Origin of the sequence: uncultured Mediterranea sp., assembly GCF_902493215.1 — a bacterium.
Classification (GTDB): domain Bacteria; phylum Bacteroidota; class Bacteroidia; order Bacteroidales; family Bacteroidaceae; genus Bacteroides.
Genome location: NZ_CABUOL010000009.1, coordinates 1 through 115343, shown reverse-complemented (window position 1 = coordinate 115343; position 115343 = coordinate 1). Strand labels below are relative to the sequence as shown.

The following is a 115343-nucleotide window of genomic DNA, read 5'->3' as shown; positions in this document are numbered from 1 at the left end:
ATTCCCCATTAAAAGAAGTTCCCTGGGCCACAGACGCCTGTTACCTGGATCAGCGCCTGACGTTTACGTTTGACCCGCTGTTTCATGCCGGCTGTTACTACGTGCAGGAAGCGTCGTCCATGTTTGTCGAGCAGGCGGTGAAGCGCTATCTGCCGGATCGGGCGGTGGCGGTGCTCGACCTCTGTGCTGCGCCGGGCGGCAAGTCCACCCACTTGCGCAGCCTGTTGCCTGAGGGCAGTCTGCTGGTAGCCAATGAGGTGATGAGAAACCGGGTGCAGGTACTGGCGGAGAATCTGACGAAGTGGGGGTATCCCGACGTGGTGGTGACAAACAGCGATCCGTCGGAGTTCACTCCGCTGGAACACTTGTTTGACTGTATCCTGACCGATGTGCCCTGTTCAGGTGAAGGTATGTTCCGTAAGGACGAGACGGCCGTGAGCGAGTGGAGCCCGGAGAATGTGGAAATCTGCTGGCAGCGCCAGCGGCGCATCCTGGCGGATATCTGGCCTTGTCTGAAGCTAGGCGGACTGCTGGTGTACAGCACGTGTACCTATAACACGAAGGAGAACGAAGAGAATGTACGCTGGATTTGCGATGAACTGGGTGCGGAGGTGTTGCCGCTCGATGTACCTGCCGAATGGAACATTACGGGTAACCTGCTGGCTGGTGAAGATTTTCCTGTATACCGTTTTCTGCCGCACAAGACGCAGGGCGAAGGTTTCTTCCTGGCCGTGCTGCGCAAGGCGGGGGAAGAAGACGAGAATGATGGTGCGCGGATGACGCAGATGGGGCGGATGAATGCGGACAGATGGAAGGGGAAGAAAGGAAGTGGCGGCAAGGCCGCTTCTTCCTCGGCTTTCGGCAAGGAGCAGCTGGCAGTGATACAAGGCTGGCTGTGCGGGGCGGAAGGATATAGCCTGATGCCTGAGGGACAGACGCTGACTGCCTTCGCCACGTCGTGGCTCCCAGTGCTGTCGGCTTTGAAGCAGCATGTCCGTGTCCTGCAGGCCGGCGTGACGCTGGCCGAGGCAAAAGGGAAAGATTGTGCCCCTGCCCACGCATTGGCCATGAGCTGTCTGTTGGGACAGGAAGCTTTTGCTGGCGAAGAAGTGGACTATCCGACGGCCATTGCTTATTTGCGTAAAGAGGCCGTCACCCTTTCAGGCGCGGCCCCTCGCGGTTTTGTATTGCTTACTTATCGGGGTTTCCCTCTTGGCTTTGTGAAAAATGTGGGCAATCGTGCCAACAATCTCTATCCGCAGGAATGGCGCATCCGTAGCGGTTACTTGCCCGAGGAAATAAGAATTTTATAGCCGGCTCTTGTAGATACGTGCCATCACCTTCTGATACTGGTTCTCCAGCTGCAGCAGGTTGGCCTGGCTCTGGTAGATGACGGAGACTTCGACGAAGTACTCAATCATGCTGATCTGCCCGCCGTCCAGTGCCTGACGCAGCAGCTTCAGGTCCTGCTGGCGGCCGAAGGTCTCGGCATACTCCTGCATGGAGGCGTGGAGGTTGCAGGCCTCGTCGTAGAGCTGCCACAGGGCGGTGCTGGCGCTGAGGCGGGCGTTCTCTTCGCGGAAGTCGGCACTGAGGGCCTGCGAACGGGCGGCCTTCACCTTGCCGTGGTTCTGGAAGATGGGGAACGAGAAGCCCACTACCAGGCCGTTCAGCGGATGGCGGCTCTCGGTGTTGCGGCGGTAGCCCAGTTCCAAGCCGGGCAGCCAGCCCTGACGGCTGACGGACACTTGCTTCTGTGCCGCCTGGCTTTCCTGCTGGAGCGAGAGCAGGGCAGGGTCGGAGGCCAGCAGCTCTTCGCACAGCGGGCCGAAGTCGGCAGGCAGGGGAACGGAAGGATAGTCCGTCAGACCCAGGTTCTGCGCCGTGGCGGCGGCAGGTCCTTCGGGCATGGGGCGGCCGGGGACGAGCGACAGGTTACCGTTCAGGGCCGTGAGCTCTTTCAGCTTGCTGTCCAGTGCCGTACGGTTCATGCGGGCCTCGGTGCGCACGTTCAGCAGTTCGAGGTTGATTTTATTGGTCTCCAGCGTGCTGGCATCGCCCGTCTCCAGGCGGCGGCGGTAGTAGGCGGCCAGGTCCTCGGCATTCTTCAGACGCTCGTCCAGCAGCTGCTGCTGGCGGCTGAGGTGGATGATGTCGAGACAGGCTTCCTGTGCCTGGAGCAGGATGGCCTGCCGTTGGGCGTTGGCCTGCGCGTCCAGTGAGCTGGCCTTGAGGCGGTTCAGGCGGGCACGGCTGACGTAGAGCGAGGGGAAGTCGAAGCTCTGGGCAATGACCAGCTCGCCCACGGTGATGTTCTTGTCCTGCGAGTCCCACAGGTGGGCATACGACAGGGTGGGGTCGGCCAGGTTGTTCGAGGCACGGTTCTCCAGCTTCTGTGCCTCCGTGGTGCGGGCGTTGGCCTGCAGTTCCTTGTTGTTGGCCTCCACCTGCTGGAGGATGGCTTCGATGCCGCTTTGGGCGTGCACCCCTGCCGCCAGGGCAAGGCATGCACAGATGATTATTGTCTTCTTCATTTCTTCTTGGTGTGTATGAGCAGATAAACGATGGGGATGATGAACCCGTTGAGGAAGGTAGATGTCAGCAGACCGCCGAGGATGACCTTCGCCATGGGGCTCTGTATCTCGTTGCCGGGCAGGTCGCCGCCGAGGGCCAGCGGGATAAGGGCCAGTGCACTACTGAGGGCCGTCATCAGGATGGGGTTCAGTCGGTCGAGCGATCCGCGGATGATGCTGTCGTGCAGCGAGTAGCCTTCCACGCGCTGCAGGTGGTTGTAGTGGCTGATGAGCAGCATGCCGTTGCGCGTGGCGATGCCGAACAGCGAGATGAAGCCGATGATGGCCGGGATGCTCACCTCGCCGGTGGTCAGCAGCAGGGCGAAGACGCCTCCGATGAGGGCCAGCGGCAGGTTGATGAGGATGACGGCGCTCTCCCTGACGCTGCGGAACTCGTGGTAGAGCAGCAGGAAGATGACGACGATGGACATCAGCGACGTCAGCAGCAGCGTGCGGCTGGCCGCCTGCTCGCTCTCGAACTGGCCGCCGTATTCCACGTGGTAGCCTTCGGGCAGCTTGATGTCGGCGTCGATGCGGGCCTGGATGTCGGTCACCACGGAGCGCAGGTCGCGGTCGGCCACGTTGGCCGAGATGACTATCTTGCGCTTCACGTTCTCGCGGCTGATGCTGTTGGGGCCCATGGACGAGCGGATGTCGGCCACATAGCTGAGCGGCACCTGACGGCCGTCGCCCGTATCAATCATCAGGTCGCCTATCTTCGAGGCCTGATCGCGCAGGTCGTCGCGCAGGCGGACGGTGAGGTTGAACGATTTGCCCTGCTCGTAGACCTGCGACACGGCCTCGCCCGCCAGGCAGGCGTTGACGTACTCGGCAAACTGGGGCAGAGTGATGCCGTAGCGGGCCAGCATCTCGCGGCGGGGCGTCAGCGTCAGCTGCGGGCGCTCGATCTGCTGCTCCACGGTGAGGTCGGCCACGCCCTCGACGTCCTGTATCTTGTCCCTTATCTGGCTGGCGAGGCTGAACATGCGGTTCAGGTCGTCGCCGAAGAGCTTGATGGCGATGTTGGCCTTTGTGCCGCTGAGCATGGCGTCGATGCGGTGGCTGATGGGCTGACCTATCTCGACGTTGACGCCGGACAGGGTGGCGAGCTTCTCGCGCACCTCGGCCACCACCTCGCTGCGCGAACGGTCTGTCAGCTCGAAGGGCGCCTCGATTTCCGACCCGTTCACGCCGCGCGAATGTTCGTCCAGCTCGGCGCGGCCGGTCTTGCGGGCCACGGTCTGGATTTCGGGCACGGTGAGCAGCAGTTCCTCGGCCCGTCGGCCGATGGCGTCGCTCTCTTCGAGCGAGATGCCCGGCAGCGAGGAGAGGTTGATGGTGAACGACCCTTCGTTGAAGGGCGGCAGGAACGAGCGGCCCAGGGTGAAGAACAGGCCCAGGGCGACGGCGAAGAGCGCGACGGTGCAGCCCAGCACGGTACGCTTGTGTTGTAAAGCTTTTTCGAGCACGATGCCGTAGGCCTTCTTCAGCGTGCGGGCCACGGCGGAGTCGCCCGAACCGGCCTCACAGGTACTTCTGGAGGGGGTGTCAGGAGAGATACGTTTGTCTCCGGCAGAGACAAACGTTTGTCTTGCCTGGAGAGATACGTTTGTCTCCCCCCTAGACATACGTATGTCTCCGGGGGTGAGATACGTGTCTCTTTCCAAGTTTCTTTCTTGTATATCTTCTTTACTGCGCAGCAGGTACGAGCAGAGCACGGGCGTCAGTGTGAGCGCCACCACCGTAGAGGCAGCCAGGGCGGTGATGAAGGCGATGCCCAGCGGGACGAGCATGCGCCCCTCCATGCCGCTCAGGAAGAACAGGGGCACGAAGCTGACGACGATGATGAGCGTGGAGTTGAGGATGGGCATGCGCACCTCGCGCGAGGCGTTGAACACGACCTGCAGCACGGGCAGACGGCGCTCGGGCGGCAGGAGGCGGTTTTCGTGCAGGCGGCGCCAGACGTTCTCCACGTCGACGATGGCGTCATCGACCAGCGAACCGATGGCGATGGCCATACCGCCCAGACTCATGGTGTTGATGGTGAGCCCCATGTAGTGGAGCACCAGCACGGACACGACGAGCGACAGGGGCAGGGTGACGAGCGAGATGAGGGTCGTCCGCACGTTGGCCAGGAAGAGGAACAGCACGATGACCACGAAGATGCCGCCTTCGACGAGCGACTTGCGCACGTTGCCGATGGAGCTTTCGATGAAGCGGCTCTGGCGGAAGATGTCGGTCGATACCTTCACGTCGGGGGGCAGGTTCTTCTGCAGGTCCTGGAGGGCGGCTTCCAGCTTGCCGGTCAGCTCCAGCGTGCTGGTGGCAGGCTGCTTCGTCACGGTGAGCAGCACGGCGGGTTTGCCCCGTTCCGAGGCCAGTCCCAGTTTGGGTGTCTGCGCGCCGATGCGCACGTCGGCCACGTCTTCCAGCAGGACGGGGGCGGCGAGTGAGCCGTCACTGTTCGTAGCTGACTTCACCACGGTTTTGCCCAGCAGTTCGGTGTTGGTCGTAGCTGTCAGTCCGCGCACGATGTACTCGTTGCCGTATTCGTAGATGACGCCTCCGTTGGCGTTGAGGTTCATGCCGCGCGTGGCACTGAGCACCTGACCCAGTGTCACGCCGTAGTGGCGCATGCGCTCGGGGTCGAGCTGTATCTGGTATTCCTTGATGTCGCCTCCCAGCACGGCCACCTGCGCCACGCCTCCGGTGGAGAGCAGGCGCGGACGGATGGTCCAGTCGGCCAGCGTGCGCAGGTCGAGCATGGAGGTGGAGTCGGCCGTGAGGCCCACAATCATCATCTCGCCCAGGATGGACGACTGCGGTCCCAGCGTCGGCTTGCCCACGCTTTCAGGCAGTTCTTCGGCTACGAGCGAGAGCTTTTCGCTGACAATCTGTCGGGCCAGGTAGATGTCCGTGTCCCAGTCGAATTCCACCCAGACCACGGAGAAGCTGTGGGTGGACGAAGAGCGTACGCGGCGCACGTGTGTGGCGCCGTTGACGGCGGTTTCGATGGGGAAGGTGACGAGCTGTTCCACCTCCTCGGCTGCCATGCCGTTGGCTTCGGTCATGACGACCACGGTCGGCGCGGTGAGGTCGGGGAACACGTCCACTTCCGTGTGCATGGCGGTGTAGGTACCGCCCACGAGCAGCAGCACCGAGGCGACGAGCACCAGGATGCGGTTCTGTAGGGAGAAGTGTATGATTTTGTTGAGCATAACTTGTTTAATTGAGAATTGAGAATTGAAAATTGAGAATGGAATTATCTGTTGGGGCGAAGAGGCTTTCCTATTCGTCATTTTCCATTATCAATTTTCCATTTTCCATTGAATTAGTGTTCATGACTATGCGCCGGAAGTGCGTTCGCCGCTCCGGCCAGTTTCACCTGATAGGCACCGCGGGTCACGAGGCGGTCGCCGGCCTTCAGCCCGCTGAGCACCTGCACTCGCTGGCCGTTGTCGGCACCCAAGGTGACGAGCTGCTTGCGGTAGCACTCCTCGTCCAGCTGCAGGTAAACGTAGAAGCTGCCCTGTTCTTCGGTCAGGGCCGAGCGGGGCACGCTGATGACACCCTCCATCGGGCGGGCCAGCAGGTAAATCTCGACGAAGGAGCCGGGCACCACGTCGCCGCGGTTGTCGAACTCGAAGGTCACGGGGATGTAGTAGCTGCCTTCGCCCGAGGCCTTGCCGTAGGACAGCAGACGGCCGTTCAGGTCTTGCAGGGCATACACCTTATTATTATAGGGCGTGCAGAAGTTGGCCGAGGTGATGGCGGGCAGCGAGGCATAGTACTTCTCCGACACGTCGGCACGGAGGAAGAGGCGGCGGTTCTGTGTGATGCTCACCAGCGGCTGGCCTACGGTGACGTAGTCGCCTTCCTTCACCAGCAGGCTCTTCACGTAGCCGCCTATGGGGGCGGTGACGGCCTGCCCGCGGTCGGTGTGGTTCTTGGCCACGGCCTCGTAGCTGATGCGGGCGTTCTCGTACGCCTGCTTGGCCTGAGCGAAGTCCTTCTCCGAGACGATGCGGCTCTCCACGAGTGCCTGCATGCGTTCGTACTCCTTCTTCGACACCTCGTAGGCTACGCGGGCTTTCTGCACGGGGTCGCCCTCGGCGATGTTGCCCGACGAAAGCAGGACGAGCGGCATGCCTTCGCGTACGCTCATGCCTTCGGTTACCTTTCCCTTGAACGATACGACGCCTGCCACGGTGGCTACGGCTACCCGTTCGTCACCCTGCGCGGCCAGTACCTGCCCGCTGGTTTTGATGACCTGGGTGAAGCTGCCCGGCTCTACGGTACCTGTCTCTACGCCTGCGGCCTGTGCCTTGGCGGGCGGCATGACGATTTCGTCCGAGGCGGCTTCGGCGTGTCCCTCTTCTTCAGCTTGTACGTCTCCTTCGTGGTCGTGGCTGTGGCCTGCTTCCTCGTGGGCATGCTGTTCGTGGTCATGGTCCTGTTCGTGGTTGTGGGCTTCGGTGGCATGGTCGTGCCCTTCGTGTCCGTGGTCGGACTGGCTGTTGCAGGAGCCCAGCGACCATGCGACGAGGACTCCCAGAAATATCAGTTTCTTCATTGATAGATGTGGATTAAGTTCTTGCTATTAATAAATGTGGTTTCCGGCTGCAAAGGTACATGTACGGAGGTTGCAACCGGGTTGCAATGTGCGGGCGCACACAGCAACGCTTAGGCAAGAAGGCTGGGAGGAGCCCTTAATCCCGAGGCACGGGCGATGTAGACGCCGTGCAGCGATTCAATGTAAGGTGAGTATAAGGCGGTTGAATAAGAATCGGTGTAGGGGTACAGCAGACTGACGAGCAGGGCGAGGTCGGCCGGCAGCAGGACAGGACGCAGTTGCGGGGCCTGACGCTCCACCCGCGGCGTGCGCTGGACGAACTGGTGGGTGAGGCAGCCCTTGTCGTGGCAGCAGTTGGGGTGGCCGGCCGGATGGTGGTGATGGTTCGCTTCGCCGCAACCCGTATGCAGGTCGTTCTTCAGGCAGATGGCCTCGCTGCCATGATGATGATGGGGCACGACGGGCACCGCCAGCATCAGGATGCTGAGCAGGAGCAGCAGTGCGGTCATGTAGGGTTTCCGTATCATCATGGCGTTCAGTGTGTGGAGTTGCGCAAAGATAAGGATTATTTCTTTTCCAGCTCGCTGAGCGACTCCATTTTTTTCTTTTCCAGGAACTCGTAAACGCCACAAAGGTGTTCGCGGACGCGCTGGTGGCCGAACTCATAGACTTTGCTCACCAGGCCGTCGAGGAAGTCGCGGTCGTGGCTCACGACAATCAGGGTACCGTCGAAGTCCATCAGCGCCTGCTTCAGGATGTCTTTGGTCTTGAGGTCGAGGTGGTTGGTGGGCTCGTCCAGGATGAGCAGGTTCACCGGCTCGAGCAGCAGTCTGATCATGGCCAGACGGGTACGCTCGCCGCCGGAGAGCACCTTGACCTTCTTCATCGAGGCTTCGGGACTGCCGAACATGAAGGCGCCCAGCAGGTCGCGTATCTTGTTGCGTATCTCGCCCTTGGCCACGTCGTCGATGGTCTGGAAGACGGTCAGGTTCTCGTCGAGCAGGGAGGCTTGGTTCTGGGCGAAGTAACCTATCTGCACGTTGTGGCCCAGCGTCAGGGTACCTTCGTGCTCAATCTCGCCCATGATACATTTTACCAGTGTGGACTTTCCCTCGCCGTTGCGGCCCACGAAGGCCACCTTGTCGCCACGCTCGATGGTGAGCGTCGCGTTCTTGAATACCACGTGGTCACCGTACGTCTTGCCCACGCCGTCCATGATGACGGGGTAGTTGCCCGAGCGGGGCGACGGGGGGAACTTGAGGCGCAGGGCCGAGGTGTCTTCTTCGTCCACTTCGAGCAGTTCCAGCTTTTCCAGCATCTTCACGCGGCTCTGCACCTGCAGGGTCTTGGAGTAGGTACCCTTGAAGCGTTCGATGAACTCCTTCGTCTCGGCGATGAACTTCTGCTGCTCGTCGTAGGCCTTCTGCTGCTGTTCGCGGCGTTCCTTGCGCAGCTCGAGGTATTTGGAGTAGTTTACCTTGTAGTCGTAGATGCGGCCCATCGTGACCTCGATGGTGCGGGTGGTGATGTTGTCTACAAACTTGCGGTCGTGGCTGATGACTACCACCGCCTTACCGTTGCTGATGAGGAAGTCTTCGAGCCACTGGATGGACTCGATGTCGAGGTGGTTGGTGGGCTCGTCGAGGAGCAGCACGTCGGGCTTCTGCAAGAGCAGCTTGGCCAGCTCGATGCGCATGCGCCATCCGCCGCTGAAGTCGCTCGTGGGGCGGTTGAAGTCCGTCCGCTCGAAGCCGAGGCCCAGCAGGGTCTTCTCCACGTCTTCCTCGTAGTTGGTAGCGTCGATGGCATAGAACTTCTCGCTCAGGGCCGACACCTGTTCGATGAGTTCCATGTAGCTGTCGCTCTCGTAGTCGGTGCGCGTCTCCAGCTCCTTGTTCAGGCGGTCAATCTCGGCCTGCATCTGGTGCAGGTGGGCAAAGGCCTGTGCCGTTTCTTCGAACACGGTGCGTCCGTCTTCGGTCATCAGGTGCTGGGGCAGGTAGGCGATGACACAGTCTTTGGGTGCCGATACCTTTCCGCGGGTGGGCTGGCGTACGCCGGCCAGAATCTTTAGCAGGGTACTCTTTCCGGCTCCGTTCTTGCCCATGAGGGCGATACGGTCCTTCTCGTTGATTACGAAAGATATGTCACTGAACAGGGTGGTGCCGCCAAACTCTACGGCCAATCCATCGATGCTTATCATATATAATAATGTGTATAGGGTTTCGGGGGGACAAAGATAGTGCAAGCTGAGAGAAGTACAAAATGAAAACCCCGTTTTCATGTTTTGTATTTCCGAAGCGCAGCCTTTCTTATGGAAAGATAGTGCAAGCTGAGAGAAATACAAAATGAAAACCCCGTTTTCTTTGTAAAGATAAATCCCGCTTCATGCAGAGCCCGTTTTTTTCAGGTGCTTTCTGAAGAGTTTTCAGGTAGTACCTGAAAGGTTTTCAGGTTTAAACTGAAAGGTCTTCAGGCCCTACCTGAAAGGTCTTCAGGTGACGGCTGAATAAAACCTGAAAACTATTCAGGTAAATTGGAAATGCGACCTGAAAAAATGAATACTGATTATCAGTAAGATAGATGATTGCCTGTCTTTGGATACTTATGAGGAAGGAGAAAAAGCCATTCACCCGCCGCTTCCTGTATTTCGATGCATCCGCCTTCCCGATTGTCGGATGGTCTTGTTGAAAGATTTCAATCAGCGTGCCCTGGATAACTGCTCTCTCTTTTCGCTTCCTGCGACCTGTAGAATCAGAAACAGGATAGAGGAATTTGTTTTTTCTTAGTATTTCTTATTATATTTGCCAAAGTTAACAAGATTTGTATCGGACGAAACCATCACAAGTGTTATATGCTACAGAAGTATAAAGATGAAGATGAACTCTTGCAGGCTGTCAGGCAGGGCGATGATGGGGCTTTTGAATATCTGTTCAGGAGCTATTATCCCCGCTTGCGCGGCTATGCGCTCCGCTTTGTGGACGACGAGGAGACGGCGCGTGACATCTTGCAGGAAAGCTTCATGCACTTCTGGGAACGGAGGATGCAGATTGAATCGGTGTCTGTCACCTCGCTTCTGTTCGTCATCGTCCGCAATGCCTGTCTGAATTACCTCAAACATAAACAGCTGGTGGAGCAGCAGCCTTTGGATGAAGTTTCCCAGGCGGTGGGGCAGGAAGAACTGTATTGTTGGGACTTCGGGGTCGATCCCGAACAGAAACTGCTGTACGAAGAATTGCAGGGCCAGATTCGCCGTGTGCTTCGCCAGTTGCCCGACCGTTGCCGTGAAGTGTTCGTCATGAGCCGTTTCCGCCATTTGAAGAATCGGGAGATTGCCGAAAAGTTGCAAATATCGACCACTGCCGTGGAAAAACACATTTCGAAGGCCCTCAAAGTCTTTTCCAGCTATTTCAAGGAACACTATCCCCCCGATGTTTATCTGCTCATTCTGTTGTGGTTAGGGCTTTGATGTTAAATAATGTAAAAAGAGGTTGGGTAAAGGGACTTAAGATTGTTTTATCATAAAAAGAAGTAAAGATTGGATGGAGCAAACAGACTCTACATATTATTACCATTTGGCGGTTCGCTATTTTAGAGGCGAATTGGACTACGAGGGCGAGAAAGAACTGTTCCGCTTTGTCAGGATGTCATCGGAAAACGGGAAACTTTTCCGCCAGTGGGAGGAAGAATGGCTCTCTACCCCCCAGCTTTCGCCGATGGTCGACGAAGAATGGAAACGGATGAAGCTGCGTATGTCGTTGCGTCCTGCCAGGGGTAAGGGTGGAAAACGTCTTCTTCTGTGGGGACGGATGGCCGCTGCGGTAGTTGCAGGACTTATCTTCCTGATGGCTGGTTTTATGGGCGTTTACTATTATCAGGTACAGAAGTCGGCCGATAATCTTTTTACCCTGGAGATAGGCAGGGCCGAAAAGACCCGTTTGCTGCTGGCCGATGGTACGGTGGTATATCTGAATGCAGGTTCTACACTACGCTATGCGGGCGACTACAACAACGGTCGCCGTGAAGTCCGCCTGACGGGTGAAGCCTATTTTGAGGTTTCCAGACAGCAGGGCGATGTTCCTTTTGTGGTGAAGACCGATTTTTATGATGTGATGGTCAAAGGCACCAAATTCAACGTGTGTGCCTATCCCGAAGATACGAAAGTGTCGACAGCCCTGCTGAATGGTGCGGTTGACATTATATATAAGGAAAGGCATATCCCCGTCAGCCCGGGCGAACTGGTTTGTCTGGACAAGAACACGCTTCAGTTTTCAAGGGAACAAGTACAGGCCGAACAATATAAGTCGTGGACAGAGGGCCGCTTTGAATACGACAAGATATCACTGCAGGAACTGGTGGACCGCCTTTCCCGCCGATACGACGTAACCATTCGTTTGGATGAGGCCATACGGAAAGACATGGTTTTCCGCATCTCTCTCCGCAACGAGGAAACAATCGATGATATTTTGAACGCATTGTCCCAGATTACTTCCATCTGCTATGAGAAACAGGGGCGTTCGGTTTATATCAAGAAGAAATGAGGATGGCGACGGTTTTTAGGAAAAGATTAATTAGGGGTGATTATTAATCTGATTGTGAGATTGGGAGTTTCAACGTTTCAATAGAAACAACGGAATTTTTCAATCTCATTTTTTTATATTGTCAGAACCGATAAAAATCTTGTGAAAAAATAGAGAGTTGGAGGTTGGGTAAATCATCTGACAGTTGTTATATCCATTGAAAGATGAAAAACAAGAGCGCAATTGTTGATATTTTGTCTAACTTACTTTAATGAAAAACAAATCATTATGAACTACAAAAAACATTTCGGAAGATCTCTGATGGCCGCTATATTGCTGTCTGGAGCTCTGGCCATGAATGCACAAAGTGTGACGTATCAGTTTAAGAACGTACCTTTGAAAACCGTATTGAAGGAAGTGGAAAAACAGTCCAAGTTTTCCATTATGTACAAAAAGGATGTGGTCGATGAAAACCGCCTGGTAACAGCCGATTTTAAGAACACGTCGTTGGAGCAAGTGCTGTCTACCGTTTTGGGGGATGGAGTAACCTTTTCGATACAGGACAAGATGATAATCATTTCGAAGAAGGGTGCGAATACTTCCCAGCAAGGTAAGAAGCAGAAAATAACCGGTGTGATCACCGATTCGAACGGGGAACCGGTAATCGGCGCTAATGTTATGGTAAAAGGTACGGGAAACGGTACGATAACTGATGTAGACGGTAATTTCCATTTGGATGTGCAAAGCAATGATGTATTGGAAATCTCTTACATTGGTTATACGACACAGAGAATCACGGTAGGCGACCAGAAACATTTGCTGGTAAAACTGGTGGAAGATGCCGAAATGCTGGACGAAGTTGTAGTGGTAGGTTATGGTACAACAAACAAGCAAGCCATTACAGGTTCTGTCATTAAGGCTGATATTGATACATACCGTGATGTTCCGACCAACAATATTATGGAAACCTTGAAGGGTTCTGTTCCCGGATTGAATATTGGCGGTACAAATACGGCAGGTGCTGTGGCCGGGTTCAGTATACGTGGTCAAAATTCAACGGGTGGAAATGACCCTCTTATTGTGGTGGATGGAGCTATATTTGACGGATCATTGGCAGATTTGCCTTCGGAAGATATTGAGGACCTTACTGTTTTGAAAGATGCCAGTGCAGCCGCTGTATATGGTAGCCGTTCTGCCAATGGTGTCATTTTGATTACGACCAAACGAGGCAGAAGCGAAGGTGGTAAACCTCAATTTAATGTGAATCTTTCATACGGATACAGTCATGAGCTGAGACGTCAGGAGGTTTATGATGCTGAAGGATATATACAAAAACTTTTGGATTATCGTGTAGCCAATGGAATGGATGCCGATCCCGATAAGATAGCACTGTACCTTCAGCCAATAGAAGCTGACAATTATAATGCAACTCCAGATCACAGACCTACATTTACAGATCCATACGATTTATTCCGTCAAAGCGCCTATAATGTAAAGGCTAATGTCAGCATTTCAAACAGCTCGGAACTTGCTACATATTATATCTCCGCTTCTTTGACAGACCAGAAAGGTGTCGTACTTAACGACAGATACAAGAATTTCTCAGGACGTATTAACGTAGAAACCAATCTTACTGACTGGTTGAAAGTTGGAGTTAAGTCTAATTACAGTATTCGTGACTATTCGGGTAGTTCACCTGACTTAAATAAAGCTGCCCAATTCAGTCCTTATGCTTCATTATATGATGATTCCGGTAAGTATTTACAGTATCCTCAGACTACAACTTCTTTTGAAAGTCCGTTCTGGAGTATGAAAACGGATGATTTGGAGAAATATAATACACTTGGTGCCATTCTGAATGCAAAGATTACGGTTCCTTGGGTGAAAGGTCTGACGTACGAAATGGTATACTCCAACAATCTCCGTTGGTCGCAGAATAATTATTTCTATGATGAATATACAACAGCAGGCCAAGGAAAGAATGGTAAGGGAGAAAGAAGCAATAGCAACAACTATCACATGTTGCTGGATAACCTCATCAAGTATAATAATACATTCAACAATATACACAACATTGATGTCACCTTACTTTATTCCCGTGAACGGCGTACCTGGAATGACATGTCTGCTTATGCGGAAGATTTTGACAATACTATTTTAGGGGACAACAAGCTTGAAGATGGAAAGAAACAAACGGTAAGTACAGGTAGTGGCGAAAGTGGAGCTATTGGTATGATGGCACGTGCAACCTATACATTCGATAACCGATATTCTTTTACCGGTACAGTACGTCGTGACGGTTGTTCTGCATTCAGTAAAAACAGAAAATGGGCCACATTTGCTTCCGGAGGTTTTAATTGGAACATCTCTAACGAGAATTTTATGAAGGATGTTGAGCCGATTGACAACCTGGCCTTACGTTTATCCTATGGATCAAATGGTAATCAGTCAATTAGTCCGTACACTACTTTGGCTAAAGTAGGAACAGGGAAGTATATTTTTGCAGGAGATCCTTCCTATTCCATTACCCAAAGTATATCCTCGTTTGCTCTTGATAATCTTGGCTGGGAAACGACAACAGGTTTTAATGCTGGTATTGATTTCTCTTTGTTTGAAAATCGTTTGTCCGGTAGTATTGATACTTATTTTACCAATACAAAAGACCTGTTATTCAGTTTGGCTTTGCCTACTATTTCAGGAAAATCTTCCATAACATCCAATCTGGGAAAAATACAAAATAAAGGTGTTGAAATAAGCTTGCATTCGTTGAATATATCCAAGAAAGATTTTTCTTGGACGACAGATTTTGCTTTCTCATTGAATAGAAACAAAGTTGCATCCATTTATGGTGAAGATAATGACGGGGACGGCAAAGAAGATGATTTGATCAGTTCAGGATACTTTATTGGAAAATCGCTTGGTACAATATATGGTTATAAAATCACAGGAATGTGGCAACAGGAGGATGTTGATAATGGTACGATAATGGAAGGAATGCGTCCCGGTGATTACAAACTTGAAGATTTAAATGGCGATGGAAAGATTGATTCTGAAAACGATCGCCAGTTCTTGGGAACATCCAAAGAAAACTTCCGTTGGAGTATGACAAATACATTGACATACAAAGACTGGTCTTTGATGATTTATATTAATTCAATTTGGGGTGGAAACGGTTATTTCCAATCTGCTAATACTCCCTATTATGATGAGTATATAAATAGCGGTCAGCATAATCGAACCATATTGGATTATTGGACTCCTGAGAATACGGATGCAAAATTTCCCCGCTTGGATTATCAAAAAAATGCACGTTACAAAGGAACATTATATCAGGATAGAAGCTTTATAAAGCTACAGAAAGTGGCATTGACTTATAATCTGTCCAGATTTGTCAAGAGAATTGGTTTGAATAATATGAAACTGTCATTGAGTGCTGACAACTTGTTCGAATTTTCTCCGTATTGGGATGGACTCGATGCTGAGACGGGACAAGGATTGTCAATCAGTGCACGTCCCTCTATTCGTACTTATCAAATGAATCTTATTTTTAATTTCTAAAATTGAATACAATGAAACTAAGAAATATATGTCTTGCCCTTGCCCTTGTTGGGGGACTGACTTCATGTTATGATTTGCTGGAAGAGAAACCATTGGATTTCTTGACACCGGAAAATTCTTATACAAATAAAAAAGGTTTCGAGGCTGCTTTAGCTGGAATCTATTCCAATATCAGAACATATTTTTATGCGAATACTGATTCCTGGCAAAATTTCGATATGTTGGGGGTAGACATTGATTTATGTTCTCCAAGATCAGGCGAAAGCTCTTATCCGGAATATTTCTATTGGAATACATTAAATGCTGATAATAGTTTCAGCAAGAAATGGTGGTCAAGACTTTATTCCATGATTTATAGCTGTAACGTAATAATAGACCGTTCCGAAAGCGAATATGCAGAATGGGTATCCGATGAAGAAAAAAATGCTATAGTTGGAGAAGCTAAGTTTTTAAGAGCTTTTGCGTATAGATTCTTGGCCAATATGTGGGGAAATGCTCCCATTGTCCTGAAAGAAACCACGTCTCCACAGTTTAATTACAAAAGTGCGACTCAAGAAGAAATCTATAAACAATGCAAGGAAGACTTGGATTTTGCAATCAGATGGATGCCTGATATAGACGACCAAAAAGGAGGTAGAGCATCTAAAGTGGCCGCCCAACATTTGATGGCTGAAATTTTGATAGGACTTAAGGATTATGAGGGTGCTATCCAGGCGGCTTCCGATGTAATCAGTAATCCCGCCATGTCATTGATGAAAGAACGATTTGGAAAGCTGATTGATTTTGAGTTTGAAGGCTATGATTATCAAGGTGAAAAAGAGCCTTGGGGGGATGTTTACTGGGATTTGTTCCGCGAAGACAATTTTAATAGAATTGACGGAAACAAGGAATGTATATGGAATGTACAGTTTGACGTTGATCTTGTTGGTGGTGGTAATGAAGGTAACTCAGGTGGTTACTTCGGCCTTGAAAGGTGGATTGGTACCAACTGGTGGATGCTCAAGGATGTTGATGGTAAATCCAACTGGCTTAAGGATATTTTGAGCGGACGTCCTGTCGACCAAATCTCAATTACAGACTACGCAGGCAACCAAATATGGGAATATAAAGGAGACTGGGATCGTGATATCAGAAATTCCAAGTATAACATGAAACGAGAATATTACTGGACAAACCCGGAAAGTCGTTTCTATGGTCAGAAAATGACAGAAGAAAATCTTGGAAACAAGGAAGATTTGTTCCGTATTACCCAGCCTACTTATATGAAAGTAGTTACTGCCAAACATCATGGACAATTTACAGACGCTTTGAGTGGAGAAACACACGACAACGGACGTATATATAAAGATTGGTATATAATGCGTTTGGCCGAAACTTATCTGTTAAGAGCTGAGGCATATATGTTGGCTGGAAATCTGAAAGCTGCTACTAATGATATAAATGTTATTCGTAACCGAGCCCATGCTACACCTGTTTCCGAGTCTGATGTAAATATGGATTTGATATTGGACGAAAGAGCAAGAGAACTGTTTATGGAGGATTATCGAATTAATACATTAATGAGAACCAATAAACTATCAGAATACTTGATGAAATATAATCCGAAAGTTATTCAGGCAGGATATGTACTGGATGATCATCTTAACAAACTGCCTATTCCCAACTCTGAAATAGAGGCAAACAAGGAAGGTGGTCTGGTACAGAATCCGGGTTATTAAACTTTAAAACAAAGAGACTATAATCTGAGCTATATACAACCGTTTTTCGATTGTACGAGTGATTTCCCTCTGATAATCATTACCAAATAGCAAGATTATAGTCTCTTCGTTTTTCATGAAGGTACATGATTAAAACGATAAAGAGTTTTATCACCACGCAATTGGCTTCATAAAAATTCGCAAATAAATAATCGCAAATAAAATATGAGAAATAAGTTGTTTTTATTGTTGGCTTTGTCTCTGCCTTCATTTTCATGGGCACAGTCAGAACTTCCTTTGTTGAGTCCGTCGGAAAACCTCAAGGCCGAAATAAAAGTAGGTACTCAGAACGTATCGATATCACTTTATTCGGGGAATCAGAAACTGGTTGAAACTAAGACTATCCAGTTTGAATTGGATAAAAATGTCATCCAAGGAGGATGGAATCTGAAGAAATATACAACGGATGAAGTAAGAAGCAGCTGGCAACCGCTGTTTGGCGAAAACAAATATATCACCGATTGTTATAACAGCATGACGCTACAGCTGTCTTCTTCCGAAAACGACAAGGATATGACTGTAGACGTGCGGCTATATGACGAAGGATTGGCCTTTAGGTACAGTTTTGACGAACTTGATTTCTGGAACAGGACTCTTCTGAAAGAAAATACTGAATTCCTTTTTGATACAGATTGTACGACCTGGGCATCGGACCGTGCACAGTCGGCTTTCTATGAAACAAAACTCAGTCAACTTAAAGGAAGTCTTGACAGACCACAAGTCGTGAAGATATCCCCTAATAAATATGTAGCAGTGGGAGAGGCAGCATTGGTAGACTATTCCAGAATGAAACTGAAGAAAAGCGAAAACGGTATAGGCCTGCAATCCGATTTGTCTGGAAAAGTCGAATTGGATTTGGCTGACTATAAGTCGCCTTGGCGTTATGTAATGGTAGGAGGTAATCCTGGACAAATAGTACAAAACAATTATTTCGTGCTGAATTTGAATGAGCCCAATCAGATTGAACGTACAGATTGGATTAAGCCCGGAAATGTGATCCGAGAAGTTACACTGACTACTCAGGGTGGTATGGCCTGTGTAGATTTTGCTGTAGCCAATGGAATAGAGTATGTGGAATATGATGCCGGCTGGTATGGTCCAGAAAACGATCCCAAGTCGGATGCAACGACTGTAACTGTCGATCCGGCAAGATCGAAAGGCGAACTTGATTTACAGAAAGTAATAGATTATGCCAACGAAAAGGGTGTAGGTATCATTCTGTATGTGAACATGAAGGCATTGAAGAACCAGCTTGACGAGATTCTTCCTCTATACAAGAAATGGGGAGTAAAAGGTTTGAAATATGGTTTTGTCGATGTTGGAGACCAATATTCCACTTCATGGCTTCATCATGCCGTAAGAAAAGCTGCTAAATACGAACTTATGGTCGATATACATGACGAGTACCGCCCTACAGGATACTCCAGAACATATCCTAACCTCATAACTCAAGAAGGTATCCGTGGAGATGAAGAAAGCCCTTCACTCCAACAGACTGTATATACATTCTTCAGCCGTATGATATGCGGCGCAGGTGACTATACCAATTGTTATTTTGCTGAACGTGTTACGTCTGATAAAATGGGTGGACGCGCGGCTCAGCTGGCCAAGAAGGTTGCAATCTATAGCCCATGGCAGTTTATTTATTGGTATGACCGTCCCTATGGTTCTCCAGTGAAAGTCGGCGGGGCAGGCTCAGCCGAATCCATGGTGAAGATAGATGAAATAACTGATTTCTACTGTTCTATTCCGACAGTTTGGGACGAGACAAGATTTCTTGAGGGAGAGATGGGAGATTATGTTGTTGTGGCCCGTCGTTCAGGAACCAATTGGTATGTTTCAGTATTGAATGCCGGTAATGAAAAGAATATAGAAATTGATCTATCGACTTTAGTTGATGTTGAACGTTGTAAAGCGACACTTTATTATCAGCCATCAGAAAAATCGAAAGAAAAGATTGCTATAAAAAGATACAATAAACTTTCAGAGAATATCACGTTTAGTGTTTTGCAGAATTCCGGATGTGTATTACACATAAGTAGATAGGACAATGCTTAGGATTAGAATCATATAAATATGAGAACGGGCTCTTTATTTCTTCTATTTTACATTCTAACTATAAATTTATATTCTCAAAATCAACATGACGCAAATGACAGTCAGTTGAAAACCATGCTCCATCCTGACGGCTCAGGATGGGGCTTTTATGAGGATACTGCTTGTGTGAGCAAGAAAAAGAAAGTCTTGCTGATAGGTGATTCAATGTTGAGCGGATACGGTGACCTCGTAAAAGCGGGGCTAAAAGACAAAGCCGTGGTCGATTTTTGGAAAACCGGCTTACATGAAGCACATCCCGATCTTTTTCCTTTACTGGACAAGGCATCATCCCATAGAAAATATGACATAATCCATTTCAATATCGGGCTTCATGGTTGGCCCAAAGGAAGGGTTGATGAAGACAAGTATGTTAACTTGATGAATGAGTATGTTGATATTTTGAAGAAGAACAACCCGAATGCCATTCTTGTTTGGAGTATGACTACCCCCGTTTTATCAAAGAACAGTACGGAACTTGACCCTGAAATCAATCCGATAATTGTGAGGAGAAACAAGAAAGCCGATAGGGTTATGAAATCCCAAGGAGTTCATATCATTGATTTGTATTCAGTAATGATACCTCACCGTGAATATACCAGAGGTGATAGGTTCCACTGGAACAAGATGGGGCAACAAATTCAGGCAGACGCAATATTGTCAACCCTGAAAAGCCTGTTGTCATCGTCAGCACTGGATTGATTATCTGTTGAAGCATAATCCGAATGCAAAAATTATAATATTGTAAATTCCGAGCTGAAACCGGAAATTATAAAAAGTATGGCCTATATTTGCAATTATTATAATGTCAAGAATATCATGTTGTCTACCATAGACAAACCTTTTAATGGACATCCGAGCAAGAAGGATATGTCTAAGATTGCCGATGAGATAATACTAAGTTTGGATAAAAAGTAACGGATATATAGTTCCTTTGTGGTTTTAACACTAAGAAGGTTGGACTAAATTTTGAAAAATAATGAGAATGAAAAGAAAGTATTTATGGATTATCATGATGGCTCTGATGCCATTTACAGCATTTGCTGAAAAACGCATCTATTATGTGTCGACAAAAGGAAATGACAATGCATCAGGAACTTTGAACCGTCCATTCAGAACGGCACAAAAAGCATTGGCTGCAGCAGAAAAGCATCAAACGGATACAGTGGAGATTCTTTTCAGAGGCGGTACATACCAACTTTCTGAAAGCGTAAGAATAAAGGGTAAGAATATAATTCTCCGTCCTTATGATTCGGAAAAGGTTGCGTTTTCAGGTGGTATATCCATAGGTAGTAACAAGATAAAGGCTATAAAAGATGAAGCTGTCAAATCGCGTATTCAGGATGATGTAAAAGACAAGGTAAAGGAGATTGACGTCAAGTCGATGAATGTAGAACTTGCCGGAATATCTCCTAAAGGCTTTGGACGTGCTGCCCTGCCTTCTTGGAGCGAACTTTTCGTGAACGGCAAACCCCAACACTTGTCAAGATGGCCTAATGACAGTACCGTACTTATCGGTAAGATTCGTTGTACTGGGGATATTCCACGCGACAAGAAGTTTGGTATAGGTGACCCTGTATTCGAGTATCTGGAGGACCGCCCGTCATCGTGGAAGTCGGCAGAGGATATGTGGATTGCAGGTTATTTTGCTTATGGATATGCAGATGACATGATTCCTGTAAAGTCGATTGACCCTTCGGAGAAAACCATCACAGCTGCCATTCCTACCATGTACGGTTTCCTAACCGGAGCATCCTTCCGCCGCTGGTACGCATTGAATCTTATCGAAGAAATAGATGAGCCGGGCGAGTATGTTATTGACAAGAAACTGGGAAAAATTTATTTTCTCCCTGGAAATGAGCCTATGGAACATGTGAACATTTCGATTCTGGAGGAACCGATGTTTTATATCGAAGAATCTGAAAACATTCTGATACAGGGGTTCACTTTCGAGTATTCTCGTGGTATGGGAGTTTATATGGACACCTCGGACAATGTGAAGATTGACAGCTGTACTTTCAGGAACTTGGGTTATGTAGCAGTGTCCATCGGGCGTGGTGATTTGCCGGATGGTGACATTTACAAAGCGCAACATGAATCTGACCAGAAATATGAGGATGGTATTGGAGGCGTGATTGGTACATTGTCCAGCCGCTTGTATGATGACAGACTGTTCAACAGACATGCCGGAAAAAACAACGGCGTAACCAATTGTGTGATATATCAGGTAGGATCAGGTGGTATAAACCTGGGAGGAGGAGACCGCAAGACTCTGACACCTGCAAACAATTATGTGGAGAACTGCCAAATCCATGACTTCAACCGCATCGAAAAATCCTATCGCCCGGGGATCTCTATTGACGGAGTGGGGAATCGGGTGAAGAATTGCGAAATCTTCAATGCACCCAGCATGGCTGTCCTTATAAACGGAAACGACCATATCGTGGAGTATTGTGATATACATCATGTATGCCAGGAAGTGGATGACCAGGGGGCTCTATATTATGGGCGCGATCCCTCTGAGCGGGGATTAAAAGTGCGGTATTGCTATTTCCATCATTTGGATTCCAAGCATCGCGTTTCTGCCACATATCATGATGACGGCGCTTGTGGTATGGAGGTTTACGGTTGCATATATTATCGGGCAGGAACTATACCTGTCCTGATTGGTGGTGGGCATGACAATGTCTATAAAAACAATATTTTTGTTGATGTTCCTTTGGCCATCCACATTGACAACCGAATGCAGAATTGGTCTAAAAATTCGTTGGATAAAGATGGAATCTTTGACCAGCGTCTGCGCACCATAAAATATGACCAACCGCCTTATAGCAGTGCATACCCCTTATTGGCTGATTACTGGAAAGGAGATCCCAGCTTTCCTCGGAATAACCTGATAGCCGGCAATCTGTTTTATAAAGTTAGAAACTTGTTGTCGGGATCATTATCTTTTGCAAATTGGTATAACAACTATATGGCTCAGGAAAATCCAGGATTCATGAATGAAAAGAATATTCTTGAGGGATTCATTGAAAATGCACCGGTTTTTGACAGAATAGAACATTTTCAACCCATACCTTTTGACAAGATTGGTTTCAAGTTGAAATAAAATGTGTTTGGCGAATTCTTGCTCGTGTGATATTCTTAGGGATGTATTTTCTGGAAATCTTTCTTACCCAACTGTTATCCTTGTTGGTTACGATTGGTATGGAGCTATCAAAGAATTAGTAGCATTATAGTTGTTGGTATATTGAATATAAGAGTTGGAATTAGATTGAGGTGAATATCAGAAATGTATTTGATTTTCTTGATATTCACCTTTTGTTATTCTGTATTTGTGCTCGTGCACAATAGGCTTTTTTAATGCTTTTAAGTTAGGAGTTATTATCAATAAAATCTATCTTTGTGGCGAGTTAGGAGCTTATCTGAAAAAATAGAAGATATCATGAAACACTTTTCTTTATTGAATAGAATATTTCTGCTTGCTCTAGTATTGGGGCTGAGCCTTTATCCGTTTGGGCTGAACGCCCGCCAGCCTCATTGGACCTCACCCTATAACATTACCTGGTCCACCCCTTCGGCGAATGCTTCCCAGTCCATGCCGTTGGGGGGCGGCGATATCGGATGCAACGTCTGGGTGGAAAACGGCGATTTGCTGTTTTATATCCAACGCAGCGGATGCTTCAGCGAAAACGGGGAATACCTCAAGCTGGGACGCGTGCGTGTACGTTTGTCCCCCAATCCCTTTTCCGGATACAGCCGGTTTGAGCAGACTCTCAACCTGCACGACGGTGCAGTTACCGTTTCGGCCGACGCCCCTTCCGGGCTGGCTGTCAGCATAAGGATGTGGGTGGACCTATTTACCCATTCGGTTCATCTGGACCTTTCGTCCAACCGTTCCGTTGAGATGGAGGCATTTTACGAGAACTGGCGGACGGAAGACCGCGAACTGACGGACGACAACAGGGAACGTTTCGGCTGTTTCAGTCTGGAAGGATATCCGGGCAAGGTTGTCAAGCGGAAGGACCACGTCAGTTTCAAGGACGGTAGAATTCTGTTCTATCACCGCAATCCGGAAAGGACCCCTTCGCCCGATGTCATGGTGGAGCAGCAGGAAATGTCAGCATACAAGGACAGGATAACTAACGGAAACTGCTGGCGGACTTTCGGCGGGTATCTTTTCGGGAAGAATCTTGTGGAAGGCACTTGCGGAAAGGGAATATACGCCCGTACGCCTTATGATTTCTGGTCTTTGCGGAGCAGGAAGCCGGCCCGGAAATTCCACATGCAGGTCGTGACCCATGTCGGACAGGCACCTGTATGGGAGGAATGGATGTCGGAACTGGAAAGACAGGCCGGCCGTGCGGAAAGGGGAAAGGGCAGCGAAGCCCGGAATAGGCGCTGGTGGGCGGAATTCTGGAACCGGAGCTGGATTGTGACGGACCCCGGCCACAAGTCGGACGACGCCTTGTGGGAGATGGGACGCAACTATCAGCTGTTCCGTTACCAGTTGGGATGTAACCTGTACGGCGAATACCCCACGAAGTTCAACGGGGGCAATCTGACGTTCGATCCCGTTTTTGTCGATACCAGGAAAACGCACGATCCCGACTGGCGCCAGTGGGGAGGCGACGTCTTTACAGCCCAGAACCAGCGCCTGGTGTACTGGCCCATGCTGAAGAGCGGGGATACGGAAGGGATGCTTCCACAGTTTAACCTGTACAGGAAAGGACTCGAGGGGGCACGGCTGAAGGTGGCGCACTTCTTCGGACACAGGGGGGCGGCATTCTGTGAATACGCCAACGATGCCGGACTGGACTTCGGTGCCGGCTGGGGCTGGAAGGACGGGAAAATCCGCAAACGCGGTGAAGAACTGCCTTTCGGCTCGCCTGAAATCAATGCGACGACCAGCTATTTCCAACCGGTCGAGCGGGGTGTCATGGCCAACGGTTCCATATCCTACCACTGGGAGTCGCAGGTGGAGCACGCCTATATGATATTGGAGTACCACCGCTTTACCAGAAAGAACATTGACGGTTATATGCCCTTCATTAAGGATGCGCTGGTCTTCTTCGACGAACACTACCGGAAGAGGCAGATGATGAGAAGCGGAAAACCTTTGGACGAACGGGGGAAACTGGTGTTCTACCCCTCCACCTCCTGTGAATCCTATCGGGGGGCAAAGAATCCGGCGGACCTGATATCCGGCATACGCTCCTGTCTGGAAAGTCTGCTCGCATTGGAAAGCGACAGCCTGTCCGGAGCCGACAAACGCTATTTTGCGGAATATCTTGAACGCCTTCCTGAACTGTCTTTGGGTACGGTGGATGGCGACACCATTGTTCAGCCGGCCGAATCGTATGTCCGCTATCAGAATGTGGAGTGTCCCCAGTTCTACCCGCTGTTTCCGTTCAACCGTTATGACCTCAGCAGTCCCATGATTCCTCTGTTCAGGAACACCTGGAAGCATGGTACCTTCCCCAAGAACATGGTTATCAGCTGGCATCAGGACGGCATCTTCTATGCCCGTATGGGGATGGTGGATGAAGCTTACCGCTATAACATGAGGAAGCTGTCAAGCTCCTCCATGCGTTTTCCGACTTTCTGGGGGCCCGGCCATGACTGGACGCCTGACCATAACTGGGGCGGCTCGGGTATGATAGGTCTGCAGGAGATGCTTCTGCAGACGGTAGGCGACAAGATATACGTGCTTCCGTGCTGGCCGGAGGACAAAGATGTGCATTTCAAGCTGCATGCTCCCGGCAATACGGTGGTGGAAGTCGATTATCGGGACGGACGGATACAGAAGCTGGAAGTCTTTCCGAAGGCGAGGATGAAGGATGTGGTGAAGGTGTTGCAGTAGAAACTGACTGAATCTTAAATTATAATATTCATTTTAAAACTGTTTTTTAGTATGAGTAAAATTTCAATTGGAAATGCATGGGCATTGGCGGCTCTGTTGTTGGCATCGTGTGCCAGCCAACCGAAAGTGGAACCCATGGAAAGTGTGATTGCCCGAGGACTGGATGCGGCCACTGAACAGGCTGTCCTGATGGCGAAAGAGTTGGAAAACCAGGAAGGAAAGCTGCCCAAAAGTATCAAGGATGGTAAGCTGGAGACCAGCAACTGCTATTGGTGGTGCAGCGGTTTCTTCCCTGGCGAATTATGGTATCTGTATGAGTACAGCGAAAAGCCCGAACTGAAGAAGTATGCGGAGCTCTTTACCGATCGCCTGGAGAAAGTGCAGTATGTGACGAACAACCACGACGTGGGTTTCATGCTGTATTGCAGCTATGGCAACGGCTTGCGACTGACAGGCAATGAACATTACAAGGACGTGCTGGTGCAGGGCGCACGTTCGTTGAGTACCCGCTACAGACCTGCCGTACAGGCTATCCGTTCGTGGGATTTCGGCAAATGGCAGTATCCCGTTATTATCGACAACATGATGAATCTGGAGTTGCTCACCTGGGCAGGCAAGACTACGGGCGATACTCTCTTTACCCACATAGCCACGACGCATGCCAATACGACCATGAAGAACCATTTCCGTCCGGATTACAGTTCTTATCACGTTGTGTCTTATGATACGATTTCGGGCCAGCCTGAAAAGAAGCAGACCCATCAGGGATATGCAGATGAGTCGGCTTGGGCACGTGGTCAGGCCTGGGGGCTTTACGGCTATACAATGATGGCACGCGAAACGGGTGATGAGGCCTATCTGAATCAGGCCAAGCACATTGCCGCTTTCCTGATGAACCATCCCCGCATGCCGGAAGACAAGGTTCCTTATTGGGACTTCGATACGCCTGACATCCCCAACACGACCCGCGATGCTTCGGCTGCTGCTGTCATGGCTTCAGCTTTGATTGAGTTGAGCCAGCTGGACAAGTCGGCCGACGCACCCACTTACCTGGCTTATGCAGAAGACCAACTGCGCTCCCTCACTTCGCCCGAGTATCTGGCTGCCAAGGGAACCAATTGCAACTTTGCCCTGATGCACTCTACCGGCCACTTCAAGGCAAACAGCGAGGTGGATGTACCTCTGAGCTATGCTGATTATTATTATGTAGAGGCGTTGATGCGCTTGCGCAAGATTTATCAATCCAAATAAACAGAAAAACAAACATGAACTTGAAAAGACAAATGGCCGTGTGTGCGGCCTGGGCAATGGCGGCCGTTACGATGGTGGCCTGCGGAGAAAAACAAACGGTCAAGGAGCCGGATACAGGCGCTGAAGACCGACAGGTATGGGTGAATACGTTGGTAAAGATAGCCGACCCTGTGTTGAGCAATCTGGCGAACAATACATTGCGGGCCAACATGCCGCAGGAATCGCTGGACGAGAAACGTGTACAGAAATATTCCCACCTCGAAGCCGTGGGACGTACGGTGTGCGGCATCGCTCCCTGGCTTGAGCTGGGGGCAGACGATACGGAAGAAGGAAAACTTCGCGGCAAGTACATCCAGCTGACCTTGAAAGGATTGGCCAATGCGGTAGACCCTTCATCGCCCGATTACCTTGATTTTGGTACGCCTTCGCAACCTTTGGTCGATGCTGCTTTCTTGGCTCAGGGCTTGTTGCGTGCTCCCAAGCAGTTGTGGGGAGGTATGGACGAGACGACGCGCGAACGCATGATTACGGAGCTGAAGCGTTCGCGTGGCATCAAGGCCTTCAACAACAACTGGTTGCTGTTTGCTTCGATGGTCGAAGCCGCTCTGCTGGAGTTTACCGGCGAGTGTGACATGGAGCGCCTGACGTATGGCGTGGATACCTTCCGTGACAAGTGGTATGTGGGCGACGGTGTCTATGGCGACGGCCCCAAGTATCATGCCGACTACTACAACAGCTTCGTGATTCATCCGATGCTGACAGATGTGTTGCGCATCATGGCCAAGCACAAGATAGAGGGTGCGGAAGAGTTCCTGCCCGTGCAGATGAAGCGCTTCACGCGCTATGCCGAACAGCAGGAGCGTATGATTTCTCCTGAAGGAGCCTATCCGGTTGTGGGGCGTTCTATTGCTTATCGTGTGGGTGCCTTCCATGCGTTGGCTCATGCGTCGCTGATTCATGAATTGCCGAAGACGGTTACGCCTGCCCAGGTGCGTTGCGCGCTGACAGCTGTCATCGCCCGCCAGTTTGCTGCTCCCAAGACGTTCGACGAAAAGGGATGGTTGCGCATCGGCTTTGCAGGCAGCCAGATCAACATGTCCGAGACGTATATCAATACGGGCAGCACTTATCTGTGCACATCGGGCTTCCTCGCTTTGGGACTTCCTGCCAGCGATCCTTTCTGGAGTGAGCCTTTTGCCGCCTGGACGGGCCTGAAGGCTTGGAGCGGAGAGGATGTGAAGGCCGACCATGCCATCGGCAACTGATGACAATCCTTCCACGATAGGGAGATAAAAAAGAGAGGCTGTGTCAAGACAAACTTTCGCGAGTTCTTGACACAGCCTCTTGTCTTTTTTCTCTGCCTGTGCGAGGATACTACAAATCCTTCAACAACACCTCTTTGGCATTCCTGTAATATTCTTCGCGCGCCTTCAGCAGGGTTGTCCATTGTTCGCTATAGGCGTGCTCCCTGTCTATCTTGAAGTCTTCGGAGCCGTGCGAGTCGAGACGGTCGAGCAGGAGGGCCACATTCAGGCGGCTGATGTCGACCGAAGGCTGGTAGGAGAGCGATTCGCTCTTCTCGTCGGTGGCCACCTCGTGCACCAGCTTCACCTCCTGCAACTCTTCGAAGATGCGCCGCGTCAGGCGGATGGGTATCTGGCATTCTTCCGAGATTTCTTCGGCCGTGTAGGGCTGTTCGCCGCGGGCAAAGCGCTTGGCGATGAGCGACATCATCAGCACGGCCACGAAGTCGTGGTAGCGGCGGCTGATGTTGCGCGTATCCTTGTCGAAGCTGAAGTTGCTGATGTTCTGCCCCGCATAGGTGAGTTCGGCGCCGAAGAGGCAGATGGTCCATGATATCTGAAGCCAGAGGAGGAGCAGGGGGAGGGCGGCGAAGCTACCGTAGATGGCGTTGTAGCGCGACACCCACAACTGGCCGCTGATGTAGAGGAACTGGAAGGCCTGATAGGCTGTACCTGCCAGAATGCCCGATATGAGCGCATGCTTGAACTTCACCTTCGTGTTGGGCATGAAGATGTAGAGGCCTGTGAACATGAACCACGTCAGCACATAGGGGATGAGGCGCACCAGGAACTTGCCCAGAGGAGCCAGCAGGGTGAAGTCGTCCATGTTTTTCAGCATGGTGCTCATGAAGATGGACAGACCGCCCGAGAGCACCAGCAGGATGGGGATGAGGAGCAGCATGGAGAAGTAGTCGGTGATGCGGCGGTACACGCTCCGCGCTTTCTTCACCTGCCAGATGCGGTTGAAGGTCACCTCCATGTTGTTGATCAGGTTGAGCACCGACCAGAGCAACATGATGAGACCCACGCCGATGAAGATACCGTTCTTCGTCTGCGACAGATAGGTGTTGACAATGTTCAGGATGGCGCTGCTCGTCTCGTTCAGCCCGCCGAAGCCCGTCAGGATTTCATGCTCTATCACGTTGTCGAAGCCGAAGCCGCGCGCGATGGCAAAGACCACGGCCAAGATGGGGATGAGGGCAAACAACGTGCTGTAAGTCAGGGCGGCGGCCTTGTTGGCCAGGCGGTCTTTGGTGAAGCGGGTGATGCAGAGGTAGATGGTCTTGATGACGGTGTAGACGGAGAAGGTCGTTTTGTTCACCTCGTCTTCCGTGATGCGCCAGATGTCATCGGTGAGAAATTTCCAAAGTCTTGCGATTCGTTGGTTCATGGCAGCGTATACATATAAGTATAGAAAACAAAGAAAAAGCAGTTGGCCTGTAAGCCGGGTTCTGTGCCTCACCCCGAGGGGCAAGGTGTCTGTCATTTATCTGAGCCGCATGTCACCATACGAGCTTTAGCGGTCTACCCTCCGACATGGAACGAGCAGCTCTCCTGGCGTCGGTTTACATGACCTTACAACTCCCAAGACGCACAGCCCTTGTGTCGCCACAAGACTGGTGGGCTCTTACCCCGCCTTCTCACCCTTACCGTCCTCCCGAAGGAGGAAGGCGGTTGTTTTCTTCTGCGTTACTCTACCCTCGCGGACAGCTTTCTGTTAGGAAGTGGGATGCTCTGTGTTGCCCGGACTTTCCTCATGCACGCGGAGTGCAAGCGACAGACCGGCCAACTGCTTATGGGGGACAAAGGTACGATTTTCGTGGCAATAATGCAGGCTTTATGGAAATAATTCGTAGATTTGCTCATCAGATTGGACTTTTTAGAAACAAAAAACAAACGACGATATGGACAGACTACTGGCCCTTGCGGCATTCTTCGCACTATCTTTACTCCCCTGGTCGGCCTTGGCGGCGCAGGAAGAGGCCGTGCCCGACGAGGTGAAAGTCATCGGCCGCACCCTGAAGGCACGTTATGCGCCCGACAGGCGGGTGGCCCTCTTCGATGTGGATTATTCTCTGACGGGTGCGAAGAAGCTATTGTTGCGTGGCGTCACCACCTCGGCCGAAGCCAAGGCCGAACTGCTTTCTACCCTCGAGGCCCGCGGCTATGAGGCGGTGGACAGCCTCCGCCTGCTGCCCGACGAAAAGGGGCTGGAGGGAAAGACCTACGGCATCATCAACCTCTCTGTGGCCAGTTTGCGCGTGGAGCCCGACTATTCGTCGGAAATGACGACGCAAGCCCTGCTGGGTATGCCCGTGCGTGTGCTCGAGCGCAACGGATGGTATCGCATCCAGACGCCCGACGACTACATCGCGTGGGTGCATCGCGTCAGCGTCCTGCCCGTCACCCGCAAGGAACTCACGGCCTGGAATCGGGCGGAGAAGGTAGTCGTCACCTCGCACTACGCCTTCGTCTACTCCCAACCCGACCGACGCTCGCAGACGGTGTCCGACGTCGTGGCGGGCAACCGTCTGAAGCTGGAAGGCGCCGAGGGAGACTTCTACCGCGTGTCCTATCCCGACGGCCGCCGCGGCTATGTGGAGAAGTCCGTCGCCCTGCCCGAACGCGAGTGGCGCAAGAACCTGAAGCAGGATGCCGCCAGCATCATCCGCACGGCCCATACGCTGATGGGTGTGCCCTATCTCTGGGCGGGCACCTCGTCGAAAGGCATGGATTGTAGCGGCTTTGTGCGGACGGTGCTCTTCATGCACGACATCATCATCCCCCGCGACGCGTCCCAGCAGGCCTACGTGGGGCAGCACATCGACATCGCCCCCGACTTCTCCAACCTCCGGCCGGGCGACCTCGTGTTCTTCGGACGCAAGGCCACGGCCGAACGCAAGGAGCGGGTGGTGCATGTGGGCATCTACATCGGCGGACGGAGGTTCATCCACTCGCAGGGCGATGTGCGCATCAGCAGCTTCGATCCGCAGGACAAACGGTTCGATGCCTTCAACCTGGAGCGCCTGCTTTTCGCCACACGCGTGCTTCCATCTATTAATAAGGAAAAGGGGCTGAACACGACGGACAAGAACCCCTACTATCGGTGGTGAGCAGGAAAACACTGCTTTCGCCTCCGCAAAGCACCGTTTTCTCCTCCCGAAAGCATTGCTTTTCCGAGGAGGGTCGGGGTGGGGGCAGAAGCGATTCTGAAACTTAGATAAAAAGAAAGATACGATGCAAGACAGACGAACATTCCTGAAGACGGCGGCACTTGCCACGCTGGGTTCGGGCCTGATGATAAACGAAGCCTTGGGGGCCGGCAAGAAGCGCGGCACCTGGTTCAATGTGAACAGAAAGAGCGGGGTGCGGGCGCAGATGAAGTTGCGCTTCTTCGCCTACGAACTGAAGTTGCGCCATGTCTTTACCGTGGCCACCTACTCGCGCAGCACCACGCCCGACGTGCAGGTAGAGTTGGAGTACGACGGCGTCATCGGCTATGGTGAGGCCTCCATGCCTCCCTACCTCCAGAAGGAGCTGGGCACGATGGACAGCGTGATGGCTTTCCTGAAGAAGGTGCAGGACACCATCGGCCAGTTCTCCGACCCCTTCCAGTTGGAGGACATTCTGGCTTACGTCGACGGCCTGTCGGAGGGCGACGCGGCGGCCAAGGCGGCCGTAGACATCGCCCTGCACGACCTCGTGGGCAAACTCCTGCAGGCACCCTGGTACAAAATATGGGGGCTGGACAAGGAAAAGGCTCCGTCGACCACCTTCACCATCGGCATCGATACGCCCGAGGTGGTGCGCGAGAAGACAAAGGAATGTGCCGAGCGCTTCAACATCCTCAAGGTGAAGCTCGGAGGCAGCAACGACAAGGAGATGATCGAGACCATCCGTTCGGTCACGTCCCTGCCCATTGCCGTGGACGCCAATCAGGGGTGGACCGACCGCCAGCATGCCCTCGACATGATACACTGGCTCAAGGAGCAGGGCATCGTCATGGTGGAGCAACCCATGCCCAAGGAGCGGATAGACGACATCGCCTGGATTACCCAGCAGAGCCCTCTGCCTATCTTTGCCGACGAGGGCGTCCAGCGCCTGAAGGATGTACCTGCGCTGAAGGGCGCCTATACGGGCATCAACATCAAGCTGATGAAGTGTACAGGCATGCGTGAGGCGTGGAAGATGCTCAACCTGGCGCGCGCGCTCGACATGAAGGTGATGGTGGGTTGCATGACGGAGACTTCGTGCGCCTGTTCGGCGGCCGCCCAACTTTCGCCCGCGGTCGATTTTGCCGACCTCGATGGCAATCTGCTCATAGCCAACGACCGCTTCCGAGGCATGGAGGTGGTCAAGGGGAAGATTACCTTGCCCGACCTGCCAGGTATCGGGGTAGTGATTAATAATTGATAATTGAGAATTGAGAATTGAAAATGAAGAATAGCCGTGTGCGTGTGTTCATTTTCCATTTTCAATTCTCCATTTTCCATTAAATGTATGAAGAATCTGCTTTATCTTGTCCTGTTTCTGCTGGCCTTCTCGGCTTGCAACCGCAAGGCTTCCAGCGCTTCCTACTCATGGGAAGAAGACTTGCGCCATCGGCTGGCGATGGATTTCTGCCTGACCGAGGCCCAAGTGAAGGAATACATCCGCCGCTACCTGCCCGACGTGACCGACGAACAGATGCGCCAATGGGAGAAGACGGGCGCGCTGGAGTGCATGACAATCGACGGCGAGAAGCGCTACTTCCGCAACGCGGGCCCCAACCTCTTCCGCCTCGACTCCCTGTGCCGCGAGGCGAAGCTGGCCAAGGAAGGCGAGCAGGTGAGCACCAGCGACCGTGTGAATGCCGAGAACCTGCCTGAAATCTTGGCCGCTACCGACGGACGGGGCGACTCCTGCCTGGCGGCACCCAAGCGCATGCGTGTCACCTATCGGGTGACGGTCGACACCAATGCCGTGCCGGCGGGCGAGGTGGTGCGTTGCTGGTTGCCCTTCCCCCGCACGGACGTACCCCGCCAGCAGGACGTGAAGCTCATCTCGGCCAGCGAACCTTCGTACACGCTCACGACCGAAGGCACGGCCCATAGTACCCTCTACATGGAGAAGCGGGCGGTGAGCGGAGAGCCCACCGTCTTCTCGGAGACGTTCGAGTACACCTCTTATGGTGAGTGGCATGACATCCGTCCCTCCGACGTCCGCCCCTACGACACCACGACGGAGCTCTACCGACGCTACACGTCCGAGCGCGACCGCCACATCGTCTTCACGCCCCGCCTGCGCCAGCTGGCTGACAAATTGGCAGAAGGCGAAGACAATCCCTTCCTCAAGGCCCGCCGCATCTTCCAGTGGATAGATCATCACTTCCCCTGGGCCTCTGCGCGCGAGTACTCTACCATCGACAACATCCCCGAATATGTGCTCGACAACCGTCACGGCGATTGCGGACAGGTGACGCTGCTCTTCGTTACCCTCTGCCGCATTGCGGGCATCCCCGCCCGCTTTCAGAGCGGCTTCATGATGCAACCCCGCGCCTGGAACCTGCACGACTGGGCGGAAATCTACCTGGAGGGCATCGGTTGGGTGCCTGTCGACCAGTCGTTCGGCCTGGCTCCGTATGCGGAGAAGGCCGGTCAGCCCTATTTCTATCTGGGCGGCATCGACTCGTGGCGCATGGTGGTGAACCAGGATTATGGCATGCCGCTCGTGCCCGAAAAGAAGTATCCGCGGAGCGAGACGGTGGACTTCCAGCGCGGCGAAGTGGAGTGGGAGGGCGGTAACCTGTACTTCGACCGCTGGAGCTATCACATGGACATCGAGTATCTGAACTATTGAGCGGGCCTGTCCGTGTGCCTTGCCTGCGTTCAGGCTCCCTCTTGCGCCTTCCGTTCCTGCCGGCGAAGCATCTCTTTAGAGGGCGAAACATATTTTTACGCTCTAATGCTCAAAGTGTTAACGTGGCAGGAAACGTGCATAAATGCTAATTTGTCAGTCCTTGTCGTTAACCGCTGTTAAGCTCAAAAACGGCTCTGTTAAAAGAGAACAAAAAAGTATGACACGGAGAATAACAGAACGTTTTTTGTCGTTATTTTAACGTCGTAAAGTTAAAACGAACTCGAATATTAACACTTTAAAGAGATAAGAATTATGAAACGGACAGCAAAAATGGTAATGGGAGTCGCCGCCGGCGTACTTCTGAGTTCCGCGATAGGTGGTTTCACTGCCTATAAGTTGATGGCCAAGCAACAGATGGAAAACGCTACGTTCAACGAGCTTTTCCAGCAAAACCCCAATAATATAAGGTTGGCCGGCCTGAGTGCCGTCAATGCCCAACCGGTAGACCTGACCCAAGCCGCCGAAAGCTCGGTACACGCCGTGGTGCACATCCGCGCTACGGAGCTGAGCAAGACACGTACGGTGCAGATGCAGCCCGACATCTTCGACTTCTTCTTCGGCGACGGCCGCGGCCAGCAGCGTCAGATTCAGACGCAACCGCGTGTGGGCTTCGGTTCGGGTGTCATCATCTCGAAGGACGGATACATTGTGACGAACAACCACGTGGTCGAAGGTGCTGACGAAATCACCGTCAAACTCAACGACGAGCGCGAATTGAAGGGACGTGTCATCGGTACCGACCCCGACACCGACCTGGCTCTGCTGAAGATTGAAGGCGACGATTTCCCCACCATCCCTGTGGGCAACTCGGACAACCTGAAGGTGGGCGAGTGGGTATTGGCCGTAGGTAACCCCTTCAACCTGAACTCTACCGTTACGGCAGGTATCGTGAGTGCCAAGGCTCGTTCCATCGGTACTCCCTCGGCCGACGGACAGGCAGCCAGCATCCAGTCGTTCATCCAGACAGATGCCGCCATCAACCAGGGTAACAGTGGTGGTGCCTTGGTGAACGCCGCCGGCGAGCTGGTGGGCATCAACGCCATGCTTTATTCGCCTACGGGCGCCTATTCGGGCTATGGTTTCGCCATCCCTACCAATATGATGATGAAAGTCGTTTCTGACTTGAAGCAATACGGTGCCGTACAGCGTGCTCGTCTGGGCATCAGAGGCGGCGACTTTACAACCGACCTGCAGATGAGCGACGAGGTGGTAAAACAGATGGAGAAGCAGATGGAAGAGCTGGGTGTGAAAGAAGGTATCTTCGTGGCTAAGGTAGAAGATGGTGGTTCGGCCGCCGGCATCCTGCAGGAAAACGACGTCATCATCAAGATGGACGGCAAGAAGCTGCACAAGTTCTCCGACTTGCAGGAGGCTCTCTCCAAGTATCGTCCGGGCGACAAGGTGAAACTGACCATTGTCCGCGACAAGAAGGAAAAGGAAGTGACCATCACGCTGAAGAACGCCCAGGGCAACACGAAGGTTGTCAAGAGTGCCGGTATGGAAATCTTGGGTGCCGCCTTCAAGCCGATTGACACCGAACTGCGCCGCCAGCTCAACCTGGGATACGGCCTCGAAGTGACAGGAGTAAGCGACGGCAAGATGGCCGATGCAGGCATCCGCAAGGGCTTCATCATCCTGAAGGCCAACGGCGAGCCGATGAAGACCGTCGAAGATCTGGAGAGCGTGCTCAAGGCAGCTACTCAGACACCCGAACAGGTACTCTTCATCACCGGTATGTTCCCCTCGGGCAAGCGCGCCAGCTATGCGGTAGACTTGAGCCAGGAATAAGATGGAAGTATCAAGCATATAGGTATTAGATAAATAGTAGGTATTAGAATAGATATAAGATAGGTTAGACTCTTTTGATAAGGTAAGAAGGTTGAAGTTTGTTTAATTTATCTTGTAAAGGGTGCCGGCAAAAGAACTTGTCGGCACCTGTTTTTGTTTCTAATTTTATAAAAAGGGAAGCTTTGCAGGGGCTTCTCGAAGATTTTTGTAGAATCGGGGCAAAAAAGACGGCAAAAGATTGGTGCAGATCCGATATTTTGTTGTAACTTTGTCAACCCAATATGTGTATAGAAGAATGAGACAATTAAAAATTACCAAAAGTATCACTAACCGAGAGAGCGCTTCTCTGGACAAGTACTTGCAGGAAATCGGGCGTGAGGACCTCATTACCGTCGAAGAAGAAGTGGAGCTCGCTCAGCGCATCCGCAAGGGTGACCGTGTTGCACTGGAGAAACTGACACGTGCCAATCTGCGTTTCGTCGTATCTGTCGCAAAACAGTATCAGAACCAAGGCTTGAGTTTGCCCGACCTCATCAACGAAGGCAACCTGGGTCTGATCAAAGCAGCCGAAAAGTTCGATGAGACACGTGGTTTCAAGTTCATCAGCTACGCGGTGTGGTGGATACGCCAGTCCATTCTGCAAGCCCTGGCCGAACAGTCGCGTATCGTGCGTCTGCCGCTCAACCAGGTGGGCTCGCTGAACAAGATCAGCAAAGCCTTCTCCAAGTTCGAGCAGGAGAACGAACGCCGTCCGTCGCCCGAAGAGCTGGCCGATGAGCTGGAAATCCCTGTCGACAAAATCTCCGACACACTGAAGGTGTCCGGCCGCCACATATCGGTCGACGCGCCTTTCGTCGAAGGAGAAGACAACAGCCTGCTGGATGTTCTGGTGAACGACGATTCGCCTATGGCTGACCGCTCGTTGGTGAACGAGTCTCTTGCGAGGGAAATTGATAGAGCACTTTCTACGCTGACCGAGCGCGAAAAGGAAATCATACAGATGTTCTTTGGCATCGGACAACAGGAAATGACCCTGGAGGAAATCGGCGACAAATTCGGGCTGACCCGTGAGCGTGTGCGCCAGATCAAGGAAAAAGCTATCAGAAGATTAAGACAAAGTAATCGTAGCAAATTGCTCAAGTCCTACTTGGGATAAGTGGGAATATCGGTTTCCGACAAACAAAAAGAATTCAAAAAACGGTGGTGGCTTGCAGCCCTGCCGTTTTTTTTGTTACCTTTGTCCCCTATAAAAGTGATAAATAGGAATTTATTGACGTAAACAGAAAGAACTATGAAATACCTTCGTGTAGTTATGGCCCTGGCGGTGGCCTTCGTGCTTTGTTCCGCCTTTACGATGAAAAAAGACAAGGACAAGGAGAAACCCGTGTATGCCTTCGGTGTGGCGGCTTCGTTCAGCGACACCGTGGTCTATTATACCCCCGTCCAGCTGCTGGACAGCGTGGTGCTGGCCAAGAACGGCTTCCTGCCCCAGCGCGACCTGTATTCCTACCAGTTGAAGAACCACCTGGAGTATCAGATGAACAAGCCCAACTATACGTGCGTCATCTACTTCTCGGAAAACAAGGGCAAGCTCGAGAAGGAAGCTGCCAAGGTGAAGTCCGGCTATCAGAAAAGCAAGCAGACGCTTCAGGCTATCGAGCCCGACGAGTTCAAGTTCGAGAAACCGCAAGACTAAACCGGTGGCCCTATGTTCAGACGCAACGTTCTCGTGGTGATGCTGTTGTCGCTGCTGGCTTTGGCCTCGTGCGACAAGGAGGAGGCTCCCGAACCTTCGTCCTACAAGCGGACAGTGCTGGTCTATCTGGCGGCCGACAACAACCTCTCTTCCTTTGCCCTGCAAGACCTGGAGGAGATGAAGGAGGGCATGAAGCAGGTGGCCGACGGCACGCTTCATCTGCTTGTCTACATCGATACGGGCAGCTCGCCCCGCCTTGTGGAGCTGAAGAAGCAGGGCGGCAAGGTGGTGGAGGACGTGGTGCGCACGTACGACGACCGCAATTCGGTGGGCGTGGACGAAACGCGCGAGGTGTTTGCCGACGTCTTCGCCAACCCCGGCTTCCTGGCCGAGAGCTACGGCCTGATATACTGGTCGCACGCCGACGGATGGGTGCCCTACGGGCAGGCCTCGACCCGCTGGGTGGGGCAGGACAAGACGGACGGTGACCACCGCATGAACATCTCCGAGCTGGTTACCATCCTTCAGTCGGCACCCCATCTCGACTTCCTCATGTTCGACGCCTGCTTCATGTCGTCCGTCGAGGTGGCCTACGAGCTGCGCAGCTTTACCGACTACTACATCGGTTCGCCTACCGAGAACCCCGGCCCCGGCGCTCCCTACGAACGCCTGGTTCCCCTCATGGCCGCCGACCAGGCAGCGGTCGAGATGTCCAAGGTCTATTTTGCCGCCTACGAGGAAATCTATAACGGCGGTATCGGCATCAGCAACAACAACTGGACGGGCGGAACGTCCATCTGCGTGATGCGCACCGATGCCCTCGAACCGCTGGCTGCGCTCACCGCCCAGCTCCTGCCTGACGAGGTGGTGAATATTGCTGCGCTCAAAGCCGCTGTCTTCGACTACGACCACGACGGTTGGGGCCGCGACTACGTGGGCTACTTCGACCTGAAGCAACTCATGGAGCAGGTGCTCGACGATGCCTCGTATACCACGTGGACGCAGGCTTTCGACGCCGCCATTGCCTACTGGAGCACCACGCCCAAGAACTACTCCCAGTTTGTCGGCATGTTCTCCATGGAGGGTGCCAACGGCATCACCCACTACATCCCCGGCAGCAGCACCCAGCGCGATGCGGCCTACCGCTCCCTGAAGTGGTATCAGGATGCAGGGCTGGAGAAGCTGGGGTGGTAACGGATGTGTACTGTTCTTGTAATGATTTATGTGCAATGGCTGTTCTTTTGTGTAAAATTATTTCTATTTATTTTACTCTTTCCTTGCTTGATATTTGCAAACGCTTTTACATTCAACATTCAACAGTCAACAGTTCAACAGTAAGTAAAATCAGAAATCAGAAAACGTGCGACAAAAATTAATACTATATATAATATATATTATATATTATATATAGTATTAAAATATTTAACACTTTCTTCTTTTCAAGTCGAAGTTCATTTTGACTAACTGTTGAACTGTTGACTGTTGACTGTTGAATGTTAAAAACCTTATAACGCTTCGTGCTTTCTGAGTTTTTTGGGCAGAAAAAAGTTTGTTGGAACAGGGGAGGCGCTTCCTCCCCCGCAAAATGGTGTTTCTCTCCTCCGCAAAACGGTGCTTTCCTCCCCGCAAAACAATGCTTTCCAAAAGAAAATAATATCTTTTCTGATAAATTTTCCATTGGAAATTATGTTTTCTCGGAAATTATGCTTTTCTTTGCGGCGTGAAACCGAAAACAACAACGAAAACCCAACAACAAGAAACGTTATGAAATACCTGATTATTGGGGGCGTGGCAGGCGGAGCAACCGCCGCCGCCCGACTGAGAAGAGTGGACGAAGCGGCAGACATCATCCTGCTGGAGAAGGGAAAATACATCTCGTACGCCAACTGCGGCTTGCCGTACTACATCGGCGGCGTCATCGAAGACCGCGCCAAGCTGCTGGTGCAGACGCCCCAGTCGTTCGGGCAGCGCTTCCGCATCGACGTGCGTGTGGAGAACGAGGCCGTGGCCATCGACCCCGCCCGCAAGGCCGTGACCGTGCGCCGTGCCGACGGCACCACCTACGAGGAGACCTACGACAAGCTGCTCCTCTCGCCCGGCGCCACGCCCGTGCGTCCGCCCCTCGAAGGCATCGGCGAGGAGGGCATCTTCACCCTGCGCAATGTGGACGACACCGACCGCATCAAGGCCTATCTGGCGGAGAAGCGCGTGCGTCGTGCCGTGGTGGTGGGCGCGGGCTTCATCGGGCTGGAGATGGCCGAAAACCTGCACCACGCCGGCGTGGCCGTCTCGGTGGTCGAGATGGGCAATCAGGTGATGGCTCCCATCGACTACTCCATGGCCGCTCCCGTGCACCAGCACCTCGTGGAGAAGGGCGTGGGCCTCTACCTGGAGGAGGGCGTCACCAGCTTCCGCCGCACCGACGAGGGCCTCACCGTCTTCCTGAAGAGCGGACGGACCCTGCAGGCCGACCTTGTGCTGCTCTCCATCGGCGTGCGTCCCGCCACGGCCTTGGCCAAGGAAGCGGGCCTGAAGCTGGGCGAGACGGGCGGCATCTGGGTGGACGAGTACCTGCAGACCTCTGCCCCCGACGTCTATGCCGTGGGCGACGCCATCGAGTTCCCGCACCCGCTGACGGGCAAGCCCTGGCTGAACTACCTGGCCGGACCTGCCAACCGACAGGGACGCATCGTGGCCGACAACATGGCCCTGGGCAACGTCACCGCCTACGAGGGCGCCATCGGCACCTCCATTGCCAAGGTGTTCGACCTCACCGTGGCTTCCACCGGCCTGGCCGCCAAGCGCCTGAAGCAGCTGGGCATGGACTACCTGAGCTCCGTGACCCACTCCGGCTCGCACGCCGGCTACTATCCCGACGCCCTGCCCCTGACGCTGAAGCTGACCTTCGACCCCAAGACGGGCCGCCTCTACGGCGCCCAGTGCGTGGGTTACGAGGGCGTGGACAAGCGCATCGACCAGATAGCCCAGCTCATCAAGCACGGCGGAACGGTGTACGACCTCGTGGAAACCGAGCACGCCTATGCGCCGCCCTTCTCGTCGGCCAAGGACCCCATCGCCATCGCCGGCTATGTGGCCTCCAACCTGCTGAGCGGAGCCATGCCCGCCATCACCTGGCGCGAGCTGGCGGCGCAGAAAGACGGCCTCGTGCTCATCGACACCCGCACGCCCGAGGAATTTGCCTTCGGCACCATCCCTGGCGCCGTGAACATTCCCCTCGACAACCTGCGCCAGCGCCTGTCCGAAGTGCCGGCGGACCGTCCCGTCGTGGTGTTCTGCGCCGTGGGCCTGCGCGGCTATCTGGCGCAACGCATCCTGATGGGGCGCGGCTACACCAACGTGCGCAACCTGATTGGCGGCTACAAGACCTATTCCGCGGCCGTAGCGCCCGTTTTGCCTACCGAGGCATGTTCCTGTACCCGCGAGCCGTCCGCGTCGCACAGAGAGGCTGAAAATGCGTCGTGCGTGTGCGACCGCCCCGTGGTGCGCATCAACGCCTGCGGCCTGCAATGCCCCGGCCCCATCATGAAGGTCAAGGAGGCGATGGACGCCGCCGTGCCCGGCCAGCGCGTGGAAGTGGTGGCTACCGATGCCGGTTTTGCCCGTGACGCCTCTGCCTGGTGCCACACCACCGGCAACCGACTGATTGAAAAATCGGAGTCGAAAGGCCGCTATACCGTGCTTTTGGAGAAGGGAAATGGCGTTTGTGAGGCCGAAAACGGCGGAAATGGCGGTCGTGGAAAGACGCTGATCCTCTTCAGCGACGACCTGGACAAGGCGCTTGCGACTTTTGTTTTGGCCAACGGAGCGGCCGCCACGGGTCAGAAGGTGTCCATATTCTTTACCTTCTGGGGATTGAACGTGTTGAAAAAAGTGAAGAAGCCCGCCGTACAGAAAGACATCTTCGGCCGCATGTTCGGCTGGATGCTGCCCTCCAGTTCGCTGAAGCTGAAGCTCTCGCAGATGAACATGCTGGGCATGGGCAGCCGCATGATGCGCTACCTGATGAAGCGCAAGGGCGTGGATTCGCTGGAGAGCCTCCGTGCGCAGGCGCTGGCACAGGGCGTGGAGTTCATCGCCTGCCAGATGTCGATGGACATGATGGGCATCGCCCGCGAGGAGCTGCTGGACGAAGTGACCGTGGGCGGCGTGGCCACCTACATGGATCGTGCCGACCAGGCGAATGTGAACCTGTTTATTTAATGGATAATTGAAAATGGAGAATGGAAAATGGAAGAAACGGAAACGCCATTCTCCATTCTCAATTTTCAATTCTCAATTCTCAATTATGGAAGTTTTGTGTAAAATACGCGACATCTATCGGGCCATCGCCGAGTTCGAGGCCCAGTTTGAGCAGGCCTATGGCCTGTCGCTCAACGAAGGCATGCTGCTCTGTACGCTCCTGTCGCGGGGCAAGCTGAGCTCCAGCGAGGTGGCCGAGGCTCTGGGGCTTTCGGCCTCCAACGCGTCGAAAGTCATCCGCTCCGTCGAGGGCAAGGAACTGATTGTGCGCCAGGTGGGGCGCGAGGACAAGCGGCAGATGTACTTCGTGCCGACCCCTGCGGGCAAGGAGCTGATCGGGCGCATCAAGGCGGCCCATTTCGACCTGCCGCCCTTGCTGGCCGAGGCCGTGGGCCTGGGATGCTGAGTGGACGGTATCAAGATGAGACTTCGTTTTCTTTCAGGCGCAGCTTATGCGGATTTCACGGATTAATATTAATTTTCCGCGTTTTCCGCGTAATCCGTGCCTAAAGACAATAAATTTTCATCTTGATACGACAAAAAATCGTTATTTTTGTACCCAAAATTGAACATTACAAACAAAATAACGATATGCAGAAACTCTTGTCATTGCCTCCCAACCTGGTGGAGGCCTTTCCCGACCTTGCGCATGTGAACACAGATGAATGGTTTTGTACGTCCGACCCCGTTGGCATGAAGCTGGGTTCGGGTGGCGGCACCACCTGGCTCCTGCGCCAGTGGGAACAGAACCGCTCCGCCGAGGCCCGCGCCGAGAAGCGCATCCTCTTCCATGCCGGCGGCCAAAGCCGTCGCCTGCCCTCCTATGCCCCCTCGGGCAAGATTCTGACGCCTCTGCCCGTGTTCCGCTGGGAGCGTGGCCAGCAGCTGGGACAGAACCTGCTCTCTCTGCAACTCCCTCTTTATGAAAAGATTATGGAGCGTGCCCCCGAGTCGCTCCGCACCCTCATTGCCAGCGGCGACGTCTACATCCGCGCCGAGAAGCCCTTGCAGGACATCCCTGAGGCCGACGTCGTGTGCTACGGCTTGTGGGTGGACCCTGTGCTGGCCACCCATCACGGCGTGTTCGTGTCCAACCGCCAGACGCCCGAAGTGCTCGACTTCATGCTTCAGAAGCCCTCGCTGGCTCAGCTCGAAGACCTGTCGCAAACCCATCTCTTCCTGATGGACATCGGCATCTGGCTCTTGAGCGACCGTGCCGTCGAGCTGCTCAAGAAGCGCTCGCTCAAGGCCGAAGGGCCGGCCGACCCTGCCGTGCCCTGGTCCGACCTGCGCTACTACGACCTCTACTCCGACTTCGGCTTGGCTTTGGGTGCCAATCCCCGCATTGCCGACGACGAGCTGAACGCCCTGTCGGTAGCCATCCTGCCCCTGCCGGGCGGCGAGTTCTACCATTACGGCACCAGCCGCGAGCTGCTTTCGAGCACCGTCGCCCTGCAAGGCAAGGTGGCCGACCAGCGGCGCATCATGCACCGCAAGGTGAAGCCCAGCGCCTCCATCTTCACCCAGAACGCCGAGGTGGGCGTCAAGTTTATCGAGGGCAACAACGATGTGTGGATAGAAAACAGCTGCGTGCCCTCCACGTGGGTGCTGGGCGCCCGACAGATTATCACGGGTGTGCCCCACAACGACTGGACGCTGGCCCTGATGGACGGCACCTGCATCGACATCGTGCCCTTGCAGGGTGGGGGATGGGCCGTCCGCCCCTATGGTTTCGACGATGCCTTCAAGGGGGCATTGGACGCCATGGAGACCTACTATCTGAATACTCCCTTCTTCTGCTGGCTGAACGAGCGCGGTTTGACTTTGGACGACCTGTCCGGCCGTCACGACGACCTTCAGGCCGCTTCCATCTTCCCCGTGGTGCATGATGTGGAAACGATGGGGCGGATGGTGCGTTGGATGACCGAGGAACCCGACCTCGAAGGCATGCGCGAAGTGTGGCTCCAGGCCGAACGCCTCTCGGCTGACGAAATATCTGCCCGTGCCGACCTGCGCCGCCTCTGCGCCCAGCGCGAAGCCTTCGCCAGGAAGAATTGGGAATTACTTGCCACGAATTATGAGAAGAGCATCTTCTACCAGCTCGACCTGGCCGACGCCGCGCGCGAATACCATCGCCTCGACCTGCCCAAGCCCGCCCTGCTGCCCGACGATGCCCCGCTGATGCAGCGCATCCACAACAGCATGCTCCGTGCGCAGGTGGACAAGCTGGACGGCGCCGACTACAAGGCCGACGAACAGGCAGCCTTCGGCCTGCTCCGCGAAGGCCTGCTGGCCGACCTCTACGAACACAAGAGCCGCCCTGTGCTCAACGTCTATAGCGACCAGATTGTGTGGGGACGAAGCCCTGTACGCGTCGACATGGCGGGCGGATGGACCGACACGCCCCCCTATTCGCTCTTTGCGGGCGGGCATGTGGTGAACATTGCCGTCGAGCTCAACGGCCAGCCGCCCCTGCAGGTGTATGTCAAGCCCTGTCAGGAGTTCCACATCATCCTCCGCTCCATCGACATGGGTGCCATGGAGGTCATCCGCACGTACGAAGAACTGCACGACTATTGCAAGATAGGTTCGCCCTTCTCCATCCCCAAGGCGGCGCTGGTGCTGGCTGGTTTCTCGCCCAAGTTCTCCGAAGAGGGCTATGCCACACTGGCCGAACAGCTTCAGGCCTTTGGGACGGGCATTGAAATCACCCTGCTCTCGGCCATCCCTGCGGGGTCAGGCTTGGGCACCAGCTCCATCCTGGCGTCTACCGTGCTGGGTTCGCTGAGCGACTTCTGCGGCCTTTCGTGGGACAAGAACGAGGTATGCCGCCGCACCCTTGCCCTCGAGCAGCTGCTCACCACGGGCGGCGGCTGGCAAGACCAGTATGGAGGCGTACTCCAGGGCATCAAGCTCCTGCAGACGGAGCCGGGCTTCGTCCAGCAGCCCCTCGTGCGCTGGTTGCCCGACCACTTGTTTGTCCAGCCCGAATACCGCCCCTGCCACTTGCTCTACTACACGGGCATCACCCGTACGGCCAAAGGCATTCTGGCGGAAATCGTGCGCTCCATGTTCCTCAATTCGGGGCCGCACCTCTCCCTGCTGGGCGAGATGAAAGCCCATGCGCTCGACATGGCCGAAGCCATCCAGCGCAATGACTTCGAGGCCTTCGGCAAGCTGGTGGGCAAGACGTGGACGCAAAACAAGGCCCTGGACAGTGGTACCAATCCGCCGGCCGTAGAAGCCATCATCGACAAGATAAAGGATTACACGCTGGGCTACAAGTTGCCGGGCGCGGGTGGGGGAGGTTACCTCTACATGGTGGCCAAAGACCCGCAAGCCGCCTTGCGCATCCGCGAGACACTGACCCGCGAGACGCCCAATCCGCGCGCCCGCTTCGTCGAGATGTCTCTGTCGGACAAGGGGTTCCAGGTGTCGAGGTCGTAAATTAATGGAGAATTGAAAATTGAGAATGGAGAATTATTTCCCAATCGGGTCATTTTCAATTTTCCATTCTCCATTTTCAATTATTCATGATGGTAAGGGCTCCCGTTCAGGATGGACATGGCGCGATAGAGCTGCTCCACGAAGATGAGCCGCACCATCTGATGGGAAAAAGTCATGCGCGAGAGCGACATCTTCTCGTGAGCCGCGGCATAGACCTTCGGTGCGAAGCCATAAGGCCCTCCGATGATGAAGACCAGCCGCTTGTTCACCGTATTCATTTTGCGCTTCATGTAGTCGGCAAACTCCATGGAGCGCATTTCTTTTCCCCCTTCGTCGAGCAGCACCACGACGTCGCCCGGCTGGAGAGCTTTCAGGATCAGTTCGCCTTCCTTTTCCTTCTGCACCTCCTCGGAGAGGCTCTTGGTATTCTTCAGTTCGGGAATCACTTCCAGGTCGAACGACAGGTAGCGTTTCGTGCGTTGCACGTAGTCGCCGATGGCGGCAACAAAATGGGGCTCAACGGTTTTCCCTACGACAAGTAGAACTGTTTTCATGCTGTTTTTGATTGGATTAGCGAACAAAATTACAACATTTTTGTGGTATATTGCAATAAATCCGTATCTTTGCATAGGTAAATGCTTGTAATATGAAAAAACGGGTAATCTTTTTACTGCTCAGTTTGTGGGTGGGCCTTGCCTCCCTGCTGGCGCAGGATGTTCCTGTAGGCGTAGTGGTAGCCTTCAAGAAAGGCAGCTCGCAGGAACTGAACCGCTATCTGGGCGAGAAGGTGGACTTGGTCATCCTGAGCAAGCCTGCCCAGGTGGATAAGGTGGGCGCCGAAGGAGCTATTTCGGACTTCTTTACCAACAACAAGGTAAGCAGGTTCGACGTCAAGCATCAGGGCAAGCGCGATGAGTCGAGCTTCATCGTCGGTACCCTGCAGACGGCCAACGGAAACTTCCGCGTGAATTGTTTCTTCCGTAGAGAACATAACAGATATTTTATACATCAAATAAGGATTGACAAGACAAATGAATAAGGAACAAGAACTGATAGACAGGCTCATCGACCTGGCTTTTGCAGAAGATATAGGCGACGGCGACCATACCACCCTTTCGTGCATTCCCGAGACGGCGATGGGCAAGTCGAAGCTTTTGATAAAGGAAGCAGGCATCCTGGCCGGCATCGAGGTGGCCAAGGAAGTGTTCCGCCGCTTCGACCCCACGATGAAAGTGACAGTCTACATCAACGACGGCGCCGAAGTGAAGCCTGGCGACGTGGCCATGATTGTGGAAGGCAAGGTACAGTCGCTCCTCCAGACGGAACGCCTGATGCTGAACATCATGCAACGCATGAGCGGCATTGCCACCATGACCCACAAGTATCAGGAACGCCTCAAGGGTACGCACACCCGCGTGCTCGACACCCGCAAGACCACTCCCGGCATGCGCATCCTCGAGAAGATGGCCGTCAAGATAGGTGGAGGTGTGAACCACCGCATCGGCCTCTTCGACATGATTCTGCTCAAGGACAACCACGTGGACTTTGCAGGCGGCATCGACAAGGCCATCACGCGCGCCAAGGAGTATTGCAAGGCCAAGGGCAAGGACCTGAAGATAGAAATCGAAGTGCGCAACTTCGACGAACTCCAGCAGGTGCTCGACCTGGGTGGCGTGGACCGCATCATGTTCGACAACTTTACGCCCGAGATGACCCGCAAGGCCGTCGAGATGGTGGGCGGCCGCTATGAGACGGAATCGTCGGGCGGCATCACGTTCGACACCCTGCGCGACTATGCCGAGTGTGGCGTGGACTTCATCTCTGTAGGGGCTCTGACCCACTCCGTGAAGGGACTCGACATGAGCTTCAAGGCTTGTTGATGTTCCTGCAAGAGGAAACGAGATAACAGAATTTGCCTCTCATAGATTGTCTGGTAGCAGGCCAATTTATGGGAGGCCTTTTTATAGATTCATGCAAGGTATGTTTTTGCCTGTTTTTTAACTTCTTTTTAATATTTGGTTTGCAGCATTCCACCAAATGCTGCGTCTAACAGACAAACGACGCGATGAGGCGTCCGTACAAAGGTTTTGGTACAAGATTGTGAAATAGAGTTGGTTGAAGGATGTCGGGCAGGTGACAATGCTGCTCGGAAAGAGTTGTACACCCTTTATTCCCGCCAGATGCTGGCCGTGTGCTATCGCTATACGGGCGATATGGACGAAGCCCATGATGTGTTGCACGACGGTTTCATCAAAATCTTCTCCAACTTCAGCTTTCGGGGCGAATGCTCGCTGGCCACATGGATGACGCGCGTAATGATGACTCAGGCCATCGACTACCTGAGGCGGAAGCAACGCTTCACCCAGCTGGTGGTCAATGAAGAGCAGCTGCCCGACGTGATAGACGAGGCTTCTGTGGCCGAAAGCGGAAGTCACCTGTCCGAAGAAGTGCTGATGCAGTTTGTGGCCGAGTTGCCCGACGGCTGCCGGACGGTGTTCAACTTGTATGTCTTCGAAGAGAAGTCGCATAAGGAGATAGCCCGCCTGCTCCACATCAAGGAACACTCTTCCACTTCACAATTGTTCAGAGCTAAGAGTTTGTTGGCAAAAAGAATTAAAGAATATACTGACCATGAAAGGAAATGAAGAAATAGTCGGATTGTTCCGCCAGAAGCTGGACAAGGCAGAGTTGCCGGTGAATGATGGCTTTTGGGAGGCATTGCAGGGCGACTTGTCGTCGGCAGGCGTTCCCTCCGGCAGGCGTCGGATGCTTTCGCCGTCTTTCTATCGGGTGGCGGCCGCCGCGTCGGTAGTGTTTGTGCTGGGGATGGCTTCGGCCGCTTTCTGGTACTTCTCGCCGAAGGAGGAGATGGAGGAAGCCTTTACGCAGGTGGCGGCTCTGGTGCCGGGCGGAAGTCTGGACGGCGACCGTGTGGATGAGGCTTTCCCCAGTGTAAAGGAGGCGGCTCCCGTTACCCCTTCCGCAAGACCTGCCCAGCCGGTGCTGGCTAGCCGCGAAGAGAAGGCGGGCGACGGAGAGCAGACCATGTCGGTGCATGTCTCCATCCGCGTAACCCAGCAGGTTTATGGACAGGCGGGGCGTAATCAGTCGGGCAACTATCGGGCCGGTATGGGAAACAATGGCTGTCATGCCGCTTCGTCGGCCGAAAGGCAGGCGGCTGGAGATGTTGCTGCTTCTTCCCGTCCCGAAGAGAATATGACGGCCAAGTCGGCCCTGAAGACGCGTAACTGGGCCTTGAAGGCATACTTGGGCAGCGCTTTGCCCGATGGGGACTTCAAGATGCCTCTGACGGCGGGTGTCAGTGTGGAGCGCATGTTAGGCAAGCGGCTCTCGCTGGAGGCAGGCTTGCAATACAACCGCCTGCACGACGTGGCCTTGCCAGGTGGCGACCACACCTATCATACCTTGTCTTTGCCTGTGCGGATGAATGTGCAGCTGGCGGGCAACGACAAGGTCGACTTCTATGCCGTGGTGGGCGGAAGCGTGGAGAAATGTGTGGCTGGAGCCGCAGACAACAGCTTCAAGGCCGAACCCGTCCAGTTGGCGGTGGCGGCAGGTGTGGGTGTACGTTATAAGTTGAACGACCGTTTCGCTCTGTTTGCCGAACCCTTGGTATCCCATCACTTCGATACCGACTCGCCTTCGGCTTCCTTGCGGACGGAGCGGCCCACCAATCTGAATCTTCTGTGCGGTGTACGCATGAGTTATTAATGAAAAAAATGAATTGAATGAATATGACTGCCTTGAAATCTATCCTATACAGCCTTTGCGCAGGCATCTTGCTGATGTGCTCCCTGGCGTTTGTGTCGTGCCGTGGTGAGGCGTTCGATTGCAACGACCCCGATGTAGAGCTGTTCGTCAAGCAATTGCGTGCTGGAAAATATACCGCCCTCAACTCCGAAGGGTTGGGAATCGTCCCCAAGTTCAAGTTCGAGGACATCGGAGAGTTGTTGGAGTATGCCGACGACCTGACGCTTATACCTTCGTTCCCGCTGGCTACCGTTTCCTATTCGGCCGGCGGAAAGCTTCGTTTGGGCGAATGCATCCTTTGGACGGTGGAGACCATCCGCCTGGGACACAATGCTTCGATGGGGTGCAAGATGGTGCATACGGATGCCGACAACTACGAAGGCATCTACTTCCTGACCGACGAAGAGGTGCTGGATGCCGTGGCCCGATACCGCCATTGGTGGGAGAACCGCCAGTATCCGCGCACGGTGTGGACCATCGCCCCCTGCTTCGACGAACCCTTGTGTGGCAGCCGGTACATGTGGTGGTAGGCCGTCATTGTACCGTCTGGACCTGTTTCTGATTGTTTCATTCATTATCGGACTTCTGTTGTGAAACGATATGCATCCCTTTGCGGACTGCTTCTGTTATGGGCAGTCCTCCCTCTTTGCGCCCAAAACTGGACGAAAGCTGACTCCCTCCGCCTGCAACAATTGTTGCAGACCGAAGGCGAAATTCAGTTGAACCTCGACATTCTCCATGAGGCAGAGACGCCATGGGGCTCTCCCAAGGTGTTGGAGGCCAAACCATGGCTCGAGGTGGACGAAACATTGCCTGCCGTCCAAGGTATCCAGCCGCGCAAAGTCAAGATTACCCTTTTTCCTTATACTGCCAATACGCCTTACAATTGGGACCCTGTGCGCCAGCGCAAGATAAAAGTCGACAAGAACACGTGGCGCAACGACCCCTTCTACGAACTCAAGACGAGAACCATCTATTCCAATTGGGCCAAGTCGCCGCTCGACGCAGGTTTGCGCGAGTCGGTCGAGCAAATCGAAGCAACCGGCTTGCGCTATCGGGTGGGAGGTCGTGTGGCCAATCAGTCGGTCTTCGTCTGGGAGGCCGTAAGTCGTCCGTCGGGCTATAGCCTGATGCCCGACAAGGGGGCGCTGAAATTCAAGGCACGCAAGCGCCGTGCCCGTACGTTGGAGGTGCTTCGTACATACGCCGATTCGACTCGTATTGAACCGAAAGATTCCTTGGCCGCGCCTCGTGAGCCGTAGGTCGGTGCCTGTTTGCTTCGCTCGGAGCAGAATGTCAGTCTTTGGCTTGTAGGAGTGACAAAAGAGTGTGGTTCTTTGCTCTTTTGCTTTCATGTCTTTTTGGAGAAAATGTTCAATCAGGCGGATGAAAGCCGAAAATCGAGGCTTGTAACTTCTGAAAAGTGCATTTCCTGCGGGCAGATTGCCTGCGTTTTGTCATCAGATTGCTTGTTTCTTGTCTTCAGATAGTATGTTTTCTTCCTCAAAAAAGGATGAAATGCGTCGTAAAAAGCAATGTTTTACGATGGAAGTTCCTTTCTTGTGGTCGGATTTTCTCCTTTTTTACCTTTCTTTCTGCCTGTTTGGCTTCTTTTCTCACTCCCTCTGCCGCATTTTTCTGCTGGTTTGAATGTAAAGATTTCGCTATTCTTTTGTCTTTCAGCGGGAAAGATGTTTTCTCTTCCGTTCTTTTTGACCAACCTTTCCTTTGCTCCGAAATATGCGATTCTCAGGCGTTGGAAAAATCAAAATGTCATTTTGATAGCAAAGCATTCTTGTCACGGAAAATTAGGACACGTTGTGCTGAAAAATGAATATTGCAGATAAAAATAGATAACTCTTTGCTAGTGAACGGAAAAATGCCTATTTTTGCATCGACATTCGTAAATATATATACAAATTATAGATATGAGTACATTTAATTTTTGGAATTATCCGGTAAAAGGCGTGTCATTGCTTTTTGCTGGCATTTTTTTTTGTGGGCATCTGGAAGCCCAGGTAGAGCTGAAGAGGCAATTCCCTTCCAAGCAAACAATTGAAGCATTCGACAACACTACATTCTGTACAGCCTTCCTCTCGGACGGCCGTCTGTACACCTTGCGTGACATTCCTGTGGCCGAGCTGAGCAAAATCAAGAAAATCTCCTTCAACCCTACAGGCAGTTCCGTGGCCGTCCTGCGTGAGAACAAGCCCATACGCGTCTATTCTTTCCGCATCAAGAACAAGAAGCTGTTCGAGCTGAAGGAAGAACGCAAGTTCAAGGGCGTAAAGGAGAAGCCCATGCCTGTGGCCATGTGCTATGGTGCCGATGCGCGAAACTTCATCGTCTCCAATACCTTTGGCGAAATCGTTGTCTATGATACCCGCGAATATCTTCCCCAGGCCTACATTCAGGGAGAAGAGGTGGCCACCTGCCTGGCCATGAGCTCCAATAATTATTTTATTGCGGCCGCTACGGGCAAGAATATCGACATTTGGAATTTCCAGACAAAAAGAAAGCGCACAACAATTCCGATGCCTGCCGTGGTTAAGGAACTGACCTTCTCGGACGATGCGTCGCTGATGGCTGTTGTTTCGGACGACAATCGTCTGACAATAATTGATACCAAGACGTGGGATAAAAAATACATCTTCGACGACATGCGCGGTGTCCTTTCGTCGCCCTCTTTCCATCCCGAAGGAAAATATATCAGCGTCGTACGCGACAACAACGCCATTGTGGTGATGAACCTGAAGAACGGACATGTGGAGCAGACCATGACGGACAACACGGGCGTGGTGGGTACGCACTTCTTCATGAACAAGCAGACGAGCGATGTCTTCATGCTGAGCAACATGTCCAATGCACTCCTCTTCTGGGATGCCAACGGGTTGAACCCCTTCTTCGGCAAGTTGCTGAACCGCGAAGTGGACGCCAAGATGAACGAGTGGGTGAAGATGATGCAGGGCGAATCGATGGAAGACTATGCCATCCGCGTGAACGACGAAACCCGCAAGAAGCAGCAGGAGCTTTTCGCCCAGCAGATTGCTACGGAGCTGGCCGGCGACCGCATCGCCATTGAAAACCCCTTTGTAGGCGATTATGATGCTTCCAAGGGTATGTTGAACATCGGCTTCAACACCATGCCGGCCATTGCGCTCGAAGTGCCCGAAAATGAAGTGGGCGACTTCAAGGACAGCAAGAACCTGAAGTTCGACAACGCCGTCTACGTCCTCAACGACAAGGACGAGTTCGAGCTGGCTTATGTGGAAGTACGCAACGAGACGACCAACAAAGTCTATATCTACGACAACATCGGTCGTACGAAGCTCACTGCCATGGAGGTGGACGACAACTTTGTGCCGCTCGAAATCATGCAGCAGGCCAGCCGCGAAGAAGTGCAGTTGAAGGAAATCAAGGAAGCCGTTATCGAGGAGAAGAAGCAGGACAAGCTGATAACCGAGAATACGCAGATTGATGTCCGCACCGAAGTTGTGCCGGGTGTAGATGCCGACGGTAACAAGATTCTGAATTACAAGGTAGGCTATCAGTACGAAGTGGTGAACAAGGCCTTCTCTGCCAAGGAAGACTTCCCCTCGGGCGGTTATGACATCGAACGTTCGAATGCGGCCATGTCTCTGATGAAGATTATCAAGAGCGCCTTCGAAGGCGACTTCGCCAAATATCTGGCCGAAGGCAAGAAGGTGAAGATTGTGATTACCGGCTCGGCCGATGCAAGTCCCATCCGCGGCCGCATCGCATACGCCGGCCAGTATGGCGAATATACCGACGAACCCTATTACAAGGACGGAAACCTCGATAACATTACCGTGACCAAGGCTTCGGGCATCACAACCAACGAACAATTGGCCCTGTTGCGTGCCGCCGGTGTGAAGAACTACATTGACAAGAACGTGAATACCCTCCAGAATACGGACAACGAATACGAATATCATGTGGAAGTTGCCAAGGAACGTGGAGGTGAATTCCGCAAGATCAATGTTGAATTCCTGATTATGGATGCATTTCCTACCAAATAAAAATATATGAGAAAATATCTGGTATTATTATTGTTTGTCGTGCTGGGCGGTGTCTCTGGGCTTTATGCCCAGGACGCCGGGGCGGCTTTCAAGCGCGCCAACCAGCAGTATGTGCTTTTTGAAAGCGAACGTGACAAGGGCAGCAATCCCAACGCCATGTACAACTACCTGCTCGAAAGCTATCAGGCATTCAAGGAGGTGGTCGATGCGCAGGACAATGCCCAGTACCTGACTGGAGCCAAGAACCGTCTCCGCTCCATCTATCCCTATCTGGTCAATGCAGCCGTTTACTTCTCGGAGCAGAAGCAGCCTTCCAAAGCTTTGGATTTTGCAGGTCCGTATATCGACATGCCGCAGATGAAGATTTTCCGTAGCGAACTTCTCCAGCGCGACAGCCGTTATGCCTCCATCGTCTATTATGCCGCCGCGGCCGCCTTCCAGTTGGAGAAATATCCTCAGGCCATCCGCTATTTCCGCGAGTACCTGACGGTAACCAATGCCAATGTAGACGATCCGCTGGTCAAGGACTGCTATGTTTACATGAACATGGCCTTCCAGAAGCAGAAGAACTATGCCGAGCAGGAGAAGATTCTGGAGCAGGCCATAGCCAAGTATCCCGTGTCGCTCGATTTCCTCTACAATCTGGTGAATGTCCATATCGCAACGAACGAGATTCCGAAGCTGATGGCTACCATCGACCGTATTTTGGAAATTGACCCGAACAACAATCAGGTGCTGCCCATCAAGGCACGTATCTTGGAGCGTCAGGGCAAGAACAAGGAAGCCATCGATATCTACAAGCGTCTGTATGCCCTCCATCCGGACAGTTATGAGATTCAGACAGGGCTGGCGCGTGCCAACTTCAATGTGGCTACCGAGATTGTGAACAGCGGGCTGACGGTAACCAATGATGCCGAATATGCCTTGATTCGCCAGCGTGCCGCTACCTATCTGATGGATGCCAAAGATCTTTTCCTGAAGATTTTGGCCAAGGAGCCTACATCCAAGATGTACATGCAGGGATTGGCTGGAGTTTATCAGTACATGGACATGAAGGCCGAATACGAAGTGCTCTCCAAAATTATAGCGGAGGGCGATTCCTATACCTCCTTCCCCGCCAAGCTGACTGCCTACAATGAGGCCAACAAGCAGGCACAGGCCGCACAACCCGAGACGGCCGACGCTACTCCCGTACCGGTCGAGCCGGCTATGCTCGTCATTCGGGTGGACAGCTTTATTGATGCCAACAACAATAAGGTGATTGATGCAGGCGAAAGTTTTGCCGTACAGTTTGCGATAGAGAACAAAGGAAAGGGCGATGCCTATAACATCCGTCTCCGCCTCTCCGAGCAGCAAGGTTTCGACGAGTATTTCGACGGTCCCCGTGAATTGGGTGGCGGAAACATTCCTGCCGGAACCTCGAAAGACTATACTTTCCGCTACATTGCCAAAAAAGAATTGCCCACGACGCAGACCCGAATCAATATCTATGCTTTCGAAGCCAATGGATTCGATGCCGACCCGGCTGAGTTGGTAGTCAGTGCACAAGAGTATGCCATGCCTCGTCTGCGTGTGGCCGACCATCAGTTCTTCGCTACCAATGGTTCCTCCATTACATTGGGTAAGAACGGAAAATTGACTTTGGCACTTCAGAACTTTGGTGCCAAGACGGCTCGTAATGTGAAGCTGAACTTCTCCTTGCCCAAGAATGTGTTTACGACCGATACACCCGAAATGTTGATTGACAGTATCGCTCCCGGCGAAGTCAAGACTTTGGATTATGGCTTCCTCGTCAACAAGCGTTTCGAAGGCGACTCCATCGCTGTGATGGTCAACGTGAGCGAAGATTCTCATTCTTCCTATCTGGCCGAAGCCTATAAGGTGAAGGTGGGTGAATATCTGACGGCGGCTAGTACCATCCAGATCAAAGGCCTGGTGGCCACACGTGAAGCGAAAGCCAAAGATTATAGTCTGACGTACAAGAGCGAACTGATGGAAGACGTACCTGTCGGTGCAGTCAACCGTCATCGCTATGCTTTGATTATCGGTAACGAAGATTATAGCATGACAGGTGCCAATGCAGAAATCAACGTACCCTATGCAGTAAACGATGCCGTTGTATTCCGTGAGTATTGTGTGCGCACATTCGGTGTTCCCGACGGACAAATCAAGATGATTCCCAACGCTACGGCTGGTATGATGCACGAGCAGCTCGACTGGTTGGTCAATATGGCCAGCACCGACCCCGAGGCCGAACTGATATTCTATTACTCCGGTCATGGAAACAACGATGAGGCTACCAAGGAACCCTATCTGTTGCCGGTAGATATTACGGGTAAGAATATTCGTCTGGGTATTTCGTTGGCCGACTTGTACAAACGTCTGGCTACTTATCCCATCAAGGGTGCATACGTCTTTCTGGATGCCTGCTTCAGCGGTGGTTACAAGAGTGCTGCTCCGCTGATTGCACAGAAAGGTGTGCGCGTTGTGCCGAAGGTTGGTGTACCTCAGGGCCATACGATGAGCTTCTCTTCCAGCTCAGGTGACCAGACATCCAGTGTGTACCACGACAAGAAACAGGGTTATTATACCTATTTCCTCATCAAGGCAATCAAGGAAGCCGGTGGCGATTTGACCATGAAGCAGCTCTTCGAACGAACCAATGCTGAAGTGAAGAAGGCTACAGCTCTGATTGGTAAAATGCAGGAACCTCAATATATGGTATCTCCTACATGGACAGAGTGGGCAGATGTCAAGCTGAAGACACCGCAAGTTGAAACGGTTGCTCCAGCCGTTCCCCAGTAACTTGGACGTGATTTTGGGTATATAATGAGAAAGAGAGCGTATCTGATTCCGGATACGCTCTCTTTTCTTTTGGATATGGAATATTTGTTATTTGAATATCTGCTTCATGGGACGCCCTGTCCAAACCTGTGGTTGCTTCAGGCGGAAGATATAAGCAATGGTTGCGGCGACGTCATATTGTACCATGCTTTCCTGGAATTCTCCGCCTTGTTTGATATTCTTTCCAGCTATGATGAAGGGCGTTTCCATCTCCTGCATGGTTTTTCCTCCATGTCCTTTTTTGATGCCTCCGTGGTCTGAAGTAATGATGAAGATGCTATTGTCCATCATTCCGGCTTCTTCTACGGCTTTTACGATACGGCCGATGTAGCCGTCCAGTTCCTTCAGTTTGCTGTAGTATTCAGGCGTGTCGTGTCCTATCTGATGTCCCACGTGGTCCGGATTGTCGAAACAGATGGCAACCAGCGACGGTTTCTTCTCCTTGATGTATTTTTCAGACATTTCGCACAGAGCTTCCGGATACTTGTTGTAATCGGGGGCTACGGCGTGATAGTTGGTCGAGAGGGTGTCTACCAGATACTGGATACCTGCCCATTCGCTCAATACACCGATTTCAGCATCCGGATATGCGTCACGGTAGAGTTGGAAAATGGTGGGAAAGATGTTGTTCTTGACAATGACACGTGAAGGCAGTTCGGGAGTACGCGATCCCCACTCTGTATATCCGTGCAGTTCGGGGCCGGCTCCCATAAACATGGAAGCCCAGTTTACGGCACTCGATGATGGAAGTACGGTTCTTTTCTTCAGCGTATAGCATCCTTTTTCCATCAGAGAACGGATGGTGGGCATGTCGGCTTTGGCCATGCTGTAGGATCCCCATCCGTCCAGGCCAATGTATACGACGTGTTTTGCTTTGGGAGAAGCAGCTTGTGCTGCCCCGATGAACATGCAGCCTACTATCAGGCATAGATAAAATAGATTTTTTTTCATGATAAATTTGATTATAAACTCTTGATTGTAAATGAATAATTACCTTTTTTAGCCAATTGTTTTGCCTTGAATGACAGACGGTAGATTTGTTTGCCCCATACGTTGGACAGACGTCGGTCTGTCAGTTCGACGGTTTCTGTTTCCAGTTCAAACATTTGGGGATTATAGATCAGTTCGGCTTTCTTGTCTTTCACTTGCAGAATGATCTTGCCGGGTTTCACATCGTCAATGATTGCCCATGTCAGGAAGTTGATAATGTTGGGGGCTATGGCTTTCTCCAGTTCAAACGCGTCGTTTACCATTACCTGTTTTCCTTTTAACCGATAGGAACGAATCCATTTTTTGACTTGGGCTTCCTGAGGATAAGCTGTGGCAATATTCGCCTCGAAACGGTTGGGAGATGCTTTCACTTCGCTGGCCTTGTATTTTTTTCCGTTCTTTTGGGCTACTCCATTGATCATGGGAAGGTTGTGATAGTTGCTTTGCATGGTCCAGATGGAATAACGTTCATTGCTGAAGGTCTGGCGGGTATACGTGCCTACACCCGCGTCAATCAGCAGAGGGGTCTGGTCAATCCAAAGTGAGAAAGAACCTACGTCATTGTGGTTGTGGCTTTCGTCGTTATATCCTCCTTTGGTGGCGAGGAAGAGCCCTTTGTCGGTTGTCAGGTAGCAGAACTCGGTTTCGGGATACCAGGTGAATGGGAGAATTTCATGCTTGGGTTCTGTCTGTTGTAGTTCCTGGTCGATACTGATGGCCGTCAGCGTACGGAAGAGATCTCGTCCGTTGGAAGGAGCTTTGGCCGGTTTGCGCATCAGCGCAGCAAATCCTTTCAGTTCGTCGCTTCCTACTGCCTTTCCGAACCGATAGATGAGGGCGGCATCTCCTCCGCCTTTGGCTGAGGCATCGGCAAAGTTTACCACCCAACCGTTTCCGACGTATGAGCGTGAAATGTATTCCCCCATGTTTCGGATGATGGGCTGGTCGAAGATGTTGACTTTACCTCCAGTGGCGCAGGACAACAGTTCCAGATAGTCCAATGTTTTTCCGGCAGCGTGTCCCCAGTAAGAAGGACCTTCCTCACAAGCACCGTCAGCTTTGATATAATTGAGGTATTTGTCTACCGATTCCATGGTCAGAAAGACGCCTTGGGCCAGTCGGTCACGGTTGTTTTCCATCAGCAGGAAGCACATCAATACATTGCTGTTGCACCACGGGTTCCAATTGTTCAACATGCGTCCGTTATAGTTACGCCCCATCCACCAGAATGAATCATTGGTAAGGTAAGGAGTCAGGATACGGGTCTCTATTTCGTGGCGCAGCCGGCGGGAAATTTCCGGATTCACCTTGTCAAAGGTCTGGTGCATGAAATAGTAGGTCCAGGAGAGGACTCCGCCCAGGTCTCCCGAAACCAGGTCGATGACCGGATAGTCGTAGGATGGAAGTGAACGATGTGAAGGTTGTACAATGAGGTGTGCCGACAAGGCCCATGAAGTCATTTCGCAGGCGTGGAATACTCCGTTGATCAGTTGGTCAACAAAACGCCCTTTTCCTTCGGCCAGTTCAGCCAGTAGCAGTTCGGTAATGGCACGGTTGTTGGCATCGAACGGTGATTCCATGATGCTTCGGTTGCCACTCCGTTCAAATTCCAGATAGTCGGTGGCTTTGACCACTTTCCAAGAATAATCCAGCAGTTTTTCTCCCCGGCGGATGTATTCGTCTTTATAATTTCCCAGAAAGGCATCCCACCCCTGCCGGTCTTGATAAGCCGGATAGGGGACCCATCCCTGGTCAGGAATCAGCACTTCCTTCAGCTTGTCAATATCCGCTTGCTTTTGCAAAAAGTCTCTTTCCGTATAGCCGAACATGATATTCGTCCATAACAGCAGACAGAATAAAGTACATAATTTTTTCATGATACCAATTTATTTGTTTGTGAATATAAAGAATAATGCAAATATGCTGGATTTTTGTCAATTTGATGGTTAATATTGTCTTAAAATGGTACATTTATTATCCAAGATTCAGGTGGAGTATAGAAAAAGGGTCGTACCAAACTTAAGATAGAGTTTGATACGACCCTTTTATGTTTTAAATATCTATATCGATATTTTTAGTAAAGCCAACCCGGTGTCTTCTGTAAGTTCGGGTTCTTTTCTATTTCTGTGCTCGGCACAGGGAAAATGCTGTAGTCATTTGTCTTTGACCAGCTTGCTCCACCATTACCGCTACTTTGGAAGCCCGGGCAAGTCTTTGAACCGGCCTGATAGTTCATGAACGGTTCAAATTCAGTCTGGCGGAGTGTACCCCAACGGAATTCTTCGAAGAAGTTGACACCTTCCATACAAAGCTCGCGACGGGATTCGTTACGGATCTTGTTCAGGGCATCTTCCTTATCACTGAAGGTGTACGGCCACATCTCTACCGACGGACGCTGGCGAACTTGGTTCACCTTGTCGGCAGCACCATCCAAATCGTCCAGTTGGGCCAATGCTTCCGCCCACATCAGCAGTACGTAAGCATAGCGGTATATCGGTTCATCAATAGGGCTGTCTTGTGCATATTCACATTCGTAGCCTTCCATCACGAACTTACGATAACGGTAAGCGAATTCAGCTTCACTGTTACCATCTTGCATGAGGTCATACGGAGCACTTACTCCCCAACTGGGGTCTTCCTGCAAATCAACATAGTGGCGTGATTGTTTTACCGGCCAGCGGAACACATAGGGAATCGGATTAAGGTCACCTGCATTCAGGCGTTGAGAATCACCTCCATAGTAGGGTTCATCATAGGGAAGAATCACGTTGTAGCGCAGACGTGGGTCACGGTTTTCCCAAGCTTTCTTCAAACGGGCTTCGTTGCCGTCAGGCAGGTACAGGTTGCGGTTCTGTTCTGATACATAGTTTATCTTTTGTCGCAGTACTTTTCTCAATTCGGGACCACCCAGTATTGCTCCGTTATCCAAAGAATCGCGGAGGAAGTAAATCAAACGGTCGTTCGGAGAGAGGTCGAAGTAACCGGGGATGATGTCGTTCCAATCGAAATCTCTTTGCTCATTCTTATATTCATATAAGTCTACCAGAGCATTGGAGGGCGAGAAGTAGGACCAACCTTCCACTCCATCGCGTCCCACCATGGAACGAGTTCCGCAGTAACGTTGTGTAGAGTTGCCATATCCTTCCAGCTTATCCGTGTTGGATACGGCGAAAATCATTTCTTCGCATCCTTCATTCTCTTCCGTGAAGAGTTCCTTGTAACCACCTTGGAACAGACCGAAACCGCATTGTCCTACTTTCTCAAAATCAGCGATAGCCTTACGGAGCAGTTCTTCGTCGATCGTAGTGCTTGTTACAGTTCCTACTGCATTGTCATAATTATACTTGGCACCCAGCATCAGGTAAACACGTCCACGCAATGTGTAGGCAGCACCCTTACAGGCACGTCCTGTTTCAGCATAATGGTCGGGAAAATTGGGCTCATCGATACAATCCGTTAAATCCTGGATGACTTGAGCCCAAACTTCTGCTTCAGGAGACTGTCCTTTTGTACATTCGTCCACAGATTCCAGTGGCTTCAGGTAGAGAGGTACTCCCAAACCATAGCGGCCGAACAGTTCATTCAGTCTTGTATAGTAGAAAGCACGGAGAAATTTGCTTTCGCACAACAGACGCAAACGGGTTTCCTCATCTATACCACCGCCTCCCGGTTGAGACAGGGCCTCAATGGCGGAATTGGCACGATGAACACCTTCGTAGAAATTCTTCCATGCATGTGAGAAGAGTCCGTCGCTTGATCCTGCTGTACCTTTTGTATAAGGAGGGGTACGATAAGCGTCGGTGGTCATGCCCAATGCTTCGAAGGCAGGGGTTGCATTCGCATAATCTGTATTGTATACGCCCCAACCGCGCAATCCTTGGTAGATAGCAGCTACACCTGCGTTAGTCAATGCGGAATTGGTCCACATATTACCGGAAGCAATCTGGTTGTGGGGAGCCATATCCAGGTCAACACAACTTTGCAATCCGCAAAAAGTCAATCCTATAAGAGGTAGAATTATTTTTTTCATATTCGATGTTTCAGTTGTTTGTCAATAGATTTAGAAAGTGATGTTAATACCGCCGGAAATCATGCGAGGAATGGGGTAGGAAGTAAATCCTGAACCGCTCATTTCTGGGTCTACACCGGGGAACTTCGTGATGGTCAGCAAGTTCTCAAATGAAGCGAAGATACGCATCTTGTTGATATACGCTTTTTTCATCAATGATTGTGGCAATGTGTAACCAACCTGTAGTGTCTTCAGTTTGATGTATGAAGCATTGTACAGTTCGCTGGTATTTGCACGGTGCGCACTGTTGGTGTTACCAATACGCATGTAGGGTGCGTTGATGTTGGCGTTCGGATCGGTAGCCGGGTCATAGTTCGGATCGGTAGCAGAGAGGACAGGATCACAATAGTAGAAGATGTTACGTGCATCTCTTGCCACGATAGTACCTTCCTGCCAGCCGGCATCACTCATCTGGTTGAAACCACGTTCGTAGATGTAGCGGTACATACCGGCATTTCCAGCCCATGTCATGTTCAGATCGAAGCCTTTCCAGGCAGCTGAGATATTGATACCATAAGTGTATTTCGGTGTAGTGGATTTACCTGTGAATACACGGTCATTGTCGTTTGTACCATACATACCGTCACCGTTGACATCTGCGTAAATCATTTCACCGTACCACAAGCCTTTACCTTGTCCGATACTCTGGTTGTTGAAGTCATATACAGGGTTTCCGTTCGCATCGCGGTAATCCAGCATAGCACGTACCCAGTCAAGGTCTTGTTTCGTACGTATCATACCGTCACGCGGACCTCCGTTGGGGTCGGGAGTTACACCGTCGGCCAAATAAATGTTTCCATTACCTTGATGGCGTTCGAAAAGATAGTGTTCGTTGTACATGTGATCTTCTACTACGATCGTGTTTCCATAGTCGGCTACATCACCACGGTTTGTTACGTATACGCGGTCACCATTTTCATCCACAATCCATCCTTGTTCCAGTTTGCCTTTATACTTTGAAACAGTATTCTTGTTCCAGGCAAAATTAACGCCGATGCTGTATTCAAAGTCTTTGATATTGTCTGACCAACGCAGGTTCAGTTCGATACCACGGTTACGCATATTTGATGTATTGGTCACGGGAGCGCTGACACTACCCATGGTCATATAGATGGACGGTGTAGCCAGGATACCTTTTGTAGTACGTTGATACCAGTCAGCTTCCAGAGACAGGCGATTATTCAGGAATCCCATTTCCAGACCAATGTCAGTCGATTCACCGGCCTCCCAATGCAGATAGGGGTTGGCAATCTTACTCAGACGCAGGCCTTTGACCGTTTCACCACCAAAGGAGTAATTGATGGAACTGTAAGTAGCCTGCCAGTCATAATATCCGGAAGTGGTGTTACCCAGCTTTCCCCATGATGCGCGCAGTTTCAGATTAGAGAAAATGTCTTTGGCCGGCTCCATGAACGACTCTTCCAGAACGCGCCAGGCGGCAGATACAGAAGGGAAAGTTCCCCAACGGTGATCCGGTCCGAAACGTGAAGAACCGTCACGACGGAAATTGGCTTCCAACAAGTAGCGACCTTTATAAGAATAGTTCAAACGACCAAAATAGGAGACAACACCATATTCCTGCATGGCCGTACCTCCTACAGTCGGAATCATTTTGTCGGTAGCGGCAGTAAAGTCGGGCAATGACATGTCCAGCAGACCTGTACGGGTAGCACTAAAGCCTTTCACCATCCAATAGTATTGTTCTGTACCCAACATGATGCTGAAATCATGGTCACCAATCGTATTGGCATAGTTGATGGTACCTGCCTGTGTACGATTCTGGTAGCGGGTAGTTCCGCGTGAAGTGGTAGCTTGGTCACTGCTGGTACCAGGATAGAAATCACCTGTACGGAAGTTTTCCTTGTCAATGCACTTGCTGTAAGTCTCGGATTCACTGAACAGAGTCTGGTAGTTGAAACGGCCTTCGATTGTCAAACCTTTGAAAGGTTTCAGACGGGCATACCAAGTAGTGTTCAAGCGAGTGTCATTATAGGCTCCACCGGTACTTACTACGGTAGCCAACAAGTTATTGTTAGACGAACCGTCTACAGCTACACCATATCTTCCGTCGTACTCAGGTGTCATGGCCGGTGTATTCTGGAACATGTAGCTGAAGCTGGTATTACCCGGTTCGCTTTGTTCAAATGTAGCATACGTCTGTGTTCCGATAGATAAGAACTTACTGATTTCTGTTTCTACATTGATACGTCCTTCATATCTCTTCATACCGGTATTTTCCAGCATACCAGGATTGTCCATATAACCGAATGAAAGTAAATAGGTGGTTTTGTCACTACCGCCGGTGATGGATACATTGTGTTTGTGCATCGTGTAGGGGCGGAACAGTACGTCTACCCATTGTGTACTGGGATATGCCAGGAAGTTGGGTACACCATAAGGATTGTCAGTTCCATAAGGGTTGGAAGCGGCATTCTTCAGGCCTTCACGCCATTCGTCGATAGCGGCCTGTGTATATTTGGTACCAGCCTGATAGTCACGGTTAGTACTCCACCGGTTGGCCATTTCCATGTATTCAGCATAGTTGTCTTCGAAGCGGAAAGCTTTTCCGCTCATCTTCGAATTGGTGACGATACCGGTATAAGTTACTTTGGGAGCCTGACCTTTCTTTCCTTTTTTGGTAGTGATGAGAATTACGCCGTTGGCACCTCTTGAACCATAGATTGCGGCACTCGCTGCGTCTTTCAGGAAAGAGATAGATTCTACGTCATCACTATTGACAGAAGCGATACTTGCTTCCGAACCGTCAACAATTACCATAGGGGAAGTACTGTTGAAGCTACCTAGACCACGCATTTGAATGTTGGCACCATCACTGCCCGGCTTACCTGAACTCTGACTTACTTGTACACCGGCAGCCAGACCGGAAAGAGAACTGGAGAGGCTGGTTGTTGCACGGCTTTCCAGTTTTTCAGAAGATACTGTAGAGACCGAACCTGTCAGATTCATCTTCTTCTGGATACCATAACCCACGACAACAACTTCGTCCAGCATTTCGGTGTCTTCCTTCAGTGTAATCTTGAATTCCGTTTTGCCTTTGGTAGAGATTTCCTGGTCTGTATAACCGATGAAACTGACTACCAATATAGCATTGTCTTGTACGGTAAGGGTAAAATTACCGTCGATGTCGGTGATGCGTCCGTTTGTGGTTCCCTTTTCCAATACGTTTGCACCGATGACGGGTTGCCCTGTTTCATCAAATACTGTTCCTTTGACGGTTTTCTGTGCAAAGACCGTTGTGAAGGAACACAAGAACATGCATAGAAGCATTAAAAGTTTGGGTGAACTTACCCGAATTCTGTGTTTTTGTTCCATAAAAGATTTTTTAATAGATGAGTGAATAAATCCTTCTCTGTTTTTACTTTTTTATTAAAAACAAGGCAAAGTTATCAAACCAGTATTGGAATGGACTATGAAAATCGTCCGAATAAACCTATAAAATTGTCTATATACGTCTGGACAATACCTATATGTGGGGGGGAAATAATACTCTCGGGCACTTTGTAACAGAAATGTAAAAAGAAGGAAGAAAGCTTGCTTCAATTAGGATAATAACAGAATTATTGTTTTTTCTTCTGGTATTCCCTTGGTGTACATTCATACTGGTTTTTGAAACAGCGGCTGAAATAGACGGAAGTACTGAAACCACACCGGTCACTAATTTCTGAAATAGGCAGATCAGGATACTTTTGTAGCAGCATAGCGGCATGTTGCAGACGATAGTTCAAAATGAAGTTGTTCGGAGTCATTCCTGTTAATGCTTTAAACTTGGCATATAGCAGCGAGCGGCCCACACCTACTTCTTTACACAGTACGGGGATGTCAAAGTCTACATCATCAATGTGTTTTTCTATAATTTGTGTTGTACGCTTCAATAAGTCCTGGTCCAGCGGATTGATACTGCTCAAATCTATTTCAGATATAGGCTTTTTGTTGAATTGGTGTTGCACGAGCAGACGATTGCGGATAAGATTGTTGGCACGTGCCAATAACAGTTGGGCGTGGAAAGGTTTGGCTATATAGTCGTCTGCTCCTCTGTTCAGTCCTTCCAGGTTATGTTCCGGCGAATTGAGGGCGGTCAGTAGAATAATGGGAATATGACAAAGATCTATATTATTCTTGATTTGCAGGCACATTTCCGTACCCGTCATTTCCGGCATCATGATGTCGCTGATGACAAGATCAGGTTTTTGTTCATGAACCAAATTCAACCCTTCTTTACCATTCCGGGCACAAATAACATTATAGAACGGGGCAAACAGTTCTTTCAGAACTTGTAGCAGTTCTTCATTGTCCTCTACAAGCAACAGGTTATATGGAGAGTTGTCGTTATTCCTTGGGGCGATTTCTGAAAGTTTTTCTTCGTCTTTAGAAGAAGGTATCGAGTCAGAGATGATGGTGGGCTCTTCGCTCTCGGACACAAATTGTACATTGGTGTCTTGTTGAAATACGCTTTCCTGCAAAGGAAGCCTGACCGTGAAGGTACTTCCCTTTCCCAGAGTACTTTCTACGGTTATATTGCCATGATGCTTTTCAATGATGTTTTTGGTCAGTGTCAACCCTATTCCGGTTCCTTTGAATACATCTTTCTTGTCTTTCGGATTACCTCCTTGATAGAAACGGTTGAAAATCAGTCCGGTTTCCTGTTCAGATATTCCGATGCCGGTATCGGATATTTGGATGTATATTTCGTTGTCTGTTATGTCACCAGACAGGGTAATCTCTCCCTTGTCGGCCGTGTATTTGAAGGCGTTGGACAAAAGATTGAAAAAGACTTTTTCCATGAGGCGAGGATCAAACCAGCAAGGAATGGGCGTGTCGGGTAGACGGAATTGATAGATTATTTCCCGTTGTTTGGCATAATCTGCGAACGACAGATATATTTCTTTCAGAAAACTTCTGATATCCTGGTGTTTCAGGCAGATTGTCTCCCGATTCTGTTCAAGTTTCCTGAATTCAAGCAGTTCGGAAACCAGATTGTTCATATACTGTGCGTTCTTTCTTATCTTCAGGATGGAATTATAAAGGGTAGGGCTTAACGAATTTCTTAGCAACATGTCAATGTGGCTGATGATAAGGGTGAGTGGAGTACGGAATTCGTGGCTGACATTGGTAAAGAATTCCATCTTTTCTTTACCGAGCTGTTCGGCCTGCTGTTTCTCGAAACGTTCTTTTTCCAATGAGAGGGCCAATGTGCGCTGCCTTATACGGTTGGAAATGAAATAGGAAACACAACCTGCAAAACACAGGATGTAGGAGAGCCAGGCCCACCATGTGGCGTACCACGGAGTGGATATCAATATGGCCATTTGAAGCTCGTCAGAGATTCTTTGTCCATTGTATTCATTGATAGCTACAATGCGGAGGGTATACTTGCCCGGGTTAAGATTCGTATAGTTCAGTTCCGTCTGTTTACCTTGGATCCATTGCTTGTCGAATCCTTCCAATTTGTACATGAACCACTTTTCCGAAACCTGTTCCTTGTAGTCGGAGAAGGTGAAACGGATGGTAAAGTTGTTCTGGTGATGGTTCAAATGTAATTTCTGAGTATAAGGAAGGACTTCGGTCAGTACATGGGATTCGTCGTTAGGGCTGACAAGGCGGTTGTTGATCCACAATTCTGAAAAATAGAAATGCGTGTACAGTGTGTCCTTGGGGGATTGCAGGAATTCGTTTTCGTGGAATGAAGTTACTCCTTCCGTATCGCCCACATATATTTCGCCTGTTGCGGAAACATGTATACCGCATCCGTTAATGATGTGTGCGGAGGGAAATTGGTTCATGATGTCCAAAGTTGTAAACGACTGGGTATCCGGATTGAAACAGCTTACCCCTTTAGAGTGGGTTATCAGTATTTTACCGCTTGGCGTATAGCTGAGACTATAGCAGAAATCATTGGGCAACTGACTGTTACGGACGGTATATCTTGTCACTGATTGTTTTTGCTTGTCATAAAATAGCAACCCGCTTCCCAGTGTTGTGATATATGCACCTTGGGGAGTGGCCAATACCTTGTTGGCTGTTGTCTGGTGCCCTTTGACGGTCAGCGGAATGTAGTTGACAGAGTCGGTATGGCTTACATGTGACAGAACGAGCATATCCCAGGCCAGCAAATACATATTACCCTCATTGTCTATGTCGAAATGTTCGTAATAAGCGTTTCGGATAGGTAATTTGTGAATTTTCTGGGTTTGGATATCCAGTCGGAAAACACCGTTTCTGGCAGTGAGATAGAGCTGGTTCCCATACATTTTTACATGGTATACTACGTTGCTGGGGAGTTCATTGGAGGATGATTGAGGGTAGTTATGAAAACTTCCGGTATTCAGATTGTATTGTGACAATCCCCCCAGATAAGTACCTATATACAGGCAATTGCGTTCTTCATCGTAACAGATGCTCTTAATATTGTTATGAGGCAGCGCATTGCCTTTGCCGGCAGTAAATTGTTTCACGATGTTCCAATCCTTGTCTACACAACAGATTCCTCCTCCGTCGGTACCGAACCAAAGGTGGTGGTTCCGGTCGGAAATCAAATCGCCTATATATGAATAGCTTAAGTCTGTAAGAGCGTTTTCCTGATAGTTATAGTGGGTGAAGTCTGTTCGTTGCGGGCTGAAATAATTGACTCCACCAAAATAACTTCCGATCCAGATAGTTCCTTGTATGTCTTTGTATAGCGAGAATATGGACGGATGGGTAATTCCTCCCATATATTTGGGAATTTGTATAAGTTTATATTCTCCTGTTGAGGACGTGTATTTATGCAATCCATCAAATGTTCCGAACCAGATATTCCCTTCATTGTCTTCTACGAATTCACGTATTTGTTTGCTGCTGATGCCTTCTGTACTTTGTGGACGGTAGGGAACCATATAAATGGAGCCGTTCACTTCCTTTTTATAGAGTCCGTTCATGCGTGTACCTATCCAGATTTCGTTTCTGGAGCTGACAAATACGCTGTAGACGTCGATACCTTCCAGCAGATGCTGTTGTTGGTCTGTTTGCCTATTTATGACGAATACCCCATTTTTAGTGCTGACATAGGCATAATCTTTCTGGATGTTGAGATGATTGACGACCGAATTTTTCTGAAGTTTGCAAACGTAAACTGTCTTTTCTGTTCCATTCTTCAGGCAGAACAAGGAATCCTTCCTTGCATACCATATATCTCCTTCGAAGGAGGTAAGAGCCGAAACTTGTTTCCCTTCTGGGATATAATTGAAAGTTCCGTGCCGGATATCGTATTTGATTATCCTGTCATCGATGAGCATGTAGATGTCATCTTGTTTGTTGCTTACGATCGCAGCCACGTCGTTGCCCAGCCAGATGGAGGGAACAGTATCCTGTGCTGTCTGAAGCCATCCTTGATAGACGGTAATCCGATTGCCGTCGTATACATTGAGACCTTCTTTCGTTCCAAACCACATCCGGCCCAGGCAGTCTTGATAGATAGCCATAACCGAAGGACTGGAGAGCCCTTCGGACAACCCGATATGGTTGAAATACTCTGCGTGCGACAAGCGGATGTTGCCAAGTAACACAAAGAGAAACAAGAAGAATACCTGTTTGGACATTACGTACTGTTTTAGTCAACAGGGCAAATATACGAATTTTATGTTATTTAACAATGTGTTGCGGCTAAATATGCGGTCTTTCTTTCAAGAAACAGTTTGTAATGGGGGAGGAGTGTTACAAGGATTTGTCATATACGCTTCAGGGGAAGGGGCTGTTTGTATTTCCGCACGGCCGTTCGGGGAAGGTAATGACTACCTCGCGTGGCGTGGCGATGCCCACGAAGCCAATGCCGCCGCTGACGTTGCAGGGCAGGGAAACGGGTTCCATCAGAACGGTGTCGTAGTCGTCATCATCCAGACAGTTCAAGGCCTTCAGGTAACGGTAATAGTCGGCCGTCAAGTGGAGCAGGCGGATGTGGATGGAGTGGGTACAATATGTCTTGCCGTAGGTAATGCCGTGGAGAGTAGTGGCTGTAAAGTCATCGTAGAGGCGGGTGTATACCTTGAGCGTGGCCGAACTGTTGCAGAAACGGTTGTCGGTGAAGATGTTGTACTTGTTCTCGATGCGGGGAAACATCAGGTTGTCCTCATCTTCCTGTGAATGGCTCACGTTGCCGTCGGTCAGGATGACGTCTTCGCGGTTGACGAGGTCGCTGTACACTTGGGTGGCCAGGCTGTCGCGTTCGGTGTATATCAGGTTATGGTTTTCGTCTTCGATGAAGTTCCCTTGCTCGTCCCTGAGGTATTCGTAGATGTGGTAGCGCACCAGGAACTGGTTACGTATGTCCAGGCGGTAGTGGTTGTTTTCGTTGGCTATGTCATTCACCGTCACAAGGTAACGGCGGTGGGGAGTGACGATGCCGCTGCCCATATTGAGCGGGACGGTACAGGTATCCACACGGAAATCCTGGGGAGGCTGGGGAACCTGTACTTCTGCCGTAGCCCGAAGGGTACCTCCTTGGGCCGTCGCTTCCAGACGGACGAGGTCGCCCGGGCGGAGGGGAGTAGTGAAGTAATATTTCTTGTAGCTGAAGTTTTCTGCATACGAGCCGGAGGGAGGAACCAGTTTGCCCGGATCGGCTTCCTGGAGCGTTTCGGAAAGACGCCCGTTGATGAAGAGAGACAGGGTAGCGTCCTTGTTCAGTTTACCCAAGTTGTCTCCCGTACTCAGGTATAGGAATACTTCATTCGTCTTGTCGTCACCCGCTTCGAGTAAAGCGTTCATGACGAGGCAGGGTTGCTTCATTTCGGGGGTGTAGGGAATCTCGTTTTCGCACGACGGCAGCCCGAGTAGAATTGCTATATATATAATAAGGTGTAAATGGATATGTTTCATATTCGTTGCAGGATACAGAGTTCTTAGAATCGGTATGTATAGGTCACAGAGGGAATGCAGGGCAGGATGGTCATTTTCTTGATGACGGTCTTGGACGGTTCCCGGCTTATTTGGGTAATATGTCCGCTTTCGTCTACAGAGCTTTTCAATGGTCCGTCCACTCTCTTGGTGTATACCACATTGGGATTCATGGCGTTGTAAGCATTGTAGAGGCTGATGTTCCAGGTGCGCATGCCGTGCTTGGTCTTCTTGTTGAAGTTCACGCCGATGTTGAGACGGTGGGTGACGGGCAGACGGTAGTTGTTACGTCCCGATATATAGTCGGTCTCTTCGGTACTGCCGTCGGGCTTGACGATGACCGTCCGTCGTTCGGGAATGGTGAGGCAGCCTCCCGTGTAGAAGATCCACGAGGCGCCCACGTCGATACGGTCGCTGAAGCGATGGTTGACGCAGAGGTTGAGGCTGTGGCGCCGGTCGTATTTGTGGGGAAACCACCGGCCGTGGTTGATGCTGCCGTTCGGGAAGCGTCGTTCGCTCTTGGCCAGAGTATAGGCGAGCCAGCCCGTCGTGTTTCCTACGGTGCGCTGAACCATCAGTTCCAGACCATAGCTGCGCCCCTGACCCATCTCGACCTTCTCTTCCCAATGAGTGGAGGTACCGAAGAAGGAGACTCCGTCCTGATATTCCAGGATGTGCCGCATCTGTTTGTAATAACCTTCCAGTGAGAACTCCCAGCCGGGCAGGCCGGTGTAGTAGGTACCGACGGAGTATTGGTTGGCATACATGGGGCGTATGTTCCGGGTGATGGGTACCCACAGGTCGGTGGGCATGGAGAAGGGAGTGGCGGTGAGCAGATGGACGTACTGGGCCATGCACGAGTAGGAGGCCTTCGTTGCGATGCCCTTTCCCCAGTCGTAACGGGCGGAGATGCGGGGTTGTGCCGACAGATAGTTCTTGCCTTGTGTGTGGAACAACGAGGTTCGTACCCCGAGGTTCAGGCTGAGCCGGTCGGTAGCCTCCCAGCTGTCTTCGCCGTAGAGCGACAGTTCCATGCCCCGTTGCGGAAGGTTGCTATTGGCATAGGTCGTGTCCTGCCGGGTAGAGCCATCGTCTACGTTGCCGATGTGTGAGGTCGATACACCCGGCGTGAACAGGTGGTGGATGAACTCGCTGCCGAAGCGGATGTGGTGACAGGTGGAAGGGGTGAAGTCGAAGTCGGCACGCAGACTCCAGTCGCGGATACCCGAACGGAACTCCGAGCGGTATCGGTGGTAGTCATACAGCTTTTCTTGATAGTCGGTACGGTCTTCCGACGTTTCGTTCAGGCTCATGCGATATTGGTTGTACGAAGCAGTGAGGTTACCGAACAGGCGGCTGTTGAACACATGGTTCCAGCGGGCGTAGCCGATGAGGTTTCCCCAGTTCAGGCGGATCTGGCTGATGTCTTTCTGGTAAGTGATGTCGGATGTAGTGGGGATACTGTTGAATTCGTCGTCATGTCGGAAGTGGTCTTTGCCTCGGTAGAAGCCCAGGAACAGACGGTCGCGGTCGCCGAACTTGTGGTTCACTTTGGCATTGATGTCGTAGAAATAATAGTTGTATCGGTCGATGTCTTGACTGTTACCCCATTCGTCGGTGGTTTTGATACCTTTGGGCAACAGGATGCTGGGCGTGACGCGCATGCTGAGTGAGAACGACGTGCGTTCCCTCCGGATGGGGCCTTCGATGTGGAATTTGGTCGTGAGTACCCCGACGCTCAACGCGCCGTGATAACGGTTCATGTCGCCGTCGTTGGTGCGCACGTCGACTACAGACGACAGGCGGCCGCCGTAGCGGGCGGGAAAGCTGCTCTTGAAGAGGGTGACGTTCTTCACCGCTTCGGGTGTGAATACCGAGAAGATGCCCAGCAGGTGGTCGGCGTTGTAGACGGGGATGCCGTCCAGCATCACCAGGTTCTGGTCGGGCGTGCCGCCACGGACATACATGCCCGCAAAGCCCTCCATGCCTGCCTGTACGCCCGGCATCAGCTGGATGGTTTTCAGCACGTCGGCTTCACCGAGGATGGAGGGCGTGTGGCGTATCTGTGTCATGGGGATGTCGTGCGCACCCATGTGGGTGGCATTGATGCCCGCCTCCCGTTTCTCAGACGTGATGATTACTTCCTGCAACTCATTATGAGTATCGAGAGCAATGTTCAGTGTGGTGTCTGCCGTCAGGCGGAAGCGGTCGGTTCGTGTGGCGTAGCCCAGGTAGGATGATGAGAGGCTCACTTCACCTTCGGGCAAGGTCAGGGTATAGAAGCCGTAGGCATTCGAGGCCGTACCCACGGCATAGCGGCTGTCCAGGATGTTGGCCCCTATCAGTGTTTCGGCCGAGGCGGCGTCGGTGACGTAACCGCTCACGGTGAAGCGGCGGCGTTCGCGCTTGCGGGGCATCTCGCGCTTGCGCAGCACAATGTGCTTGCCCGAGATTTCGAACTCCACCGGCTGGTCACTGAAGGCTTGCTCCAGCACTTGGCCGATGGTGAGCTTCTGTACTTTCAGGTCGATGCGGCGGGTAAGTCTGACTTCGTCGCCATAGACGAAGGTATAGCCCGTGGCGTTCTCCAGCCTGGACACCAATGCGCGGAGGGTGGCGTTGCGGATGTCCATGGTGATGGGGGCCTGCGGGTTTTGGGCTTGGAGACAGACTCCAAGCAGCACCGCGCCCATCAGGAGCAGGAGCCTGAGGGGGCGGTGGGAACAGCTTGGTTCAGAACAGTTCATGGCTGGTTAAGTTTAGTTTGTAGAATAATGGTATGGTTGTTCGCTTTCTGGTAAGTAAATCCGGCCGCCGCCTGCAGCAGGTCGAGGATATGTGTCAGGCCCTCTCCGATGTCGAAGGTGGCCGTGAGGCGGTATTCGGCCAGCGCCGGGTCGGCGATGCGGATGTCCGTCTGATAGGTGTTGGCCAGCTGGCGGACGATTTCGCGCAGGGGTTGGCTCCGGAAGTTCAGTTGCCCGTGGCTCCAGCTGATGTCGTCGGCGGCATCGGGTAGGGATTCCTGCGTCAGGTTGCCGCTGGCCTTGTGGTAGACGGCCCGTTCGTTGGGAGCTAGTACCAGCCGTTGCGACCGGCCGGGGAGGCTGACGGCTACGGAACCTTCGAGCAGCGTGGTGCGTACCTCGCGGTCGCGCGGATAGGCTTCGACGTTGAAGTGCGTACCCAGTACCTCCACCTGTACCTCGCCCGTTTCTACCACGAACGGATGCGACGGGTCCTTGGCCACTTCGAAGTAGGCACCTCCCTGCAGGGAGACTTTGCGCCGCGCCTCCCGCCGGAAGTCTTTCGGATAGGTCAGCGTGGAGTAGCGGTTCAGGATGACTTCCGTGCGGTCGGGCAGGATGACGGTTCGCGTCTTCGCCTGTGCCGTCACCGTCGTCATCTCCACGGGGCGGAGCCATTCGTAGGCCTGCCATCCGGCTATGCAGAGCAGCACGACGGCCGCCGCTCCGGCCACCCGCATCCAGAGGGTGCGCCGCAGGGTGGTTCTTTTCAGCCGCGCCTGGAGCAGGGGCCAGGAACGGGCTGCACTGAACCGGCCGCGGGGCGAGCGTGTCGAGGCTACCAGGCGGTCGAGCAGGATTTCAAAAGGGTCTTTCTCTGTCATAAGCGTTTCCTTATTTTACCGCCAGCTTCAGCGTGATGGTGGTGGAATTCACTTCCTTGTCCTTGGGTGTGCAGGTCAGTTTGATTTCTTGCGGCTGGTCTATCTTGGCAGGATAGATGCGTACGCGCACGAGGGCCGACTTCTTCTTGGGGGCGATGGTCACCTCCTTGTCCAGCAAGGTATAGACGGGCGTCCGTCCCGGCTGGCTTCGGATGCTGATGCCCGCCTTGCGTTCGGTGTCGGCCTTGTCGGCGACAACTATTTTCAGGGCGATTTCCTGGCTGGTTTGCCGGCGGTCGAAGGTGAAACTTTCCTGGGTCTTTTCAAATCCCAGATACTCTTTGGGGTACTTGTCGTTGCGGCCGTCGCAGGCCGTCAGGCCTGTCAGGAGCAGCAGGGCCAGTACGAGGCCGGTGGTGATGAAGATAGCTTTTTTCATGTCAGTCCGTTGTTTTATGAAGTTCCTTTTACCATTAAGACAGCGGAAAGTGGAAAACTCCCTATGCGGAAAACGACTTTTTTTCTGCGGTCGGTGTTTTTTTCGTAAAGTTCCAATCGTTGTCGGGGCCATAAAAACGGACGATGTAGAACATGCCCTGGCAGCTGAGGTCCGTTCCCATTACAGGAAACGCCTGTTTCCAACGCTTGGAAACGGCTGTTCCCCGTGTAGGAAACGGGCGTTCCCAAGCGTTGGAAACAAGCGTTTCCTACAGCGGGAACGAGCGTTTCCCTGTAGGGAAACGGACTTCACGGACTATGATTGACTTCGGAAGACAGAATTTACTTCAGCATATCCCGCAGGCGGGACACGGCTTTCTGCAACTGGGCATCGACGGTCTTGACGCTGATGCCCAGTTCTTCGGCCACCTGGGCATAGCTCTGCTTCTCTTCGCGGACGCGGATGAAGACCTCGCGGCAACGTTCGGGCAGGCGGTCCAGTGCCTTGACGTAGCGGGCAAAGAGCTCTTCGCTGATGAGGCACTCCTCGGGCGAAGGGTCGGAAGCGTCGCTTTCGGTGAGTTCGGCGGAGAGGGAATCGCTTCGGCGCGCTTCCTTTTCCAGGTAGTTGAGCGAGGCGTTGCGGGTAAGGACGAAACAATAGTCCTCGATGTTCTGCACGGACGTCAGCGTGTCGCGCTGCTTCCACAGGGCGAGGAACACGTCGAGCACTACCTCCTGCGCCCACTCCTCGTGCTTCAGGTAATGGTAGGCAATGCGGAACAGGCGGTCGTAGGTCAGGTCATAGAAACCCTTGAAAGCCCTTTCAGAGCTTTCTTCCTTCATCTGTCGCAAGTATTTTCGGACTTCCTGTTCGGTCATGGATACACTTTTTTTTCATGTATATGCGGGCACAAAGATAGGCTTTGGGCGTGAAACGGACAATTTACTTCCACATTTAATACTTTTTTAAGACAATCGGATGTGCCATCCTGCCGGCAGGTTGCAAGGAGTGGAATATTTCCGTATTTTTGTCAGGCATTGTAATCGTTTATTGAAGAGAGTGATGAAAATCGTATCTTATCTTTTGATGGCTTTGACCTTTGTGCTTCCGACGGCTTGCGCAGATTCCCGGCAACAGGAATCATCAGGGACGCTGACGGTGCAGGGCACCCGCCTGGCAGACAACGCGGGGCGGACCGTGATATTGAATGGAATAAACCATGTCGTAAAAAGTCCCGAGCAGGGTTATGTTTACGAAGGCGACGAAGAACTCTTTGCCCGCTTCCGCGAGTGGGGCATCAATTGCGTGCGCTATGGCATCCATTGGGACGGACTGGAACCCGAGCCGGGACGCATCGACGAGAACTATCTGAAGGAATTGGACAAGCGGGTCTATTGGGCCAGACGGAACAACCTTATGCTGGTTCTGGACATGCATCAGGACCTGTACAGCCGGAAGTTTGGCAACGGAGCGCCGTTGTGGGCCACGCTCGACGATGGGGCGGAGCACGTTACGGGTACAGTCTGGAGTGATGCCTACCTGATGAGTCCGGCCGTCCAACGTTCTTTCGACAGCTTCTGGCAGAACCGGCCGGCTTCGGACGGAGTGGGCCTGCAGGACCACTATGCCAACGTCTGGAAAGTACTGGCCCGCCGTTATGCCGATTCGGTATCGGTCGTTGGCTTCGACGTCATGAACGAACCCTTTATCGGAAGCAGGGCACAGGCCGTGGTAGACCGGCTGGTGGCAGGGTGTGCCGAACATCTCCCCACAGGCATGGCCCAACCCGTGTCCGAGGCCGATTTCATGCGTCTTTGGCTGGACGAGGACCAGCGCAAAGGCCTCTTGAAACTGCTGGACGACCAGACTGTTTTCAGTTCAATCTTGGCCAAGGCCGAAGGGGAAGTACGTTCGTTCGAAGAAAACGAACTTTCGGATTTCTATCAGAAGGTGCGCGATGTCATCCGCAGCACTCCCAGCCGGCAGATACTTTTCCTGGAGCACAACTACTTCTGCAACATGGGTATGGAAAGCACCTTCCGCATCCCCCTGGCCGAGGACGGACGACCCGATTCCCTGTGTGCTTATGCTCCCCATGCCTACGACCTGGTAGTCGATACGCAGGCGGCTACGGAACCGGGTTATGAGCGGATTGACTACATTTTCGGGCGGATAGCAGCTTCAGCCGCCAGGCGTGGAATGCCTGTGCTGGTGGGCGAGTGGGGCGCTTTCTATAACGGAGGCCAGCACTATCGGAAGCCGGCCCTTCATCAGATGAAGCACATCGCCCGTCTGTTTTCGGGGCATACGTATTGGGCCTGGTGGCCGGGCATTGAGTCGCAGGATTATTTCAGTGTGGTGATCAGCAGGCCTTATCCCCAGTGTGTCAACGGAACGCTGATATCATATACCAGTCCTGCGGAAGGGGAACCTTTTGTTTGCCGCTGGAAGGAGGGAAAGTATTCGGCCTGCACACGTATCTATCTGCCTGATGTCACCCAGGTGGAGGGCAAAATCCGTCTGGAGCCGGAAACGGATTTTCGGGTGATACGCATTGCAGGAGATACCCGCGCCGGCTATCTGGAGGTGGAACCGTGCGGAGTGGAGAGGCGGCTTTATGTTGAGTGAATGTAGGTACGTTCCTTTTCTTTCACGCTGCTCTCCCTGATCTGTAGCGAGGCAGGCACCACGACCTGCCGCACCGTCTTGTCGCCTTTCAGACGGTCAATCAGCAGACGACAGGCGGCTGCTCCCATCTGGTAGGTCTGGTGACATACAGCCGAGAGTTTGGGTTCTACATAGTTGGCGTGCTGTTCGTCGGTATATCCGATGAGGGCCACGTCCTGGGGAATGCGCAGGCCGTGACTCTTGATGACCTCCATGGCGGCGAAGGCCAGGGTGTCGTTCATGGCCAGGATGGCGTCGGGTGGCTGGGGCAGGGCGAGGAGCGATTCGGTGGCAGCCTTACCCTCTTCATAGTCTATCTTGCGGCACACTACCAGTTCCTTTTCGATAGGAATACGGTTGTCGCGCAGGGCTTCCAGATAGCCGTGCTTGCGCCGTTTGACGATGTCCAGGTGGTTGGCTCCGCCGATGAAGGCCACGCGGCGGCTGCCTGTGTCCAGCAGATGCTGGGTTGCGGTGCGGGCCGACTGCTCGCCGTCGGCCACGACGGAAGAGAAACGTTCGGTCAGGCAGACACGGTCGAAGAGGATAAGGGGCATGTTGATCTCCGTCAGGGCGGCCCAGTGGCTGTAGTCCGTGGTTTCCTGCGAGAGGCAGGCGATGATGCCTTCCACACGCATGTTTACCAGATTCTCGATGTTGCGCTTTTCGTTCTCATAGGATTCGTGCGAGGTGGTGATGATGACGAAGTAACCGTTGGCCACGGCTGTATCCTCGATGCCGCTCAAAATGGAGGCGAAGAAGTGTGTCACAATGTCGGGCACGATGACGCCAATGATACGCGGTGTGTTTTTCCGCAGGCTCATGGCGAAAGGATTGGGACGGTAGTTCATCTCCTGAGCCAATCGTTTGGCCCGTTCGCACAGGTCACGGCTGATGTCGGGGCTGTCTTTCAGCGCCCTTGATACGGTAGGGATAGATACGCCCAGCACACGGGCCAGGTCTTTCAGTGAAGTATGTTTCGAGTGTTCCATGGTCTGCCTGCATCATGATTCTTCCGCAAAGAAAATACTTTTCGGGCAAATAAAGGAATCTGGTACGTAAAATTTGTTACGTAAACCTTTACGTGCTTTTTCCGGCTCACCCATAGACGGATTACCCGCCCTTTCTTTTACCTTTGCTATCGTAATGATTTTAAAACAGATTGATTATGCAATACCATGAGATAGGAAAGACGGGTATGAAGGTTTCTTCGCTCAGTTTTGGAGCTTCTTCGCTGGGAGGCGTCTTCCATGATATCAAGGAGAAAGAAGGCATCGAAGCCGTGTTTACCGCCATCGAACTGGGGATGAATTTTATCGACGTATCTCCTTACTACGGCCACTACAAGGCCGAAACCGTGTTGGGCAAGGCGCTGAAGGACATTCCGCGAGACAAGTATTACCTCTCCACCAAGGTGGGTCGTTACGGCAAGGACGGGGTCAACACGTGGGACTACTCCGGCAAGCGTGCCGTCGAAAGTGTCTACGAGAGTATGGAGCGGCTGAACATTGACTACATCGACCTCATCAATGTGCACGACATCGAGTTTGCCGACCTCCGTCAGATTGTCAACGAAACCTTGCCCGCTTTGGTTGAATTGCGCGAGAAAGGTGTGGTGGGCCACGTAGGCATCACCGACCTGCAACTGAAGAACTTGAAGTGGGTCATCGACCATTCGCCCGCCGGTACGGTGGAGTCTGTACTTAACTTTTGCCACTATTGCCTGTGTGACGACAAGCTGGCAGATTTCTTGGATTATTTTGAATCGAAAGGCATTGGGGTCATCAGTGCTTCCCCCTTGTCCATGGGATTACTGACCGAGCGTGGTGTTCCTGCCTGGCATCCGGCTCCCCGTCCGTTGGTGGAGGCTTGCCGTCGGGCCATGGAGCATTGCAAGGCGCGCAACTATCCCATCGAGAAACTGGCCATGCAGTATGCCGTGAGCAATCCGCGCATTGCCACCACCCTGTTCAGTACGGCCAATCCGCAGAACGTCCGCAAGAACGTGGCCTTTATTGAGGAACCGATGGACGAATCCTTGCTGCGTGAAGTCCGTGAGATTATCGGCGACCAGTTCCGCGTGAGCTGGGCCAATTCATAAGGAGAGGAGGAACACGTATGAACCATACCCTTATTGATGCCCATTCCCACCTGTGGCTGAAGCAGAACACGGTGGTCGACGGTCTGCCCATTCGTACGTTGGAAAACGGCCGTTCGCTCTTTATGGGCGAAATACGGCAGATGCTTCCGCCTTTTATGGTAGATGGTGTGAACAGTGCCGAAGTATTCTTGTCGAACATGGACTATGCACAAGTGGCAGCTGCTGTCGTCACGCAGGAGTTCATCGATGGTTTTCAGAACGATTATCTGGCCGATGTGGTTTCACGCTACCCCGACCGCTTCTTTGTCTGTGGCATGTGTGAGTTCCGCAAGCCCGGCTTTCTGGAGCAGGCCCGGCAGTTGGTGGCCCGCGGCTTCCGCGGTATCAAGATACCTGCCCAGCGCCTGTTGCTGAAGGAAGGACGTGTGATGCTGAACGGTGAAGAGATGATGCAGATGTTCAAGCTGATGGAGCAGGACGGGGTGTTGCTCTCCATCGACCTGGCCGACGGTGATACACAGGTGTCCGAGATGGAAGAAGTCATTCAGGAATGCCCGCAGCTGAAGGTGGCTGTCGGCCATTTCGGCATGGTGACTCGTCCCGGGTGGACCGAACAGGTAAAGCTGGCCCGTCATCCGAACGTACGCATCGAGTCGGGCGGCATCACGTGGCTTTTCAACGACGAGTTCTATCCGTTCCGCGGGGCGGTTCGTGCTATCCGTGAAGCGGCCGATCTGGTCGGGATGGACAAACTGATGTGGGGCTCGGACTATCCGCGTACCATTACGGCCATCACCTACCGCATGTCTTATGACTTTGTGCTCAAGTCGTCCGAGTTGACGGAAGAGGAAAAGGCTCTTTTCCTGGGTGAGAACGCCCGTCTCTTCTATGGCTTCGGTACGTTGCCCGAGTTACCCTATATTAAAAACATGTCAGAATAATAATAGAATGGAAAAAATGATGAAAGCAGTTCAGATAGCAGCCCCTTCGGACATGAAGGTGGTAGAGGTGGAACGGCCGGTGTTGCATGCCGGCGAAGTTCTGGTAAAGATTGAGTATGTAGGTTTCTGTGGCTCGGACCTGAATACCTGGCTCGGCCGGAATCCGATGGTGAAACTTCCTGTCATTCCCGGTCATGAAATTGGGGCGGTGATTGAGGAAATAGGTCCTGAAGTTCCCGAAGGGTTTGTTCGGGGGATGAATGTGACGCTGAATCCCTATACCAATTGTGGTAAATGTGCTTCCTGTCGCAACGGTCGTGTCAACGCCTGCGAGCACAACGAGACGTTGGGAGTTCAACGCAATGGTGTGATGTGTGAGTATGCCGTCTTGCCGTGGACCAAGATTATCCCGGCCGAGGGGCTTTCGTCGCGCAACTGTGCCCTGATAGAGCCGATGAGTGTTGGCTTTCATGCCGTGTCGAGAGCACAGGTGGTGGACAATGAATGGGTGGTTGTCATCGGTTGCGGCATGGTAGGCATGGGTGCTGTCATACGTGCGGCCTTGCGTGGGGCAACGGTTGTGGCTGTAGATCTGGATGATGAGAAGTTGGCTTTGGCCAAAGCTGTCGGTGCTTCTTATGGCATCAATTCGTGTACGGAGAATGTGGCCGAGCGTATCCGTCAGCTTACCGGCGGGTTGGGTGCTGATGTAGTGATTGAGGCTGTGGGCAGTCCCGCTACGTATGTTATGGCCGTGGATATTGTCGGTTTTACGGGTCGTGTGGTTTGCATCGGTTATGCCAAGAGTGAAGTAGCTTTCCAGACCAAGCTTTTTGTTCAGAAGGAGCTGGATATCCGTGGTTCGCGTAATGCCCTGCCTGCCGACTTCCGTGCTGTCATTCATTACATGAAAAGCAGCCAATGCCCGGTAGAGAAGTTCGTTTCCACCATTGTGCCTCCTGAAGGAGCACAACAGGCCATGGAACGTTGGGCTGCTGCTCCTGGAAAGGTGTTTCGCATTTTGGTGAAATTTTAAGGATGGAAATCAACAATTATTAATAATTTAAAGTGTAATAGTATGATTAAGAAGTTGTATGTATTGCTTTTGGCTTCGGCTGTATGTGCTTCGCTGGGAGCGCAGGTGACAGAGCGTACAAGGCCTGCCGAGTGGGAACAGCTGGTCCCCGGTGCCCGCTTTATGGACCGTTTCCTTCCGATGCCTGACGGCGTGAAAGGTACACATGTATGGGGAACAGACAGTGTGCAGAACCGTTATGTGGACAATGGAATTGAATGTTCCGATATGTCTTTTTGGGGAGGAAACATCTTGCAGACACCCGATGGCAAATATCATCTGTATGTTTGCGGCTGGCCAGAGCGTTCACCCAAAGGCCACATGTTCTGGCCCAAGTCGACGGTGTTTCATGCCGTGAGTGACTGTTTGTCGGGGCCATTCCGCATTCAGAACTCTATTGGCAAGGGGCATAATCCGGAGGCTTTTCGCCTGGCTGATGGCCGGGTGGTGGTCTATGTGATAGACGGCTATTACATTGCGGAGAACGAGAACAGCCCTGTTTGGTGTTATCAGCAGTTCAGCTTTGATCCTCGTGACCGCAAGATTATCGAGGGGCTGTCTAATCTGACTTTCGCCCGCCGTCCCGACGGTTCGTATCTGATGGTATGCCGGGGTGGGGGTGTATGGATCAGTCGTGACGGGCTTTCACCTTACCGGCAGCTTACCGACAAGCGGGTTTATCCGGCTGTAGAGGGAGAGTTCGAAGATCCTGTCGTGTGGCGAGACAATCTTCAGTATCATCTGATTGTGAACGACTGGTTGGGACGTATCGCCTTCTATCAGCGTTCCAAGGATGGTATCCATTGGGTGACGGAACAGGGCGAGGCCTATGTGCCGGGTATTTCTTTTCATCGGGATGGCGAGGTGGAGCATTGGTTCAAATATGAACGTCCCAAAGTCTTTCAGGATAGCTTGGGGCGGGCTATACAAATGAACTTTGCTGTAATCGACACCATTAAGTGGAACGACCTGCCGGGCGACCGCCATTCTTCGAAGAATATCTGCATCCCCTTGAATAAAGGATTGTTACTTTCCGTACTTAACGCTGAGCCCATAACTCCTTCTACCAAGCGGATAGAGGTAAGGATTAAGGCTGAGCCGGGTTTCAACCCTCAGACCGATGTCGATGTCAAGTCACTCCGTTTCGGCTCGTTTACTGAAGTGAACTTCGGGCGGGGGTGTAAAGCGTTGAAGACCCGTAACGAAAGAGACGACCTGATTGTTGTTTTCAATGGAAAAGGAAGTGGTATTACTGCTGACGAATTTGCTCCCAAACTGATAGGCCGTAGTACAAAGGGAGAGTTGCTGTACGGTTATGCCCGTCTGCCTTATGTGGATTATGCTCCGGCTTTGCTTTCGGCCCGTTGTCCTCAGTATGATAAGGAACGCGGTGTCCTGAAAGTGAGAGTGGGGAATTGGGGACTTTCTGCGTCGCAACAAGCTCAGGTAGAGGTGCTTTGTGATGGAAAGACGGTAGCCACGGGGCAGGTTCAGGCGCTCTCTCCCTATGAAGAAGTGGAGGCTGTCCTGAAACCTGCTATGGCATCTTTTGTTGAGGCTGCTCCTTATGAAGTGGTCCTCCGTTGCGGTGACAAAGAGGTGGAGCGGGTTACATTCAAGCAGTAACCTTACGTGTCAGCTTGGCATAGAAGATGAGCGCAACGGCCGAAATGGCTCCGATACCAGTGAACCAGTACCAGATATAGTGAGCGTTAGCCGAAGCGGCTTTCCATTCGGCTGTGCTGGTGAAAAGAGCAGGGTCGGGGCAATAGGCCGTGAGCAATATTCCCGACAGACCGAATCCCAGGATTGAAGCAAGGAAGGAATGCAGATGGCTGAAACCCAGATACAGTCCTTCCTCTCCTTTGGGCGCCTGCAGGGAGAAGAACTCCATGTAGCGCGGCGAAATGAAACATTCGGCCAAGGCCTGTACGGCAATACCGGCAATCATCATGACGGTGATGGGGTGCATGCCCAGAATGTCACCGCTGAACAGATTGCCTGCGGCCATAATCAGTGCTGAAAGCGGAATGAGGAACATGCCGACGGCCATGGAAGTCAATGCTTTTCGGCGGGCCATCAGACGGGTAACGAGGTTCACCAGCAGTACTACGACAAACGGATTGACGTTGGCAATCCAGCCCGGACGGGCTGTTTCGCCGGCCATGCGGATTACATATTTGGGCATCGTGGCATACATCTGATGCTGAATCATCCAGAAGCCGGTGACAATCAGAATCAGGAGCAGCAGGCGGCCGTTGGTAAATACCTTGCCCAAGCCTTTGAATACTTCGGCCATGCTTTTGCCTTGTCCGCTGGTGTTGGTCGAGTGGAAGAACAGGAAGATGGTAACAAGTGCCACCAAACACAGTGTGGCCGACAGGAAGTTGATATAAATATAGGCTTCATCGCCCACTACCGAGCGGAGCGGGTCTACGAAACATTTGCCTGTAAAGGCACCGATGTTGACCATCATGTAGAAAATGGAGTATCCGCGGGCTCTGGTTTCCGATGTCGTTTCACGGGCTACCGAGGCCGAAATGATGGACTTGATGAACGATCCGCCGATGACGAGGATTATCATGATAGGTACAATGAGCATACGCAGATTGCTGTGCTCGATGCCTGTGAATTGTGTCTTTTCGCCATATACAACCAGCCCCGACGATTCGAGCATCAGAGGGAGCATACCTAATCCCAGGTAGCCGATGGTCAGCAATGTGAAAGCTATCAGGATGGCTTTTCGATAACCTATCTTGTCGGCAAAGGCGCCGGTAAACATTGGCAGGAAGTAGAGCCCGCCTGAAAACAATCCCGATATCAGACTGGCTTCCAGGTCGTTGAATCCAAGTGTGTTCGACAGGTAGAGAGTAATCACGATAAAGATGGCATAATAGGCCATACGTTCAAACAGCTCGGAGGCGTTGGCTGTCCAGAACGCGCGAGAGAATTTTGTCATCAGCTTAAATTTGTTTATGGGTTTGTAATAATTGTTTCGTCGACAAAGATAAGGCAAACCGCATAATTTTCAAATAACGCAAATCTCGTTTCCTTGCTTTTTCCGTCAGAACATTATTCCTATTGTCATATGTTGCGTTAATAAAAATGAAATATCATGGCCTGATACGATAAATCTCATTGTGTATTCGTAGTTTTGCGAACAACAAATAACAAACGGAAAACGATGATCAAGAAATATTCGGAAGAACAGGAAAGGATGGCTCGCTTTGCCAAGGCCATGGGACATCCGGCCCGGATGGCTATATTGCAATTCCTGCTGGCACAGGAGTCCTGTTATTTTGGTGATATTCATGAAGAGTTGCCCATAGCCAAGGCTACAGTCTCCCAGCACTTGAAGGAACTGAAGGATGCCGGATTGATTCAGGGAGAAATAGAAGCGCCAAAGGTGAGGTACTGCATCAATAGGGAAAATTGGGAACTGGCTCGGAGAATGTTTGCCGACTTCTTCGGTCAGCTTGTTTGCAAAAAAGGGAGCTGCTGCGGGTAAGCTCTTTTTTTATCTTGGATGTTCGTAGTTTGACGAAATACTAATAACTGAAATAATGAAGATGAAAAAGATTTGTTTTTTGTGTTTGTGTTTGGGCTTGTTGCTGGCGGCTTGTGGAGGCAATACCCGGAAAAAGGGTTCTGTTGCTGATGCGCAGGAGGAAGTAGCAGTGAGCGACGGAGTGGAAGTGCTCTATTTTCACGGCAAGCAGCGTTGTGCTACCTGTATAGCCATCGAGAAAGGCACGCAGGAAGTGATGGAAAAAGATTTGGCCGATGCCGTCCGGAAAGGTGAAGTGAAGTTTCGCACGATAGACATCAGTCGTGAAGAGAACGAAGCCGTGGCCGAGAAATATGAAGTGACATGGTCGTCCCTGTTTGTAGTGAAACACAAAGGCGGGGTGGAGACCGTAGAGAACCTGACGGAATTTGCTTTCGGCAATGCCCGCAAGTCGCCGGAAGTGTTCAAGGCCGGAGTGGTGAAGACCGTTCGTGAAATGCTGGAATAAACAACGGTAGCTATGGATGGATTGCAGACATTACTGGACAACAGTTCCACACCCGTACTGACGGCTTTTCTCCTCGGATTGCTGACGGCTCTTTCGCCTTGTCCGCTGGCTACCAATATTGCAGCCATCGGGTTTATCGGGAAGGAGATGGAGGACAGAAAACGTGTTTTTCGAAACGGCCTGCTTTATACCTTGGGGCGTATTCTTGCCTATACCTTGCTCGGATTTGTATTGATTCTGATATTGAATGAAGGTTCGAGCATGTTCGGCATACAGAAAACTATCGGTACGTGGGGCGAACGGGTATTGGGGCCTGCTTTACTGGTCATCGGCCTCTTTATGCTTTTCGGTGACAGGATGAACCTTCCCAAATTCGGGTTCAAGGGAAACGCCGAGGGGCTTGCAAGGAAAGGAGGGTGGGGAGCTCTGCTGATAGGCATACTCTTTGCGTTGGCTTTCTGCCCCACGAGCGGTGTATTCTATTTCGGTATGCTGATACCCCTGTCGGCTACCACTACAGCCGGTTATCTGCTGCCTCCCGTGTTCGCCATAGCCACGGCCCTGCCGGTACTTGTAGTGGCTTGGATACTGGCATTCAGTGTGCAACAGATGGGCCGTTTCTATGGCAGGATGCGCACAGTACAGCGATGGATGAACCTGTTTGTCGGGGTGTTGTTCATCGGCATAGGCATTTATTATAGTTGGATGATGTATATGTAACACATTTAAAATATTACGGATATGGAAATTAAAGTATTGGGTCCGGGTTGTGCCAAATGTAAGACAACCTACAATGTTATTGAGAAAGTAATCAAGGAGAACAATCTGGATGTGAAGCTCACCAAGGTGGACGACATCATGGAAATGATGAACTATAACATCCTGACCACTCCTGCCGTAGTGGTGGACGAAGTGGTGAAAATGAAGGGGCAGGTTCCTACCGAAAGCGACGTAAAGAAACTTTTGGGTATCGGATAAACGAAGCGTGATGGATACAGGGGCGGCAGAAACAGCCGTTATGGCATCTGCCGCCTTCATAGTGGAAATAATGTTCGTATTTCAACGAATTAATTAAGAAAGAAACATGATACAAGATTTTGCAGACTGGCTTGTTTACGGACTGTTCGGCCTGAGTGCCGACACATCGTTGGGAGTGGCCGTAAACTTTTTCTTTTACGACACCATCAAGATTCTTATCCTATTGTTTTTCATTAGTGTACTGATGGGGATTGTCAATGCCTATTTCCCAATAGAGCGGTTACGCACCTATCTGGCTACCCATAAGATGTATGGCCTGCAGTACCTGTTGGCTTCTGTCTTCGGAGCCATTACTCCGTTCTGTTCGTGTTCTTCCATCCCGTTGTTCATCGGTTTTGTGAAGGGAGGCATTCCGTTGGGAGTGACCTTTGCTTTTCTGATTACGTCGCCGCTGGTCAACGAAGTGGCTGTTGCCATGTTCCTCGGTTCTTTCGAATTGAAAGTGACATTGGTTTATGTCGTCAGCGGCATCCTGTTGGGAGTGATTGGAGGCTTTGTGCTCGGACGGATGCGTCTTGCACCTTATCTCAGCGATTGGGTGAAACAGATTCAGGCCCAGTCGTCTGCCCAGACAGAAGCATGGGAGAAAGACCATATTCCTTTTGTCAAACGGCTTCCCGCCATCATCCGCGACGCCTGGCGGATAGTCAGCGGTGTGCTTGTCTATATCCTGATAGGTATCGGCATCGGTGCCTTTATGCACGGCTTTGTGCCCGAAGGATTCTTTGAACAGTACATGTCGAAAGACAACTGGTTTGCCGTACCTTTTTCAGTTCTTCTGGCCGTGCCTATGTATGCCAATGCGGCCGGTATCGTGCCCGTCATCGAGGTATTTGTGGCCAAAGGTATTCCTTTGGGTACCGCCATTGCTTTCATGATGGCCGTGGTGGGGTTGTCCTTGCCAGAGGCTACCCTGCTCAAGAAAGTGATGACCTGGCGGCTGATAGGTATCTTTTTCGGTACCGTGGCCTTTTTTATCATCTTGTCGGGCTATTTGTTCAACATCGTTTTATAAACCATTCAATTATAGTGAGAGATGAAGATCTTGATTCTTTGTACAGGAAACAGTTGCCGTAGCCAGATGGCCCACGGTTTCCTTCAGTCGTTCGATAAAGATATCGAGGTGTATTCGGGTGGGACGGAACCTGCGGTACAGGTGAATGCCAAGGTGGTGGAAGTGATGAGGGAAGTGGGGATTGACATCAGTTCGCATGTGCCTACGCATGTCAACACTTACCTCGACCAGGCTTGGGACTATGTGATTACCGTATGTGGCGGAGCCAATGAAAGCTGCCCTGCCTTCACGGGCAAGGTGGGCAAGCGTCTGCACATCGGTTTCGATGACCCGTCGCATGCGGTCGGTTCACAGGAGTTCATAGAAGCAGAGTTCTGTCGGGTACGCGACGAAATTCGGGAGGCCTTTGCCCGTTTCTATATTACGGAAATCCGTAAGCTGGGATTGCCACGATGTTCTTGTGGTAATTGCGGGTTGTAATTGTCAGGGTGGAAGGAAGGGAGGAATGGCCGAAGTTTACTTTTACAGGTCGATGAACAATGCTTGTCCTTCCTTTCATCCGTCCGGATGAATCTTTTTCCCAGCTTAATGTATTCGTTTAAGCTGGATAAAGCGATGATTTAAGCTGGGGAAAGCATTGGTTTATCCTGCTTAAAGCAATGCTTTCCCCAACTATGGACTTTGGCCCGCTAACTACCTACTTTGGCTTGCTAACTACCCACATGACGGTTGTCAAAGCCTACTCTTCTACAAACATCAGGTCACTGATAATGCCGTCGGATACAAAGATGCCTTTGCGGGTGAGCCGCAGGTGATTGTCTTGCTGTTCCAGCTTTCCATTCTTCAGATAGGGGACGGCCATGGAGGTACAATAGTCGGAAAGCGTCTGGCCGAAACGGGTTGTGAGTGTAGGCAGGTCGATGCCACGGCGGGTGCGCAGGGAGGTCATGATGTATTCGTTGTAGCAGGTTGTTAGGCTCAGTTCCTCCTTTTCATAGCTCCGTTTTTTTTCTCCAATTGCCGAAATATATTTCTCCAGTGAGGCAATGTTCCATTCCCTGCTGTGTCCGTCGAACGAGTGGGCCGAGGGACCACAACCCAGGTAGGGGATTCCTTGCCAGTAAGAAGTGTTATGTCGCGAATGAAGGCCGGGTTTGCAGAAGTTGGAAATCTCGTAGTGTTCATATCCCGCGGCGGAGAGGGTATCCATCAGCGTGGTAAAGAAACGTACACTGCTGTCCTCGTCCACTTCGTTCACCCGATGAGCTTGGAGCATCTGATGGAGTGGGGTACCTTCTTCGTATGTCAAATGGTAGGCCGAGATATGCTCTACGTCGAGGGCGATGGCTTGGCGGAGGTCATGTTCCCAACGCTCGTCCGTCTCGCCCGGCAGGCCGTAGATAAGGTCGATGCTGATGTTGCGGAAGCCATGCCGGCGGCAGCGGCCGACAGCCTCGATGGCTTGAAGTGCGTTGTGCCGTCGGTTTAGCAGACGGAGGGTGGAGTCGTCGAAGGTCTGGATACCCATGCTGATGCGGTTGAAAGGCAGGCGGCGAAGCATGGTCACGTAGTCTTCCGTCAAGTCGTCGGGATTGGCTTCGAGAGTAATCTCTTCACAGGCGTCGAGGCCATAGATGTCGGACAGGGTATCGAAAACCTGACGGAAATCTTCCTCCTCAAGTTGTGAGGGGGTTCCTCCGCCAAAATAGACGGTACGGACAGTTTCACCTTGCAGGTAGTCGCGGCGCATCGTGAGCTCTTTGCACACGGCGTCTATATATCGTGGTTTCAGGTCATTGCGCGTGGTAGAGTAAAAGTCGCAATACACGCATCGCGTCTTGCAGAAGGGTATATGGATGTAGATACCTGCCATGTAGGATGTTTTAAAATTAAAATCGATGTAAAAGTAAGCATTAGTTTGTTTTCATGATTCACATTTTCTAAAAAAATACAATCATGTGGACTTTTGTTTGGCTATTTGCCTCTATGTGTTGTTTATTGCTATATTTATCGTATTTTTGTAACCGCTTACATGGGCTTTCTGTTTGTGTGGCTTTGCGTGAAATCTTTTTTATTTAATTATTATATATCATGAGGAAACAACTTATTACAGGACTGTTTGCTGCTCTGGCGGTAAGTGCGGGTGCGCAGACTTTCAAGGAATGGCAGGATCCGGAAGTGAATGCCGTCAACCGTGCTCCGATGCACGCCAATTATTTTGCCTATGAATCGGAAGCCGCAGCTGCTGCGGGCGAGAAGGCTCAATCTGCCAACTACATGTCCATGAATGGCACATGGAAATTCTTTTGGGTGAAAGATGCTGATGCGCGTCCCACTGATTTTTGGAAAGTGGGATATAACGACCGCGGTTGGGATGATTTGCAGGTGCCGGCCGTTTGGGAATTGAACGGATATGGTGACCCTATCTATGTAAATGTGGGATATGCCTGGCGTAATCAGTTCAAGAACAATCCTCCCCAAGTACCGACAGTAAACAATCATGTAGGGTCGTATCGGCGTGAGTTTGTGGTTCCGGCTTCGTGGAAAGGCAAGGACATTATAGCACACTTTGGCTCAGTTACGTCAAATATGTACTTGTGGGTGAACGGCAAATATGTGGGTTATAGCGAAGACAGCAAGCTGGAAGCAGAGTTTGACCTGACATCTTATCTGAAGCCGGGGCAGAAAAATCTGATAGCTTTTCAGGTATTCCGTTGGTGTGATGGAACTTATCTGGAAGACCAGGATTTCTTCCGCTTCAGCGGGGTAGGCCGTGATTGCTATCTTTATGCACGTGACAAGAAACGTATTGAGGATATCCGTGTCACTCCCGATCTGGATGCAGAATACAAGAACGGCTCTTTGAATGTCGAAGTGACTTTGAAGGGGAGCGGTAACGTAAATCTGGAATTGCTGGATGCGGCAGGCAAGCAAGTTGCTTCTGCTACGGCCAAGGGAAGTGGTTCTGTGGTGATGAATGTGGAAAATCCGTCCAAATGGACTGCTGAAACCCCGTACTTATACACGCTGCGTGCCTCTTTGCAGGGTGGTAAGGAAGTGATTCCGGTAAAAGTAGGTTTCCGTAAGATTGAACAGAAGAACGGTCAGATCTTGGTAAACGGCCAGCCGGTTTTGTTCAAAGGTGCCAATCGTCACGAGCTGGATCCCGATGGAGGATATTATGTCTCGCCCGAACGCATGAAGCAGGATATTCAGATTATGAAGAAGTTTAATATCAATGCGGTTCGTACCTGTCACTATCCGGATGCCAATCTTTGGTATGATTTGTGTGATGAATATGGAATTTATGTCATAGCCGAAGCCAATGTGGAGTCCCACGGTATGGGTTATGGTGACGCAACACTGGCCAAACGTGCTGATTATAAGAAAGCGCACATGGAACGTAACCAGCGTAATGTACAGCGTGGTTTCAATCATCCGTGTATCATTTTCTGGTCATTGGGTAACGAAGCCGGCTTTGGTCCGAATTTTGAAGCTGCCTATACTTGGGTGAAAGCGGAAGATCCGAGCCGTCCTGTTCAGTATGAAAGAGCTGGAAATAATGACTTTACCGATGTGTACTGTCCGATGTATGCCGGTTATGGTTCTATGGAAAAATATGCTCAGCGTAAGGATATCAAGAAACCGTTGATTCAATGCGAGTATGCTCATGCTATGGGTAACTCTCAGGGAGGTTTCAAGGAATATTGGGACTTGATTCGTAAATATCCAGCTTTACAGGGGGGATTTATTTGGGATTTCGTGGATCAATCCGTTCGCTGGACAGGAAAAGACGGTGTCAGCATTTATGCGTATGGAGGCGATTTCAACCGTTTCGATGCGTCGGACAACAACTTCTGTGACAATGGCTTGGTCAGCCCGGACCGTAATCCCAATCCACACATGTATGAGGTAGGATATTTCTACCAGAACATTTGGACGACTCCGGCTGATTTGGCTAAAGGGGAGGTGAATGTTTATAACGAGAACTTCTTCCGTGACCTGTCAGCTTACTATATGGAATGGGAAGTGCTGGCCAATGGTAAGGCGGTACGTAGCGGTAGAGTTGACAACCTCAATATCGCTCCACAACAGAGTGCTAAGATTAAACTGGAGTTAGGTAAGGTTTGTGAATGCAAGGAATGGTTGCTCAACGTGACCTATCGTCTGAAGAATCGTGAAGGCTTGCTCCCTGCCGGTTTTGCCGTAGCCAAGGATCAGCTGGTTCTTAATCCTTATAAGGCTTCTGATATGGTGTTGAAGAATGTGAAGACTGTCAATGTGCCTGTAGTGATTCCGCAAGTACAGGAAAATGATTGGAACTATCTGATTGTAAATGGCGAGAACTTCTGTCTGGAATTCAACAAACATACAGGATATTTGACGCGTTATCAAGTAGGCGGTACCGAAATGCTGAATGAAGGTGCACAGCTGGCGCCTAACTTCTGGCGCGCTCCGACAGACAATGATATGGGAGCCGGAATCCAGCGCAAATTGGCAGTATGGAAGGAACCGGGACTGAAGCTCACTTCTTTGGAATGGAAGACTGTTGACGAACAAGTAGTTGTCAGTGCAAAATATGATATGGAGAAAGTATCTGCCAAGTTGGCATTGACTTATGTCATCAACAATAAGGGAGCTGTCAAGGTTACACAGCAAATGACGGCCGATGCTCAGGCTAAAGTAGCTCCGATGTTCCGTTTCGGTATGCAGGTACAGATGCCAAAGTCATTTGAAACCATTGAATACTACGGGCGTGGTCCGATTGAGAACTATGTAGACCGTAATCATTCAACTCGTTTGGGCCTTTATCGTCAAACCGTGGATGAACAGTTCTACTCTTATATCCGTCCTCAGGAGACCGGTACGAAAACCGATATCCGTTGGTGGAAGCAGTTGAATGCAGCTGGCTTTGGATTGCAGATTGTGGCAGATGCTCCTTTCTCGGCTTCAGCGTTGCATTATACTATAGAGTCATTGGATGAGGGCTGGGAAAAAGATCAGCGTCATTCTCCCGAAGTTGAAAAAGCTGACCTGACTAATTTGTGTATTGATAAAGTTCAGATGGGATTGGGCTGTGTGGACAGTTGGGGTTCATGGCCCTTGCCGCAATATCAGATTCCTTATGGCAATTATGAATTTTCTTTCATTATGACTCCTGTCTGGCACAGTGTATCAATGAAATGATAGACTGCTAAGTTGCAGAAAATAAACCTGAAAGGAGGATGGTCTGAATGGATTCATCCTCCTTTTTGTGTTATGTGTTAAACAACATAGTTTAGTAACATTCCTTGGTTCGTTGTTTATTTTACAATTAATTTCTAATTTGCGCCTCACAAAATTAAGGGTATGCGAAAGCATGCTGAGTATTCACATTAAATCTTATATATCATGAAAGTATATCAGACGAATGAAATTAAGAACATTGCTCTTCTTGGCAATGATGGCTCGGGTAAAACCACTCTCACAGAAGCGCTGCTCTATGAGAGTGGTATTATAAAACGTCGTGGCAGAATTACAGCCAAGAACACAGTCAGCGATTACTTTCCGGTGGAACAGGAGTATGGGTATTCTGTGTTTTCCACCGTTTTCCATGTGGAGTGGAATGGTAAAAAATTAAATATCATCGACTGTCCGGGTAGTGATGACTTTGTAGGTGCTGCTATGACAGCTCTGAATGTCACCGATACGGCAATTTTGTTGTTGAACGGACAATATGGTCCTGAGGTAGGTACACAAAACCATTTCCGCTATACTGAGAAATTAGGGAAACCCGTTATTTTCCTGGTTAACCAGCTCGATCATGAAAAATGTGATTACGACATGGTATTGGAACAGCTGAAATCCATATATGGTTCCAAAGTTGTTCCTGTACAGTATCCTTTGTCTACAGGACCGGGTTTCAATGCCTTGATTGATGTACTTCTGATGAAGAAATATTCTTGGGGGCCGGAAGGCGGCGCTCCTACAATCGAGGATGTTCCAGCCGAGGAGATGGAAAAGGCTACGGAATGGCATAAGGCATTGGTAGAGGCTGCTGCCGAACATGATGAAGGACTGATGGAGAAATTCTTTGAGCAGGAATCTCTTACTGAAGATGAAATGCGTGAAGGCATTCGTAAAGGCTTGGCATCGCGTGGCATGTTCCCTGTTTTCTGTGTATGTGCAGGCAAAGATATGGGTGTGCGTCGTTTGATGGAGTTCTTGGGAAATGTTGTGCCGTTTGTTGATGAAATGCCGCCTGTACACAATACTCGTGGTGAAGTTGTGAAGCCTGATTCAAACGGTCCTGCTTCTTTGTATTTCTTCAAGACTGCCGTTGAACCTCATATTGGTGATGTACAGTATTTCAAGGTGATGAGTGGTAAAGTGCATGAAGGTGACGACTTTGCAAATGCCGATCGCGGTTCGAAGGAACGTATTGCCCAAATTTACGCATGTGCAGGTGCCAATCGTATTAAGGTGGAAGAAATGGTAGCCGGTGATATCGGTTGTACGGTAAAATTGAAGGATGTGCATACTGGTAACACGTTGAACGGAAAAGGAGCTGAAAATCGTTTTAACTTTATCAAATATCCCAATTCAAAATATTCGCGTGCTATTAAACCGGTCAATGAAGCCGATACAGAAAAGATGATGGCTATATTGAACCGTATGCATGAAGAAGATCCTACATGGGTTATTGATCAGTCGAAGGAATTACGCCAGACTATTGTGCATGGTCAGGGGGAATTCCACTTGCGCACTTTGAAATGGCGTTTGGAGAACAATGAGAAACTCCAGGTTGTTTTCGAAGAACCTCGTATCCCTTATCGTGAAACAATTACAAAAGCTGCTCGTGCGGACTATCGGCATAAGAAACAGTCGGGTGGTGCAGGGCAGTTTGGTGAGGTGCACTTGATTGTTGAACCATATTACGAAGGTATGCCTGCTCCCGATACATATAAGTTCAACGGACAGGAGTTCAAGATGAATGTGAAAGGTACCGAAGAGATTGCTTTGGAATGGGGTGGTAAATTGGTGTTTGTTAACTGTGTGGTTGGTGGCGCTATTGATGCCCGTTTTATGCCTGCCATTTTGAAGGGAGTCATGTCGCGTATGGAACAAGGGCCGCTTACGGGTTCGTATGCTCGTGATGTCCGCGTCATTGTGTATGATGGTAAGATGCATCCGGTAGATTCTAATGAAATATCTTTCATGTTGGCTGGTCGTAATGCTTTCAGCGAAGCTTTCAAAAATGCAGGTCCGAAATTGCTGGAGCCGATTTATGATGTTGAAGTATTCGTTCCGTCTGACAAGATGGGTGATGTTATGAGCGATTTGCAGGGACGTCGTGCGATGATTATGGGTATGAGTAGCGAGGCTGGTTATGAGAAATTGGTTGCTAAAGTTCCGTTGAAAGAAATGTCTTCCTATTCGACTGCTCTTAGTTCTTTGACGGGTGGCCGTGCATCGTTTATTATGAAGTTTGCCAGCTATGAACTTGTTCCGGGCGATGTTCAGGATAAGCTGGTTAAGGAATTTGAATCGAAACAATCAGAAGAATAAGGACACTTCATTTCATCTGTTTTTTATAATTGTTAAAACCGCCAATTCCTTTTAACGGGAAAATGGCGGTTTTTTCATCTGTTTTGGCCGATAAGTTGGCTGTATGGTATCTGAATTATTAATTTTTTATTAATTTTGCAAACAACGAAACTGGTTGTTTTGTTATAGTGTTAAGAATAGTACCTAAGAAACCTCTTTCAGTTAATTAATTAACAACCTGCGGTTAAAACAGGTTAATGTGTTAGGAGTGTTAATTAGGAATTGTTAAATTTGCCGCTATGAAAAAGTCTACGATTTGGATATTAGGTATTGTAATGGGTCTTTCTTTCCTTAGTCTGCTTTATTTGCAGATAAGTTATATTGAGGAAATGGTAAAGATGCGCAATGAGCAGTTTGACGAATCTGTGAAACGTGCTCTGATGGCTGCTTCTAAGGATGTAGAGTCGGCAGAGGTGGCCCGTTGGTTGAGGGAAGATATTTCTGAAGCGGAGAAAAAGGCTTGGGAACAGGCGCAAAGTGCGAACAGTAATGGTATTATCAGCCAGCGGGTTATGATGACTTCTCCAGACGGGACAATTGAATCGTTTGAACTGAAAACCTTCACGAAGAAACCCTCGGAGCTTCCACGGGCGATGATTTCAGAAAAACATGGTGCGAAAACCATTCCTCAGACTTCTCGTTCCTTGGCTGATATGATAAAGAACCGTTATTTGTATCAGCGTGCGTTGGTTGATGATGTGGTTTTCAATATGCTTTATCATGCCAGTGATAAACCGATTGAGGAAAGAGTTAATTTCAAGAATCTCGATCAGTATATCAAGTCTGGCCTGATTGATAATGGAATCGGAGACTTTGATTATCATTTTAAGGTAATAGACCGTGATGGTCGTGAAGTATACCGTTGTTCGGACTATAGTGATGAAGGCAGTGAAAGTGCATACGCACAACCTTTGTTTCTGAATGATCCGCCTGCGCGCATGAGTGTTGTAAAAGTACATTTTCCAGGTAAGAAGGATTATATTTTTGACTCCGTCAGCTTTATGATACCTTCGGTGATATTTACGGTGGTGCTGCTGATAACGTTTGTCTTTACACTGTATATTGTCTTCCGCCAGAAAAAATTGACTGAAATGAAAAATGATTTCATCAACAATATGACGCATGAGTTCAAGACGCCGATATCAACGATTTCATTGGCTGCCCAGATGCTGAATGATCCGGCAGTAGGCAAGTCTCCTGCTATGTTCCAGCATATTTCGGGAGTTATCAATGATGAAACGAAGCGTTTGAGGTTTCAGGTGGAGAAAGTATTGCAGATGTCCATGTTTGATCGTCAGAAAGCTGCTCTTAAGCCCAAGGATGTCGATATAAATGAATTGATAAAAGGAGTTGTACATACATTCGCATTGAAGGTGGAACGTTATAATGGGAAAATTGATACCGAACTGGAAGCTTCCGATGCACATGTTTTTGCCGATGAAATGCATATTACTAATGTGATATTCAATTTGATGGATAATGCGGTAAAGTACAAGCGGCAGGACGTTGATCTTCATTTGCTGGTGAAAACATGGAATGAGTCGGGTAAACTGATGATTGCCGTGCAGGATAATGGATTGGGAATCAAGAAAGAGAATTTGAAAAAGATATTTGAAAAGTTCTATCGTGTGCATACAGGTAATCTGCACGACGTGAAAGGCTTCGGCTTGGGGTTGGCTTATGTGAAGAAAATTATTATTGATCACAAAGGAACCATTCGGGCTGAAAGCGAATTGAATGTGGGAACTAAATTTATAATAGCATTACCTTTAATTAAAAACTGATTGATATGGACGAAAAATTGAGAATCTTGTTGTGCGAGGATGATGAAAATCTGGGCATGTTGCTGCGGGAATACTTGCAGGCTAAAGGCTATGCCGCAGAATTGTATCCTGATGGAGAGGCTGGTTATAAGGCTTTCCTGAAAAATAAATATGACTTGTGCGTGTTTGATGTAATGATGCCGAAGAAGGATGGATTTACTTTGGCTCAGGAGGTTCGTGCGGCCAATGCCGAAATTCCTATCATTTTCCTTACGGCCAAGACGTTGAAGGATGATATATTGGAAGGTTTCAAAATTGGTGCTGACGATTATATCACCAAACCTTTCAGTATGGAAGAGTTGACTTTCCGTATTGAGGCTATCTTGCGTCGTGTTCGCGGAAAGAAGAATAAGGAAAGTAATATATATAAGATAGGTAAATTTACTTTCGATACACAGAAGCAGATTTTATCGACGGCAGAAAAGCAGACCAAGCTTACAACCAAGGAATCGGAATTGCTGGGACTGCTTTGTGCACATGCCAATGAAATTCTTCAGCGTGATTTTGCCTTGAAGACCATTTGGATTGATGACAACTATTTCAATGCCCGCAGTATGGATGTATACATCACTAAATTGCGCAAGCATTTGAAGGAAGACGATTCAATTGAGATTATCAATATTCATGGTAAGGGGTATAAGTTGATTACTCCGGAACCGGAAAATTGATGGAGTGGAGAAGGAAAGTGAAAACAAAAAAGGCGGCTATTTAAAAGCCGCCTTTTTTATTTCATCCGCATTCTTTAGTTTGGATATCAATCTGCAATTCGCTTGTTGATGGCGATATAGCTGATCAGGCCTACAACAATGATGGCTGCTGCACCACCCAGAATGCTGTTGTTGTTCACATTGCCTGTCATAGAGCATGCTACTAAAATGATTGCTCCTACCAAGATTAATATCAATCCCAAATTTTTCAATAAGCCTTTCATTTGTGTGTATTTTTAATAGTTTATTATATTCTACAGCAATTCTGACACAAAGAAAAGCATAATTCTTTAACAAGCGAAATTATTTATGCAAAAAAACTATTAAGAGGCAATTTTAGCTTGTTTTTATACCTTTCTGTGAGTCAAATTCCGTTCTTGCCAGGCTTTTTTCAGTCTTTGGTATTGAAGAATATCTTTTTTAGCAGTTCTTGTCCCACTGTAAGTTCTTCAATCTTTACTCCTCGTAAGGCTTCTTTCAAGGTCTGGTTGGCCACTACCCGGGCCCGTTCTTCCAATTCCCTTCCATCTTTAGTCAGGTGAATCAGGTTGGTACGCCGGTCTTTCTTGTCTGATATACGTACCACCAAATGCTGGCGCTCCATATTATCTATCAAGCGTGTCATACTGGGCTTGTCCTTGAAAGTAGCATTACAGAGTTCCTGCTGGGTTACTCCATCCTTTTCCCAAAGAAAAATTAGCACTGTCCACTGTTCCGGGGTGATTTCCATTCCGTTCTGTCGGAAATTGCGGGACAGCTTCCGGTTGATTGCAGCTGAAACCTTTCCATTCAAGATGGCAAATATCAGCCTCATATCGAAATTGAACTGTTCTATCATAAATCATTGTTTAAACAACCTTGCAAAGGTACTTCTCTTCTGTGATAATTCCTATGCCAGTAAATAAAAAAACATTAAATGTTTGTAGTTCAAAATAAAATGCCTACCTTTGCACCGCAATTTTTAAATCAAACAAATTTATTTAATTAAACGAGTATGAATCAATACGAAACCGTTTTCATTTTAACTCCCGTTTTGTCTGACGTTCAGATGAAGGAAGCGGTAGAGAAATTCAAAGGCATCCTTACTGCTGAAGGTGCTGAGATTGTAAATGAAGAAAACTGGGGACTGAAGAAGCTGGCATATCCTATCCAGAAGAAGTCAACCGGTTTCTATCAGCTGATTGAGTTCAATGCAGAACCTACTGTAATTGAGAAATTGGAATTAAACTTCCGTCGTGACGAGCGCGTTATCCGCTTCTTGACTTTCAAGCAAGACAAGTACGCTGCTGAATACGCTGCGAAGAGAAGAAGTGTTAAATCAACTAAAAAGGAGGATTAATCATGGCACAACAAGTTCAATCAGAAATCAGATATTTAACTCCGCCCTCAGTAGACGTTAAGAAAAAGAAATACTGCCGTTTCAAGAAGAGCGGTATCAAGTACATTGACTATAAGGATCCCGAGTTCCTGAAGAAATTCTTGAACGAGCAGGGTAAAATTCTTCCCCGTCGCATCACAGGTACTTCATTGAAGTATCAGCGTCGTGTGGCTCAGGCCGTTAAGAGAGCACGTCACTTGGCATTGCTGCCTTATGTAACTGACATGATGAAATAATAAGGAGGAGATAGTATGGAAATTATATTGAAAGAAGACGTAATTAACTTGGGTTATAAGAACGACATCGTGACTGTAAAGTCCGGTTATGGTCGTAACTACCTCATCCCTACCGGCAAGGCCGTTATTGCTTCACCTGCTGCCAAGAAGATGCTGGCTGAAGAGTTGAAACAGCGTGCTCACAAGCTGGAGAAAATCAAAAAGGATGCCGAAGAACTGGCTGCAAAATTGCAGGGCGTTTCTTTGACTATTGCAACTAAGGTTAGCTCAACCGGTACTATTTTTGGTTCTGTAGGCAGCATTCAGATTGCTGACGAGTTGGCTAAGTTGGGTCACAACATCGATCGTAAGATTATCGTTGTTAAAGATGCTGTAAAGGAAGTTGGTCACTACAAGGCAGTTGTTAAGCTGCACAAGGAAGTGTCTGTAGAGATTCCTTTCGAAGTTGTAGCTGAGGAAGCTTGATTTCGCATCGATAGATAAACTTCTAGTATCGGCATATACTTGAAAAAAGTATATGCCGATTTTATTTTAGTCTTCAAACATGCGGCTTCTGGCCAGCATACATGCGCCAATGATACCGGCTTTGTCCTTCAATTTGGATGTCATGATGACTGAGTCTTTGTTTACTAAGTTGAGCGAGTATTTTCGGACTGCTGTTTTGATGGGTTGTGTAATGTAGTCGCCTGTCAGCGATAAGGTACCTCCAATGATTACCAATTCTGGATTGAACAGATTTATTAGTCCGGCTATTTGTCTTCCGAGTTTTTGCCCTATTTCTTCTACAATTTCTATGCAGAGAGGATCTTCTTTGCATGCGGCGGCTATCAGTTCGTCCAATGTGAGTACCCAATCTTTTTGAGAAAGCTTTGCGGATAGAATGGAAGTCTCTCCTTTTTTGATTCTTTCCAGGAATATACGGTGAAAGGCACTGCCGGATGCTTCTGTTTCCAGACATCCTTTTTTCCCGCAATGGCAGATAATTTCATTGTCGAATGCGTTTAAGTGGCCGAACTCTCCCGAAAATCCCGATTTGCCTGTGTATATTTTCCCTTCAATAATAATACCGACTCCCAATCCCCAGCTGATGTTGACAAAAATGATGTCTTTTTCCCCTTTAACGCAACCTTTCATGTATTCTCCATATGTCATGGCACGTGTGTCGTTGTCAATACATACGGGAAATCCTATTTTTTCTGCGATTATTTCGGCTAGCGGGCGCTCAGAGAAATTAAACATACTGAAGCTATAGCCTGATTCTGGATTAACACGACCGGAAATGTTAATGCAGATGTTCATGATTTTAGCGGGAGGTATCTCGGTTTGGTTGATAAAATCTTTAATAAGCCTGCATAACTCTTCCAAGGCTTGCGGAATGTTTTCAAACCTGTAGGGAATGTTCATTTTCAGATCTAACATATCTCCTTTAAAGTTGATCATGGCAATATTGACAGCAAATTTCTTTATGTCTACGCCAATAAAGTAACCTGATTCGGGATTTAGCCCATATAAGCTAGGATGCCTTCCGCCACTTGTTTCCAATTTTCCATAATCATTGATGTATCCTTCTTCGTACATTTCAGATATAAACTTGGTTACAGTGGGAATGCTCAAGTCCAACTCTTTCGCCAGGTCTGTGATGGTGGAGCAACCATTATATATATAATGGGTAATGATCTTTTTTTTAGAAGAGCATTTTTGCTTCCTATTTCTATTTCTTTTAGCAATGCTTGTTTCATACAATTTTCGTAATATAATTCTTGGGTTACAAATATAGTGATTTCTTTATGATAATGTGAAGCTTCTTGTTGTCTGTATGTTGCCTTTTCTTATATGTTGTGCAACATGATTAATAAAATAATTTATTAAAATACGCCATTTTGATATATTGTTTTTATAAATTTGCCTATTGTGTTTTTCTGTGTTGCTTTGGTTGTTGACGATTTTATTGAATTCGTTAAAAATAGTCTGTGATATTTATAGTGATAGTTAAAATGTGATTTGTTTTATGGAAGGTAAAAAAGCATATCCTTGGATTGTTGTGGGGCTACTTTGGGTAGTGGCATTACTCAATTATATGGACCGACAGATGCTTTCCACTATGCAGGAAGCGATGAAGGTTGATATTGTAGAACTGAATAAGGCTGAAGCTTTTGGAGCGTTGATGGCTGTTTTTTTGTGGATATACGGCTTTATGAGTCCGATTGCTGGTATGATAGCCGATCGTTTCAGCCGTAAATGGTTGGTTGTGGGGAGTTTGTTTGTCTGGTCGGGGGTTACTTACTTGATGGGATATGCCGATACATTCCGTGAGTTGTATTGGCTTCGTGCCATTATGGGTGTTAGTGAGGCACTCTATATTCCGTCTGCATTGTCTTTGATAGCTGATTGGCATCAGGGTAAATCCCGCTCATTGGCTGTAGGTGTACATATGACCGGACTTTATATAGGACAAGCAGTTGGTGGGTTTGGTGCAACAGTTGCAGCGATGTTTTCCTGGCATTCGGCTTTCCATTGGTTTGGTATTATCGGCATAGCCTATTCTTTGGTTCTTATGTTGGCTTTACGTGAGAATCCTCAACGTGTTTCGGTAGAACATTCTTCGTCGGTGGGGATGGTAAAGAAAAAGCCGTCGTTGCTCAGTGGCTTGGGTATCTTGTTTTCGACTTGGGCTTTTTGGATTATACTTTTTTATTTTGCGGCGCCGAGTCTTCCCGGTTGGGCTACTAAAAACTGGTTGCCGACTCTGTTTGCCGAGAGCTTGGATATTCCGATGTCAGAAGCCGGTCCTCTCTCGACTATAACCATTGCTGTTTCATCTTTTGTCGGTGTGATTTTTGGTGGGCTACTTTCCGATCACTGGGTGCAGAAAAATGTCCGGGGGCGTGTTTATACGGGTGCTATAGGCTTGGGAATGACGATTCCAGCCTTATTATTGTTAGGATTTGGACACAGTCTGGTTGCTGTTGTCGGTGCCGGTTTGTTGTTCGGGGTTGGTTATGGTATTTTTGATGCTAATAATATGCCCATCCTCTGTCAGTTTGTTTCGTCCAAATATCGTGCTACGGCATATGGAATCATGAATATGACCGGTGTTTTTGCAGGAGCAGCCGTAACGGAGCTTCTGGGACGATGGACCGATGGCGGTAACTTGGGATTGGGATTTGCCATGTTGAGTGTTGTTGTATTGGTGGCATTAGGATTACAATTATATTTCCTTCGTCCTGCAACTGATAATGTAGAATGATTTATGACCTTTTATATATTTAAGTTATGGAGAAAATATTAGGATTGATTGATGCACCGTTTACTCCGTTCTATGAGAATGGTGAGGTGAATTATGAGCCGATAGAGGCTTATGCACAGATGTTACAGAAGAATGGCCTGAAGGGTGTCTTTATCAACGGTTCTTCGGGTGAGGGCTATATGCTGACGGAAGAAGAGCGCATGAAACTGGCTGAACGTTGGATAGAGGTAGCTCCCGAAGGTTTCAAGGTGATTGTTCATGTTGGAAGCTGTTGTGTCAAAGCGAGCAGAATGCTGGCTGAACATGCGCAGAAGATTGGAGCGTGGGGGATTGGAGCCATGGCACCTCCTTTTCCTAAGATTGGGCGCATTGAAGAACTGGTTAAGTATTGCGAAGAAATAGCAGCCGGAGCTCCCGGGCTTCCTTTCTATTATTATCATATTCCAGCTTTTAACGGAGCATTTTTGCCGATGACTGAACTGCTGAAAGCAGTAGATGGCCGTATTCCCAATTTTGCAGGAATCAAATATACGTACGAAAGTATCTATGAATACAATCAATGCCGGCTTTATAAAAATGGTAAGTATGACATGCTCCATGGACAGGATGAAACGATTCTTCCTTCCTTGGCAATGGGCGGAGCTCAGGGAGGTATTGGAGGTACTACCAACTACAACGGTGTTAATCTGGTGGGTATCATTGATGCTTGGAATAGCGGTGATATTGAGAAAGCCCGTGAGCTGCAAAACTTTTCGCAGGATGTCATCAATGTTATTTGTCATTATCGTGGCAATATTGTGGCGGGCAAACGTATTATGAAACTGATAGGTCTTGATTTGGGCAAGAATCGTACCCCGTTTCAGAATATGACCGATGAGGAAGAGTCTCGTATGAAAACCGAGTTGGAGGCTATTCATTTCTTTGAACGTTGCAACAAATTCTAATTATTATGGTAGCAAAAGATTATTTGAGTACGTGGGCATCTGCCTATAAACGTGAACTTCAGGATAACATCATGCCGTTTTGGCTGAAATTTGGGCTGGACCGTCTGCACGGTGGGGTATATACCTGTCTGGACAGGGAAGGCCGCCTGATGGATACGACCAAGTCTGTATGGTTTCAGGGACGTTTTGGTTTTGTCGCCGCTTATGCCTACAACCAAGTGGAGAAAAAGCCGGAATGGCTGGCAGCGTCAAAAAGTTGCATTGATTTTATAGAGCAGTATTGCATTGATACGGACGGACACATGTTTTTTGAGGTGACAGCCGATGGCAAGCCTCTACGCAAACGCCGTTATGTATTCTCGGAATGTTTTGCAGCCATTGCCATGTCGGAGTACTCCATCGCTTCGGGAGACATGTCCTATGCGGTAAAAGCCTTGAAGATGTTCGACCGTATCCAGTATTTTTTAGCCACTCCAGGCTTTCTGGAACCCAAATATTTACCATCTCTACAGTCACGTGGCCATTCCATAACAATGATTCTGATCAATACGGCGTCGCGGATAAGGGCTGCCATCGCCAGTCCTGTCCTTGATGAGCAGATAGACAGATCGTTGTCTGCCATTCGTCGCTATTTCATGCATCCGGAATTCAAGGCGTTGCTCGAGATGGTCGGTCCGGAGGGTGAGTTTATCGATACTTGTAACGGCCGTCTCATCAATCCCGGTCATTGCATCGAGACTTCCTGGTTCATTATGGAAGAAGCACGGCATCGTAACTGGGACAATGAATTGGTTCAGATGGCTCTCCAAATATTGGACTGGTCCTGGGAATGGGGTTGGGACAAGGAATATGGTGGCATTATCAATTTCCGCGATTGTCGTAACTTCCCTGTGCAGGACTATTCGCAGGATATGAAGTTCTGGTGGCCACAGACCGAAGCTATTATCGCTACTCTATATGCCTATCAGGCCACCAAGGACGAGAAATATCTTGAAATGCACAAGCTGGTCAGCGATTGGGCTTACGCTCATTTTCCGGATAAGGAGTTCGGCGAGTGGTATGGTTACCTCCATCGGGACGGTACGGTGGCACAGCCGGCCAAGGGGAATTTGTTCAAAGGTCCGTTTCACATTCCACGTATGTTGATTTGTGGATATCAGTTGTGTGAAGGAAACCTGTAAAAGTAGGGTATAATTTATTCAAGACATGTTATGAAAACAGGCCGTCTGTTGTTTTGGGGAGCCTTGTTCGGTATTGCCTGTTTAAGGGCAGGCGTTGTTGTGAGTATGGATACGGCTTTGGGAATACAGGGAACTATGCAGAAAGTCAGTGGGAAGGAGAAAGTCTGTTTAGAACAGGTTTCGGAAGGTATGGGAACCGACGAACGTTATTCTCAAGGGGTGTCTGCACTTTTTGCCGGTGTTTCAGGAAGTTGCCTCCTGATGGCCGGAGGAGCCAACTTTCCGGATATACCGGCGGCTCAGGGGGGATCGAAATGCTATTATCAGGAGATCTATGCGACTTCTTTGGAAGATACGGTGCTGTCATGGCACAAGGTCGGACAACTGCCGGTACCGGCGGCATACGGATTTTCCGTTTCTACTGATGACGGTATTGTCTGTGTGGGCGGTATGAATGCTCAGGGAGCTTTGTCGTCGGTGTTCCGTATATCGATGGAGAATGATGGCGGGGTGAAGATTGAACAGTTTCCTTCCCTGCCTTGTACGCTGGACAATATGTCCGGTTGTCTGGTGGGTCAGAAATTGTATGTGGTTGGCGGAAACAGGGACGGAAAGCCTTGCAATGCCTTCTATATGCTGGATTTGGAATGCCTTTCTGACGGATGGGTCGAATTGTCTTCCTTTCCCGGTAAACCGCGTATCCAGCCGGTTTGTGCGGCGCAGAAGGATACGAGGGGTGAATATACCATTTATTTGTGGGGTGGTTTTGCTCCGGCTGCAGCCGGTAAGGAGGCTTCTTTGTCAACAGACGGATATCGGTACTCCCTATCAAGCAAGGAATGGATTCCGCTTCCTGCTCCTGTGAATGCCTGCGGCGAAACAGTTTCATTGGGCGGTGGGGTAGCTGTTGCGATGGACGACAGTCTGATTGTTTGCATGGGTGGTGTACATAAGGATGTTTTTTTGCAAGCGCTTCGTAGCCCTGCTCCTGACTATTTGTCGCATCCGGCCGAATGGTACCGTTTCAATCGGGAATTGCTGGTTTATCATACAAGCTTGCAGGAGTGGCATAGCGTATACGATTCTTCTGTACTGGCCCGTGCCGGTGCGGTGGCTGTTCCATACAAACATATGATATTTTATATCAACGGAGAAATTAAACCGGGTGTCCGTACTCCGTCTATAGTTCGGATTGGTTCGATACCGGAGTTGTAATGATGGTTCCCATTGCCGGTGAAACGTTTTCCCATTGCCGGTGGAAGGCTTTCACATTGCAGGTGACAACCATTCTCCTTGAATGTGAAAGACCGGCAGCAGGAGGAATCGGGGTAATAAAAAACGTCCGGCCCATCTCTTTGCGGGGAGGTGGGCCGGAAGTTTTATAAGGATATCAATCGATTTATTCGAACAGACTCTTGAATTTCTTGAATATTTTTTCCTTGATGGAAGCGTTGGGCTTGAAGTTGTCGGAGTCTTCCATCTCTTCCAACGCCTTCTTTTCGTCCTTGCTCAGGGTTTCGGGAACATAGACGCTGACGTTGACCAGCAGGTCGCCTGTGCCATAGCCGTTGACGCTGGGCAGACCTTTGTTACGCAGGCGGAGAACCTTGCCCGGCTGGGTACCCGGCTCTATCTTTACTTTCACCTTGCCGTCGATGGTCGGAATCTCTACTGCGCCGCCCAGGGCTGCCGTGGGGAAGCTTAACAGGAGGTTGTAGATGAGGTCGTTCTCCTCGCGGATCAGTTCCTTGTCCGGCTCTTCTTCAATGAGGACCAGCAGGTCGCCCGGCACACCGTTGTGCTTGCCGGCATTACCTTTCCCGCTCATGGAAAGCTGCATGCCTTCGGCCACGCCGGCCGGTATCTTGACCGTTACCACTTCTTCGCCGTAAACGATGCCTTCGCCGGCACATTCCTTACACTTGTTCTTGATGACCTTGCCTTCACCGCCACAGGTAGGGCAGGTAGTACGCGTCTGCATAGTGCCCAGAATGGTCTGCTGGTTGCGGATAACGGTACCCGAACCCTTACAGGTGGGGCAGGTCTCGCTTCCTCCATTGCCTTCGGCACCAGTGCCGTGGCAGTGGGTACAGGTGACGTATTTCTTCAGCTTGAACTTCTTTTCTACGCCGGTAGATATCTCTTTCAGGTTGAGCTTCACCTTGACGCGCAGGTCCGAACCGCGGAAACGGCGCTGCTGGGCACCGCCACCTCCGCCAAAGCCTCCGAATCCGCCGAATCCACCTCCGTGGCCACCGAAGATGTCGCCGAACATGGAGAAGATGTCGTCCATAGACATGCCACCGCTGAATCCGCCGAAAGGACCTCCGTTGCCGGCTGCACCGCTCATGCCTGCAAAGCCGAACTGGTCATAGCGGGCACGTTTCTCGGGATTACTCAACACGTCGTAGGCTTCGGCTGCCTCCTTGAACTTTTCTTCCGCTTCCTTGTCGCCCGGGTTCTTGTCGGGGTGGTATTGGATGGCTTTCTTGCGGTATGCCTTCTTTATCTCGTCGGCCGATGCGTTCTTGTCGACCCCCAGTACCTCGTAGTAATCTCTTTTTTCCATATCCTGCTTGTTGTCTTTATTCTCCGACTACCACTTTGGCGTGACGGATTACTTTGTCGTTCAACGTATAACCGGTCTGTACGCAATCCAGAATCTTGCCTTTCAGTTCTTCCGCCGGTGCCGGAATGACGGCGATGGCTTCGTGGAAGTCAGTGTTGAGCGGCTGTTCCTTGGTTTCGATGACCTTTACGCCGTTTTGTCCGAGTACGGTCATGAACTTGTTGTAAATCAGTTCGACACCTTCTCTGACGGCGGCCACGTCTTCGGCCGTTTCCATGTTCTTCAGCGCGCGTTCGAAGTCGTCCACGATGGGCAGGATGCTGCTGATGCTTTTTTCGCCGCCGTTCAGGATGAGTTCGGCCTTTTCCTTCATCGTCCGTTTCCGGTAGTTGTCGAATTCGGCGGAAAGACGCAGGTACTTGTCTTTCATTTCGTCCACTTGGGCCTGAAGTTTCTCTACCTCATTGGGTTCGTTGTTTTCTTCGGCAGCCTGTCCGTTGGCGGCGTTTTCTTCTTCGCATTTGCCTTCCTGCTCCTCTTGAGCGCTGCGGGCTTTCAGCTCTTCTTCGTTCATGGTTTCTTTTTTCGGATCCATATCTTTATTTGTTTTATTGTTCTTGTGGATAAATGGCCCGTCGGGCCTTGGCACGTTTGTATCTATTATGCTAACAAAAACTTTGCCAAAATGTTTCTTTCCCTAAAAAACGCCGCAAAGTTACGATTTTTATGTCACATTGGCAGTGTAAAAAGCCATAATTAGGATGTGAACGTTCTCTTGTCGGCCTGTATACATCCTGCCGGTAGGATGTTTACAACGTATTTCCAAGATGTTTACGGGATGCAATGTCTGATATGTCATTATAAAGTCGTATCTTTGCATCTTGAATTTTAAGGTATTAGTATTTATAAAGAAAGAAGATAATTCATGATTACAGTTTCTAATGTATCGGTGCAGTTTGGTAAGCGGGTATTGTTCAACGACGTCAACCTGAAGTTTACCAGCGGTAATTGTTATGGTGTCATTGGTGCCAACGGTGCCGGCAAGTCCACTTTCTTGAAGACCATTTCGGGCGAGTTGGAGCCAACGACTGGAACAATCACGTTGGGGCCGGGCGAACGCTTGTCCGTGCTCAGTCAGGACCACTTCAAGTGGGATGCCTACACGGTGATGGACACGGTGATGATGGGCCACACGGTGTTGTGGGACATCATGAAGCAGCGTGAGGCTCTTTATGCCAAGGAAGACTTTACCGATGAAGACGGTCTGAAGGTGTCCGAACTGGAAGAAAAGTTTGCTGAGCTGGACGGATGGAATGCCGAGAGCGACGCAGCCTCCTTGCTGAGCGGTCTGGGTATCAAGGAAGACAAGCACTATGTGCTGATGAGCGAACTGAACAACAAGGAGAAGGTGCGCGTCATGCTGGCACAGGCTTTGTATGGCAATCCGGACAACCTGTTGCTGGACGAGCCTACCAACGACCTGGATATGGAGACGGTGACCTGGCTGGAAGAATACCTCTCGAACTTCGAACATACGGTGCTCGTTGTGAGCCACGACCGCCACTTCCTCGACTCGGTCTGCACGCACACCATCGATATCGACTACGGGAAAATCAACCTCTTTGCCGGTAACTATAGCTTCTGGTACGAGTCCAGCCAGCTGGCCCTGCGTCAGCAGCAGAACCAGAAGGCCAAGGCCGAGGAGAAGCGTAAGGAGCTGGAAGAGTTTATCCGCCGTTTCAGTGCCAACGTGGCCAAGAGCAAGCAGACGACGAGCCGTAAGAAGATGCTCGAGAAGCTGAATGTGGAGGAAATCAAGCCCTCGTCGCGCAAGTACCCGGGCATCATCTTTACGCCGGAACGCGAGCCGGGCAACCAGATACTGGAGGTGTCGGGACTGACCAAGTCGCTCGACGACGGTACGGTACTGTTCCGTGACGTAAACTTTAACGTGGAGAAGGGAGACAAAATCGTGTTCCTGTCGCACGACCCGCGTGCCATGACAGCCTTGTTCGAGATTATCAACGGCAACATGAAACCCGATGCCGGACACTATAACTGGGGGGTAACCATTACGACGGCCTACCTACCGCTGGACAACACGTCCTTCTTCAACACAGACCTGAACCTGGTGGACTGGCTCAGCCAGTTTGGCGAAGGCAATGAAGTCTATATGAAGAGCTTCCTGGGACGTATGCTCTTCTCGGGCGAAGAGGTGTTGAAGAAGGCCAGCGTATTGTCGGGAGGCGAGAAGATGCGTTGCATGATAGCCCGCATGCAGCTGCGCAATGCCAACTGCCTGATACTCGATACGCCTACCAACCACCTCGACCTGGAGTCCATCCAGGCCTTCAACAACAACCTGAAGATTTACAAGGGCAATGTCCTGTTTGCGTCGCACGACCATGAGTTCATCCAGACGGTGGCCAACCGTATCATCGAGCTTACACCGAACGGCATCATCGACAAGATGATGGAGTATGACGAATACATCACTTCCGATCACATCAAGGAATTGCGGGCCCGTATGTATCAATGAGCCTGAATAGAAACAAGAAGAGGGTGCAGCTCACTATGAACTGCACCCTCTTCTTGTTTACAGAATTTTGCTTTATTGGGCAGACTGATAGACAATCTTATTGGTGGTATTGCTCTCGCCGAACAGGTTCTCGCCCAGCGTTGTTATTTTAGATCCGGTGGCCAGCACCCGGCGCAGGTTGTCGCATCCGATAAAGGCTCCGTACTCGATGGCTGTTACCGATGCAGGCAGAACCAATGTTCCGGTAAGGCGGGTACAGCCGCTGAAGGCACGTTGCCCGATGGTGGTCAGACCTTTGGGCAGAGTGATGTTCAGCATGTATTTCTTTTGCGTGAATGTGTATTCAGGAATGACAGTCGCATTACACTTTTCCATGTTTACCGAAACCAGATTGGGCATGTAGTCACGGATAAGCTTGAAATCCGCTTCGTCCATCTTGCCTTCGATGGTCAGGAAGTTTACATCGCGTGGCTGTACGCCTGCATTCAGCAGCTCGCTGGCCAGGCTTCCCATTTTGGCTATCTGGACAGTGACGGCCGTCGGATTGCCTTCGACAAAAGAAAAGTTCTCCCATCTTTCCTTGTTGCGGTAGGAGTCACTGCTTCCCAGCGGTACAAAAATGGCTGTGATGCTGTCTGCCAGCGCACCCGGCAGCAGGTTGGGAGCTGTTTTCTTTCTGATTTGGCAAATCTTCAGGTTGGTACATCCCTTGAAAGCGGCATCCTCGATGTTCTTGGTCTTTTCAGACAAAATGACATGCTCCAGACTTGCTTTGCCCTGATAGGTCCCGTCAGCATTCTGCTTGCAGAAGGCGTATGCGGGAATGCAGTTTCCCGGGTAGATGTAGAACTTGTCGGGGAAGGTACCGTTTTTCCCCGTGTACATGCTGATGGTGGCATTCGAAATGTCCAGTACTTGCAGATTGGTAAATTCGTCCCGCAGATGACGGAAGTCAATGGCGTTGAGTTTGCCTTGCAAGGTAAGATGCGTGATTTGGTTGGCTTCTTCTTGCGTCATCAGTTCGACCAGCGTACCGGCCTTGGGTACGTAGAATGTTTTTTTCTTTTGGGCGTATGCCCCCAGCGTGATACAGAGGCTGGCTGCTACAAGCAGTATGTTTCTAACTTTCATAATCGCTATTTTTAGGTTCGCATACAAAGATAGATAAGATTTAGCCTATGGCATCTATCTGTTTTGTTAATTCTAAGAAAACTTATGTTAACGTGTTGTATGATGATGTGTAAATTCAATAGATGAACGTTTGTTTTCCATCCGATATAGTAAAGGGTAATTCTTCTGTTCCTCTTGTCATGTTACTAAGCCAATATAATTTTCCTTTCGGAACATCTTTAAATTCCACATATTCATAACGAGCATGTTGGCATCCAAATCGCTTCCAACCTTCATCTGTCCAATAATATAAAGTATACAAATCCCCTGCATGTATTCCGTTATCTGCATTCAAGGGAGCAAAACGAACTAGGGTTGCCTTTTGTCTATTTTTCAAGCGTAAAGTAATAGTTTCACAAGAATATGGGGCTGTTTGCATATTTCCATCGTATTCGGTTTTATGTTTCATTTTCTCCCAACCGATTTCCTCCAGAAGTTTGACGTAACAGGAGTCTTTAAGGGACAATATACTATCATTAGGTGAAAGAATGTGTATACGATTGGGCGGAAATACGTTTTTGTATCCGTACGATTTATCAGTAATCCATTCTAACATGGAAATGTTAGCATGGGGATAAGAAACGGGAGCCTTAAAACGATAGTACCGATAATTCCCAATATTAGTTAAGGTCTTTTCCTGAAAGAGAGGGGCGGGTATTTCTTCAATTTCTCCTTGTATTACTGCATCACTGAAATCCTCTCGGTTGGCAGCCTGAAATTGACCGCCTACCAGTTGTCTGGCTATTTCGTTCATTTGAGGTTTGTAAGTGCATTTGCGAGTTAGGACCAGATTACTCCATTGCCCACTAGAGTCATTTATTTCAGCTAAGTAATGAGGAACTCCAATTCCGTTTATTTCTTCTACACAAAAAGGTCTTCCAAAAGCCTTCATGTGATTATTTTCATAGTAAATTGGAAAGTAAAACATGCCTGGAATAGCATATTCAAAAAGTACAGTTCTCGATTTTACATTTATTTTTCCCCATGTTACAGCTAATAGTCCGTTTGGCCCTTTGTGAAACACAGCTAGATATGCCAGTCTATTTGGAATCATTTCATGGAAAGGAAGTGATAATGTAACTGTTTTCCGATAATGAGAGGTCACATCAATAATACAGGGGTCGGCAAGTTCTTGCGGAATATACTCATTTTTTGATTTTAAAAAATAAGGAGAATTTTTTTGTGCGGCATACGTCATTCGATAGATATTATAGACTTCTTCAGCATTATAAGAATCTTTATAGGGCACATCATTTTCTGGGTTGAAAGCATATCCTGTATCTTTCGGACTTTTGTAAAGAGAGCAATGGTAATGCCGTCCTCCAAAGTAACGGTAGCACATATTATATTCTACTGAAAGGGGTAAGCCACACGATCTTAGAATATTGCATGCATAGTTTGCAATATCCACACAGTCGTGAAGACCGCGTGAATATAAACCGTATATGCCATAATCTTGCCTGTATTCTTGTTTCCCGTTCAACTCTCTGAGTGTATTGATGGCTTGGTTATAATGATGAATCATTTTCTGCGGAGTATCGCAAGAATCCACATTCAGGAATTTGCCAAACAGTGAATTTAATTCTTTTCCATTGTTTAGAAATCCATATCCGCCTACCGATCGATAGGGTAGGATATATTCCTTAAATTCATTAAAACTAAGCTGTTTGGCAAATTTAGAATGATGCCAAACTTCAAAAGCATGATCAATGTGTGCAATCAGAAATTTGCTATCCAATTCCTGTATGTCAGGAAAACTATCGACGCATATTTCTATTTTAGGAAGTATTTGGCTCTTCTGATTTTCTCTATATGTTCTGATTTGAGAAAGTCTTTTTTCGTTTGAGGATTCATTCACTAAAATGGATTGACAGATGCTATCTGTCTTCTGTCGCCACACTTCGACTTCTGTAGGTACATGTTTTAATTTACCGTACGAATAATGATAATGCATGTTGTCAATAAGAAAACGTGCCGCCTCGTACTTTTGCCGATTGGGATCGCCCCATCGGTAATGTAATAATACCAACCAAAGCTGGATGCGATTTCCAGCGGCATCTGGAGGAAGAGAGGGTAGACTAATGTAAACTACTCCAAACGAAATCAACATCCAGAAGGTGAGCAAGGCGACTCGTTTTCTCATAATTTCTATTCTTTATCTCTACTTGGTTTGTTTTTCGGCATCATACTCTTCTTTTGTCAGATTTCGGACTGTTGACTCTACTTTCGGCTCCTTTTTTGAGCCAGGCATGATAGCTGCACTGCCAATATGATCGAAAAGGATAGTGTTATTCTGTGGTGAAATAACTGCTACGGAATGCACAGAGCGTCCGTGAAATGACCATTCCACATTCACAAGTTCTAAGTTTTCATTTTCGCTTGCACGCTTTAGCCATTCTTTTATTTTTTCAAAAGGTTCCTCTGTTCCCGAAAGAGATAATTTTTCACGCATTACTTTCAAAGGTACGATATCATACGATCCTTTGCTGTCGTTCAAGTGATATACTACATCTGTATCATCTGCAAATAAAAGTTTTAGGAATTCTTCTCGCTGTTCTTGAGTCTTCACTTTTCCACGATAATTATACCCCACCAATTTTAATCCATCAATCCCGTTTCGAGTCATTAAATCACTTTGTTGCTTGGCATAATCTAATTGTTCTTGCCAAGTAGTTGGTCCTTTTTTGACTTCGGTTACGTCAGACTTGCCCGGATTGTCCTCTTTGACATTGTTGTTACATCCTTCAAAGAGGAAACTTACTGAAAAAATGAAATAAATAATTGACTTTTTCATAAAATTCTAGTTGTAATTATACGTAAAAATAATTCCAGCTTTATTTTCGATGTGTTAAAACGCCTGATCCGCCATTTTCACTAGGTGAATAATGTACATCAACACCAGCAATACTTACAGATGCGGAAAACAAATATGCATGAGCATGTCCCCAAGCAAATTGATGAAATTTTGTTTCCCCAATTTTTCCGTCTACAGTTTGAATCTTTGCATCACAAGACCAGCCGAAATTTGCATAATGTTTTGCATACATAGCGCAGTCATGAAAAACCCCATTCCAATCAAATATAGAACTACAATAAATATTATAGCTCCAAACTTCTCCTCCAAAAATATTTGTTCCTCCATCATTTGAAATTGAAAAGTACCTTTCTGTTAATGCGGCTTCTTCCGACCTTGTTTTTATTTTAGGAGGAATAGAGATTATTTGGGGAGCCTGAGGTCTCGTTTCAGGAATTATTATCATACTTCCTATATGGTCATAAATTATTTTGTCGTTATGAATAATTCCAATTGAGAATATCTGTTTCCCTTTATAGTTCCATTCAAACTCAATTAATTTAGTCCCAACTTTCACAATCGTGTCCAATTGTGATTTAAGATGTTTTTTAATGTTTTGAATATACGATTCGGATTTGTTAAGTTTCAATCTACTTATGGGAAGAATTTCAAATTTATTCATATATTCATCTACATAAGTAACGACATTGGTGTCGTCTGCAAATAGTTTATTCCAAAAAGCGGAAATTTGTTCTTCTGTTTTAATTTCACCCAAACTGCGATATCCAATAAAACTTAAATCATTCATATTTGATTTGGTTTTTGTTTTGTATTGTTGGGCAAATTCTATCTGTTCCTGCCATGTCGTTGGTGATGTTAAAATCTCTTTTTTAACAGGCAGTACTTCTTCTGGTTCGATTATGCTTGATTGACAAGCTGTAAGGAAGAATACGATAACTAATGTGTATAAAGTTATTGTTTTCATATTATGTTTTAATTTAAAAGTAGCTTATTCAAGTTTCACTAAATATTTTATTCTCCCTCTGTAGCGATTAAAGAAAATCTTGACTATTGTTGGATTAAGTCAGGGTTAATGAAACTACAGAATTTCTATCTGGACAGAATCCGTTGTTGGTGGTTCCATGGTATATATTATCAAAGTTCTACAATCGGGTTAATTATCACTTTTATTCACATATTCTTTCATCGTTTTCTTTATCCATTCCACTTGAAAAGAAGGTATTTTCACCGGCTTGTCTACAATTTGTCGGGCCAAGGAAATTGCTTCATTCTGCTGTTTGTTTCGATTTAGTATTTGTACCAAACAATACAATGGGATAAATCGGTTGGGGCACATCAGGGAAGCTTGACGATAATGTAGCTCGGCTTGCATGTCTGCGCCTCTTCGCTCATTCATTTTGGCCAGCAAAAGTTCCAGATCATAATCTGCCCATAGTTCTCTGCATTGTTTAGCAATTTTGGTTCCAGAGTCATATAGACCAATTTGATTTAACTCAAACGCATAGTTGTAAAGAAAATATCGGTCATGCTTCAGTCCAATATATGCATGTTGATAATGTTCAAGTGCGCGATCTACTTGTTGGGCTGCGGAGGCTGTCACTGCTTCAGTCCAAGCTAATTCGGATTTCACACGCCGTATTATCAGGTTCCCAATCCAAAAGTTTAGAGGTAATAGGCATACCACACCCACATTGCGTAAAGTTGATGGTAACTTTATAGTATCTTTTAGTAATAAATAAGTTGCATACAACAGTACTGTCCAAACAAACGGATACATTAATGGATAGGAAAAGAAACCTAATACGCAAACGGATATCCAAACAAGCATGCCGCATTCTTTTTCAGAAGAATAGTTCTTTTTAGCTACACGAAACAAACGTATCAGCCATGCTATGACAATAAGTAGTCCCACTATACCGAAAGAAATGCCTATCTGTAGGTATTCATTATAAGGATATTGCACGGTATCAGCCAATTGAACATAACTACTATCCGGATGGCGTTTAAAATAAGCGGCCTGATAATCCATATAATGTGCTTCAAATCCATTTATGCCCCAGCCGAACAAGGGCTTGTCAAGCATCATTTCCAAAGAGCAATGCCAGATAAGCATACGTCCGTCTGCTGAATCTTTTTTGATGAGATAAAGAGCTGTAACTATACAGAGAAAAATGCTAATAAGTCCTATTCGCTGAATGGCTCGTGTGGAGCGAAGAAGATTTCTACGTTTCCAAATGGCATAGACAAACAACAAACTTAGTATACCCGCACGCGAAGCCGATAGTAGTACACTTGCAATAACAGCCCATGCGACTACTTGTCCAATTACGTGTCTATCTCTCCCTTTATTCAACATCCATAGAATGAACGGAAAGCCCACGCAAAGACTGGCGGAAAAGCCAGCCGGATTGTCTAAAGAGCCTTTTAGCGGAATGCCATGTTGAATTAGAACAGGTAATTGGCAAATGCCCCAGCAAATTTCTATTATAGTTAAACCAACAATCGCGTAATGTATACATTTGTGAGGAAGAAGAGCGCATCGATCAAATGGAACCAGATGATGAGCACAGGAAACTACCGACCATATCATTCCACCCACTGCAAACACTATCCATTTGGGGAGTACTTGTGTGTCTACGAAGTGTACTGAACTAAAGAATAAAGTTCCGCCCATCGTAATAATTATGATTAGTCTGCGTATCATAAAAATGTATACATATTCGTTGATTGAATGAAATGAGTAATCTTATATAAAGACGAACTGAAAAGAAAAACCTAATTCTGTTTTTGCTTTTTTTTTGAAGTGTATCGCAAAATACTGAAAAACTGTGCTTGAGAGGTTACTTAATTTATGTTTTTATTAGTTTTATATAATCTTTAATTTTATGGCTTTAATCTTGATCTTTGTATTTACAATACTTCGGTAAATTTTTACCGAAAGATTAAAAGTTAAACAATAGAACCGGCAAAAGCTGGTTCGGAAACACTAAAGAGGTCATTGAAATGTTGTCAAAAACGAATGGTTAAGCATGAAGA

General features: G+C 49.8%; 83 protein-coding genes, 1 other RNA gene and 1 pseudogene (1 of these 85 running past the window's edge). 53 read left to right on the top strand and 32 right to left on the bottom strand.

What is annotated here, in order from left to right:
* Nucleotides 1-1313, top strand: partial view of an rRNA cytosine-C5-methyltransferase gene (locus RDO88_RS07615; protein ID WP_307758804.1) — the 3' portion only. It extends 154 nt beyond the left edge of the window; only the last 1313 of its 1467 coding nucleotides appear in the window; its start codon lies beyond the left edge, outside the window; it ends in the stop codon at nucleotides 1311-1313.
* Here the strand turns inward: RDO88_RS07615 and RDO88_RS07610 are convergent.
* The 5 genes from RDO88_RS07610 to RDO88_RS07585 form a co-directional block, all read right to left on the bottom strand.
* Nucleotides 1308-2534 (bottom strand): TolC family protein, encoded by a 1227-nt coding sequence (locus RDO88_RS07610; protein ID WP_307758803.1) that lies wholly within the window; start codon nucleotides 2532-2534, stop codon nucleotides 1308-1310. The two genes, RDO88_RS07615 and RDO88_RS07610, sit on opposite strands and share 6 nt — an antisense overlap.
* On the bottom strand, nucleotides 2531-5791 hold the full coding sequence (locus tag RDO88_RS13545) for an efflux RND transporter permease subunit (RefSeq protein ID WP_374043921.1): 3261 nt from the start codon (nucleotides 5789-5791) through the stop codon (nucleotides 2531-2533). Before RDO88_RS13545 ends, RDO88_RS07610 begins: the two co-directional genes overlap by 4 nt.
* A gap of 113 nt (nucleotides 5792-5904) precedes the next feature.
* Nucleotides 5905-7146 carry an efflux RND transporter periplasmic adaptor subunit gene (locus RDO88_RS07595; protein WP_307758802.1) on the bottom strand — a complete coding sequence of 414 codons (1242 nt, stop codon included), beginning with the start codon at nucleotides 7144-7146 and terminating at the stop codon, nucleotides 5905-5907.
* 110 nt (nucleotides 7147-7256) lie between these two features.
* Complete coding sequence (locus RDO88_RS07590) at nucleotides 7257-7676, bottom strand: DUF6769 family protein (RefSeq protein WP_307758801.1); 420 nt, start codon at nucleotides 7674-7676, stop codon at nucleotides 7257-7259.
* A 35-nt stretch (nucleotides 7677-7711) separates the two neighbouring features.
* Nucleotides 7712-9349: an ATP-binding cassette domain-containing protein gene (locus tag RDO88_RS07585; RefSeq protein ID WP_307758800.1), complete on the bottom strand. Its 1638-nt coding sequence runs from the start codon at nucleotides 9347-9349 to the stop codon at nucleotides 7712-7714.
* 651 nt (nucleotides 9350-10000) lie between these two features.
* Between RDO88_RS07585 and RDO88_RS07580 the strand changes: the two genes are divergently transcribed.
* The 10 genes from RDO88_RS07580 to RDO88_RS07535 all read left to right on the top strand — a co-directional run bounded on the left by RDO88_RS07580 (nucleotide 10001) and on the right by RDO88_RS07535 (nucleotide 27454).
* Nucleotides 10001-10615 (top strand): RNA polymerase sigma-70 factor, encoded by a 615-nt coding sequence (locus RDO88_RS07580; RefSeq protein WP_307758799.1) that lies wholly within the window; start codon nucleotides 10001-10003, stop codon nucleotides 10613-10615.
* A 73-nt stretch (nucleotides 10616-10688) separates the two neighbouring features.
* Nucleotides 10689-11687: a FecR domain-containing protein gene (locus RDO88_RS07575; RefSeq protein ID WP_307758798.1), complete on the top strand. Its 999-nt coding sequence runs from the start codon at nucleotides 10689-10691 to the stop codon at nucleotides 11685-11687.
* A gap of 267 nt (nucleotides 11688-11954) precedes the next feature.
* Nucleotides 11955-15224, top strand: a complete 3270-nt coding sequence (locus RDO88_RS07570) for a SusC/RagA family TonB-linked outer membrane protein (protein WP_307758797.1) — start codon at nucleotides 11955-11957, stop codon at nucleotides 15222-15224.
* Between the two features lie 11 nt (nucleotides 15225-15235).
* Nucleotides 15236-16942 (top strand): RagB/SusD family nutrient uptake outer membrane protein, encoded by a 1707-nt coding sequence (locus tag RDO88_RS07565; protein WP_307758796.1) that lies wholly within the window; start codon nucleotides 15236-15238, stop codon nucleotides 16940-16942.
* Nucleotides 16943-17146: 204 nt separating this feature from the next.
* Nucleotides 17147-19027 carry a glycoside hydrolase family 97 catalytic domain-containing protein gene (locus tag RDO88_RS07560; RefSeq protein WP_307758795.1) on the top strand — a complete coding sequence of 627 codons (1881 nt, stop codon included), beginning with the start codon at nucleotides 17147-17149 and terminating at the stop codon, nucleotides 19025-19027.
* 117 nt (nucleotides 19028-19144) lie between these two features.
* A complete protein-coding gene (locus tag RDO88_RS07555) occupies nucleotides 19145-19777 on the top strand; it encodes an SGNH/GDSL hydrolase family protein (RefSeq protein WP_307758794.1) in 633 nt (210 codons plus the stop codon).
* Between the two features lie 283 nt (nucleotides 19778-20060).
* Nucleotides 20061-22184 (top strand): right-handed parallel beta-helix repeat-containing protein, encoded by a 2124-nt coding sequence (locus tag RDO88_RS07550; protein WP_307758793.1) that lies wholly within the window; start codon nucleotides 20061-20063, stop codon nucleotides 22182-22184.
* Between the two features lie 354 nt (nucleotides 22185-22538).
* On the top strand, nucleotides 22539-24938 hold the full coding sequence (locus RDO88_RS07545) for a DUF5703 domain-containing protein (RefSeq protein WP_307758792.1): 2400 nt from the start codon (nucleotides 22539-22541) through the stop codon (nucleotides 24936-24938).
* Nucleotides 24939-24989: 51 nt separating this feature from the next.
* The gene (locus RDO88_RS07540; RefSeq protein WP_307758791.1) at nucleotides 24990-26189 is read left to right on the top strand and encodes a glycoside hydrolase family 88 protein; all 1200 of its coding nucleotides are present in this window, start codon (nucleotides 24990-24992) and stop codon (nucleotides 26187-26189) included.
* A gap of 56 nt (nucleotides 26190-26245) precedes the next feature.
* Nucleotides 26246-27454, top strand: coding sequence for a DUF2264 domain-containing protein (locus RDO88_RS07535; RefSeq protein WP_374043922.1), 1209 nt, complete (start codon nucleotides 26246-26248; stop codon nucleotides 27452-27454).
* A 109-nt stretch (nucleotides 27455-27563) separates the two neighbouring features.
* Here RDO88_RS07535 and RDO88_RS07530 read toward each other — a convergent pair whose 3' ends face one another.
* A complete protein-coding gene (locus RDO88_RS07530) occupies nucleotides 27564-28883 on the bottom strand; it encodes a YhjD/YihY/BrkB family envelope integrity protein (protein ID WP_307758790.1) in 1320 nt (439 codons plus the stop codon).
* Between the two features lie 34 nt (nucleotides 28884-28917).
* Nucleotides 28918-29286: RNase P RNA component class A (rnpB, locus tag RDO88_RS07525), an RNA gene on the bottom strand.
* A gap of 111 nt (nucleotides 29287-29397) precedes the next feature.
* Here rnpB and RDO88_RS07520 point away from each other — a divergent pair.
* The 7 genes from RDO88_RS07520 (at nucleotide 29398) to RDO88_RS07490 (ending at nucleotide 38069) form a co-directional block, all read left to right on the top strand.
* On the top strand, nucleotides 29398-30606 hold the full coding sequence (locus RDO88_RS07520; protein WP_307758789.1) for an NlpC/P60 family protein: 1209 nt from the start codon (nucleotides 29398-29400) through the stop codon (nucleotides 30604-30606).
* Between the two features lie 124 nt (nucleotides 30607-30730).
* Nucleotides 30731-31906, top strand: coding sequence for an enolase C-terminal domain-like protein (locus RDO88_RS07515; RefSeq protein WP_307758788.1), 1176 nt, complete (start codon nucleotides 30731-30733; stop codon nucleotides 31904-31906).
* An 87-nt stretch (nucleotides 31907-31993) separates the two neighbouring features.
* A complete protein-coding gene (locus RDO88_RS07510) occupies nucleotides 31994-33331 on the top strand; it encodes a transglutaminase domain-containing protein (protein WP_307758787.1) in 1338 nt (445 codons plus the stop codon).
* 312 nt (nucleotides 33332-33643) lie between these two features.
* On the top strand, nucleotides 33644-35179 hold the full coding sequence (locus RDO88_RS07505; RefSeq protein WP_374043920.1) for a Do family serine endopeptidase: 1536 nt from the start codon (nucleotides 33644-33646) through the stop codon (nucleotides 35177-35179).
* A gap of 295 nt (nucleotides 35180-35474) precedes the next feature.
* Nucleotides 35475-36335 (top strand): RNA polymerase sigma factor RpoD/SigA, encoded by an 861-nt coding sequence (locus tag RDO88_RS07500; RefSeq protein WP_008766632.1) that lies wholly within the window; start codon nucleotides 35475-35477, stop codon nucleotides 36333-36335.
* A 135-nt stretch (nucleotides 36336-36470) separates the two neighbouring features.
* A complete protein-coding gene (locus tag RDO88_RS07495; protein ID WP_307758786.1) occupies nucleotides 36471-36875 on the top strand; it encodes a hypothetical protein in 405 nt (134 codons plus the stop codon).
* A gap of 12 nt (nucleotides 36876-36887) precedes the next feature.
* The gene (locus RDO88_RS07490; protein WP_307758785.1) at nucleotides 36888-38069 is read left to right on the top strand and encodes a clostripain-related cysteine peptidase; all 1182 of its coding nucleotides are present in this window, start codon (nucleotides 36888-36890) and stop codon (nucleotides 38067-38069) included.
* 184 nt (nucleotides 38070-38253) lie between these two features.
* Here RDO88_RS07490 and RDO88_RS07485 read toward each other — a convergent pair whose 3' ends face one another.
* Nucleotides 38254-38553 carry a hypothetical protein gene (locus tag RDO88_RS07485; RefSeq protein ID WP_307758784.1) on the bottom strand — a complete coding sequence of 100 codons (300 nt, stop codon included), beginning with the start codon at nucleotides 38551-38553 and terminating at the stop codon, nucleotides 38254-38256.
* Between the two features lie 86 nt (nucleotides 38554-38639).
* Between RDO88_RS07485 and RDO88_RS07480 the strand changes: the two genes are divergently transcribed.
* The 3 genes from RDO88_RS07480 to RDO88_RS07470 all read left to right on the top strand — a co-directional run bounded on the left by RDO88_RS07480 (nucleotide 38640) and on the right by RDO88_RS07470 (nucleotide 44582).
* Entirely contained in the window at nucleotides 38640-41096 is a 2457-nt protein-coding gene (locus tag RDO88_RS07480; RefSeq protein ID WP_307758783.1) for an FAD-dependent oxidoreductase, read from the top strand.
* 85 nt (nucleotides 41097-41181) lie between these two features.
* Nucleotides 41182-41541, top strand: a complete 360-nt coding sequence (locus tag RDO88_RS07475) for a winged helix DNA-binding protein (protein WP_307758782.1) — start codon at nucleotides 41182-41184, stop codon at nucleotides 41539-41541.
* A 158-nt stretch (nucleotides 41542-41699) separates the two neighbouring features.
* The gene (locus RDO88_RS07470) at nucleotides 41700-44582 is read left to right on the top strand and encodes a bifunctional fucokinase/fucose-1-phosphate guanylyltransferase (protein WP_307758809.1); all 2883 of its coding nucleotides are present in this window, start codon (nucleotides 41700-41702) and stop codon (nucleotides 44580-44582) included.
* A gap of 80 nt (nucleotides 44583-44662) precedes the next feature.
* Here the strand turns inward: RDO88_RS07470 and rlmH are convergent, their stop codons facing one another.
* Complete coding sequence (gene rlmH, locus RDO88_RS07465; protein WP_205094579.1) at nucleotides 44663-45136, bottom strand: 23S rRNA (pseudouridine(1915)-N(3))-methyltransferase RlmH; 474 nt, start codon at nucleotides 45134-45136, stop codon at nucleotides 44663-44665.
* Between the two features lie 92 nt (nucleotides 45137-45228).
* Here rlmH and RDO88_RS07460 point away from each other — a divergent pair, with 92 nt between their 5' ends.
* The 9 genes from RDO88_RS07460 to RDO88_RS07420 all read left to right on the top strand — a co-directional run bounded on the left by RDO88_RS07460 (nucleotide 45229) and on the right by RDO88_RS07420 (nucleotide 55198).
* Nucleotides 45229-45621, top strand: coding sequence for a DUF4783 domain-containing protein (locus tag RDO88_RS07460; RefSeq protein ID WP_205094581.1), 393 nt, complete (start codon nucleotides 45229-45231; stop codon nucleotides 45619-45621).
* On the top strand, nucleotides 45614-46462 hold the full coding sequence (gene nadC / locus RDO88_RS07455) for a carboxylating nicotinate-nucleotide diphosphorylase (protein WP_021847917.1): 849 nt from the start codon (nucleotides 45614-45616) through the stop codon (nucleotides 46460-46462). Before RDO88_RS07460 ends, nadC begins: the two co-directional genes overlap by 8 nt.
* Nucleotides 46463-46669: 207 nt before the next feature.
* Nucleotides 46670-47227 carry a sigma-70 family RNA polymerase sigma factor gene (locus tag RDO88_RS07450; protein WP_307758781.1) on the top strand — a complete coding sequence of 186 codons (558 nt, stop codon included), beginning with the start codon at nucleotides 46670-46672 and terminating at the stop codon, nucleotides 47225-47227.
* Nucleotides 47214-48314: an outer membrane beta-barrel protein gene (locus tag RDO88_RS07445; RefSeq protein WP_307758780.1), complete on the top strand. Its 1101-nt coding sequence runs from the start codon at nucleotides 47214-47216 to the stop codon at nucleotides 48312-48314. Before RDO88_RS07450 ends, RDO88_RS07445 begins: the two co-directional genes overlap by 14 nt.
* Nucleotides 48315-48388: 74 nt before the next feature.
* Nucleotides 48389-48883: a DUF4943 family protein gene (locus RDO88_RS07440; RefSeq protein ID WP_307758808.1), complete on the top strand. Its 495-nt coding sequence runs from the start codon at nucleotides 48389-48391 to the stop codon at nucleotides 48881-48883.
* Nucleotides 48884-48943: 60 nt separating this feature from the next.
* Nucleotides 48944-49615 (top strand): DUF4858 domain-containing protein, encoded by a 672-nt coding sequence (locus RDO88_RS07435; protein ID WP_307758779.1) that lies wholly within the window; start codon nucleotides 48944-48946, stop codon nucleotides 49613-49615.
* Nucleotides 49616-49888: 273 nt separating this feature from the next.
* Nucleotides 49889-50200, top strand: coding sequence for a hypothetical protein (locus RDO88_RS07430; RefSeq protein ID WP_307758778.1), 312 nt, complete (start codon nucleotides 49889-49891; stop codon nucleotides 50198-50200).
* A gap of 81 nt (nucleotides 50201-50281) precedes the next feature.
* A complete protein-coding gene (locus RDO88_RS07425) occupies nucleotides 50282-52393 on the top strand; it encodes a WD40 repeat domain-containing protein (protein WP_307758777.1) in 2112 nt (703 codons plus the stop codon).
* Between the two features lie 6 nt (nucleotides 52394-52399).
* On the top strand, nucleotides 52400-55198 hold the full coding sequence (locus RDO88_RS07420; protein WP_307758776.1) for a caspase family protein: 2799 nt from the start codon (nucleotides 52400-52402) through the stop codon (nucleotides 55196-55198).
* Between the two features lie 87 nt (nucleotides 55199-55285).
* Here the strand turns inward: RDO88_RS07420 and RDO88_RS07415 are convergent, their stop codons facing one another.
* The 10 genes from RDO88_RS07415 to RDO88_RS07370 all read right to left on the bottom strand — a co-directional run bounded on the left by RDO88_RS07415 (nucleotide 55286) and on the right by RDO88_RS07370 (nucleotide 74136).
* Entirely contained in the window at nucleotides 55286-56188 is a 903-nt protein-coding gene (locus RDO88_RS07415; RefSeq protein ID WP_374043919.1) for an alkaline phosphatase, read from the bottom strand.
* Nucleotides 56189-56199: 11 nt separating this feature from the next.
* Nucleotides 56200-58104 (bottom strand): heparinase II/III family protein, encoded by a 1905-nt coding sequence (locus RDO88_RS07410; protein ID WP_307758775.1) that lies wholly within the window; start codon nucleotides 58102-58104, stop codon nucleotides 56200-56202.
* A gap of 197 nt (nucleotides 58105-58301) precedes the next feature.
* Nucleotides 58302-60257, bottom strand: a complete 1956-nt coding sequence (locus tag RDO88_RS07405) for a RagB/SusD family nutrient uptake outer membrane protein (protein ID WP_307758774.1) — start codon at nucleotides 60255-60257, stop codon at nucleotides 58302-58304.
* 30 nt (nucleotides 60258-60287) lie between these two features.
* Complete coding sequence (locus RDO88_RS07400; RefSeq protein WP_307758773.1) at nucleotides 60288-63572, bottom strand: SusC/RagA family TonB-linked outer membrane protein; 3285 nt, start codon at nucleotides 63570-63572, stop codon at nucleotides 60288-60290.
* A 302-nt stretch (nucleotides 63573-63874) separates the two neighbouring features.
* Complete coding sequence (locus tag RDO88_RS07395; RefSeq protein WP_307758772.1) at nucleotides 63875-67891, bottom strand: ATP-binding protein; 4017 nt, start codon at nucleotides 67889-67891, stop codon at nucleotides 63875-63877.
* A gap of 139 nt (nucleotides 67892-68030) precedes the next feature.
* On the bottom strand, nucleotides 68031-69167 hold the full coding sequence (locus RDO88_RS07390) for a DUF4249 family protein (RefSeq protein ID WP_307758771.1): 1137 nt from the start codon (nucleotides 69165-69167) through the stop codon (nucleotides 68031-68033).
* A 23-nt stretch (nucleotides 69168-69190) separates the two neighbouring features.
* Nucleotides 69191-71932, bottom strand: a complete 2742-nt coding sequence (locus RDO88_RS07385; RefSeq protein ID WP_307758770.1) for a TonB-dependent receptor domain-containing protein — start codon at nucleotides 71930-71932, stop codon at nucleotides 69191-69193.
* On the bottom strand, nucleotides 71929-72816 hold the full coding sequence (locus RDO88_RS07380) for a FecR domain-containing protein (protein ID WP_307758769.1): 888 nt from the start codon (nucleotides 72814-72816) through the stop codon (nucleotides 71929-71931). The genes RDO88_RS07385 and RDO88_RS07380 overlap by 4 nt, the downstream gene beginning before the upstream one ends.
* Nucleotides 72817-72826: 10 nt before the next feature.
* Nucleotides 72827-73255, bottom strand: coding sequence for a hypothetical protein (locus tag RDO88_RS07375; RefSeq protein ID WP_307758768.1), 429 nt, complete (start codon nucleotides 73253-73255; stop codon nucleotides 72827-72829).
* Between the two features lie 341 nt (nucleotides 73256-73596).
* Nucleotides 73597-74136, bottom strand: coding sequence for an RNA polymerase sigma-70 factor (locus RDO88_RS07370; protein ID WP_307758767.1), 540 nt, complete (start codon nucleotides 74134-74136; stop codon nucleotides 73597-73599).
* Nucleotides 74137-74320: 184 nt separating this feature from the next.
* Between RDO88_RS07370 and RDO88_RS07365 the strand changes: the two genes are divergently transcribed.
* Complete coding sequence (locus RDO88_RS07365; RefSeq protein WP_307758766.1) at nucleotides 74321-75886, top strand: cellulase family glycosylhydrolase; 1566 nt, start codon at nucleotides 74321-74323, stop codon at nucleotides 75884-75886.
* On the opposite strand, the gene RDO88_RS07360 is transcribed toward RDO88_RS07365, so the two are convergent.
* On the bottom strand, nucleotides 75874-76917 hold the full coding sequence (locus RDO88_RS07360) for a substrate-binding domain-containing protein (RefSeq protein ID WP_307758765.1): 1044 nt from the start codon (nucleotides 76915-76917) through the stop codon (nucleotides 75874-75876). The two genes, RDO88_RS07365 and RDO88_RS07360, sit on opposite strands and share 13 nt — an antisense overlap.
* Nucleotides 76918-77093: 176 nt before the next feature.
* Between RDO88_RS07360 and RDO88_RS07355 the strand changes: the two genes are divergently transcribed.
* Genes RDO88_RS07355 through RDO88_RS07340 form a run of 4 tightly spaced genes read left to right on the top strand, consistent with a single transcriptional unit; the run spans nucleotide 77094 to nucleotide 81668 of the window.
* A complete protein-coding gene (locus RDO88_RS07355) occupies nucleotides 77094-78026 on the top strand; it encodes an aldo/keto reductase (RefSeq protein ID WP_307758764.1) in 933 nt (310 codons plus the stop codon).
* Between the two features lie 17 nt (nucleotides 78027-78043).
* Nucleotides 78044-78967, top strand: coding sequence for an amidohydrolase family protein (locus RDO88_RS07350; RefSeq protein ID WP_307758763.1), 924 nt, complete (start codon nucleotides 78044-78046; stop codon nucleotides 78965-78967).
* Between the two features lie 19 nt (nucleotides 78968-78986).
* Nucleotides 78987-80003 (top strand): zinc-binding dehydrogenase, encoded by a 1017-nt coding sequence (locus tag RDO88_RS07345; RefSeq protein ID WP_307758806.1) that lies wholly within the window; start codon nucleotides 78987-78989, stop codon nucleotides 80001-80003.
* 42 nt (nucleotides 80004-80045) lie between these two features.
* Nucleotides 80046-81668 carry a glycoside hydrolase family protein gene (locus RDO88_RS07340; RefSeq protein WP_374043918.1) on the top strand — a complete coding sequence of 541 codons (1623 nt, stop codon included), beginning with the start codon at nucleotides 80046-80048 and terminating at the stop codon, nucleotides 81666-81668.
* Here the strand turns inward: RDO88_RS07340 and RDO88_RS07335 are convergent.
* Entirely contained in the window at nucleotides 81658-83001 is a 1344-nt protein-coding gene (locus tag RDO88_RS07335; protein ID WP_307758762.1) for an MFS transporter, read from the bottom strand. The two genes, RDO88_RS07340 and RDO88_RS07335, sit on opposite strands and share 11 nt — an antisense overlap.
* Before the next feature lie 225 nt (nucleotides 83002-83226).
* Here RDO88_RS07335 and RDO88_RS07330 point away from each other — a divergent pair, with 225 nt between their 5' ends.
* From RDO88_RS07330 to RDO88_RS07305, 6 genes are all read left to right on the top strand, one after another.
* Nucleotides 83227-83550, top strand: a complete 324-nt coding sequence (locus RDO88_RS07330; protein ID WP_307758761.1) for a metalloregulator ArsR/SmtB family transcription factor — start codon at nucleotides 83227-83229, stop codon at nucleotides 83548-83550.
* 61 nt (nucleotides 83551-83611) lie between these two features.
* Complete coding sequence (locus tag RDO88_RS07325) at nucleotides 83612-84058, top strand: nitrophenyl compound nitroreductase subunit ArsF family protein (protein WP_307758760.1); 447 nt, start codon at nucleotides 83612-83614, stop codon at nucleotides 84056-84058.
* A 12-nt stretch (nucleotides 84059-84070) separates the two neighbouring features.
* The gene (locus tag RDO88_RS07320) at nucleotides 84071-84778 is read left to right on the top strand and encodes an aromatic aminobenezylarsenical efflux permease ArsG family transporter (protein WP_307758759.1); all 708 of its coding nucleotides are present in this window, start codon (nucleotides 84071-84073) and stop codon (nucleotides 84776-84778) included.
* A gap of 21 nt (nucleotides 84779-84799) precedes the next feature.
* Nucleotides 84800-85036, top strand: coding sequence for an MTH895/ArsE family thioredoxin-like protein (locus tag RDO88_RS07315; RefSeq protein ID WP_307758758.1), 237 nt, complete (start codon nucleotides 84800-84802; stop codon nucleotides 85034-85036).
* Between the two features lie 106 nt (nucleotides 85037-85142).
* Nucleotides 85143-86111 (top strand): permease, encoded by a 969-nt coding sequence (locus tag RDO88_RS07310; RefSeq protein ID WP_307758757.1) that lies wholly within the window; start codon nucleotides 85143-85145, stop codon nucleotides 86109-86111.
* A 21-nt stretch (nucleotides 86112-86132) separates the two neighbouring features.
* Entirely contained in the window at nucleotides 86133-86591 is a 459-nt protein-coding gene (locus tag RDO88_RS07305) for an arsenate reductase ArsC (protein WP_307758756.1), read from the top strand.
* Nucleotides 86592-86850: 259 nt separating this feature from the next.
* Here RDO88_RS07305 and hemW read toward each other — a convergent pair whose 3' ends face one another.
* Entirely contained in the window at nucleotides 86851-87984 is a 1134-nt protein-coding gene (gene hemW, locus RDO88_RS07300) for a radical SAM family heme chaperone HemW (protein WP_307758755.1), read from the bottom strand.
* 218 nt (nucleotides 87985-88202) lie between these two features.
* Here hemW and RDO88_RS07295 point away from each other — a divergent pair, with 218 nt between their 5' ends.
* The 4 genes from RDO88_RS07295 to RDO88_RS07280 all read left to right on the top strand — a co-directional run bounded on the left by RDO88_RS07295 (nucleotide 88203) and on the right by RDO88_RS07280 (nucleotide 96189).
* A complete protein-coding gene (locus RDO88_RS07295) occupies nucleotides 88203-91298 on the top strand; it encodes a glycoside hydrolase family 2 TIM barrel-domain containing protein (RefSeq protein ID WP_307758754.1) in 3096 nt (1031 codons plus the stop codon).
* Between the two features lie 204 nt (nucleotides 91299-91502).
* Nucleotides 91503-93659 carry an elongation factor G gene (locus RDO88_RS07290; RefSeq protein ID WP_307758753.1) on the top strand — a complete coding sequence of 719 codons (2157 nt, stop codon included), beginning with the start codon at nucleotides 91503-91505 and terminating at the stop codon, nucleotides 93657-93659.
* A 278-nt stretch (nucleotides 93660-93937) separates the two neighbouring features.
* The gene (locus tag RDO88_RS07285; protein WP_307758752.1) at nucleotides 93938-95482 is read left to right on the top strand and encodes an ATP-binding protein; all 1545 of its coding nucleotides are present in this window, start codon (nucleotides 93938-93940) and stop codon (nucleotides 95480-95482) included.
* A gap of 5 nt (nucleotides 95483-95487) precedes the next feature.
* Nucleotides 95488-96189 (top strand): response regulator, encoded by a 702-nt coding sequence (locus tag RDO88_RS07280; RefSeq protein ID WP_307758751.1) that lies wholly within the window; start codon nucleotides 95488-95490, stop codon nucleotides 96187-96189.
* An 86-nt stretch (nucleotides 96190-96275) separates the two neighbouring features.
* Here the strand turns inward: RDO88_RS07280 and RDO88_RS07275 are convergent, their stop codons facing one another.
* Nucleotides 96276-96452, bottom strand: a complete 177-nt coding sequence (locus RDO88_RS07275) for a hypothetical protein (RefSeq protein ID WP_307758750.1) — start codon at nucleotides 96450-96452, stop codon at nucleotides 96276-96278.
* Nucleotides 96453-96619: 167 nt separating this feature from the next.
* The gene (locus RDO88_RS07270; protein WP_307758749.1) at nucleotides 96620-97066 is read right to left on the bottom strand and encodes a MarR family transcriptional regulator; all 447 of its coding nucleotides are present in this window, start codon (nucleotides 97064-97066) and stop codon (nucleotides 96620-96622) included.
* A 156-nt stretch (nucleotides 97067-97222) separates the two neighbouring features.
* Between RDO88_RS07270 and rpsF the strand changes: the two genes are divergently transcribed.
* Genes rpsF through rplI form a run of 3 tightly spaced genes read left to right on the top strand, consistent with a single transcriptional unit; the run spans nucleotide 97223 to nucleotide 98307 of the window.
* A complete protein-coding gene (gene rpsF / locus RDO88_RS07265) occupies nucleotides 97223-97567 on the top strand; it encodes a 30S ribosomal protein S6 (RefSeq protein WP_004288441.1) in 345 nt (114 codons plus the stop codon).
* 2 nt (nucleotides 97568-97569) lie between these two features.
* Entirely contained in the window at nucleotides 97570-97842 is a 273-nt protein-coding gene (rpsR, locus tag RDO88_RS07260) for a 30S ribosomal protein S18 (RefSeq protein ID WP_022020414.1), read from the top strand.
* Nucleotides 97843-97857: 15 nt separating this feature from the next.
* Nucleotides 97858-98307, top strand: coding sequence for a 50S ribosomal protein L9 (rplI, locus tag RDO88_RS07255; RefSeq protein ID WP_307758748.1), 450 nt, complete (start codon nucleotides 97858-97860; stop codon nucleotides 98305-98307).
* 66 nt (nucleotides 98308-98373) lie between these two features.
* On the opposite strand, the pseudogene RDO88_RS07250 reads toward rplI, so the two are convergent.
* Nucleotides 98374-99581: pseudogene (locus RDO88_RS07250) on the bottom strand (ROK family transcriptional regulator).
* Between the two features lie 269 nt (nucleotides 99582-99850).
* Between RDO88_RS07250 and RDO88_RS07245 the strand changes: the two are divergent.
* From RDO88_RS07245 to RDO88_RS07230, 4 genes are read left to right on the top strand one after another with little or no spacing between them, the layout of a single operon-like run.
* Nucleotides 99851-101089, top strand: coding sequence for an MFS transporter (locus RDO88_RS07245; RefSeq protein ID WP_307758747.1), 1239 nt, complete (start codon nucleotides 99851-99853; stop codon nucleotides 101087-101089).
* 26 nt (nucleotides 101090-101115) lie between these two features.
* Nucleotides 101116-102033 (top strand): dihydrodipicolinate synthase family protein, encoded by a 918-nt coding sequence (locus tag RDO88_RS07240; protein ID WP_307758746.1) that lies wholly within the window; start codon nucleotides 101116-101118, stop codon nucleotides 102031-102033.
* A gap of 5 nt (nucleotides 102034-102038) precedes the next feature.
* A complete protein-coding gene (locus tag RDO88_RS07235; RefSeq protein ID WP_307758745.1) occupies nucleotides 102039-103214 on the top strand; it encodes an AGE family epimerase/isomerase in 1176 nt (391 codons plus the stop codon).
* Nucleotides 103215-103244: 30 nt separating this feature from the next.
* On the top strand, nucleotides 103245-104429 hold the full coding sequence (locus RDO88_RS07230) for a cyclically-permuted mutarotase family protein (protein WP_307758744.1): 1185 nt from the start codon (nucleotides 103245-103247) through the stop codon (nucleotides 104427-104429).
* A gap of 184 nt (nucleotides 104430-104613) precedes the next feature.
* On the opposite strand, the gene dnaJ is transcribed toward RDO88_RS07230, so the two are convergent.
* Nucleotides 104614-105783 carry a molecular chaperone DnaJ gene (gene dnaJ, locus RDO88_RS07225; RefSeq protein ID WP_307758743.1) on the bottom strand — a complete coding sequence of 390 codons (1170 nt, stop codon included), beginning with the start codon at nucleotides 105781-105783 and terminating at the stop codon, nucleotides 104614-104616.
* A gap of 16 nt (nucleotides 105784-105799) precedes the next feature.
* Nucleotides 105800-106378 (bottom strand): nucleotide exchange factor GrpE, encoded by a 579-nt coding sequence (locus RDO88_RS07220; RefSeq protein WP_307758742.1) that lies wholly within the window; start codon nucleotides 106376-106378, stop codon nucleotides 105800-105802.
* Nucleotides 106379-106708: 330 nt separating this feature from the next.
* Between RDO88_RS07220 and RDO88_RS07215 the strand changes: the two genes are divergently transcribed.
* Complete coding sequence (locus tag RDO88_RS07215; protein WP_307758741.1) at nucleotides 106709-108322, top strand: ATP-binding cassette domain-containing protein; 1614 nt, start codon at nucleotides 106709-106711, stop codon at nucleotides 108320-108322.
* Nucleotides 108323-108394: 72 nt separating this feature from the next.
* Here the strand turns inward: RDO88_RS07215 and RDO88_RS07210 are convergent, their stop codons facing one another.
* From RDO88_RS07210 to RDO88_RS07190, 5 genes are all read right to left on the bottom strand, one after another.
* Nucleotides 108395-109453, bottom strand: coding sequence for a leucine-rich repeat protein (locus tag RDO88_RS07210; protein WP_307758740.1), 1059 nt, complete (start codon nucleotides 109451-109453; stop codon nucleotides 108395-108397).
* A gap of 115 nt (nucleotides 109454-109568) precedes the next feature.
* Nucleotides 109569-111635, bottom strand: a complete 2067-nt coding sequence (locus tag RDO88_RS07205) for a hypothetical protein (RefSeq protein WP_307758739.1) — start codon at nucleotides 111633-111635, stop codon at nucleotides 109569-109571.
* A gap of 18 nt (nucleotides 111636-111653) precedes the next feature.
* Nucleotides 111654-112286, bottom strand: a complete 633-nt coding sequence (locus RDO88_RS07200) for a hypothetical protein (protein WP_307758738.1) — start codon at nucleotides 112284-112286, stop codon at nucleotides 111654-111656.
* 40 nt (nucleotides 112287-112326) lie between these two features.
* Complete coding sequence (locus tag RDO88_RS07195) at nucleotides 112327-113271, bottom strand: hypothetical protein (RefSeq protein ID WP_307758737.1); 945 nt, start codon at nucleotides 113269-113271, stop codon at nucleotides 112327-112329.
* A 189-nt stretch (nucleotides 113272-113460) separates the two neighbouring features.
* Nucleotides 113461-114981, bottom strand: a complete 1521-nt coding sequence (locus RDO88_RS07190) for an O-antigen ligase family protein (RefSeq protein WP_307758736.1) — start codon at nucleotides 114979-114981, stop codon at nucleotides 113461-113463.
* Nucleotides 114982-115343: the final 362 nt, after the last annotated feature.

What these genes read in the sequence shown, in the direction of transcription:
- RDO88_RS07230 (WP_307758744.1), top strand. Translation starts at nt 103,245, where the DNA reads ATGAAAACAGGCCGTCTGTTGTTTTGGGGAGCCTTGTTCGGTATTGCC.
- RDO88_RS07325 (WP_307758760.1), top strand. Translation starts at nt 83,612, where the DNA reads ATGAAAAAGATTTGTTTTTTGTGTTTGTGTTTGGGCTTGTTGCTGGCG.
- RDO88_RS07285 (WP_307758752.1), top strand. Translation starts at nt 93,938, where the DNA reads ATGAAAAAGTCTACGATTTGGATATTAGGTATTGTAATGGGTCTTTCT.
- RDO88_RS07370 (WP_307758767.1), bottom strand. Translation starts at nt 74,136, where the DNA reads ATGACCGAACAGGAAGTCCGAAAATACTTGCGACAGATGAAGGAAGAA.
- RDO88_RS07500 (WP_008766632.1), top strand. Translation starts at nt 35,475, where the DNA reads ATGAGACAATTAAAAATTACCAAAAGTATCACTAACCGAGAGAGCGCT.
- RDO88_RS07365 (WP_307758766.1), top strand. Translation starts at nt 74,321, where the DNA reads ATGAAAATCGTATCTTATCTTTTGATGGCTTTGACCTTTGTGCTTCCG.
- RDO88_RS07330 (WP_307758761.1), top strand. Translation starts at nt 83,227, where the DNA reads ATGATCAAGAAATATTCGGAAGAACAGGAAAGGATGGCTCGCTTTGCC.
- RDO88_RS07575 (WP_307758798.1), top strand. Translation starts at nt 10,689, where the DNA reads ATGGAGCAAACAGACTCTACATATTATTACCATTTGGCGGTTCGCTAT.
- RDO88_RS07375 (WP_307758768.1), bottom strand. Translation starts at nt 73,255, where the DNA reads ATGAAAAAAGCTATCTTCATCACCACCGGCCTCGTACTGGCCCTGCTG.
- RDO88_RS07530 (WP_307758790.1), bottom strand. Translation starts at nt 28,883, where the DNA reads ATGAACCAACGAATCGCAAGACTTTGGAAATTTCTCACCGATGACATC.
- RDO88_RS07445 (WP_307758780.1), top strand. Translation starts at nt 47,214, where the DNA reads ATGAAAGGAAATGAAGAAATAGTCGGATTGTTCCGCCAGAAGCTGGAC.
- RDO88_RS07560 (WP_307758795.1), top strand. Translation starts at nt 17,147, where the DNA reads ATGAGAAATAAGTTGTTTTTATTGTTGGCTTTGTCTCTGCCTTCATTT.
- RDO88_RS07395 (WP_307758772.1), bottom strand. Translation starts at nt 67,891, where the DNA reads ATGTCCAAACAGGTATTCTTCTTGTTTCTCTTTGTGTTACTTGGCAAC.
- RDO88_RS07460 (WP_205094581.1), top strand. Translation starts at nt 45,229, where the DNA reads ATGAAAAAACGGGTAATCTTTTTACTGCTCAGTTTGTGGGTGGGCCTT.
- RDO88_RS07210 (WP_307758740.1), bottom strand. Translation starts at nt 109,453, where the DNA reads ATGAAAGTTAGAAACATACTGCTTGTAGCAGCCAGCCTCTGTATCACG.
- RDO88_RS07235 (WP_307758745.1), top strand. Translation starts at nt 102,039, where the DNA reads ATGGTAGCAAAAGATTATTTGAGTACGTGGGCATCTGCCTATAAACGT.
- RDO88_RS07345 (WP_307758806.1), top strand. Translation starts at nt 78,987, where the DNA reads ATGAAAGCAGTTCAGATAGCAGCCCCTTCGGACATGAAGGTGGTAGAG.
- RDO88_RS07610 (WP_307758803.1), bottom strand. Translation starts at nt 2,534, where the DNA reads ATGAAGAAGACAATAATCATCTGTGCATGCCTTGCCCTGGCGGCAGGG.
- rpsF (WP_004288441.1), top strand. Translation starts at nt 97,223, where the DNA reads ATGAATCAATACGAAACCGTTTTCATTTTAACTCCCGTTTTGTCTGAC.
- RDO88_RS07315 (WP_307758758.1), top strand. Translation starts at nt 84,800, where the DNA reads ATGGAAATTAAAGTATTGGGTCCGGGTTGTGCCAAATGTAAGACAACC.
- RDO88_RS07590 (WP_307758801.1), bottom strand. Translation starts at nt 7,676, where the DNA reads ATGATGATACGGAAACCCTACATGACCGCACTGCTGCTCCTGCTCAGC.
- RDO88_RS07520 (WP_307758789.1), top strand. Translation starts at nt 29,398, where the DNA reads ATGGACAGACTACTGGCCCTTGCGGCATTCTTCGCACTATCTTTACTC.
- RDO88_RS07425 (WP_307758777.1), top strand. Translation starts at nt 50,282, where the DNA reads ATGAGTACATTTAATTTTTGGAATTATCCGGTAAAAGGCGTGTCATTG.
- RDO88_RS07550 (WP_307758793.1), top strand. Translation starts at nt 20,061, where the DNA reads ATGAAAAGAAAGTATTTATGGATTATCATGATGGCTCTGATGCCATTT.
- RDO88_RS07200 (WP_307758738.1), bottom strand. Translation starts at nt 112,286, where the DNA reads ATGAAAAAGTCAATTATTTATTTCATTTTTTCAGTAAGTTTCCTCTTT.
- RDO88_RS07475 (WP_307758782.1), top strand. Translation starts at nt 41,182, where the DNA reads ATGGAAGTTTTGTGTAAAATACGCGACATCTATCGGGCCATCGCCGAG.
- RDO88_RS07570 (WP_307758797.1), top strand. Translation starts at nt 11,955, where the DNA reads ATGAACTACAAAAAACATTTCGGAAGATCTCTGATGGCCGCTATATTG.
- RDO88_RS07540 (WP_307758791.1), top strand. Translation starts at nt 24,990, where the DNA reads ATGAGTAAAATTTCAATTGGAAATGCATGGGCATTGGCGGCTCTGTTG.
- RDO88_RS07310 (WP_307758757.1), top strand. Translation starts at nt 85,143, where the DNA reads ATGATACAAGATTTTGCAGACTGGCTTGTTTACGGACTGTTCGGCCTG.
- nadC (WP_021847917.1), top strand. Translation starts at nt 45,614, where the DNA reads ATGAATAAGGAACAAGAACTGATAGACAGGCTCATCGACCTGGCTTTT.
- RDO88_RS07335 (WP_307758762.1), bottom strand. Translation starts at nt 83,001, where the DNA reads ATGACAAAATTCTCTCGCGCGTTCTGGACAGCCAACGCCTCCGAGCTG.
- rplI (WP_307758748.1), top strand. Translation starts at nt 97,858, where the DNA reads ATGGAAATTATATTGAAAGAAGACGTAATTAACTTGGGTTATAAGAAC.
- RDO88_RS07360 (WP_307758765.1), bottom strand. Translation starts at nt 76,917, where the DNA reads ATGGAACACTCGAAACATACTTCACTGAAAGACCTGGCCCGTGTGCTG.
- RDO88_RS07270 (WP_307758749.1), bottom strand. Translation starts at nt 97,066, where the DNA reads ATGATAGAACAGTTCAATTTCGATATGAGGCTGATATTTGCCATCTTG.
- RDO88_RS07515 (WP_307758788.1), top strand. Translation starts at nt 30,731, where the DNA reads ATGCAAGACAGACGAACATTCCTGAAGACGGCGGCACTTGCCACGCTG.
- rlmH (WP_205094579.1), bottom strand. Translation starts at nt 45,136, where the DNA reads ATGAAAACAGTTCTACTTGTCGTAGGGAAAACCGTTGAGCCCCATTTT.
- RDO88_RS07305 (WP_307758756.1), top strand. Translation starts at nt 86,133, where the DNA reads ATGAAGATCTTGATTCTTTGTACAGGAAACAGTTGCCGTAGCCAGATG.
- RDO88_RS07245 (WP_307758747.1), top strand. Translation starts at nt 99,851, where the DNA reads ATGGAAGGTAAAAAAGCATATCCTTGGATTGTTGTGGGGCTACTTTGG.
- RDO88_RS07355 (WP_307758764.1), top strand. Translation starts at nt 77,094, where the DNA reads ATGCAATACCATGAGATAGGAAAGACGGGTATGAAGGTTTCTTCGCTC.
- RDO88_RS07320 (WP_307758759.1), top strand. Translation starts at nt 84,071, where the DNA reads ATGGATGGATTGCAGACATTACTGGACAACAGTTCCACACCCGTACTG.
- RDO88_RS07495 (WP_307758786.1), top strand. Translation starts at nt 36,471, where the DNA reads ATGAAATACCTTCGTGTAGTTATGGCCCTGGCGGTGGCCTTCGTGCTT.
- RDO88_RS07295 (WP_307758754.1), top strand. Translation starts at nt 88,203, where the DNA reads ATGAGGAAACAACTTATTACAGGACTGTTTGCTGCTCTGGCGGTAAGT.
- RDO88_RS07215 (WP_307758741.1), top strand. Translation starts at nt 106,709, where the DNA reads ATGATTACAGTTTCTAATGTATCGGTGCAGTTTGGTAAGCGGGTATTG.
- RDO88_RS07340 (WP_374043918.1), top strand. Translation starts at nt 80,046, where the DNA reads ATGATTAAGAAGTTGTATGTATTGCTTTTGGCTTCGGCTGTATGTGCT.
- RDO88_RS07505 (WP_374043920.1), top strand. Translation starts at nt 33,644, where the DNA reads ATGAAACGGACAGCAAAAATGGTAATGGGAGTCGCCGCCGGCGTACTT.
- RDO88_RS07420 (WP_307758776.1), top strand. Translation starts at nt 52,400, where the DNA reads ATGAGAAAATATCTGGTATTATTATTGTTTGTCGTGCTGGGCGGTGTC.
- RDO88_RS07240 (WP_307758746.1), top strand. Translation starts at nt 101,116, where the DNA reads ATGGAGAAAATATTAGGATTGATTGATGCACCGTTTACTCCGTTCTAT.
- RDO88_RS07380 (WP_307758769.1), bottom strand. Translation starts at nt 72,816, where the DNA reads ATGACAGAGAAAGACCCTTTTGAAATCCTGCTCGACCGCCTGGTAGCC.
- RDO88_RS07415 (WP_374043919.1), bottom strand. Translation starts at nt 56,188, where the DNA reads ATGAAAAAAAATCTATTTTATCTATGCCTGATAGTAGGCTGCATGTTC.
- RDO88_RS07290 (WP_307758753.1), top strand. Translation starts at nt 91,503, where the DNA reads ATGAAAGTATATCAGACGAATGAAATTAAGAACATTGCTCTTCTTGGC.
- RDO88_RS07275 (WP_307758750.1), bottom strand. Translation starts at nt 96,452, where the DNA reads ATGAAAGGCTTATTGAAAAATTTGGGATTGATATTAATCTTGGTAGGA.
- RDO88_RS07385 (WP_307758770.1), bottom strand. Translation starts at nt 71,932, where the DNA reads ATGAACTGTTCTGAACCAAGCTGTTCCCACCGCCCCCTCAGGCTCCTG.
- RDO88_RS07595 (WP_307758802.1), bottom strand. Translation starts at nt 7,146, where the DNA reads ATGAAGAAACTGATATTTCTGGGAGTCCTCGTCGCATGGTCGCTGGGC.
- RDO88_RS07280 (WP_307758751.1), top strand. Translation starts at nt 95,488, where the DNA reads ATGGACGAAAAATTGAGAATCTTGTTGTGCGAGGATGATGAAAATCTG.
- RDO88_RS07580 (WP_307758799.1), top strand. Translation starts at nt 10,001, where the DNA reads ATGCTACAGAAGTATAAAGATGAAGATGAACTCTTGCAGGCTGTCAGG.
- RDO88_RS07190 (WP_307758736.1), bottom strand. Translation starts at nt 114,981, where the DNA reads ATGGGCGGAACTTTATTCTTTAGTTCAGTACACTTCGTAGACACACAA.
- RDO88_RS07565 (WP_307758796.1), top strand. Translation starts at nt 15,236, where the DNA reads ATGAAACTAAGAAATATATGTCTTGCCCTTGCCCTTGTTGGGGGACTG.
- rpsR (WP_022020414.1), top strand. Translation starts at nt 97,570, where the DNA reads ATGGCACAACAAGTTCAATCAGAAATCAGATATTTAACTCCGCCCTCA.
- RDO88_RS07510 (WP_307758787.1), top strand. Translation starts at nt 31,994, where the DNA reads ATGAAGAATCTGCTTTATCTTGTCCTGTTTCTGCTGGCCTTCTCGGCT.
- RDO88_RS07535 (WP_374043922.1), top strand. Translation starts at nt 26,246, where the DNA reads ATGGCGGCCGTTACGATGGTGGCCTGCGGAGAAAAACAAACGGTCAAG.
- dnaJ (WP_307758743.1), bottom strand. Translation starts at nt 105,783, where the DNA reads ATGGAAAAAAGAGATTACTACGAGGTACTGGGGGTCGACAAGAACGCA.
- hemW (WP_307758755.1), bottom strand. Translation starts at nt 87,984, where the DNA reads ATGGCAGGTATCTACATCCATATACCCTTCTGCAAGACGCGATGCGTG.
- RDO88_RS07485 (WP_307758784.1), bottom strand. Translation starts at nt 38,553, where the DNA reads ATGGAAAATTTATCAGAAAAGATATTATTTTCTTTTGGAAAGCATTGT.
- RDO88_RS07350 (WP_307758763.1), top strand. Translation starts at nt 78,044, where the DNA reads ATGAACCATACCCTTATTGATGCCCATTCCCACCTGTGGCTGAAGCAG.
- RDO88_RS07480 (WP_307758783.1), top strand. Translation starts at nt 38,640, where the DNA reads ATGAAATACCTGATTATTGGGGGCGTGGCAGGCGGAGCAACCGCCGCC.
- RDO88_RS07585 (WP_307758800.1), bottom strand. Translation starts at nt 9,349, where the DNA reads ATGATAAGCATCGATGGATTGGCCGTAGAGTTTGGCGGCACCACCCTG.
- RDO88_RS07410 (WP_307758775.1), bottom strand. Translation starts at nt 58,104, where the DNA reads ATGAAAAAATTATGTACTTTATTCTGTCTGCTGTTATGGACGAATATC.
- RDO88_RS07440 (WP_307758808.1), top strand. Translation starts at nt 48,389, where the DNA reads ATGTGCTCCCTGGCGTTTGTGTCGTGCCGTGGTGAGGCGTTCGATTGC.
- RDO88_RS07400 (WP_307758773.1), bottom strand. Translation starts at nt 63,572, where the DNA reads ATGTTCTTGTGTTCCTTCACAACGGTCTTTGCACAGAAAACCGTCAAA.
- RDO88_RS07195 (WP_307758737.1), bottom strand. Translation starts at nt 113,271, where the DNA reads ATGAAAACAATAACTTTATACACATTAGTTATCGTATTCTTCCTTACA.
- RDO88_RS07205 (WP_307758739.1), bottom strand. Translation starts at nt 111,635, where the DNA reads ATGAGAAAACGAGTCGCCTTGCTCACCTTCTGGATGTTGATTTCGTTT.
- RDO88_RS07405 (WP_307758774.1), bottom strand. Translation starts at nt 60,257, where the DNA reads ATGAAAAAAATAATTCTACCTCTTATAGGATTGACTTTTTGCGGATTG.
- RDO88_RS13545 (WP_374043921.1), bottom strand. Translation starts at nt 5,791, where the DNA reads ATGCTCAACAAAATCATACACTTCTCCCTACAGAACCGCATCCTGGTG.
- RDO88_RS07430 (WP_307758778.1), top strand. Translation starts at nt 49,889, where the DNA reads ATGTTTTACGATGGAAGTTCCTTTCTTGTGGTCGGATTTTCTCCTTTT.
- RDO88_RS07390 (WP_307758771.1), bottom strand. Translation starts at nt 69,167, where the DNA reads ATGAAACATATCCATTTACACCTTATTATATATATAGCAATTCTACTC.
- RDO88_RS07490 (WP_307758785.1), top strand. Translation starts at nt 36,888, where the DNA reads ATGTTCAGACGCAACGTTCTCGTGGTGATGCTGTTGTCGCTGCTGGCT.
- RDO88_RS07220 (WP_307758742.1), bottom strand. Translation starts at nt 106,378, where the DNA reads ATGGATCCGAAAAAAGAAACCATGAACGAAGAAGAGCTGAAAGCCCGC.